Annotated in this window: 103 protein-coding genes and 3 tRNA genes (2 of these 106 running past the window's edge); 67 read left to right on the forward strand and 39 right to left on the reverse strand. The window is 47.2% G+C overall.

Annotated elements, in window-relative coordinates; translation table 11 throughout:
• From ald to AOC06_RS02550, 4 genes are all read left to right on the forward strand, one after another.
• Positions 1-704, forward strand: the 3' portion of a protein-coding gene (gene ald, locus AOC06_RS02535) for an alanine dehydrogenase (RefSeq protein ID WP_215380980.1). 415 nt of this gene lie to the left of the window's left edge; only the last 704 of its 1,119 coding nucleotides appear in the window; the start codon falls outside the window, past its left edge; its stop codon occupies positions 702-704.
• 113 nt (positions 705-817) lie between these two features.
• Positions 818-1,393, forward strand: coding sequence for a TMEM165/GDT1 family protein (locus AOC06_RS02540; protein ID WP_215380982.1), 576 nt, complete (start codon positions 818-820; stop codon positions 1,391-1,393).
• A 43-nt stretch (positions 1,394-1,436) separates the two neighbouring features.
• Entirely contained in the window at positions 1,437-4,046 is a 2,610-nt protein-coding gene (pepN, locus tag AOC06_RS02545) for an aminopeptidase N (protein WP_215380985.1), read from the forward strand.
• A 66-nt stretch (positions 4,047-4,112) separates the two neighbouring features.
• Positions 4,113-5,105, forward strand: a complete 993-nt coding sequence (locus AOC06_RS02550; RefSeq protein ID WP_255880011.1) for a class 1 fructose-bisphosphatase — start codon at positions 4,113-4,115, stop codon at positions 5,103-5,105.
• Here AOC06_RS02550 and cphA read toward each other — a convergent pair.
• Together cphA and AOC06_RS02560 are read right to left on the reverse strand one after the other, a co-directional pair.
• The gene (gene cphA / locus AOC06_RS02555; protein ID WP_215380987.1) at positions 5,096-7,666 is read right to left on the reverse strand and encodes a cyanophycin synthetase; all 2,571 of its coding nucleotides are present in this window, start codon (positions 7,664-7,666) and stop codon (positions 5,096-5,098) included. The two genes, AOC06_RS02550 and cphA, sit on opposite strands and share 10 nt — an antisense overlap.
• On the reverse strand, positions 7,667-9,859 hold the full coding sequence (locus tag AOC06_RS02560; RefSeq protein ID WP_215380989.1) for a cyanophycin synthetase: 2,193 nt from the start codon (positions 9,857-9,859) through the stop codon (positions 7,667-7,669). It lies immediately after the preceding gene.
• 195 nt (positions 9,860-10,054) lie between these two features.
• Here AOC06_RS02560 and AOC06_RS02565 point away from each other — a divergent pair, with 195 nt between their 5' ends.
• The 6 genes from AOC06_RS02565 to AOC06_RS02590 all read left to right on the forward strand — a co-directional run bounded on the left by AOC06_RS02565 (position 10,055) and on the right by AOC06_RS02590 (position 16,243).
• Positions 10,055-12,403, forward strand: coding sequence for a cyanophycin metabolism-associated ABC transporter (locus tag AOC06_RS02565; protein ID WP_215380990.1), 2,349 nt, complete (start codon positions 10,055-10,057; stop codon positions 12,401-12,403).
• On the forward strand, positions 12,403-12,873 hold the full coding sequence (locus tag AOC06_RS02570) for a cyanophycin metabolism-associated DUF1854 family protein (RefSeq protein WP_215300053.1): 471 nt from the start codon (positions 12,403-12,405) through the stop codon (positions 12,871-12,873). Before AOC06_RS02565 ends, AOC06_RS02570 begins: the two co-directional genes overlap by 1 nt.
• 17 nt (positions 12,874-12,890) lie before the next feature.
• Positions 12,891-12,966 (forward strand) — tRNA-Thr (locus AOC06_RS02575).
• Positions 12,967-13,445: 479 nt separating this feature from the next.
• Positions 13,446-14,699, forward strand: a complete 1,254-nt coding sequence (gene oxlT, locus AOC06_RS02580) for an oxalate/formate MFS antiporter (RefSeq protein WP_215275300.1) — start codon at positions 13,446-13,448, stop codon at positions 14,697-14,699.
• A 79-nt stretch (positions 14,700-14,778) separates the two neighbouring features.
• The gene (locus AOC06_RS02585) at positions 14,779-15,144 is read left to right on the forward strand and encodes a DUF2946 domain-containing protein (protein ID WP_215380992.1); all 366 of its coding nucleotides are present in this window, start codon (positions 14,779-14,781) and stop codon (positions 15,142-15,144) included.
• 58 nt (positions 15,145-15,202) lie between these two features.
• Entirely contained in the window at positions 15,203-16,243 is a 1,041-nt protein-coding gene (locus tag AOC06_RS02590; RefSeq protein WP_215380994.1) for a transporter, read from the forward strand.
• Here AOC06_RS02590 and AOC06_RS02595 read toward each other — a convergent pair whose 3' ends face one another.
• Positions 16,244-16,747: a peroxiredoxin family protein gene (locus tag AOC06_RS02595; protein ID WP_215380996.1), complete on the reverse strand. Its 504-nt coding sequence runs from the start codon at positions 16,745-16,747 to the stop codon at positions 16,244-16,246.
• A gap of 41 nt (positions 16,748-16,788) precedes the next feature.
• On the opposite strand from AOC06_RS02595, the gene AOC06_RS02600 reads away from it, so the two are divergent.
• A complete protein-coding gene (locus tag AOC06_RS02600) occupies positions 16,789-17,253 on the forward strand; it encodes a copper chaperone PCu(A)C (protein WP_215380997.1) in 465 nt (154 codons plus the stop codon).
• Positions 17,254-17,337: 84 nt separating this feature from the next.
• Here the strand turns inward: AOC06_RS02600 and ilvD are convergent, their stop codons facing one another.
• Positions 17,338-19,029, reverse strand: a complete 1,692-nt coding sequence (ilvD, locus tag AOC06_RS02605) for a dihydroxy-acid dehydratase (protein WP_215381000.1) — start codon at positions 19,027-19,029, stop codon at positions 17,338-17,340.
• 237 nt (positions 19,030-19,266) lie between these two features.
• Between ilvD and AOC06_RS02610 the strand changes: the two genes are divergently transcribed.
• Entirely contained in the window at positions 19,267-19,659 is a 393-nt protein-coding gene (locus AOC06_RS02610; RefSeq protein WP_255880074.1) for a helix-turn-helix domain-containing protein, read from the forward strand.
• A gap of 4 nt (positions 19,660-19,663) precedes the next feature.
• Positions 19,664-20,620 carry a helix-turn-helix domain-containing protein gene (locus AOC06_RS02615; protein ID WP_215381008.1) on the forward strand — a complete coding sequence of 319 codons (957 nt, stop codon included), beginning with the start codon at positions 19,664-19,666 and terminating at the stop codon, positions 20,618-20,620.
• A 15-nt stretch (positions 20,621-20,635) separates the two neighbouring features.
• Here AOC06_RS02615 and AOC06_RS02620 read toward each other — a convergent pair whose 3' ends face one another.
• From AOC06_RS02620 to ppa, 3 genes are all read right to left on the reverse strand, one after another.
• On the reverse strand, positions 20,636-20,974 hold the full coding sequence (locus tag AOC06_RS02620) for a P-II family nitrogen regulator (protein WP_215326028.1): 339 nt from the start codon (positions 20,972-20,974) through the stop codon (positions 20,636-20,638).
• A 79-nt stretch (positions 20,975-21,053) separates the two neighbouring features.
• On the reverse strand, positions 21,054-22,673 hold the full coding sequence (locus tag AOC06_RS02625) for an NAD+ synthase (RefSeq protein WP_215381011.1): 1,620 nt from the start codon (positions 22,671-22,673) through the stop codon (positions 21,054-21,056).
• An 18-nt stretch (positions 22,674-22,691) separates the two neighbouring features.
• Positions 22,692-23,234: an inorganic diphosphatase gene (ppa, locus tag AOC06_RS02630; protein ID WP_215352634.1), complete on the reverse strand. Its 543-nt coding sequence runs from the start codon at positions 23,232-23,234 to the stop codon at positions 22,692-22,694.
• 164 nt (positions 23,235-23,398) lie between these two features.
• Here ppa and AOC06_RS02635 point away from each other — a divergent pair, with 164 nt between their 5' ends.
• A complete protein-coding gene (locus AOC06_RS02635) occupies positions 23,399-25,456 on the forward strand; it encodes a sodium-translocating pyrophosphatase (RefSeq protein ID WP_215381013.1) in 2,058 nt (685 codons plus the stop codon).
• Positions 25,457-25,542: 86 nt separating this feature from the next.
• Here AOC06_RS02635 and trxB read toward each other — a convergent pair whose 3' ends face one another.
• Complete coding sequence (gene trxB, locus AOC06_RS02640; RefSeq protein ID WP_215381015.1) at positions 25,543-26,499, reverse strand: thioredoxin-disulfide reductase; 957 nt, start codon at positions 26,497-26,499, stop codon at positions 25,543-25,545.
• 39 nt (positions 26,500-26,538) lie between these two features.
• Here trxB and AOC06_RS02645 point away from each other — a divergent pair, with 39 nt between their 5' ends.
• The 11 genes from AOC06_RS02645 (at position 26,539) to panD (ending at position 40,681) form a co-directional block, all read left to right on the forward strand.
• Positions 26,539-28,842, forward strand: coding sequence for a DNA translocase FtsK (locus AOC06_RS02645; protein WP_215381017.1), 2,304 nt, complete (start codon positions 26,539-26,541; stop codon positions 28,840-28,842).
• 9 nt (positions 28,843-28,851) lie between these two features.
• A complete protein-coding gene (gene lolA, locus AOC06_RS02650) occupies positions 28,852-29,520 on the forward strand; it encodes an outer membrane lipoprotein periplasmic chaperone LolA (protein ID WP_215381019.1) in 669 nt (222 codons plus the stop codon).
• A 59-nt stretch (positions 29,521-29,579) separates the two neighbouring features.
• Positions 29,580-30,902 (forward strand): serine--tRNA ligase, encoded by a 1,323-nt coding sequence (serS, locus tag AOC06_RS02655; protein WP_215381021.1) that lies wholly within the window; start codon positions 29,580-29,582, stop codon positions 30,900-30,902.
• A 31-nt stretch (positions 30,903-30,933) separates the two neighbouring features.
• A tRNA-Ser gene (locus AOC06_RS02660) sits at positions 30,934-31,023 on the forward strand.
• Positions 31,024-31,227: 204 nt separating this feature from the next.
• Complete coding sequence (locus AOC06_RS02665) at positions 31,228-34,740, forward strand: beta strand repeat-containing protein (protein WP_215381023.1); 3,513 nt, start codon at positions 31,228-31,230, stop codon at positions 34,738-34,740.
• A 49-nt stretch (positions 34,741-34,789) separates the two neighbouring features.
• Complete coding sequence (locus AOC06_RS02670) at positions 34,790-35,563, forward strand: bestrophin-like domain (protein WP_215272233.1); 774 nt, start codon at positions 34,790-34,792, stop codon at positions 35,561-35,563.
• A gap of 5 nt (positions 35,564-35,568) precedes the next feature.
• Positions 35,569-36,354, forward strand: coding sequence for a phosphate ABC transporter substrate-binding protein (locus AOC06_RS02675; RefSeq protein ID WP_215381024.1), 786 nt, complete (start codon positions 35,569-35,571; stop codon positions 36,352-36,354).
• A 12-nt stretch (positions 36,355-36,366) separates the two neighbouring features.
• Positions 36,367-37,197 carry a phosphate ABC transporter substrate-binding protein gene (locus AOC06_RS02680; protein ID WP_215285772.1) on the forward strand — a complete coding sequence of 277 codons (831 nt, stop codon included), beginning with the start codon at positions 36,367-36,369 and terminating at the stop codon, positions 37,195-37,197.
• A 6-nt stretch (positions 37,198-37,203) separates the two neighbouring features.
• Positions 37,204-38,457, forward strand: a complete 1,254-nt coding sequence (locus AOC06_RS02685) for a TAXI family TRAP transporter solute-binding subunit (protein ID WP_215381026.1) — start codon at positions 37,204-37,206, stop codon at positions 38,455-38,457.
• On the forward strand, positions 38,457-40,244 hold the full coding sequence (locus AOC06_RS02690; protein WP_215381028.1) for a ShlB/FhaC/HecB family hemolysin secretion/activation protein: 1,788 nt from the start codon (positions 38,457-38,459) through the stop codon (positions 40,242-40,244). Before AOC06_RS02685 ends, AOC06_RS02690 begins: the two co-directional genes overlap by 1 nt.
• A gap of 77 nt (positions 40,245-40,321) precedes the next feature.
• Positions 40,322-40,681: an aspartate 1-decarboxylase gene (gene panD / locus AOC06_RS02695; RefSeq protein ID WP_215381030.1), complete on the forward strand. Its 360-nt coding sequence runs from the start codon at positions 40,322-40,324 to the stop codon at positions 40,679-40,681.
• A gap of 11 nt (positions 40,682-40,692) precedes the next feature.
• Here the strand turns inward: panD and AOC06_RS02700 are convergent, their stop codons facing one another.
• The gene (locus AOC06_RS02700) at positions 40,693-40,911 is read right to left on the reverse strand and encodes a hypothetical protein (RefSeq protein ID WP_112294813.1); all 219 of its coding nucleotides are present in this window, start codon (positions 40,909-40,911) and stop codon (positions 40,693-40,695) included.
• 209 nt (positions 40,912-41,120) lie between these two features.
• Between AOC06_RS02700 and AOC06_RS02705 the strand changes: the two genes are divergently transcribed.
• Positions 41,121-41,459, forward strand: a complete 339-nt coding sequence (locus AOC06_RS02705) for a P-II family nitrogen regulator (protein ID WP_215381031.1) — start codon at positions 41,121-41,123, stop codon at positions 41,457-41,459.
• Between the two features lie 4 nt (positions 41,460-41,463).
• Here AOC06_RS02705 and AOC06_RS02710 read toward each other — a convergent pair whose 3' ends face one another.
• Entirely contained in the window at positions 41,464-42,018 is a 555-nt protein-coding gene (locus AOC06_RS02710; RefSeq protein WP_215381033.1) for a hypothetical protein, read from the reverse strand.
• A 101-nt stretch (positions 42,019-42,119) separates the two neighbouring features.
• Here AOC06_RS02710 and AOC06_RS02715 point away from each other — a divergent pair, with 101 nt between their 5' ends.
• Positions 42,120-42,392 (forward strand): hypothetical protein, encoded by a 273-nt coding sequence (locus AOC06_RS02715; RefSeq protein ID WP_255880012.1) that lies wholly within the window; start codon positions 42,120-42,122, stop codon positions 42,390-42,392.
• 21 nt (positions 42,393-42,413) lie between these two features.
• Here the strand turns inward: AOC06_RS02715 and AOC06_RS02720 are convergent, their stop codons facing one another.
• A complete protein-coding gene (locus AOC06_RS02720) occupies positions 42,414-43,259 on the reverse strand; it encodes a hypothetical protein (RefSeq protein WP_215381035.1) in 846 nt (281 codons plus the stop codon).
• A gap of 155 nt (positions 43,260-43,414) precedes the next feature.
• On the opposite strand from AOC06_RS02720, the gene AOC06_RS02725 reads away from it, so the two are divergent.
• Positions 43,415-45,217 carry an AsmA family protein gene (locus tag AOC06_RS02725; protein ID WP_215381038.1) on the forward strand — a complete coding sequence of 601 codons (1,803 nt, stop codon included), beginning with the start codon at positions 43,415-43,417 and terminating at the stop codon, positions 45,215-45,217.
• A 21-nt stretch (positions 45,218-45,238) separates the two neighbouring features.
• On the opposite strand, the gene AOC06_RS02730 is transcribed toward AOC06_RS02725, so the two are convergent.
• Genes AOC06_RS02730 through AOC06_RS02750 form a run of 5 tightly spaced genes read right to left on the reverse strand, consistent with a single transcriptional unit; the run spans position 45,239 to position 47,024 of the window.
• The gene (locus AOC06_RS02730; RefSeq protein ID WP_215335378.1) at positions 45,239-45,583 is read right to left on the reverse strand and encodes a phage holin family protein; all 345 of its coding nucleotides are present in this window, start codon (positions 45,581-45,583) and stop codon (positions 45,239-45,241) included.
• A gap of 44 nt (positions 45,584-45,627) precedes the next feature.
• The gene (locus AOC06_RS02735; protein WP_215381040.1) at positions 45,628-45,828 is read right to left on the reverse strand and encodes a SlyX family protein; all 201 of its coding nucleotides are present in this window, start codon (positions 45,826-45,828) and stop codon (positions 45,628-45,630) included.
• Positions 45,825-46,058: a hypothetical protein gene (locus AOC06_RS02740; RefSeq protein WP_215335380.1), complete on the reverse strand. Its 234-nt coding sequence runs from the start codon at positions 46,056-46,058 to the stop codon at positions 45,825-45,827. Before AOC06_RS02740 ends, AOC06_RS02735 begins: the two co-directional genes overlap by 4 nt.
• Before the next feature lie 7 nt (positions 46,059-46,065).
• The gene (locus AOC06_RS02745) at positions 46,066-46,482 is read right to left on the reverse strand and encodes a putative toxin-antitoxin system toxin component, PIN family (RefSeq protein ID WP_215381042.1); all 417 of its coding nucleotides are present in this window, start codon (positions 46,480-46,482) and stop codon (positions 46,066-46,068) included.
• Entirely contained in the window at positions 46,479-47,024 is a 546-nt protein-coding gene (locus AOC06_RS02750; protein WP_215335382.1) for a YaeQ family protein, read from the reverse strand. The genes AOC06_RS02745 and AOC06_RS02750 overlap by 4 nt, the downstream gene beginning before the upstream one ends.
• 77 nt (positions 47,025-47,101) lie before the next feature.
• Here AOC06_RS02750 and AOC06_RS02755 point away from each other — a divergent pair, with 77 nt between their 5' ends.
• On the forward strand, positions 47,102-48,706 hold the full coding sequence (locus AOC06_RS02755) for an NAD(P)/FAD-dependent oxidoreductase (protein WP_215381725.1): 1,605 nt from the start codon (positions 47,102-47,104) through the stop codon (positions 48,704-48,706).
• A 30-nt stretch (positions 48,707-48,736) separates the two neighbouring features.
• Here the strand turns inward: AOC06_RS02755 and AOC06_RS02760 are convergent, their stop codons facing one another.
• Positions 48,737-48,976, reverse strand: coding sequence for a GIY-YIG nuclease family protein (locus tag AOC06_RS02760; RefSeq protein ID WP_215381044.1), 240 nt, complete (start codon positions 48,974-48,976; stop codon positions 48,737-48,739).
• Positions 48,977-49,119: 143 nt separating this feature from the next.
• Between AOC06_RS02760 and clpB the strand changes: the two genes are divergently transcribed.
• From clpB to AOC06_RS02775, 3 genes are all read left to right on the forward strand, one after another.
• Positions 49,120-51,723, forward strand: coding sequence for an ATP-dependent chaperone ClpB (gene clpB, locus AOC06_RS02765; protein ID WP_215381045.1), 2,604 nt, complete (start codon positions 49,120-49,122; stop codon positions 51,721-51,723).
• Between the two features lie 328 nt (positions 51,724-52,051).
• Positions 52,052-53,350 carry an isocitrate lyase gene (gene aceA / locus AOC06_RS02770; protein ID WP_215381047.1) on the forward strand — a complete coding sequence of 433 codons (1,299 nt, stop codon included), beginning with the start codon at positions 52,052-52,054 and terminating at the stop codon, positions 53,348-53,350.
• A 79-nt stretch (positions 53,351-53,429) separates the two neighbouring features.
• Positions 53,430-53,870 carry an HIT family protein gene (locus tag AOC06_RS02775; protein ID WP_215381049.1) on the forward strand — a complete coding sequence of 147 codons (441 nt, stop codon included), beginning with the start codon at positions 53,430-53,432 and terminating at the stop codon, positions 53,868-53,870.
• A gap of 1 nt (position 53,871) precedes the next feature.
• Here the strand turns inward: AOC06_RS02775 and AOC06_RS02780 are convergent, their stop codons facing one another.
• Genes AOC06_RS02780 through AOC06_RS02800 form a run of 5 tightly spaced genes read right to left on the reverse strand, consistent with a single transcriptional unit; the run spans position 53,872 to position 58,207 of the window.
• Positions 53,872-54,297: a DUF1841 family protein gene (locus AOC06_RS02780; RefSeq protein WP_255880076.1), complete on the reverse strand. Its 426-nt coding sequence runs from the start codon at positions 54,295-54,297 to the stop codon at positions 53,872-53,874.
• The gene (gene nth / locus AOC06_RS02785; RefSeq protein ID WP_215381053.1) at positions 54,290-54,946 is read right to left on the reverse strand and encodes an endonuclease III; all 657 of its coding nucleotides are present in this window, start codon (positions 54,944-54,946) and stop codon (positions 54,290-54,292) included. The genes AOC06_RS02780 and nth overlap by 8 nt, the downstream gene beginning before the upstream one ends.
• Positions 54,943-55,635, reverse strand: coding sequence for an electron transport complex subunit RsxB (rsxB, locus tag AOC06_RS02790; RefSeq protein ID WP_215381054.1), 693 nt, complete (start codon positions 55,633-55,635; stop codon positions 54,943-54,945). The genes nth and rsxB overlap by 4 nt, the downstream gene beginning before the upstream one ends.
• A 26-nt stretch (positions 55,636-55,661) precedes the next feature.
• Positions 55,662-56,960 (reverse strand): polyhydroxyalkanoate depolymerase, encoded by a 1,299-nt coding sequence (locus AOC06_RS02795; RefSeq protein ID WP_215381056.1) that lies wholly within the window; start codon positions 56,958-56,960, stop codon positions 55,662-55,664.
• Positions 56,961-57,004: 44 nt separating this feature from the next.
• Positions 57,005-58,207, reverse strand: a complete 1,203-nt coding sequence (locus AOC06_RS02800) for an amino acid aminotransferase (RefSeq protein WP_215381058.1) — start codon at positions 58,205-58,207, stop codon at positions 57,005-57,007.
• A gap of 138 nt (positions 58,208-58,345) precedes the next feature.
• Between AOC06_RS02800 and uvrB the strand changes: the two genes are divergently transcribed.
• The 8 genes from uvrB to fdx all read left to right on the forward strand — a co-directional run bounded on the left by uvrB (position 58,346) and on the right by fdx (position 65,983).
• Positions 58,346-60,502: an excinuclease ABC subunit UvrB gene (uvrB, locus tag AOC06_RS02805; RefSeq protein ID WP_255880013.1), complete on the forward strand. Its 2,157-nt coding sequence runs from the start codon at positions 58,346-58,348 to the stop codon at positions 60,500-60,502.
• A gap of 128 nt (positions 60,503-60,630) precedes the next feature.
• Positions 60,631-61,203: a Fe-S cluster assembly transcription factor gene (locus AOC06_RS02810; RefSeq protein WP_215381060.1), complete on the forward strand. Its 573-nt coding sequence runs from the start codon at positions 60,631-60,633 to the stop codon at positions 61,201-61,203.
• A 32-nt stretch (positions 61,204-61,235) separates the two neighbouring features.
• On the forward strand, positions 61,236-62,495 hold the full coding sequence (locus AOC06_RS02815) for an IscS subfamily cysteine desulfurase (RefSeq protein WP_439650684.1): 1,260 nt from the start codon (positions 61,236-61,238) through the stop codon (positions 62,493-62,495).
• Between the two features lie 29 nt (positions 62,496-62,524).
• Entirely contained in the window at positions 62,525-62,911 is a 387-nt protein-coding gene (iscU, locus tag AOC06_RS02820) for a Fe-S cluster assembly scaffold IscU (RefSeq protein ID WP_112203458.1), read from the forward strand.
• Positions 62,912-62,922: 11 nt separating this feature from the next.
• Positions 62,923-63,246, forward strand: a complete 324-nt coding sequence (iscA, locus tag AOC06_RS02825) for an iron-sulfur cluster assembly protein IscA (protein WP_215335392.1) — start codon at positions 62,923-62,925, stop codon at positions 63,244-63,246.
• Positions 63,212-63,751: a Fe-S protein assembly co-chaperone HscB gene (hscB, locus tag AOC06_RS02830; protein WP_215381062.1), complete on the forward strand. Its 540-nt coding sequence runs from the start codon at positions 63,212-63,214 to the stop codon at positions 63,749-63,751. Before iscA ends, hscB begins: the two co-directional genes overlap by 35 nt.
• A 4-nt stretch (positions 63,752-63,755) precedes the next feature.
• On the forward strand, positions 63,756-65,621 hold the full coding sequence (hscA, locus tag AOC06_RS02835; RefSeq protein ID WP_215381064.1) for a Fe-S protein assembly chaperone HscA: 1,866 nt from the start codon (positions 63,756-63,758) through the stop codon (positions 65,619-65,621).
• A 23-nt stretch (positions 65,622-65,644) separates the two neighbouring features.
• Positions 65,645-65,983: an ISC system 2Fe-2S type ferredoxin gene (fdx, locus tag AOC06_RS02840; RefSeq protein ID WP_215381066.1), complete on the forward strand. Its 339-nt coding sequence runs from the start codon at positions 65,645-65,647 to the stop codon at positions 65,981-65,983.
• Positions 65,984-65,986: 3 nt separating this feature from the next.
• Here the strand turns inward: fdx and AOC06_RS02845 are convergent, their stop codons facing one another.
• The 6 genes from AOC06_RS02845 to AOC06_RS02870 form a co-directional block, all read right to left on the reverse strand.
• Positions 65,987-67,336 carry a sulfate adenylyltransferase subunit 1 gene (locus tag AOC06_RS02845; protein WP_215381068.1) on the reverse strand — a complete coding sequence of 450 codons (1,350 nt, stop codon included), beginning with the start codon at positions 67,334-67,336 and terminating at the stop codon, positions 65,987-65,989.
• Positions 67,336-68,259, reverse strand: coding sequence for a sulfate adenylyltransferase subunit CysD (cysD, locus tag AOC06_RS02850; protein ID WP_215381070.1), 924 nt, complete (start codon positions 68,257-68,259; stop codon positions 67,336-67,338). The genes AOC06_RS02845 and cysD overlap by 1 nt, the downstream gene beginning before the upstream one ends.
• A gap of 15 nt (positions 68,260-68,274) precedes the next feature.
• A complete protein-coding gene (locus tag AOC06_RS02855) occupies positions 68,275-69,003 on the reverse strand; it encodes a phosphoadenylyl-sulfate reductase (RefSeq protein ID WP_215381072.1) in 729 nt (242 codons plus the stop codon).
• The gene (locus tag AOC06_RS02860) at positions 69,000-69,794 is read right to left on the reverse strand and encodes a sulfite exporter TauE/SafE family protein (protein WP_215381075.1); all 795 of its coding nucleotides are present in this window, start codon (positions 69,792-69,794) and stop codon (positions 69,000-69,002) included. The genes AOC06_RS02855 and AOC06_RS02860 overlap by 4 nt, the downstream gene beginning before the upstream one ends.
• A gap of 20 nt (positions 69,795-69,814) precedes the next feature.
• Positions 69,815-69,973 (reverse strand): hypothetical protein, encoded by a 159-nt coding sequence (locus AOC06_RS02865; RefSeq protein WP_215381916.1) that lies wholly within the window; start codon positions 69,971-69,973, stop codon positions 69,815-69,817.
• 103 nt (positions 69,974-70,076) lie between these two features.
• Positions 70,077-70,853, reverse strand: coding sequence for a ferredoxin--NADP reductase (locus AOC06_RS02870; protein WP_215381077.1), 777 nt, complete (start codon positions 70,851-70,853; stop codon positions 70,077-70,079).
• Between the two features lie 149 nt (positions 70,854-71,002).
• Here AOC06_RS02870 and AOC06_RS02875 point away from each other — a divergent pair, with 149 nt between their 5' ends.
• Entirely contained in the window at positions 71,003-71,479 is a 477-nt protein-coding gene (locus AOC06_RS02875) for a disulfide bond formation protein B (protein WP_215381078.1), read from the forward strand.
• Here AOC06_RS02875 and lysS read toward each other — a convergent pair whose 3' ends face one another.
• The 4 genes from lysS to AOC06_RS02895 form a co-directional block, all read right to left on the reverse strand.
• On the reverse strand, positions 71,480-73,024 hold the full coding sequence (gene lysS, locus AOC06_RS02880; protein WP_215381080.1) for a lysine--tRNA ligase: 1,545 nt from the start codon (positions 73,022-73,024) through the stop codon (positions 71,480-71,482).
• Positions 73,025-73,050: 26 nt separating this feature from the next.
• A protein-coding gene (gene prfB, locus AOC06_RS02885; RefSeq protein WP_215291643.1) for a peptide chain release factor 2 occupies positions 73,051-74,155 on the reverse strand; the annotation gives its coding sequence in 2 pieces (ribosomal slippage) (positions 73,051-74,082 and positions 74,084-74,155; 1,104 coding nt in all).
• A gap of 41 nt (positions 74,156-74,196) precedes the next feature.
• Complete coding sequence (recJ, locus tag AOC06_RS02890; RefSeq protein WP_215381082.1) at positions 74,197-75,945, reverse strand: single-stranded-DNA-specific exonuclease RecJ; 1,749 nt, start codon at positions 75,943-75,945, stop codon at positions 74,197-74,199.
• On the reverse strand, positions 75,942-76,922 hold the full coding sequence (locus AOC06_RS02895; RefSeq protein WP_215381085.1) for a hypothetical protein: 981 nt from the start codon (positions 76,920-76,922) through the stop codon (positions 75,942-75,944). The genes recJ and AOC06_RS02895 overlap by 4 nt, the downstream gene beginning before the upstream one ends.
• Before the next feature lie 49 nt (positions 76,923-76,971).
• On the opposite strand from AOC06_RS02895, the gene AOC06_RS02900 reads away from it, so the two are divergent.
• The 4 genes from AOC06_RS02900 (at position 76,972) to AOC06_RS02915 (ending at position 82,203) form a co-directional block, all read left to right on the forward strand.
• The gene (locus AOC06_RS02900; protein ID WP_215381734.1) at positions 76,972-78,231 is read left to right on the forward strand and encodes a lipoprotein-releasing ABC transporter permease subunit; all 1,260 of its coding nucleotides are present in this window, start codon (positions 76,972-76,974) and stop codon (positions 78,229-78,231) included.
• Positions 78,224-78,919, forward strand: coding sequence for an ABC transporter ATP-binding protein (locus AOC06_RS02905; protein ID WP_215381088.1), 696 nt, complete (start codon positions 78,224-78,226; stop codon positions 78,917-78,919). Before AOC06_RS02900 ends, AOC06_RS02905 begins: the two co-directional genes overlap by 8 nt.
• Positions 78,916-79,743, forward strand: coding sequence for a TatD family hydrolase (locus tag AOC06_RS02910; RefSeq protein WP_215381091.1), 828 nt, complete (start codon positions 78,916-78,918; stop codon positions 79,741-79,743). Before AOC06_RS02905 ends, AOC06_RS02910 begins: the two co-directional genes overlap by 4 nt.
• Before the next feature lie 66 nt (positions 79,744-79,809).
• A complete protein-coding gene (locus tag AOC06_RS02915) occupies positions 79,810-82,203 on the forward strand; it encodes a DNA internalization-related competence protein ComEC/Rec2 (protein ID WP_215381093.1) in 2,394 nt (797 codons plus the stop codon).
• Positions 82,204-82,781: 578 nt separating this feature from the next.
• On the opposite strand, the gene AOC06_RS02920 is transcribed toward AOC06_RS02915, so the two are convergent.
• Positions 82,782-82,858 (reverse strand) — tRNA-Met (locus AOC06_RS02920).
• A gap of 169 nt (positions 82,859-83,027) precedes the next feature.
• Between AOC06_RS02920 and AOC06_RS02925 the strand changes: the two genes are divergently transcribed.
• From AOC06_RS02925 to radA, 3 genes are read left to right on the forward strand one after another with little or no spacing between them, the layout of a single operon-like run.
• Entirely contained in the window at positions 83,028-84,968 is a 1,941-nt protein-coding gene (locus AOC06_RS02925; protein ID WP_215381096.1) for a potassium transporter Kup, read from the forward strand.
• Positions 84,965-85,468, forward strand: coding sequence for a hypothetical protein (locus AOC06_RS02930; RefSeq protein ID WP_215381098.1), 504 nt, complete (start codon positions 84,965-84,967; stop codon positions 85,466-85,468). Before AOC06_RS02925 ends, AOC06_RS02930 begins: the two co-directional genes overlap by 4 nt.
• Positions 85,469-85,505: 37 nt before the next feature.
• The gene (radA, locus tag AOC06_RS02935; protein WP_215381100.1) at positions 85,506-86,870 is read left to right on the forward strand and encodes a DNA repair protein RadA; all 1,365 of its coding nucleotides are present in this window, start codon (positions 85,506-85,508) and stop codon (positions 86,868-86,870) included.
• On the opposite strand, the gene prmB is transcribed toward radA, so the two are convergent.
• Genes prmB through dapD form a run of 3 tightly spaced genes read right to left on the reverse strand, consistent with a single transcriptional unit; the run spans position 86,867 to position 89,781 of the window.
• Positions 86,867-87,766, reverse strand: coding sequence for a 50S ribosomal protein L3 N(5)-glutamine methyltransferase (prmB, locus tag AOC06_RS02940; protein ID WP_215381102.1), 900 nt, complete (start codon positions 87,764-87,766; stop codon positions 86,867-86,869). The genes radA and prmB overlap by 4 nt on opposite strands.
• Before the next feature lie 29 nt (positions 87,767-87,795).
• The gene (gene dapE / locus AOC06_RS02945) at positions 87,796-88,947 is read right to left on the reverse strand and encodes a succinyl-diaminopimelate desuccinylase (RefSeq protein ID WP_215381104.1); all 1,152 of its coding nucleotides are present in this window, start codon (positions 88,945-88,947) and stop codon (positions 87,796-87,798) included.
• Between the two features lie 6 nt (positions 88,948-88,953).
• Positions 88,954-89,781 (reverse strand): 2,3,4,5-tetrahydropyridine-2,6-dicarboxylate N-succinyltransferase, encoded by an 828-nt coding sequence (gene dapD / locus AOC06_RS02950; protein WP_215381107.1) that lies wholly within the window; start codon positions 89,779-89,781, stop codon positions 88,954-88,956.
• A 173-nt stretch (positions 89,782-89,954) separates the two neighbouring features.
• Here dapD and smc point away from each other — a divergent pair, with 173 nt between their 5' ends.
• The 3 genes from smc to ligA are packed head-to-tail and all read left to right on the forward strand — an operon-like array spanning position 89,955 to position 96,551.
• Positions 89,955-93,476 (forward strand): chromosome segregation protein SMC, encoded by a 3,522-nt coding sequence (gene smc / locus AOC06_RS02955; protein ID WP_215381110.1) that lies wholly within the window; start codon positions 89,955-89,957, stop codon positions 93,474-93,476.
• Positions 93,477-94,526 (forward strand): cell division protein ZipA C-terminal FtsZ-binding domain-containing protein, encoded by a 1,050-nt coding sequence (locus AOC06_RS02960; protein ID WP_255880014.1) that lies wholly within the window; start codon positions 93,477-93,479, stop codon positions 94,524-94,526.
• A 27-nt stretch (positions 94,527-94,553) separates the two neighbouring features.
• Positions 94,554-96,551, forward strand: coding sequence for an NAD-dependent DNA ligase LigA (ligA, locus tag AOC06_RS02965; protein WP_215381112.1), 1,998 nt, complete (start codon positions 94,554-94,556; stop codon positions 96,549-96,551).
• A 2-nt stretch (positions 96,552-96,553) separates the two neighbouring features.
• Here ligA and AOC06_RS02970 read toward each other — a convergent pair whose 3' ends face one another.
• Both AOC06_RS02970 and map read right to left on the reverse strand, forming a co-directional pair.
• Positions 96,554-99,148 (reverse strand): [protein-PII] uridylyltransferase, encoded by a 2,595-nt coding sequence (locus tag AOC06_RS02970; RefSeq protein WP_215381114.1) that lies wholly within the window; start codon positions 99,146-99,148, stop codon positions 96,554-96,556.
• 18 nt (positions 99,149-99,166) lie between these two features.
• A complete protein-coding gene (gene map, locus AOC06_RS02975; RefSeq protein ID WP_215381739.1) occupies positions 99,167-100,003 on the reverse strand; it encodes a type I methionyl aminopeptidase in 837 nt (278 codons plus the stop codon).
• A gap of 260 nt (positions 100,004-100,263) precedes the next feature.
• Between map and rpsB the strand changes: the two genes are divergently transcribed.
• From rpsB to AOC06_RS03055, 16 genes are all read left to right on the forward strand, one after another.
• Positions 100,264-101,013, forward strand: coding sequence for a 30S ribosomal protein S2 (gene rpsB / locus AOC06_RS02980; RefSeq protein WP_215335414.1), 750 nt, complete (start codon positions 100,264-100,266; stop codon positions 101,011-101,013).
• On the forward strand, positions 101,013-101,894 hold the full coding sequence (gene tsf / locus AOC06_RS02985; protein ID WP_215352726.1) for a translation elongation factor Ts: 882 nt from the start codon (positions 101,013-101,015) through the stop codon (positions 101,892-101,894). Before rpsB ends, tsf begins: the two co-directional genes overlap by 1 nt.
• Before the next feature lie 186 nt (positions 101,895-102,080).
• Entirely contained in the window at positions 102,081-102,791 is a 711-nt protein-coding gene (gene pyrH, locus AOC06_RS02990; protein WP_215335416.1) for a UMP kinase, read from the forward strand.
• Positions 102,792-102,802: 11 nt separating this feature from the next.
• Positions 102,803-103,363 carry a ribosome recycling factor gene (frr, locus tag AOC06_RS02995; RefSeq protein ID WP_215335417.1) on the forward strand — a complete coding sequence of 187 codons (561 nt, stop codon included), beginning with the start codon at positions 102,803-102,805 and terminating at the stop codon, positions 103,361-103,363.
• A 34-nt stretch (positions 103,364-103,397) separates the two neighbouring features.
• Positions 103,398-104,171, forward strand: a complete 774-nt coding sequence (uppS, locus tag AOC06_RS03000; RefSeq protein ID WP_215381116.1) for a polyprenyl diphosphate synthase — start codon at positions 103,398-103,400, stop codon at positions 104,169-104,171.
• 18 nt (positions 104,172-104,189) lie between these two features.
• Entirely contained in the window at positions 104,190-105,017 is an 828-nt protein-coding gene (locus AOC06_RS03005; RefSeq protein ID WP_215381118.1) for a phosphatidate cytidylyltransferase, read from the forward strand.
• Positions 105,014-106,207 carry a 1-deoxy-D-xylulose-5-phosphate reductoisomerase gene (gene ispC / locus AOC06_RS03010; protein ID WP_215381122.1) on the forward strand — a complete coding sequence of 398 codons (1,194 nt, stop codon included), beginning with the start codon at positions 105,014-105,016 and terminating at the stop codon, positions 106,205-106,207. Before AOC06_RS03005 ends, ispC begins: the two co-directional genes overlap by 4 nt.
• A gap of 13 nt (positions 106,208-106,220) precedes the next feature.
• A complete protein-coding gene (locus AOC06_RS03015; protein WP_215381125.1) occupies positions 106,221-107,333 on the forward strand; it encodes a M50 family metallopeptidase in 1,113 nt (370 codons plus the stop codon).
• Positions 107,333-109,675 carry an outer membrane protein assembly factor BamA gene (gene bamA, locus AOC06_RS03020; RefSeq protein WP_439650692.1) on the forward strand — a complete coding sequence of 781 codons (2,343 nt, stop codon included), beginning with the start codon at positions 107,333-107,335 and terminating at the stop codon, positions 109,673-109,675. Before AOC06_RS03015 ends, bamA begins: the two co-directional genes overlap by 1 nt.
• Before the next feature lie 17 nt (positions 109,676-109,692).
• Positions 109,693-110,220, forward strand: a complete 528-nt coding sequence (locus tag AOC06_RS03025; RefSeq protein ID WP_215381126.1) for an OmpH/Skp family outer membrane protein — start codon at positions 109,693-109,695, stop codon at positions 110,218-110,220.
• A 5-nt stretch (positions 110,221-110,225) separates the two neighbouring features.
• Positions 110,226-111,290 (forward strand): UDP-3-O-(3-hydroxymyristoyl)glucosamine N-acyltransferase, encoded by a 1,065-nt coding sequence (gene lpxD / locus AOC06_RS03030; RefSeq protein ID WP_215381128.1) that lies wholly within the window; start codon positions 110,226-110,228, stop codon positions 111,288-111,290.
• A 34-nt stretch (positions 111,291-111,324) separates the two neighbouring features.
• Positions 111,325-111,774 carry a 3-hydroxyacyl-ACP dehydratase FabZ gene (gene fabZ, locus AOC06_RS03035; protein ID WP_112203565.1) on the forward strand — a complete coding sequence of 150 codons (450 nt, stop codon included), beginning with the start codon at positions 111,325-111,327 and terminating at the stop codon, positions 111,772-111,774.
• A complete protein-coding gene (lpxA, locus tag AOC06_RS03040; RefSeq protein ID WP_215381130.1) occupies positions 111,774-112,571 on the forward strand; it encodes an acyl-ACP--UDP-N-acetylglucosamine O-acyltransferase in 798 nt (265 codons plus the stop codon). Before fabZ ends, lpxA begins: the two co-directional genes overlap by 1 nt.
• A 6-nt stretch (positions 112,572-112,577) precedes the next feature.
• A complete protein-coding gene (lpxB, locus tag AOC06_RS03045; protein ID WP_215381132.1) occupies positions 112,578-113,783 on the forward strand; it encodes a lipid-A-disaccharide synthase in 1,206 nt (401 codons plus the stop codon).
• Positions 113,780-114,373, forward strand: coding sequence for a ribonuclease HII (gene rnhB / locus AOC06_RS03050; RefSeq protein WP_215381134.1), 594 nt, complete (start codon positions 113,780-113,782; stop codon positions 114,371-114,373). Before lpxB ends, rnhB begins: the two co-directional genes overlap by 4 nt.
• A complete protein-coding gene (locus AOC06_RS03055) occupies positions 114,370-115,191 on the forward strand; it encodes a TrmH family RNA methyltransferase (protein WP_215381136.1) in 822 nt (273 codons plus the stop codon). The genes rnhB and AOC06_RS03055 overlap by 4 nt, the downstream gene beginning before the upstream one ends.
• A gap of 3 nt (positions 115,192-115,194) precedes the next feature.
• Here AOC06_RS03055 and ppsR read toward each other — a convergent pair whose 3' ends face one another.
• Positions 115,195-115,343, reverse strand: partial view of a posphoenolpyruvate synthetase regulatory kinase/phosphorylase PpsR gene (ppsR, locus tag AOC06_RS03060; RefSeq protein ID WP_215381138.1) — the 3' portion only. The gene runs 679 nt beyond the window's last position; 149 of the gene's 828 nt are visible here — the last part of the coding sequence; its start codon lies beyond the right edge, outside the window; it ends in the stop codon at positions 115,195-115,197.

Genomic DNA, 115,343 nt, shown 5'->3' on the forward strand with positions numbered 1-115,343 from the left:
GGATGTCCATTCAGGCAGCGGCCTCTCATCTCGAGAAAACGAACGGTGGTCTGGGAGTCTTGATGGCAGGTGTTCCGGGCGTATCAGCTGCAAAGGTCGTGATCTTGGGTGCTGGCGTTGTCGGCCGCAATGCTTTGCAGATGGCAGTCGGCCTGGGTGCTAATGTGAGTATTTTTGATCGAGATCTTGAGCGCCTAAGGCAAATCGATGCACTCTTTGGTAACAGAGTCAAAACACTGTACTCAGACTCACTATTGGTAGCTCAAGAAGTGCATGAGGCAGATGCGGTGATTGGCGCAGTCTTACTTCCGGGCGCTGCCGCTCCTAAACTCGTTAACCGTGACATGATTCGGAAAATGAAGGCAGGTGCAGTTGTAGTCGATGTGGCGATTGATCAGGGAGGCTGCTTTGAAACTTCCAAACCAACGACGCACGCTGACCCTACTTATGAGATTGATGGCGTTATTCATTACTGTGTGGCCAATATGCCAGGTGCAGTCGCAAGAACCTCTACCTTTGCACTCACCAACGCCACCTATCCTTTTGTTGAAGCTCTTGCCAAACGGGGAGTGATTGAAGCTCTGAGGAAAGATCAGTATCTACGCAATGGTTTAAGTGTGCATCGCGGAGTGCTGACTTCAGAGCCAGTGGCTGCAGCTCAAAAGCTCGACTTTGTGCCAGCTGAGGAGTTAATAGCAGCCTAAGCCTTGCTTTGCACACAGTGGGTGTGGTGCTGATCAGGTCGCCACCCACTGTCATTAAAGCGTTTGATGACTTCCTATATGATGGGCGCTTATCTCAAAAGGCGTTCAATCGGATGGATTTTTCTGTACTCTCGCTTTCTGCTGGTGTTGTTGCTTTAGCGGAAATGGGTGATAAAACGCAACTGCTATCACTCATGTTGGCGGTTCGTTATCCCAAACAGGCCTGGTCTATCATTGGCGGCATCTTGCTAGCCACTCTGGTGAATCATGCTGGAGCCGCTTTTTTAGGCCAGATCTTGGCAGGCTTTGTAAGTCCTGAGATCTTACGGTGGATTTTGGGTGTCAGTTTTATTGTGATTGGCGCTTGGCTATTGGTGCCTGATAAGCTGGGGGATGAGGGTCAATCTAAAAAGGTGCATGGCGCTGTAGCCGTCTTCTTGCTGACAATGACGCTTTTCTTCTTGGCTGAGATGGGAGATAAGACCCAAATTGCCACGATCGCACTCGGTGCTCGCTATAACGACGTGCTTTCAGTCACCGCAGGAACCACCTTGGGCATGATGTTGGCTAATGCTCCGGCAGTGTGGATTGGGCAGAAATTTACCCAACGCGTCCCCTTAAAGTGGGTTCATGCGATTGCCGCAGTTGTTTTTATCGCCATAGGCCTCATTACCTTGATTTGGTCATAAGCTAGCGCCCTGCAGATTCTTGCCGGACGACTAAAATGGTCGAATGAAAACGGATCTACCCCAAAGCTTTCGCCGGCTGGAATACCAGCCCCCAAATTACACCTTTCGTCATGTTGAACTGGACATTGCTTTAGATCCGGCGCGAACCATCGTCAAAAGCCGTATCGAGGTTTTGCCTGGCGCCTCTCATGAAGATGGAATGCCTTTAGTACTTCAGGGTCAGGAGCTAGAATTTGTGAGTTTGCGGATTGATGGTGAGGCCCATAAACATTTTGAGCTAACCCCTGCAACGCTGACAATTCATTCTTTACCAAAGGGCGGTAAACAGGCTTTCATCATTGAGATTATTTGTGTTTGCTGCCCAGAAACAAATACTACCTTAATGGGCTTGTACGTATCGAATGGGAATTTCTTTACCCAGTGTGAGGCAGAGGGTTTCCGAAAGATTACCTATTTCTTAGACCGTCCCGATGTGATGGCGCGCTATAGGGTGGTGTTGAGAGCGCGAGAAACTGAGTGTCCAGTCCTATTGGCAAACGGCAATCTCATTGCTCAAGAAAAACTCCCAAATGGTTGGCATAGCGCAACTTGGGAAGACCCTTTCCCAAAACCATCCTATTTATTTGCGCTTGTTGCAGGTAAGTTGCAATGCATTGAAGAAACGATTACCACCAGTAGTGGTGCAAAGAAGTTATTGCAGATCTGGGTAGAGCCACATGACCTTAAAAAAACTCGACATGCGATGGACTCTCTCATTGCAGCCATTCATTGGGATGAAAAACGTTTTGGTTTGGAGTTAGATCTCGAACGCTTCATGATTGTGGCGGTGAGTGATTTCAATATGGGCGCAATGGAGAATAAAGGCCTCAATATTTTCAACACCAAATTTGTTCTTGCTCAGCCTGAGACGGCTACAGATGTTGACTTTGCCAACATCGAGAGCGTAGTTGCACATGAGTATTTCCATAATTGGACAGGAAATCGCGTTACTTGTCGTGATTGGTTCCAGCTTTCTCTTAAAGAGGGATTGACGGTCTTCCGCGATCAAGAATTTTCTGCTGATCAAATGGGTAGCGAATCTGGAAGGGCGGTTAAGCGGATTGAAGATGTGCGTTTATTACGTCAAGTGCAGTTTCCGGAAGATGCCGGCCCAATGGCTCACCCAATTCGTCCTGATGAGTATCAGGAGATCAATAACTTCTACACCGTAACGGTTTACGAGAAGGGTGCCGAAGTAGTTAGGATGTATCAGACCTTGCTTGGTAAAGAGGGCTTTCGGAAGGGGATGGATCTCTATTTCCAGCGCCATGATGGCCAAGCAGTTACTTGCGATGATTTCCTGGCTGCAATGGCGGATGCCAATCAGCGTGATCTGAGTCAGTTTAAGAATTGGTATAGCCAATCCGGTACGCCGCATGTCAGGGTTCAAGAGCGATACGATGCCGAGAAAAAGCAATACCACTTACACCTTTCTCAAAGTTGCGCGCCAACCCCTAGCCAGCCCGAGAAAAAGCCTTTCTTGATCCCTCTGAAGATGCGCCTGATTACGGAATTGGGTGATCCAGCAGAGATCTTGCTAGAGTTAACGCAGGCTGAACAATCTTGGACCTTCGATCATATTGATCAACGTCCAGTCCTTTCGATTAATCGCAATTTCTCAGCCCCAATTCAGCTGGATTTTGATCAGAGTCAGACAGATTTATTAATTTTGTTCTCGCATGACGATGATGCGTTCAATCGCTGGGAGGCTGGACAAAAATTAGCGATGCAGATGATTCTAGAAAAGCGTTTGCCCGATCAGAATCTCATTGAGGCTTATCGTAGCCTTCTACTGGATCCACAGTTAGACCCCGCTTTTAAAGAGCTTGCATTAACTCTGCCAGCAGAGAGCTATCTCTATGAGCAAGGTCAAGATGTCGATCCTCAAAAGATCTATCAAGCCCGCACCGCATTTCGTCATGCTATGGCAAGCGAGCTCAGAATGGAGTTCGCAGCGATTTATCAGCAAATGCAAACCCCTGGACCATTCAAGTCGGATGGCGTCACAGCTGGTAAGAGGGGCCTGAAAAACTTTGCACTCAATATGCTGCTTGAAGCTGATGTCAATGTCTGGGCTCCAATGGCTGTTAATCAATATCAGATTGCAGACAATATGAGTGACCGTTATGCAGCCCTAGCTTGTCTAGTCAACCATGATGCTAAAGCTGCCAAAACTTGTTTAGCGGATTTCTATGAACGTTTTAAAGATGACCCATTGGTCATTGATAAATGGTTTGCATTGCAAGCAATGCGCCCACCTTTGGAAAATGCGGGATCTACCTTGAATGAGGTGCGGTATCTGCAACAGCATGAAGCATTTAAGCTCAATAACCCAAACCGAGTTCGCAGCTTATTCCATGCTTTTTGTATGAGCAACCCAGCCAGCTTCCATCAGATCGACGGAAATGCATATTCCTTCTGGGCCGAGAGTGTTTTGGCTTTGGATCCCGTAAACCCTCAAGTGGCAGCCCGTCTTGCGCGAGCCCTAGACCGTTGGCGTTTATTTGCTGAACCCTATCGCAGCAAAATGCATGCTGCTTTAGAGCGAGTGGCCCAATGCAACACCCTCTCATCGGATGTGAGGGAAGTGATTGCTAAGGCATTGGGAGTTTAGGCCATCTGTGAAACAAGGCAAAATAGATGTCTATAGCTAAATTAACGCCATTTCGGAGAATTTCTTTTGAGCACCAAAATCCATTTTGACCAGTACCTCAAGACTGCTAATCCTAAAGGGAGATCTATTCCAGCTGGTTTGCAAGAACTCTTGATTGCTGTTGCCAATACCTGCACTACACTCAGTGATGAGGTTGCACAAGGCGCTTTAATTGGTTTGCTGGGCTCAGCGGGTACCGGTAATGTGCAAGGTGAGGTTCAACAAAAGCTAGACGTGATCGCCAATGATTTATTGATTGAGGGTGTGCAAGAGTGCAAGGCTCTTGCTGGTCTTGCTTCTGAAGAAATGGAATTACCGATGCCTGTTCAAGGAATGGGCGATTACTTGTTGCTCTTTGATCCTTTGGATGGTTCGTCCAATATTGATGTCAATGTATCGATCGGCACTATTTTCTCAATTTTGCAGAAGCAAAATCCCACTGCACCATTGCAAAACAGTGATTTTTTATTGTCTGGTCGTCATCAGGCAGCCGCAGGTTATGTCGTGTATGGTCCGCAAACCACCATGGCGTTGACTTTAGGTGATGGGGTAGTGATGTTTACCTTGGATAAGACTATCGGTCAGTTTGTCTTAATTAAGGACAGTGTCGAGATTGCCTACTCCACCAAAGAATTTGCTATCAATATGTCCAATATGCGTCATTGGGCTCAGCCAGTTCAGCGTTACGTTCAGGAATGCCTTGATGGCGTGACGGGTGCGCGTCAGAAAGACTTCAATATGCGCTGGATTGCCTCAATGGTGGCTGATGTCCATCGTGTCTTATCGCGCGGCGGTATCTTTATGTATCCGTGGGATCAGCGTGAGCCCAATAAGCCCGGTAAGTTGCGTTTGATGTATGAAGCCAATCCGATGAGCTTTTTAGTTGAGCAGGCGGGTGGAGCATCAATAAATGGAACGCAAGTGATTATGGATATCCAGCCTCAAGACTTGCATGAGCGGGTATCTGTGATGCTGGGTTCTAAAGAAGAAATCGAAAAACTACAGAGCTATCACGCCTGAACTTTTTCTTTAAGATAGGCCAGGGATTCTTCAACTTGGTCAATGAGGATCAAGCAAATATCACCCGCCTCTAAATCATTCAGTGCAGTATCGATGGCCAAGAACTCACCATAGATCTCTTTGATTTGTTTGGCTTTCTTGGCACCTGACAAGCCATCTTGCAATAATTTCATCACTTCACCATCAGCACGTCCGCGCTGACATTGATCTTCGTAGAGGATCACATTATCAAAATGATTTCCTAAAATACGGGTGAGGTCGCGAATATCATCATCGCGTCGATCGCCTGCGCCGCTAATGACCACATGGCTCTTTTTGGGCTTCATGGCCTCGATGGCACTGGCTAAAGCACGCATGGCATCAGGATTGTGACCATAATCAGCAATCACGGTAGCACCGCGATGCTGGAATTGATTAAAGCGACCAGGCACGGCGTTAGCTGAACTCTCAAAGCTATTAAGGCCTCGAGCAATCTTCTCGGCATCCAAACCAAGCACCCAAGCGGCACCAATAGCAGCCATGGCATTTTCAATCTGAAAACCCAGAACGCCATTTTGAGTCAGCGGAATTTCACTAACAGGGAAACGGTAAACTACTTTTGATCCTTTGCTAGCCACGATATAGGTGCCATCAAAGAAAATGACTTTTTTGTTCTTGGCGCGATGAGCGGCGATAACGGGATGATGTTGATTCTGAGCAAAGAACACTACGCGTCCCTTACAGAGATCACCCATTTTGGCCACGATGGGATCAGCAGCATTGAGGACTGCTGCTCCAGTGGCGGCTACATTTTGAACAACGACACGCTTCAAAATGGCCAAGTCTTCTACGCTCGAAATAAAGTTCAAACCAAGGTGGTCGCCTTCGCCAATATTCGTAACGACTGCGACTTCACAGTAGTCAAAGCCCAAGCCTTCACGCAACATGCCGCCACGTGCAGTTTCTAAAACGGCAGCATCAACGTCAGGATGCATGAGGACATTGCGGGCACTCTTGGGTCCGCTACAGTCTCCGGAATCAATTAAGCGATGATTGACATAGACACCATCAGTCGTGGTCATGCCCACGCGCAGACCGGTTTCACTGAGGAGGTGGGCAATTAGGCGAACAGTTGTCGTTTTACCGTTGGTGCCTGTCACAGCAACTACTGGAATGCGGCCGTCTTCACCTTGGGGGAACATCGTATCAACAATATATTCACCAACGGGGCGACTTTTTCCATAAGAGGGCTTGAGGTGCATTCGTAGTCCTGGTGCAGCATTCACTTCAACAATGCCACCGCCCTGAGCCTCTAAGGGCTTATAAATTTCTTCACACAGGATATCTACACCAGCAATATCGAGACCAATCATTTGCGCAGCAGCAATAGCACTGGCGGCAACATCAGGGTGAACATCATCTGTAACGTCGGTTGCCGTTCCACCAGTGCTCAGATTGGCGTTGTTACGTAAGAGTACCCGTTCCCCCTTTTTGGGGATGTAGCCCGGCGTGAGATTAGAGCTGGCTAAATGCGCTAAAGCAATATCATCAAACCGAATTTTGGTAAGGGCAGTGGCATGCCCATCACCACGAAGAGGATTTTGATTTTCGATTTCAACCAATTGGGCAACAGTATGACTTCCATCACCAACCACTTGAGCGGGCTCGCGTCTTGCTGCGGCAGCCAGTCGGTTGCCAACTACCAAGAGGCGATAGTCTTGTCCTGGTAGGTAGCGCTCCACGATTGTTTCATCACCAAAGGCTTGGGTGACAATAAAGCCAGCACGAATTTCTGCTTCAGTTTGAATGTTGGCTACTACGCCTTTACCTTGGTTGCCATCTTTAGGCTTCAGTACGACTGGGCCGCCAATTTTTTCCGCCACACGCCAAGCATCATCTGCAGTTGTAACAACGTCACCAATCGGAACAGAAACGCCAGCAGCTGCTAATAAATTTTTCGTGAGCTCTTTGTCTTGTGCAATGGCTTCAGCAATGGCGCTGGTATCGCTGGTCTCGGCTGCTTGAATACGCTTCTGTTTACTACCCCAGCCAAACTGCACCATGCTGCCTTCCGTCATGCGGCGGAAGGGGATATTGCGTTGGATTGCAGCATCGACGATTGAGCCTGTGCTCGGACCGAGACGCACATCTTCATAGAGCGCTTCTAGTTCAGCCAGGGCTGCAGTTAGATCAAAAGGCCCATCATTGAGTGTCGCTTGCACTAAAGCAAAGGCAAAGTCGAAGGCCATGCGGGCAACCAACTCTTCGGTGTACTCTACAACCACTTGATAAACATCTGCTTCGATCGTTTGGACTGTTCTGCTAAAAGTGACGGGACAACCCGCTTGGGATTGAAGCCCTAATGCAGCGTACTCTAAGACATGAGCCAATGAGAGCACTTCACTTTTACCACCCCGGCGCATATTGCCTAATTGGGGAAAGCGGGAGCGAATCTTGGATTCAAATTGAGGAATGAGATCAATTGAGCGCTCTCCAGGTTCGCAAGAAACAACTGCCTCTAGTACGGTATGACGTGACCATAAATTGGGGCCACGCAGAATACGGATGCGAGTAATTTCCAATTAAGCCTCGACTGGGTGGAGCACATCGGGCACAAAAGTTTCTGTACCGGCTTCGATGACGTTAAAAGGGATACCCAGACCCCAGGCAGCTGCAATGGCGGCTCCTAAGTTCAATGGATGCCACTTGGAATCGATAACAACAGGAGAGGGTAGTGGCACAGGAATATTCTTTTGATCCTTAAGCCCCCATTTTAGAGCGATCTGTTGTTGGCCAACAATGACTGCACGCCCACCATTCTGTAAGTGAGTGTTGACCAATACGGAGTCGTGATCTTGGGTAAAGAAAATCACTTCACCATCGGATAGCTCTGCCATCTTCGCAACCCACTCATCATCTGCGTTCAGGACCGTAACCCCGTTAGGAAGTACGACGTCCACTTGAGTGCGTGTAATGCTATAGACTTGGTCTTCATCATAGATCGCATATTGTGGAAAGTTAGCCTTGGGGTTCAGGTTCAGAACCACGCCAACCTGACAGCGGTCATAGGCTAATCCCTCTATCAACATCGAGAGCGCATTATTTTCTATCACAGCAGCTTCGACCGCACGATTCAGTAATGTTCTTCTCGCATCTCCCCAATTGGCCGAATCCGTTCTTTGTACAGCGCGATTACCAAAATACAAACCTTTACTACAAGCTAAGCCAACATTGACATTGGTTAGGCGTAAAAAATAGGCAATCATTTCTGCTACAGAGGTTTTGCCTTTTTCACCCGTGACACCAACCAATGGAATGCGGAAGTTGGCGCCCGGGGGGAAGAGGTGGTCTGCAATCGCCTTACCTACAGGTTGAGGGCTTCCGCTGGCGGGTTTGAGATGCATTAACAGGCCTGGACCTGCATTGACCTCGACAATGGCAGCGCCTTGCTCTGCCAGAGGTTTGCTGATGTCCTGAGTAACCAAGTCGACCCCTGCAATTTCTAGACCAACCACGCGAGCAGCTAAAGCGACTTGGCTAGCTACATCTGGATGGACTTGATCGGTGACATCAAATGCGACATTGCCATTGCTTTGAATCAGCACCTTTTGATCAAGGTGGGGGATGCTGCTGCCTGTGAGCTGTTGACGAGCTAACTCGAGCTCAACGGCAGAGTCTATTCGAACAGGATTCAGAGGACATTCTTCTGCGGTCCCGCGACGTGGATCTGAATTAATCTGAAGCTCAATTAATTCTTTAATCGTGTGTTTGTTATCACCAGTAATCCAGACCGTTTCACCTTTGGCGGCGGCAACCACTTGATTGCCGACCACGAGTAAGCGATGCTCATCGCCGATGATGTGTTTCTCAACTAGTACTTCGCTACCTTCGTTAATGGCGACTGCATAGGCAGCTTCAATCTCAGCTTGGGTGTAGAGGTTAATAAACACACCGCGACCATGATTGCCATCAATCGGTTTGACGACCACAGGCAGTCCAATATCTTCGGCAGCTTCCCAAGCGTCATCTGGACTGGTCACGGTTCTGCCTTCAGGGGTAGGAACGCCAGCACTGGCAAGTAGACTCTTGGTTAAATCTTTATCACGAGAAATCGTTTCTGCAATGGCACTGGTTTGATCGGTCTCAGCAGTCCAGATGCGACGTTGCATTGCACCATAACCAAGTTGCACTAAATTTCCAGAAGACAAACGAATCGATGGAATGCCGCGCTCTTCTGCTGCGTTGACGATGCATGCTGTGCTGGGACCCAACAATAGATCATCACCGAGCTCACGAAGATTTTTAATAATGGTTTTGACTTCGGCAACAGGATCTTTAGTATCTTGCGCCAAAGCCAAGTACAAATCACGGGCATATTTCAGGGCGGTAAGCGTCACTTCTTCATCGATTGCGCTGACGATCACTTTGTAGACGCTGCGACGATCACCGTCCCGTGCTTTGCCAAAGCCCCCCGGAATGCCTGCAAGGTTTTGCAGTTCTAGGGTGAGGTGTTCCAAAATATGGCCTGGCCAAGTGCCTTCTTCTACTCTTTTGAGAAAGCCCCCAGGTTCGCCATAGCTACAGCGATGTTCTTGCAGGCTAGGCAGAGCTTTAACGAGTCGATCATAAAAGCCAGGAATGAGATTTGAGGGATAGTCCTCTAAATCTCCAATATCGATCCAAACCTCAATAACGGGGTGGTAGGTCCACATATTAGGACCTTTGAGATGCTTAACGCTCAGAATCTCAATAGATTTATCAAGTAATTGGGGCATCTTGGGGCATGGAGCTGGGCTTGAGAGGCTTAGCCAAGTCCGACTGTCTTCCTATTTCTAGTTTTAATTAAATCCACAAAATTAGCAAAAATATGCAAAACGGCTTAGTTGCATAATTTAACGGCTTTGGGCTCCCTAAAGTTGACAATCGCCGTAAATAGAAAAAACCTATGCTCCACTATACTTTTAGGGCTAATGAAACCTGAAAATTCCCCTCAAATCCTGAATCTTCCCAATGATTGGGAGAGGGCGCTGGGCGAACTCCCATTTTCCATTGCGGATTTTGGCCAATTACTTGCCTGGGCTGAGCTCGATCTAGACCAAGATCTGCGCTTTGAAAAGAGTCTTTTACTGCTGATGGAAAAAAGCCTGGTTTGGACTAATGGCAAGGAAGTTCTCCAATGGCCTATTACTTCTGATTGCACATTAGTTCATGGCGACCATGCTGGGGTAGGGCATCTCAAATTAGAAACCCCCCATCACCTTGAAAAGATTTGGTATTTCACCTTAGCCGTCAATCCGCATATTCTGCGTTTGCAAGCCAGTTTCAAAAAGATGAATGCAGCGCATCATGTGCATGAAGAGCATATTGCCAATGAGTACGACAAACAAATATGCCCCGTTTGTTTAAGTCCAAAACCAGCCAACTCCGATTCATGTCCAACTTGTGATCCTGAAGATGACGCACCACCGTCTACTTGGACTTTGTTTAAGTTATGGCGCTTTGCCAAGCCCTACCAAAACAAACTCCTCTTAGGATTTGTGCTGACGCTATTGTCAACTGGTGCAACCCTAGTTCCACCCTATCTCACGATGCCTTTGATGGATCACATTTTGATCCCTTATGAAAAAGGTCAACCCATAGATTTTCATTTAGCTAGTCTATATTTATTGGCGCTCTTTGGGGCAGCCCTCTTGGCTTGGGGCTTAGGTTGGTGGAAAACCTATTTGCTGGCCTTAGTCAGCGAGCGGATTGGTGCCGATCTGCGCAATACCACTTTCGAGCATTTACTCAAATTGTCCTTAGAGTATTTTGGTGGCAAACGGACTGGTGACTTAATTGCACGGATTGGTGCTGAGACTGATCGTATCTGTGTTTTCTTGTCGCTGTATGCGCTCGATTTTGCAACCGATGTCTTGATGATCACGATGACTGCTGCCATCTTGGTTTCGATTGACCCATTGCTGGCTTTGGTTACTTTAGCGCCCTTGCCTTTCATCGTTTGGATGATTCATGTGGTGCGCGATAGATTGCGCTTTGGCTTTGAGAAGATCGACCGTATTTGGTCTGAAGTGACGAATATTTTGGCCGACACCATTCCGGGTATTCGGGTTGTGAAAGCATTTGCGCAAGAGGATCGTGAACTCAAACGCTTTGTTGACTCCAATAAACACAATCTTCAAATCAATGATCGTGTGAATCGGGTTTGGGGATTATTTTCACCAACAGTCACCTTGCTCACTGAGACAGGTCTTTTGGTAGTCTGGGGTTTTGGTATCTGGCAAGTTGCCCATCGACGTATCAGTGTCGGTGTCTTAATTGCTTTCTTGGCCTACATCGGCCGCTTTTATATTCGCCTAGATTCAATGAGCCGTATTGTTTCGCATACCCAGAAAGCAGCAGCTGGGGCTAAGCGTATCTTTGACATCTTGGATCACGTCTCGAGTGTTCCAGAGCCGATTAACCCAGCACCGCTTGCAAAGGTTGAGGGCCGCATCAGCCTGAAAGAAGTCGGTTTCCGTTATGGTAATCGCGCAGTGACCAAGGGGATCAACTTAGAAATAGCTCCCGGTGAAATGGTGGGTCTGGTTGGGCATAGTGGCTCAGGCAAAAGCACCCTCGTCAATTTGATTTGCCGTTTCTATGACGTGAGTGCTGGATCGATTGCGCTGGACGGACGCGATATTCGTAGCATCGGGATTGCAGACTATCGCAAGTGTATTGGCCTGGTATTGCAAGAACCTTTTTTATTTTTCGGCACGATTGCCGAAAATATTGCCTATGGCAAACCTGATGCGACTCGTGAAGAAATTATTGAAGCTGCTAGAGCAGCCCATGCCCATGAATTTATTCTCCGCCTACCTTTGGGTTATGACTCCTTGGTAGGTGAACGTGGCCAGTCTTTATCGGGTGGCGAGCGTCAACGAATCTCGATTGCACGAGCGCTACTCATTAATCCAGCCATTCTGATTTTGGATGAGGCTACCTCTTCGGTTGACACCACCACCGAAAAAGAAATTCAGAAGGCGCTCGATAACTTAGTCAAAGGTCGCACAACGATTGCGATTGCCCATCGCCTCTCTACCTTGCGCAAGGCAGATCGCTTAGTAGTCTTGGATAAAGGCGAGATTGTAGAGATTGGTACCCATGATTCATTGATGGAAGCGCAGGGCGCTTACTACCAGTTATACCAAGCGCAAATTCGGCAGGCTGCTGAGTTAGTTGAGGGTGGTGCCATCGGTGATACCGTTGAAGAAAATACAGAAGTACACCAAGAAGAGTCTTTGCAAGTAATCGCCAAAAATTTGGGAGGAGGAGTGTGATGACAAATCAATCCCATCGCTTAGAACGAGATGATCTTGGGAGCTTGGTATTGATCGATCATGCTGGTACTCGTCATGTAGGCGTTTATCCCGTTCGCGCTTTTCCCATTACGGCCATTGAGGCTGGTATCGGCCTGATGGATTCCTCGGGTAAAGAGTTGTGCTGGTTTCCCGATACAGCATCGATTCCTCAAAACGAACTTGAGCTTATTCAAGCAGAGCTAGCTACCCGAGAATTTATGCCCGTGATCGAAAGAATTGTGAAGGTCTCTACCTTCGCTACTCCCAGCATCTGGGATATTGAGACTGACCGTGGTCCAACCCGCATCCGACTGAAGGGCGAGGAAGATATTCGCCGTATTGCTGGCAACATTCTCTTGATCTCTGATGCCAATGGCTTGCAATTCCTTATCAAGGACTCAACCACCTTGGATAAAGGCAGTAAAAAGCTTTTAGACCGCTTCCGTTAAAATCACCAGCTCAAGTCGCCGCTTTAGCTCAGTTGGTAGAGCAGTTCATTCGTAATGAAAAGGTCGCCAGTTCGATTCCGGCAAGCGGCACCACCTAAAATAAGATAAATTTCAATTAAATCAAATACTTAAATGTTTGTATGCACTCTCTTTTGGGTGCTTTCCAAGGATGGACAAGGGAATTTCATTAGGGTTATAATCTAGGTATTAACCCTTAGGAGATTCCAAATGACCCAACTAATCAACATGATTAATCAACTTTTCACAGAAAAAACAGCCGCTGAAAAGCAAGCTCGTCATTACGATTTTGATGGCGCTTATCGCGGCATGTAATTGCTAGTTAAACTAGATTAATTAAAAGCCACCTTCGGGTGGCTTTTTTGTTGCCACTTTTTTCTGTGGATCGATCAAGGGTAATCACTAATCCTGAATTTGGTAATTCTTGATTACTGTCAATACTATCTAGGTTGGATTGATTGAGAATCAATCGAATCTTTTTGATGACAACTTCAATTTGTGAAGTCATTATAAAAATTACAAAATAGTAAAAACATTTATGGAGGAGACAGTAAGTGACTAAACCTTGGCATAACCGCTGGGCACAGCTTTTTTTCGGCATCATCTGCATGGGCCTTGTCGCTAATTTGCAATACGCTTGGACTTTATTCGTTAACCCCATTCATGTGAAAACAGATTGGGCACTTTCTGCAATTCAACTTTCATTCTCCATTTTTATTGTGGTTGAGACATGGCTAGTCCCAGTTGAGGGATGGATGGTAGATAAGTTTGGCCCCAAAATTGTGATCATGATTGGTGCAGTTTTTGCAGGCGCTGGTTGGGTCATGGATAGTATGGCAACTTCTTTAGAGATGCTCTATGCCGCCGCAGTGGTAGCTGGTATTGGTGCTGGTTGCGTTTATGGCACCTGCGTTGGCAATGCGCTCAAATGGTTTCCAGATAAGCGCGGCTTAGCTGCTGGTCTTACTGCTGCTGGTTTCGGCGCTGGTGCTGCGATCACGGTTATTCCAATTGGGAATATGATCATTGCTCAGGGATATGAGCAAGCTTTCTTCTTCTTTGGTATCGCTCAAGGCGTATTGATTTTCATCTTGGCTTTATTGATGACCAAGCCTACTCCACCAAAAGGAATTCAGGCTGCACCACGTGTTGTTACTACTAAAGTGGATTACACCGCTGGCCAGATGATTAAAAAGCCACTGTTCTGGTTAATCTATGTGATCTTTGTTGTCGTTGCAGCTGGCGGATTGATGGCAACAGCCCAAATCGGCCCAATTGCAAAAGACTATGGCTTGGCTACTTTACCAATGATGCTCTTTGGTACAACCTTGCCTTTGCTCACCATGACCTTGTCGATCGATAATCTCTGTAATGGCTTCACACGTCCTCTGTGTGGATTTATCTCTGACAAGATTGGGCGCGAGAACACCATGTTCATCGTGTTCACTGGCGAAGGCTTAGCCATGCTCGGTTTGATGAATTATGGTCATGACCCAGTCTTATTTATGACCTTTGCAGCCTTGATCTTTTTGTTCTGGGGTGAGATTTTCTCAATCTTCCCAGCAATCTGTGCAGATACTTTTGGCGTTAAGAATGCGGCTGGTAATGCCGGCACCCTTTATACCGCTAAGGGAACAGCTTCTTTAATCGTGCCTTTTGCTTCAGTGCTTTCTGCTGGCGGCAACTGGAACACCGTATTTATAGCTGGAGCAGTAGTCACCATTACTGCAGCTTTCACAGCCAAGTTCATTTTGGCGCCAGCCCGCAAGCGCTTTATTGATGCCGCTAATGCACGTGGTACGCCTTAATTGCTTGATTGAGGGGTAAGTAAGCAGCAATCAGGGGCCTACGGGCCCCTGATGCATTTTCGGATAAAATCCCTTCACAATGACATTCCGCAATCGCAAACTCGTCCACTGGATCGCTGCAGCATCGATTCTGATGAGTGCGCTTGCCCCTGCGATTGCTCAGGCAGTAGTCAAAAATGGCAACGGCTTTGCAATGGAAGTGTGCTCCACTTCCGGCAGCAAGATGATACAAATGCAGTCGGATGATTCTGGTAAAGCGGATGTCAAAATGCAGGCCTGTCCTTATTGCCTTGCTCATGCCAGTATTACGCCCTCATTTGAGAGTCACATCTCGGTTGACGCGCCTCAAAGTTACGCTTTATTTCCAGCGCTTTTCTATCAATCACCCAAGCCACTCGCGAATTGGGTAAGCCCTCCCTCAGCAGCTCCTCCAGCACAAGCCTAATTTAGTCATTAGGGCATAGCGTTTGCTATGCATTGGGTAATTCTTGTTGGAGCAGTAAATGAAATTAAAAAAATTAATATTGGCAATGGCATTTCTGATGCCAGCGGTAGAGGTCATGGCTTGTGCTAGTTGTGGATGTAGCTTAAATACCGATATTGGCACTCAGGGGATGGGCATGTCTGGTGGTTGGACTCTAGATGTGCGTTACGACGTACTGAATCAAAATAAACTGATGTCTGGGACTAAAAGCATTTCTCAGCAAGCTGTAAACGCTGCCAATCCTAGTGCTGAGGTTGAGAACTTTACACAGAATAACTATCTAACGGCCTCTCTTGATTACAACGATGGAGAGGCTTGGGGAGTCACTACATCCTTGCCTTACATCATGAGAACCCATAGTACTTTTGGTTCTGGTGATGGCTCACCTGATGGCGCGGCAAATGCAAGCAATCCATCCGGAAATGGCTACCTATCTCAAGCTTCGGGTTTCGGGGATATGAAAATCATTGGGCGCTACTTTGGATTTTCTGAAGAAAAGGATTGGGGTTTTCAGTTTGGCGCGAAGCTGCCGACGGGAAGCAATTCTCAAGTGACAACAAATAATGCGGGTCAGACGCAAGCGGTTGATCCGGGGCTGCAGCTAGGTACCGGTTCAACCGATTTGATCGGAGGAATTTATAAATTTGGTTTTATCCCCAAGACTGAAAACTGGGGTTATTTTGCAAACCTACAGTATCAAGCAACCGTTAAGCCTACTAATGTTCCTAGTAGCTTCGCTACGCTTGGTAACCCAAGTTCTGGATCTTATCGGCCAGGTAATGCATTCAATGTAAACATCGGTGCTAATTACCAAGGCTTTGAGAAATGGGTGCCCACGGTTCAAATCAACTTCTTAAATAAGAAAGTGGATAGCGGTACTGCAGCAGATACTTTATCAACGGGCGGCACATTGGCATACCTTACGCCCGGCGCTTTGTACAACCTAAGCGATAAAACTCAGGTCTATGCAAATGTGCAGCTACCGATTTATCAAAACGTGAATGGCTATCAGTTAGTGCCCACCTTTATTGCCTCAATGGGTGTGCGAGTGCGTTTCTAACTATTGAGCGTTTAGCAGTGGGGTAACGAGTTCTTCAAGAAGTTTGGTGTCGACAGTAGCATCACCTTTCATACCATTCTTCCTGAGGATGCCATGTTTATCGATGATGAAGGTGCTTGGGATACGCCAAATGCGCCCGTAATCTGAGTAATCCATTTGTTTCTTCTCGGCAAATAGAAAGGGGTAGTTCTGCATGATCTGTTTTACTTGTTGCATATCAGCCGGTTTATCTACAGTGATAGCTAGGACTTCCAATCCTTTAGATTTATTCTTTTTCAGAAAGGCTTCGATGGCTGGCATTTCTTCGCGGCAGGGTTCGCACCAACTTGCCCAAAAATTGACTAAGACCACTTTGCCTTTATTGGCTTGCAGAGAGAAGGGCTTGCCATCAATCAAGGTTCCTTCTATATTGGGTGCGGGCTGGCCGACTTCAATTCCGGCAAGAGCAATATTGGCTAGAGCAGAAGTGAGTAACACAAAAAGAATTTGATAGACGCGTGTCATTTGTATGAGTATTTCATGAAATTCCATTTAAGGAGAAGGTAATGATAAAGAATCAAACAGGCTGGCTATTCAGCATTGCGCTAATGGCTTTGACTGGGGGCATCCAGGCACAGGAAGCCAAAGTAGGCTCTATCAAGATTGAGAATGCCTACGTTCGTGCGACCGCGCCAGGACAGCCCGCTGCTGGCGCTTTTATGAAGATTGAAAATAGTGGCGCTGCAGATCAATTGGTTTCAGCCAGCTCTCCTGCAGCTGGCGAGGTTCAACTTCACCAAATGTCGATGGAGGGTAATGTGATGAAGATGGGGCAGGTTAAAGATATCGCTGTGCCTGCTAGCGGATCAGTTGATCTCAAGCCCGGCGGCTATCACATCATGCTGATGAATATCAAAGCACCATTGAAGGCGGGTGAAACTGTGCCAGTCAAACTGAAGTTTGCCAAGGCGGGTGAGGTGGAGGTGAAGTTGCCGGTTAATGCGGTTGGCAGTAGTATGAATATGCACTAAGTCATTCAAACCTAGTGATGAAAAAAGCCCCTATTGCTAGGGGCTTTTCTATTCCTCACTCAGTTCACGAAGTGAGAGATTGGCTTAGAGATCTAAATCTAGGTCAGTTACTGCACCTTTACTAGCAGTGCTGGCTAAGCTAGCGTATTTTGCTAAGAGGCCACGGGTGTAGCGTGGCTTTGGTTTTTTCCAAGCAGCGCGACGTCTGACAATTTCTTCTTCACTGACATTGAGTTGAATCAGCAGCTGGTGTGCGTCAATCGTAACTGAATCACCTTCCTCAATCAGGGCGATCGTGCCACCTACGTAAGCCTCAGGAGCAACGTGACCTACAACCATACCCCAGGTGCCACCTGAGAAACGACCGTCGGTAATGAGGCCCACGGTTTCGCCCAGACCTTGCCCGACAAGAGCGGAAGTAGGAGCAAGCATCTCGCGCATGCCAGGACCACCCTTAGGACCCTCGTAGCGGATGACAACAACATCTCCATCCTTAATTTTCTGCGCCATGATAGCCTTCATCGCATCATCTTCGGAATCAAACACGCGTGCAGGACCAGTAATGGAGGGGTTCTTCAAGCCAGTGATCTTCGCTACGCAACCTTCAGGAGAAATATTTCCCTTTAGGATTGCTAAGTGACCTTGCTTATACATGGGGTTATCTAAAGTGCGAATCACTTTTTGATCAGCGCGGGGTACCGAGGGAACGTCTTTCAATACTTCTGCAATGGTCTTGCCGGTAATCGTCATGCAATCACCATGCAAGAGTCCACCATCGAGCAAAATCTTCATCACTTGGGGAATGCCGCCCGCTTCATGCAAATCGGTAGCCAAATAAGTACCAGACGGTTTCATATCCACAATCACTGGTACGCGCTTACGAATTCTTTCAAAGTCATCAATCGTCCAATCAATCTCAGCTGCACTGGTGATCGCCAGGTAATGCAGAACAGCATTGGTTGAGCCGCCAACTGCCATGATCAAGCTAACCGCATTCTCAATCGATTTTTTGGTGATGATGTCACGTGGACGTAGATTGTTTTTAATGGCCTCTACCAATACACGAGCAGACTCTGCGGCGCTGACCACCTTCTCTTCATCGACGTTAGACATCGTGGAAGAGTAGGGCAGACTCATGCCTAATGCTTCAAAGGAGGAGCTCATGGTGTTAGCGGTATACATACCGCCGCAAGAGCCACTACCTGGGCAAGCATGCTGCTCTACGCCTTTGAGATCTTCTTCGCTTAAGCGGCCCGATGTGAATTCACCAACGGCCTCGAAAGCAGAAACAATATTGAGTTCCTTGCCTTTGAAATGACCAGGCTTAATCGTTCCGCCATAAACATAAATCGCTGGCACATTGGTGCGCGCGATTGCCATCATGCCGCCAGGCATATTTTTATCGCAGCCACCAATGACAACCACACCATCTTGCCAAAGACCATTTACACAAGTCTCGATGCTATCGGCAATCACTTCGCGCGAAATGAGGGAGTATTTCATGCCCTCAGTGCCCATACCAATTCCGTCAGAGACGGTTGGGGTGCCAAATACCTGGGCTTTTGCGCCAGCCTCTTCGAGCGCAATGATGGCAGCGTCTGCCAGCTTTTGCAGGCCGCTATTGCATGGGGTAATCGTGGAGTGGCCGTTCGCTACGCCCACCATGGGTTTAGAAAAGTCTTTTTCCTGATAACCCATCGCGTAATACATGGAACGGTTAGGAGCACGCGCTACTCCCTCGGTTACGTGGCTTGAGCGTTCGTTAAGGCGTTTCATCTGCTTAGTACTCCAAAAGTAATATTTGCTGAATCTCTAAAGGCTCTATTGTGCCGTGATGTCTGTCGAGTCTATTATGTTGCACTGCAATATAAATGGTAGGTCGCATCCCCTCTTGGGCTACTTTGAAATGAAACACTTATCGCTTATATTTCAGATAGTTATCTTTTAATTGCAATTCGGGTTGAGGAATCTCGAATGTCCATGAGTAGCAAAGTCCTAGATTGATCTGATTTGATGAATATATCCACAGAATTTTTAGAGCTTGATCAGGCCGCCTTCATTAAGGCGCGGGAAGCGCTTGGCTTAAGTATTCAGGAGTTGGCAGCCAAGGCATGTCTATCTGTGCGGCAAGTTGAGCAAATTGAAAATGGTGGACAAAGTTCTTTCTACAGTTTGAAGATTAAAAATACTGCTGCTAAAAAAATAGCCAATCTCTTAAAGTTGAATGAGGCATTGATTTTTAAAAGCGCCGATATTGCAGGTGTTCAAGATTCTCAAATGGAACAGTCAGCTGTTAAGCCTGCACCACAAGACACTGTTGAAACCATCGACACAAGAGAAGCAACTCGTCCTGCACGACACCACAGCTCTCTTCTGCGGCGTGATAAATATACGGCTAGGCTTTAACTAAATGAAAAACCTAGCTTCGCCACCGTTGATTCACAAGGAAGCTTTTATTGCTGCAAGGGAGCAGCTTGGTTTGAGTATCAAGGAGTTATCCCAAAAAACTTGCTTATCCGTACGCCAGATTGAGCAAATTGAAGATGGGGGACAAAACTCTTTTTATAGCGCCAATATCAAATTTACTGCCGCCAAGAAAGTAGCAAAGCTCTTAAAGTTGAGCCCCGAACAAGCGTTTGACTTTGGTGATTTGGTTTCACAGATGCCAGCAGTAGAAAAGCCTAGTGAACCCATCAGTGATGGGGTTAAGGCAACCTTCGCCCCTGTAGTTGCGGTAGAGGCGACTAAGAAGTTAAAGCCAGCAAAGACTTTCCATTCACCTTCAGTCAAAAAGAAAAAATGGCTACCAATCTTGGGATTACTTGCTGTTACTGGATTTGCGCTTGTAAGTCTGCAGCCAAGCTTTTTTAGTGCTGTTACTGAGACAGCGGTTACTCCTGTCGAAGAACTAAAAGCAGAATCTGCCACCGCATCTACACCTCCTGAGACTCCAGCCGAAGCTAGCCTTCAAACGAACCCATCGCCAATAGTTGCGGCTGCGCCGATTGCTACAGTTGCCTCAAGTCCTGCTGTGGAATGTCCAGTTGCGGATGCTAGTGTTGCTAGCTTTAGGGCTGACGCACCCAAGAAGTCTGCTGACATGGTGTATCTCGTTGCCAAGACTCCGCAGGTGGTCTGCGTTCTGGATGCTACTGGTAAAAGCCAGTCCAAGCAATTGGAGTCCGGAATTGGGGCTAGTGTTTATGGCAAAGCACCTCTAAAGGTTTTGACTGCGGGATTAACTCAAGTCGATCTGTACTTTCAGGGGGTGAAAGTTCGCCCCAGCAATCCGATTGCTAATACCATCATGCTAGAGCCTGCACCACTCAATACAATCAAGGGTGAGGCTGATTCAGAGCTGCGTTGAGTAATGAAGCAGTTTTTATACTGCTGCTTCACCAGTCTCGCCAGTCCGAATGCGGATGGTGTGATCAATTGAAATCACAAAAATCTTGCCATCACCAATCTTGCCTGTGTGGGCGGCTTTAGTAATTGCCTCGAGGGTGGCCTCTAATTTATCGCTGGCAACCACAACTTCAATTTTGATCTTGGGTAAAAAATCCACCTGGTACTCTGCACCCCGATAGAGTTCGGTGTGACCTTTTTGACGACCAAACCCTTTGACTTCAGTAGTGGTGATGCCGCTGACGCCGACTTCAGCAAGTGCTTCACGAACTTCTTCGAGTTTGAAGGGCTTAATAATGGCAGTAATGAGTTTCATAGATCCTCCAGTGTGATTTCATCATACTCATAAGAGCTGAGATTGCCTATCGTGTTTGACAGTAATAAGTCAGTGCTATTTAGGCCCTAAATTGCGAAGTAATAGGGTAGCGCCAGTCTCGCCCGAAAGCACGGGTGGTCACTCGAACCCCTGGGGGTGCTTGGCGACGCTTGTACTCATTGAGCTTGATGAGGCGAGTTACTTTTTCGACACTTTCAGGATCAAAGCCTGCGGCGATGATTTGGGCAATGGATTGGTTTTGTTCCATGTAACGCTCTAAGATCCCATCCAATACTTCATAAGATGGCAGGCTATCTTGATCAGTTTGATTAGGGCGTAGTTCTGCAGAGGGGGCACGAGTCAAAATGCGTTCTGGAATGACTGCCTGAATATGATTGCGATAAGCGCATAGACGATAGACCAGAGTCTTGGCAATGTCTTTGATCACGGCAAAGCCACCAGCCATATCACCGTACAAAGTACAGTAGCCCACAGCCATTTCACTCTTGTTGCCGGTAGTGAGAACAAGACTGCCCGTTTTATTAGAAAGCGCCATCAAGAGAGTGCCGCGGACTCGTGCCTGAATATTTTCTTCAGTAGCATCGGCTTTCATCCCTTTAAATTGCTGTGCGAGTGCATGCTCGAGGGCATCAACGGATTCGCTAATCGGAATTTCATCGTATCGCACGCCCAAGTTCTGAGCAAGCTCACGAGCGTCGATCCAGGAGATCTCTGCGGTATAGCGCGAGGGCATCATCACGGCACGGACTTGATCCGCACCCAAGGCGTCTACCGCAATGGCAAGGACGAGGGCTGAGTCCACACCCCCTGACAAACCAATGATGACGCCGGGAAAATGATTTTTGAGAACATAATCCCGTACACCCAATACTAGGGCTTGATAGGCTTGCGCTTCGATACTCAGTGAAGAAGTGGTCTGACCCAGCTCTAAATCATGAGCTGCATTCATTTTGACGAAACCTAAACCCGTTTCAAACTGGGGCATGGACATCACGAGCTCACCCTGAGAGTTGAGTGCAAATGAGCCACCGTCAAAGACCAGTTCATCCTGGCCACCTACTGAGTTCAAATAAATGAGGGGCATGTGGGTCAGCGCAATATGCTGACGCAATACCTTAATCCGCAAAGTCTCTTTATCGAGGTGATAAGGAGAGGCGTTAGCCACCAATAGGATTTGCGCTCCTGCAGCATGAGCCTGTTGTGCTGGCCCAGCATGCCATGCGTCTTCACACAGAATCAGTCCAAAGCGAACGCCGTCTACTTCAAATACACAAGGCTGATTACCTGGCGTGAAATAACGCACTTCATCAAAGACTTCATGATTGGGTAATTCTTGTTTGGCATAAGTTGCCATGACTTTGCCATTACGCAGAACCGATGCCGAGTTTTGTAAGCCCTGTGTAGTTTTTTGTGGATGTCCCACAACGACGGTGAGATCAGCAAATTGCGCCAACGATTTTGTTAGCTCTTGCAGAGCCTGATCACATGCCTCAATGAACGCAGGGCGTAGCAATAAATCTTCAGGGGGGTAACCAGTAAGCGAGAGCTCTGGAGTTAGCAATACTTTTGCGCCTTGTGCAAAGGCGTCTTCAGCAGCTTGAAGAATGAGCTCAGTGTTCCCCTTCAAATCACCCAAGAGAGGGTTGATTTGGGCGAGGGCGATTTGTCCTGAGCTCACTCCAATGGCAAGTTAGCCTTAGGCTGACTTGTTTTCCTTGTTATAGCGCTCAATACCTTCAAGAATTTCTTGATGAGCATCAGCAACGCCGCCCCAGCCTTGTACCTTGACCCATTTCCCTTTTTCTAGATCTTTGTAGTGCTCAAAGAAGTGTTGGATTTGGTTTAAGCGAAGTGGATTGATATCCTCAGGTTTTTGCCAATGGGTATAGATTGGCAAAATCTTATCTTCTGGAACAGCTAACAATTTGGCATCTTGACCAGCTTCATCTTCCATTTTCAGAAGACCAATGGCACGGCAGCTCACGACTACACCGGGAATCAGTGGGAAGGGAGTAATGACGAGAACGTCAACCGGATCTCCGTCACCTGCAATGGTTTTATTGATGTAACCATAGTTGCAGGGATAGTGCATTGCAGTACCCATGAAACGGTCTACGAAAATCGCGCCACTCTCTTTATCGACCTCATATTTAATTGGATCGGCATTCATCGGAATTTCAATAATGACGTTGAAGCTCTCAGGGATTTTCTTGCCAGGTTTGACCTTGTCTAAACTCATAAATACTCCAATTAAAGATTAGTAAATACCCTGATCTTATCAAACTAGCAAAGTCATAATTCTGTTAGATACTGATGCAGCTTATTGACTCTGATCAAAAGCCTTAAAAATCAGGTTCCGATAGGCGCAAGTAACAAAACAGATCAACTTTAGGGAGTTCAAGCATGAGTAATGTCACTTTAGGCTTGTATTTTGCCTTAGCGTGCGGTGTGATAGCCGTGATTTACGGTTTTGTGATGCGCGGCTGGATTTTGCGCCAAAGCACTGGTAATGCCAAGATGGTGGAGATTGCTGAAGCCATTCAACTTGGTGCAGCAGCCTATCTGGCGCGTCAATATAAAACCATTGCAATCGTCGGCATTATTCTCACGGCGCTGATTGTCTTTTTCCTTGATATTGCGACTGCCATCGGTTTTGTTGTTGGCGCAGTACTCTCAGGAGCCTGCGGATTTATTGGTATGAATGTTTCAGTCAAGGCCAATGTTCGTACTGCACAAGCAGCTACTATCGGTATGAATGAAGCGCTCAATGTTGCCTTCAAGGGCGGTGCTATTACCGGTATGTTGGTAGTGGGGCTCGGTTTACTTGGTGTCGGCCTCTTCTTTATGTTCCTCGTTTCCATCGGAGCAGGTAGAGATCTGAACGCCGTATTACATCCCCTCATTGGCCTAGCTTTTGGTTCTTCTTTAATTTCTATCTTCGCCCGTCTGGGTGGCGGTATCTTTACTAAAGGTGCAGACGTAGGTGCTGACTTGGTTGGTAAGGTTGAAGCGGGTATTCCGGAAGATGATCCACGCAATCCAGCGGTGATCGCTGATAACGTAGGCGATAACGTTGGTGACTGCGCTGGCATGGCGGCTGACTTATTTGAGACCTATGCAGTGACACTCATTGCAACCATGGTACTAGGCGCCTTGATGGTGACTGGTGCGCCAATTGCAGCGATTATTTATCCGCTGGTCTTAGGTGGAATCTCCATTTTGGCCTCAATCATCGGCTGCTCTTTTGTGAAAGCATCGCCTGGTATGAAGAATGTCATGCCTGCTTTGTACAAAGGTTTGATTATTGCTGGTGGTCTTTCTTTGATTGCTTTCTACTTTGCAACCAACTACATCATGCCGGATGACTCTTTGGGCATTCCTGGTAGCCAGTGGCGTTTGTTTGGCAGCACAGCAGTCGGCTTAGTCTTAACTGCAGCCTTGGTCTGGATTACTGAGTACTACACCGGCACCCAATACAAGCCCGTTCAGCATATTGCCGAAGCCTCTACTAAAGGTCATGGCACTAACATCATTGCTGGTCTCGGTATTTCCATGAAATCCACGGCCTACCCAGTGCTCTTTGTCTGTGCCGCAATTTTTGCTGCCTACTACCTGGCAGGTATTTACGGCATTGCTGTAGCAGCGACAGCGATGTTGTCAATGGCAGGTATCGTCGTTGCGCTTGATGCTTATGGCCCGATTACCGATAACGCCGGTGGTATTGCGGAGATGGCAGGCTTGCCACAATCGGTACGTGACATCACCGATCCATTGGATGCGGTTGGTAATACCACAAAAGCCGTGACCAAAGGCTATGCGATTGGATCTGCTGGCTTAGCTGCCTTAGTACTTTTTGCCGATTACACCCATGCCTTAGAAGCCATCGGTCAACAGGTCTCATTTGATCTCTCCAATCACATGGTGATTATTGGCCTCTTCATTGGCGGCATGATTCCGTACTTGTTCGGCGCCATGGCGATGGAAGCAGTAGGGCGTTGTGCTGGTGCGGTGGTTGAGGAGGTGCGTCGTCAGTTCCGAGATATTCCTGGAATCATGGAGGGCACATCCAAGCCTGAGTACGGCAAAGCGGTTGACATGCTGACCTCCGCCGCAATTAAAGAAATGATCGTGCCATCACTACTCCCAGTAGTTGCACCGATTTTGGTTGGTTTGATTCTCGGACCTGCTGCATTAGGCGGGCTCTTGATGGGTACGATTGTGACTGGCCTATTCGTCGCCATCTCAATGTGTACTGGGGGTGGTGCTTGGGATAACGCTAAGAAATATATCGAAGAGGGTCACTTTGGTGGCAAAGGTTCCGAGGCTCACAAAGCTGCAGTGACTGGCGACACAGTTGGTGATCCTTACAAAGACACTGCTGGTCCTGCGGTCAATCCATTAATCAAGATCATCAACATCGTGGCACTGCTCATCGTGCCTTTGTTGCCAATGGTGCGTTAATCTAATTTGCCTTGCTCACCACCGTGTGAGTAGCAAAAGAAAACGCCTAGCATTGCTAGGCGTTTCTCTTTATAGAAGCTGAGTGATTATTCAAGCGTCTCCAAATAGCGCTGTGCATCCAATGCAGCCATACAGCCTGTTCCTGCGCTGGTGATAGCTTGACGATAAATATGGTCTTGTACGTCACCTGCAGCAAATACGCCAGGAATATTGGTTGCAGTGGCATTACCAGTCAAGCCTGATTGAGTCTTGATGTAACCATTATTCATATCCAGCTGACCAACAAAGAGCTCGGTATTGGGTTTATGTCCAATGGCAATGAATGCGCCCATGACTGGTACGTCTTCAGTGCTGCCATCGGCTTTTTTGATTCTGACGCCTGTGACACCTTTGTCATCGCCGAGCACTTGCTCGAGAGTGGAGTTGAGTTTAAGTTCGACTTTCCCTTCAGCAACTTTCGCCATCAAGCGATCATTCAAAATCGGCTCAGCGCGGAATTTATCGCGACGATGGATCACGGTGACCTTCTTGGCAATGCCGGTGAGATAGAGCGCCTCTTCGACTGCAGTGTTGCCACCACCAACGACGCACACATCTTGATTGCGATAGAAAAAGCCATCACAAGTTGCGCAACCCGATACCCCTTTGCCCATAAATTCTTCTTCGCTGGGCAAGCCGAGATATTGGGCTGAGGCGCCGGTGCAAATAATCAGGGCATCACAGGTGTAAGTGCCAGAGTCGCCAACCAGGCGGATGGGCTTCTCAGACAGGACTGCTGTATGAATATGGTCAAAAATGATCTCGGTATTGAAGTGCTCAGCATGCTTCAAAAAGCGGTCCATGAGCTCTGGCCCCTGGACCCCATTGGGATCGGCTGGCCAGTTCTCGACATCGGTCGTGGTCATCAATTGACCCCCCTGGGCTAGACCAGTAATGAGGGTGGGCTTTAAATTGGCTCGGGCAGCATAAACCGCTGCGGTATAGCCTGCAGGGCCTGATCCGAGAATGAGAACTTTAGAGTGTTTTGGATTATTAGTAGTCATATTCAAATTATAGGTTTGCTTGTTTACAATCGGTAGAACATGGCAAGAACCGCATATCCAAAGCCTCAGAAATCCCTACCCCCAGATAATGTCGGGCCAGGCCGGATGCCCCGCCTCCTGATGGAGGTCCGCTGGTTCATTTCCCTGGGCTTGTGCCTGGGTTTATTGGCCATTTTGATCACCTATTCCAAGGCAGACCCCGCTTGGTCGCACGCCAGTTTTGAAACCCCCCGCAATCTGGGAGGCCGCTTTGGTGCCTATGTTGCCGATTTAATGCTCTATATCTTTGGTATCTCCGCCTTTTGGTGGGTGGTCCTATTTGGTCGGCGCGTCCTAAACGGCTGGAAAGAGCTCTGGAGTATTCCTCTGCTGCCAGATCCAAACGCTAAACCGGATTCGATTCTGATGCGCTGGTTGGGCTTTGGCATCACCTTGGTGAGCAGTATGGGTCTAGAGTCCATTCGTTTGCATTCATTGTCCTGGCAGTTGCCAAGACCCCCTGGCGGGATCTTAGGTGAGCTGATTGGTGATCCCTTACAAATGGCACTGGGCTTTACTGGCGCAACCCTAATTTTGTTGTTTGGACTCTTTGCAGGACTCTCTTTGTTCTTGCATTTCTCCTGGCTGGATGTCGCAGAAAAAGTCGGTCGCTTTGCCGAGCTCAGTTACCACCGGATTCGGGAGCGTCGCCAAACCCAGGAAGATCGTAAATTGGGTGAGGCTGCGGCCGAAGAACGCGAAGAATTCGTAGAAGAGTTTCGTGGTCGTGTGGTCGAAGCTGCACCAGTCCAGATTGTGCGAGCACCGGTTGAGATTCCAAAAAGCTCTCGGGTTGAGCGTGAGAAACAGCAACCACTCTTTGTGGATATCCCAGATTCAGAGTTGCCACCCTTGGCATTACTTGATCCTGTACCTGAGTCAAAAGAAACCATCTCTGCCGATGTACTGGAATTTACTTCCCGTTTGATCGAACGCAAGCTGGCAGAATTCAATGTCGAGGTGAAAGTCATTGCTGCTTACCCAGGCCCCGTTGTGACTCGTTACGAGATTGATCCTGCGGTAGGTGTGAAGGGTAGCCAGATCGTCAACCTCTCCCGTGACTTAGCCCGTTCACTCGGCGTAGTGAGTATGCGGGTTGTAGAAACTATTCCAGGTAAAACCTGTATGGCTCTGGAATTACCAAATCCAACGCGTCAATCGGTTTATCTGTCCGAGATTCTGACCTCGCAGATTTATAACGACAACCACTCTTTACTCACGTTGGCTCTCGGTAAAGACATCTCGGGCAGTCCGATGGTGGCTGACCTAGCCAAGATGCCGCACTGTTTGGTTGCTGGTACCACGGGTGCTGGTAAGTCAGTGGGTATCAACGCCATGATTCTGTCACTGCTCTTTAAGGCAAAGCCTGACGAAGTGCGCTTGATCATGATTGATCCCAAGATGCTGGAGATGGCGATGTACGACAAGATTCCGCATCTGCTGTGCCCAGTAGTCACTGATATGAAGCATGCTTACAACGCGCTCAATTGGGCAGTGGTTGAGATGGATCGTCGTTACAAACTGATGAGTAAGTTTGGTGTGCGTAATCTTGCTGGCTTTAACAAAAAGATTGCTGAAGCAGAGGAGAAAGGTGAAAAGCTCACCAATCCATTTAGCTTGACCCCAGAGGATCCAGAGCCAATTTACAAAGCACCCGTGATTGTGATTGTGATCGACGAGTTGGCGGACCTGATGATGGTCTCTGGTAAGAAGATTGAAGAACTGATTGCCCGTATTGCTCAAAAGGCGCGTGCGGCAGGCATTCACTTGGTATTGGCGACACAACGTCCTAGCGTCGATGTGATTACGGGCTTAATTAAAGCCAACGTACCAACGCGAATTTCCTATCAGGTGAGTAGCAAGATTGATAGTCGTACTATTTTGGATCAGCAGGGTGCTGAAGCCCTCTTGGGTATGGGCGATATGCTTTATATGGCTCCAGGCACCGGTTTGCCGATTCGGGTCCACGGCGCTTTTGTATCAGATGATGAGGTGCATCGGGTAGTGGAATGGCTCAAAGAGAAGGGTGAGCCTAACTATATTGAGGGCGTTCTCGAAGGCGCTGATGAATCCAATATGGATGTGCTTGGTGGTGGGGGTGGTGGAGAAGCCGATCCTCTGTACGACCAAGCCGTTGCCATCGTTCTAGAAAACAAACGTGCTTCGATTTCATTAGTACAACGCCATTTACGCATTGGGTACAACCGCGCCGCCCGCTTACTTGAGGATATGGAAAAAGCCGGCTTGGTATCAAAGATGAGCGGTAGCGGTAACCGCGAAATCCTCATGCGCGCTCCCGAGTAAAGAGATCCCTTGTTTAAATTACTCACTGCATTACTTCTTGCTACCGTTTTATCTTCCGCCAATGTCTATGCTGACAGCTCTGCTGCTGATCAATTGCGGCAATTTGTGCGCAACTCTAAAACCGCAGAAGGGGATTTTGTACAACAGCAGCTCCGCACTCCTCGTGGTGATGAACCCAAAGATAAAGGGTTAAAAGTAGTGCGCCAAACCCAAGGCCATTTTGTATTTCAGCGACCCGGGCGTTTTATTTGGGATACACAAAAACCGTATGAGCAAAAACTCATTGCTGATGGCAAGCAACTCATTTTGTGGGATAAAGATTTAAACCAAGTCACTTTTAGACCAAGCGGTCAGGCACTAGCAACGACTCCAGCAGCTATTCTGTTTGGCGAAACTTCCCTCGATCAACACTTTGATTTAATCGAAGGGCAAGAACGCCTCGGCATGAAATGGGTCGACCTGCAAGCCAAGAAGGATCCAAATGCTAAAGGTGATTTACCGTACACCAAGATCTCCATCGGAATGGTTGATGGCCTTCCAAAAGCCTTAGAGCTGACCGATGGCTTGGGTAGCGTGGTTTTGGTGACTCTAAGCCAGATTCAGCTCAACATCAATCTTGCCCCCAGTCGCTTTGTGTTTAAGCCACCCCAAGGCGCTGAGGTCTTACGCTTAAACTAGAGCCTGATAAGGCTATCAAGACCAATTAAGATAAATTCAGTATTTAAAGATTGTAAAAAATGATTGATCCCCAATTACTTCGTAAAGATATTGCTTCAGTAGAGGCGCGCTTACTGGCGCGTAAATTTAAGCTCGATGTTGAGAAATTCAACACCCTAGAAACAGAGCGTAAATCGTTACAAACCCGCACCGAAGAATTACAAGCCAAACGCAATCAATTGGCAAAAGCCATTGGTATGAAAAAAGGCAAGGGGGAAGATGCCAGTGCGGAGTTGGCGGAAGCAAGTCAAGTCAATACCGATATGGAGGCAGGCGCTAGCCGCTTAGCCATCCTACAAGTAGAAATTGCTGACTTCCTGATGGGCATTCCCAATCTGCCAGATGAGAGTGTTCCAGCCGGTAAAGATGAAACCGAGAACCAAGAAGTTAAACGCTGGGGACAAGAACCCATTTTTGATTTTGAGATTAAAGACCATGTGGATTTAGGTGCACCTTTAGGTTTGGACTTTGAAGTCGCAGCCAAAATCAGCGGCTCTCGCTTCGTAGTACTAAAAGGACCGATCGCTAGACTGCATCGTGCCTTAGCGCAGTTCATGCTGGATACCCACACGACTCAGCATGGCTACCAAGAAATCTATGTGCCCTACATGGTGAACGCCGCATCGATGCGTGGTACTGGTCAGTTGCCGAAGTTTGAAGAAGACCTCTTTAAAGTGCCTCGCAAAATGGGTGGCGCTCAATCAGCAGAGGGTGGTGAAGAAGAGCGTATTGAAAACTTCTACCTCATTCCGACAGCTGAGGTGCCAGTCACGAATTTAGTTAGAGATGAAATTGTCAATGCTGACCACTTACCAATGAAGTATGTTGCACATACTCCTTGCTTTAGATCTGAAGCAGGGAGTTATGGCCGAGATGTACGCGGCATGATTCGGCAACATCAGTTTGACAAAGTGGAATTGGTGCAAATTGCAAAGCCCCAAGACTCGATGCAAGCGCTCGAAGAGTTAACGGGTCATGCAGAGAAAATTCTGGAGTTGCTGGAATTGCCTTACCGCAAAGTTTTACTCTGTACTGGTGATATGGGATTCGGTAGTGCGAAGACTTACGATCTGGAAGTATGGGTACCTTCACAAAGTGCTTATCGAGAGATTAGTTCCTGCTCCAATATGGGTGACTTCCAGGCTAGACGGATGCAAGCCAGGTTTAAAGACGGACAGGCTAAACCGGAACTAGTTCACACGCTTAATGGCTCTGGTTTGGCAGTGGGCAGAGCGCTAGTGGCCCTGATCGAAAATCGTCAGCAGGTCGATGGCAGTATCTCGATACCCAAGGCATTGCAGCCTTATTTAGGCGGCCTAGAGCTGCTCAAGCCAATTTTCTAAACAACACCTCGCTATAATTGCCATTCGGTTCGGAGAGGTGGCAGAGTGGTCGAATGTACCTGACTCGAAATCAGGCGTAGGGTCAAACCTACCGAGGGTTCGAATCCCTCCCTCTCCGCCATACCCTTTCTGCCTCTAAATACTTCTATCTTTTAATAGCAGATATCCCCAAATCCGACTAAAATTGGCAAAAGAGCAGTATTTGCTTATTTATTCCATTTGGCTGTCATTCTCCAACAACAGCATTTGCTAGCGCTTTGTATAAAAGACGTACTGCACTAGACACATTTAGTTAGCTTATAAAAGTTTGTATTCAGAATTTATCGTGCTTAAGAAAGCTGCACGGCAATCGTGCCTCTTCATTATTTCCGTACTTGCCTTAGATGTCGCAATGGCAGGTGGGTCAAACATTGCCCCGAATACTCTGCCAACCGGTGGACAAGTTGCCGCAGGAAGCGCCACGATTTCTAGTACAAGTACTCCACAATCTGCCGTCATGAATGTCAACCAAACTTCACAACGCGCAGTGATTAATTGGAATTCTTTTAACGTGGGTTCTAATGCCACCGTTAACTTTAATCAACCCAATGCACAAGCAGTTATTCTCAATCGGGTGACCAGTGGTTCGGCCTCAGTGATTAATGGCGCCATCAATGCCAATGGCCAAGTCATCTTAGTGAACAGTAGTGGTGTGACATTTGGTAGAGGGGCGGAAGTCAATGCACCTGGCGTTGTTGCATCTACGCTCAATATGGCCGATAAAGAATTTATGGCCGGTAGCAATACCTTCATCGGCGATGGCACTGGCAAGATTATTAATAAAGGCACGATCACTTCCACTGCGGAGGGCGGTTATATTGCACTCTTAGCTCCTGAGGTGCGTAACCAGGGTTTCCTGATTGCCCAAAAAGATTCCACTATCGCTATTGGCGCCGGCAAGCAAATTACCCTGAACTTTCAGGGTCAAGCATTAATTTCACTGAAGGTCGATCAAGGCTTGTATAACGCCATGATTCAGAATAAGCATGCGATTGAGGCGCCCAGTGGTTTAGTCATTATGGCTGCGGGGGATGCCAATCAACTGATGGCTAGTGTAATTAATAACACTGGCACGATTTCTGCATCGAGTATTGTCAAAAATGGTGGTGTGATAGAAATCGTTGCCGCTGCGCTTAATCAAGCGGGCAGCATCTCCAGCAATGGCACGGGTGCTAATAGCACTGGTGGTCAAATCAATTTGGTTGGTAGCAACATCACTTTGGCAAGCGCTTCTACGACTAGCGCCACTGGGGTGAGTGGCGGCGGCCAAGTTAATATTGGTCTCGGTAATACTGCTGTGACAGGCGGCAGCCAAGTGAACGTTGCTAACCCTAGCGCTTTAAGTAATGCACAAGCCCAAGCGCTCTCAGCAAACAATGCCGCGCTAGCAAGTCAAAACAATACGATGGCTCAGACAGTCACCATTCAGAGTGGTGCGGTAGTGAATACCTCTGCAACGCAAGCGGGTAATGGCGGCATCATTTCTATTTGGTCGCAAGTCAAGACCTCCGTTGCAGGTATCTTGCAAGCCATGGGCGGCGCTTTATCTGGTAATGGTGGATTTATTGAAACCAGTTCAAGAGGCGCGGTAGATTTTTCAAGCACAGCGCAAATGAATACCACTGCACCCAATGGTAAGACTGGAACTTGGCTCCTAGATCCAACTGATATTTATATCAATACCTTAGGTGCAGGAACAATCAGCTCTGCTTTAGCAAACAACAATGTCGTTGTCGATGTCTCTAGCGCTACTGTCTGCGGACAAGGTTATGGTGCTTGCTCAGGAACCACCGGTAATCTCACTGTTGGCGCTGACATTATCAAAATGGGTCAAAACTTGACTACCTTGACGCTTACATCAACAGGAACCTTTAACCTCAATGCCAACATTACTGGCCAGAATTTAAACGTAGTTATTAATAGCTCGATTGCCTATCTCAATGCTGGCTATACTATTTCTGCAACGCAAGTTACCGTTCAAGCCCTGAGTTCGATTTACTCATCGGGTTCGATTCTGACCACTAGTCAATCGGGTTCATCACTCTTGAGTCTGATCTCTCTGATGGCTCAAGCAATTTATATTAACGGCACCTTATCAGCGACCAGCGTTAACTCATCTGGCGGCTCAATTACTTTAAGCGGTGACCAAATTACGATTAATACTGGTGGGGTGGTTTCTGCAGACGGTACTGCAACAGGTGGCGCAGTTGGAGCAATTTATATCACTAGTACTGGCTCGTTTATTGATCAGGGAGTTATCGAAACTAATGGTGTCAATACTGGGGGCGCAATTAATATCACGTCTGCGAGCGACAGTAGCTTTACAAATGCTTCTTTAAAGGCTAATGGTTCTAATGGTATGGGGGGCTCAATATCCGTTACATCCAGTAACGGTAGTATCACTATTCAAAATACGAGTTTACTGGCCATTGGCGCTAATGGATCAGGGGGTTCTGTCTTGCTAGATGCTTATGGCAATATCACCTCAAATACAGGCACAATCATGACTGATGGAGTAACTGTAGGCGGAAGTACTACCTTACATGCGCACACTGGAAATATTGGACTAACTAGCTCAGTATTTCAGTCCCAAAGTGCGAACAGCACTTCAGGAAGTATCGGTGGTCACATCAATTTGGTCACGAATAGCGGCTCCATTCTATTTTCCGGATCAGATCTTTTGGCGCATGGATACCTAACCCCTGGAACCATCGAAATCAATACCCTTTCATCAACTGGCGTATTAACAAATGCGGATTACTTTGGTATTGATGCTGCATCGATAGTTGATGCCACTCAATTTGTTGCTGGAAGGGCAAGTCAAGTGACTACAGTTTCATCTACGCTGAATACTGCTTATGCTCCCCCTCCGCCACCTCCACCTCTCATGGCCCTACCGAATCCGATGACCTTGAGCTTGAACTCATTAATGCCAATGGGGCCTCAGAGTCCACAGGGTCCCCAAGGGCCACAAGGGCAACAAGGGCCCCAGGGTTCTCAATCTGATCCAGCTGCCGGATCTTCAAATGGCTTGATGAATATGGCATTCGGACCGCCCGCTGGGACGAATGGGCCTAATGGCGCTCCTGGGCCGCTCGGTCCTAATCTGGGTTTTGCTCCACCCCCAGGAGCGCCAGGTGGCGATCCTAATGCGCTTGCTGGTGGTCCTTCTGGAACGAATGGTCCCAATGGAGTCAACAACCCCAGCGGTCCAAATTCTGGTTTAGCCCCGCTCCCAGGTTCAGCAGCGGTTGCTGCAAATGGTCAAGCTTTGAATGGACAGCCTGTTAATGGCCGCCCACCAGCACCAAACTCACAAGCCAACAACAGCTCATCAAGTGGTAATGCGCCTCCACCTCCGCCGCCTAGCGCAAGCAATGGCCAAAGCTCTAATAATCAGCAGGCCGCTCCAGCCAAGCCTCCTTATGCTGGTAAGTATGCTAACGGCCTTCCCAGTAGCACTCAGGCAAGCTCGACCAAGCCACCCCCTAGTCAGGCAAACTCTTATCAAGGTAAATACGCTGCCCGAGTCCAGACTGCAAGTAAAAACCCAACATTCCCAGTGAATGCCGCCAATGATCCCATTTATGGCGGGATGGGATCTAAGGGGCCTGCTTTAGCTGTAGTTGGCCTGCCTACCTCGGCCTCGGATGGCTTATCCGCGTCCTATGACAGCGTGCCATCTACAACAAATGCAGGGATCAATCATGTGGGTCAATCTCATCTTTCTAATGCCTACAAAGAAAGTCTAGAATCCACGAATCTGACAGCAACCATGAATATATTGATCGGACTCTAAGATACTGCTCTAATAGGACAAATTCCACATTAATGGTTCTTAAGAGAGCATGATTCAATTTCTGCATTCCGCCTCCAATATTGTTGATGGCTTACTCCTTATCTTGGTTGGCTTATTGTTCTCAACGGGCATTCCTTGGTACATCCGTTGGAAATATCAACTCAATCCCAGTGAGCATTTTGCAAAGGGTGCAGAGGAGGGCTTTAAGCTCTTCACCTCGATTACTTTGCTGTTAATTGCTTTCTCGTTGGTACGAGTTCAAGGCGATCACCGCAACGTGGAAGATTTAGTCTCTAGAGAATCCGCTGTGATTGTGAAGCTCAATCGTGCACTCGTGAGTTATGGTGGCAGAGATGCTGCAGAGCTCCGCAATGATCTAAAGGATTATGCGAATTCTTTGGTTGTGGATGAGTGGCCTAAAATGTCTCAGCGCGAGAGAAGTGAAGACTCTTCTAATAAACTAATTGACCTGACTCAGGGCATACGGTTATTAGATCCTAAAACTTCGGTGCAGCAACTGGCCCGCTCAGAAATCTTAAGCTCCTTAACGCAACTGTCAGATGTGCGAGAAGCACGTTTATCCGCTAGTCATTTAGAGTTACCTCATTATTTATCTCAAGCTTTAATTGTTTCGATCACGATGCTCATCGTGTTTGGCTGGTTTCAGAATCCCTTGCAAAAAATGGTCGCCCATGTTGCTGGAGTGAGTATTGGCGTCTCGCTATTGCTGACATTATTAATTGCACTAGAGGGAATTTTCTTGGGCGAAAGCCAGGTAACTTCTGAGCCGATTGCACGTATTTTGCCTCTGCTAGGAGCTTAGTCATTATGAAGGCAAGCGAAGCGAATTCCATTAAGCAATACATTCAATTGCGTGGTTCAACGACCTTGCTCAGCTCAATACAAGCGATTGGTTCCCAATACATGGATGAATATCCGAGTATTGGCTTGCCTTTGTTGGGTGGTGGAACTAGCGCTGGTTATAAGTCTGTCCTAGATGGCACAGCAGATATTGGTATGGCCTCGGGCGCCATGCCTGAAGATATGGAAATCTGGGCAACCGCTCATAAACGTGCAGTACGCTCGATCAATATTGCTTATGACGGCATTGCCGTGATTGTGAATGCATCTAATTCCATTACCAATTTGAGCTTGGTTCAGCTCAGGGATATCTTCACAGGCAGAGTTGGTAACTGGAACGAAGTCAGCAAGTTATCAGGCAAGATTAATGTATACAGCCACCATCCTCAACGCGGCACCTATGAGCCTTGGAAAAGATTAGTAGTGGGCAAAGAGCACATTACCCTGGGTGCGCAAATTGTGAACGACCATAAAGAGTTATTTGCCGATTTACTGAAAGACCCCTTAGGTATTAGCTATGTCAGTACAACATTCTTAGGTAAGGCGAATCTCAAAGTGCTATCTGTAAATGACTTTCTGCCAACCTACGAGAACCTGCGTGCTAATCAGTATCCGATTCGTAATAATCTGTTGTTGATTGCCCCTGAGCAAACCTCGGATCAAGTTAAGCAATTTATTGATTACTGCTTGAATCCTAGCAAGGGGCAGGCCTTAATTAAAAAAAATGGCCTAGTGCCTATTGTTACTGGATAAGACTTTAATTCAATGGAACGTAGAGAGCTTCTGAAGCGTGTTGGACTGGGGTCCCTGATTGCAGTTGCTGGTGTGGGTGGCTTATATTCCTATCCCTTAATCTTTTCAAAGGCACATAAAAGTCTCATGATTGCTGGATCTTCAGCAGTCAGTCGATTCGTATCCTTCCTAGTCGAGCCTTTCTTGAAGCAAGACCCCAATGTGGATATAGCGCTAGAAGGTGGCGATTCTTTAACGGGCTTAGTCAGTCTAGTGAATGGCGGTATTGACATTGCCATGATGTCGAGAGGACTCTCGTTTGACGAGTACAACCCAGACTTGGTGGTTAATCTCTTGGGTTTCGAGGGGGTGGCATTGATTGTGAACCCCAATAATCCTGTGCAAGGATTAAGTATTGAACAAGTCAACGGCATCTTGCGTGGTCAAATTAAGAATTGGTCTGAGCTAGGTGGGCTTACTGGGGAAATCCAGGTATACGGTAGAAACGAAAGCTCTACCACGCGAGGCTTAATCCAATACTTTGTGATGAAGGGTGCCGCCTTTTCTAGTAAGACCAAAAATTTAGAGAGCGCTAAACAAGTAGTTGACGCAGTTGCTGGTGATCGTAATGCGTTTGCTTATGTCACTGCAAAATATTTAGAAAATCGGATACGCGGACTTGCCATTGGTGGGGTTGAGGTAAGTAATAAGTCATTGTTGCTTGGTACATACCCCTTGCGTAGAGAAATCTTTCTCGTAACTAAAACACCGAGTACGGCGGTAACGAAGCAATTTATTGCCTTTGGTCTTGGGAATGCCGGACAAGATATTCTAGAAGACCGTGGCTTAACGAGAATCAATTAAATATCTATGGCTAAGGAAATCATCGAGAAAGACTTTGAAGACTACGTACATGATGGTCTTGAATGGCTTAGAAGCAAACATCATATTCGTAAGGGCTTGGCCTTAATCGCGATTGCGTGTTTGGTAGGGGTTGCTGGCAAGTTTGCTTATGAGCTCTATCCTCGTCACTATAAGATGACAGTCAGCGGCGGCGGTATGTTAACTAAGAGTCACTTCCTTGCCAAAATCTTGGAAGAAGAGGCTTCCCAGCAACGCTTATCTCTGAAAGTAGCACCTACTCCCGGATCTTATGAGGCTCTGCAGGCGCTTGACAATGGCAGCTTAGATTTGGCTTTTGTGCAATCTGGTATTGATGTATCGAATTACCCCAACGTGCGCTATGTGGCCTCTATCGAGCCCGAACTGGTGCAGTTCTTGGTTAAACCCAACATCAAACAAATTGCTGACCTCAAGGGTAAGACTATCAACCTTGGTAAAAAGCATGAGGGTGTGAGTGTTATCTCTAATCAGATTTTGCATTTCTCAGGATTTGTCCCCGATGTGGATTTCACCGAGACTGACTTCAGTGATGAAGAGCTCTTAAGCATGAAGCCTGATTTACTGCCTGACGTGATTGTTCAGGTGGCATACGCTCCATCACCAGTCGTCGATTTCTTGGTGCAAAAGCGGGACTATCGCTTATTGGAAATGCCATTTCCCCCATCTTTAGCCACACGCTTGGGCTGGGTGGCGGACAGCAAAATTTTGGCTTACATGTATCGGATTGTTCCGCCTGTACCCTCAACTGATATTCAAGTGGTTGGGGTCAACTTAAATATCCTCGCGGGAAAAAATGTCGACCCCAGAGCCATCGTGAAATTCTTAAAAGTCCTTTACAGCCCCTTTACGGCAGCGCGGTTTGGAATTCCGATTCCTGAGGATCGTTTCTTGACCTCGTCGGGATTTCAGCTCTCATCTGGAACCGAAGCCTACATAGAAGAAAAGCAGCCGTTTATTACCAATGCTTTGCTTGATCGCATTAAAGCCACGATTGGTTTGATCATGAGCTTAGGATCTATTCTCTTGGTGGTGTTCAAATGGTTTAGAAGGCCAGAGGATGATCAAGAGGAGTCCGAAGAAGTTCCAGCGTCTCACGGCGATCTACCTGTGACAGCCTCCGTGCATGACGTTGTAGTAACAACAGGCCCCTCTACTGCAACGACATCGGTAACAGATCGTTTGGGTACGGCTATCTCTAGCGTGGAATCTCTCGATAAGTAATGAGTATTTTTCAGGTTCGTATGATGTGCTCGTTGAAGAGCTTGCTTCAAAGTGTAGTCTTAACAGCCTATTTGATAACGGTGACACAGCATGTTTTGGCTCAAGTCGATGCAGGCGCCCTACAGCAAGGGCTTGAGAGGCAGTTACCGTCCACCAGCCCGCTAGCATTGCCCCAGATTGAAACAAGCAAGCCAGCGCAGCCAAGCGCCCCTACTGGGAGTGAGGTTCGCTTTACACCGACCCGTTTTGTTTTAGAGGGAATTCATTCTCTACCAGAAGCAGAAGTGCAGGCTGTGCTTCAACCATGGCTCAACATTCCAGTCAGCTTTGAAGACTTAAGACGAGCATGCGATGCGATTCAAAATCTCTATCGCAGTAAAGGTTTGACCGTTCAAGCAGTAGTTCCACCGCAAAAAGTGCAAGACGGCGTTGTGAAGATTTTGATCACCGAGGCAAAGTTAGGGAAGGTGACCGTAGAAACTCCCAAAGGAGAAACCCGCTTTAGCAAAGAGCGTGCGGCAAGCTATATCACTTATGCCAATCCCATCAATGAGCCGCTAAATATGGAGTCACTCCAAAGAGCGATCATTATTTTGAATGAGACCCCTGGCGTTGCTGCTAATGTGCAGTTACAAAGAGGGGTAAATAAAGGGGATGTTGATGTCAACGTCCAACTCACTCAGCCTGAGCTCTTGCAAGGGCGAGTTGAGGTGAATAATTATGGCAGCCGTACTACTGGAGCAAATCAGGCAGTTGTTTCATTGAATCTCAATGGACCACTGGGTATTGGCGACTTCGCTTCACTTAATACGATTTCTTCACAGGGCTCGCAATATCTGCAGGGATTAATCTCTCTGCCGGTAGATGAAAATGGCTTACGTTTTGGTATATCCGGGACTTACTTGCAATACATCGATGTGAGCAACTATACCGATAACGGAGGGAAGGGTACTGCATGGACAACGGGCTTAAGTGCTGCCTATCCCGTTCTGCGTAGCGCAGGCGCCAATCTCAACGCCAGCCTCAATTACGATATTAAAAGTTATAACAACATTAACTTTTTGACGGATACGGTTACTAGCGCTTACAACATCAATAACCTTTCGGCTGGATTATCTGGCAACTTGGCTGATAACTTTTTTGGATCGCCAGCAGTAAGCGCTGGCACTGTGACATTGATTTTGGGGCACTTACAAATGCTAGCCACTAGCCCAGTAAGTTATGGCGCCTACGATGTTCCGAATTCTTCTCCGACTGCTTATGCGCCGATTACACCATCTAATTTTGCTAAAGCAACATTCTCTGCTTTACGTAATCAACAGCTCTTTGGTGATGACATCACATCACTATACACATCGCTCTCGGGTCAACTTGCTTCCGTAAACCTCAACTCTGCTGAGCAGATCTATCTCGGCGGGCCTTATGGCGTGCGTGCCTATCCTCTATCTCAATCGGGAGGTGCTCAAGGCGGGTTATTTTCATTAGAACTTAGACAAAAGCTAGAAACAAAATTGATGGTGTATGGTTTTTTTGATGCTGGTGTTGTTCAGCAATACAAGGCCCTCTATCCGAGCTGGCAAGGCGAAACCAATGCCAATAATACTTACTCGCTCATGGGGGCAGGGTTTGGGGTGAAATGGGATTATGTTGGCTGGAACCTGGGCGCCATGGTGGCCTGGAAGGTAGGCATCAATCCCTTGTATAGCTCTACTGGACAAGCGGTGAATACCGACGGTACGACAACTCAGCCACGTGGCTGGGTCACTGCAGCCTACGCTTTCCAATAAAACCCCCATCAAAATCGTCTAAACTCAGTGTCTAGGTGAGATTCTGGATCTACCCAAGTGATTTCTGAGGAATAGTTATGAAGCGCATTATGTTGTTGTCCAAAATTCATCGTGCTGTTGTTACCGAAGCTGATCTTCATTACGAAGGTTCTTGTGGTATTGATGAATCTTTGCTGAAGGCAGCGGATATGCACGAGTTTGAAAAAATTGAACTCTACAACATCAATAATGGCGAGCGTTTCTCTACCTACATTATCAAAGCGGCTGCAGGATCTGGAATCATTTCATTGAATGGGGCTGCTGCACGTAGAGCGCATGTTGGTGATCATCTGATTATTTGTACTTATGGCGCCATTGATGACTCTGAAGTTGCGCAACATGTGCCTAAGATTGTTCTGGTTGGCGACAAAAATGAGATCACCAAAATCAAGAGTTAATTGCTTATGATTTAGTTCTCGAGCACCACAATTTCCCCTAAGGAAGTCTTTTCTCGAAACTGCGAGAAAGAAAAAAGCGCTTTGATGCTTGAAGTTTTAATAATCTCAATCATTCCCTCAGGAGTAAGCACCGCAGGGTATTCGCCTGGGGGAAAGATCGTATCTAAAGCCTCAGTAGTCGGCTTTCCCTGAATGCGTAGGATTAAGTTCTTGGTGATTTCAATGCGCATGACTTATATTAAGTTCTAATAATTAGAACAATAGAGTACTGTGCACAATTTTAGTTAAGTCATGCACCAAGATGGGTTCTTAATGAATCTATTATTTTCAAATCTATCCGAGTACATTCTGATGCACAAAATCAGGGCAATTATTTGATTGACACAAAATCGTCACAATGATTGAATGGTGTTTACTCCACCATTCATCTTCCTATGTCATGAAACTCATTACTGCAATTATTAAACCCTTCAAGTTAGATGAGGTTCAGGAAGGCCTTGCTCATATTGGGGTTGAAGGCATGACAACTTATGATGTGCGTGGCTTTGGTCGTCAAAAGGGGCACACCGAACTCTATCGTGGCGCAGAGTATGTGATTGACTTTATTTTGAAACTCAAAATCGAGGTTGCTGTCGTGGATTCGAAATTAGAAGAAGCGCTTAATCTCATTTCTCGTGCGGCATATACCGGCAAGATTGGAGACGGTAAGGTTTTTGTTACGCCACTCAATGAGGTGGTTCGCATCCGTACGGGAGAGAGCGGACAGGCCGCTCTCTGATGGGCTACTGAGTACCTTGCTGAAACTGATGATCGGCTGCATCCATAAAGCCAATGATGTAAGGTGAGGGCACAAAGAGTACGCTCTCGCCGCCACGCTGCGCATGAATATTGACTTGGAAACCGGTCTTCGCATGCTGAATTAAGAAGTCTTCTGTAAGGCTGATAGCCATCATTTCTCGCATGAGACAGCGACCATTGAAACAGGCTCCCGCTTCTCTGGAAACAACATTAAATGTCACCTTGTCTTGATTCACTAAACTAGCCGAGTCGTATAAGCGCCAGTTATTGGGGTAGATCAATAGCACCATGAGTTGATAGTTCTTAGTGCCTTGAGCAGTCTTTTGAGCCTGCAGACCAAAAGTTTGGTCAGTATTATTAGCATCCATCGTATTAATGGTGGGGCCAACATAGCTTTGAGTATTGGAGTTGCCATTGTTGACTAAGTTAGTGGCAAGATAAACGGCTTGCGCTTCATCCGCTTTAATCTGAGGATCATTATTATGAGAGCAGGCACAAAGTCCTCCAATGAGTACCAAGCAGAGGGCAAATCGTTTCATATTTAAATTCCTTGTAATTGCCGGCAGTATGCGGCGGGGCTCTATCAATCCAATGCTCTAGAGTATATTAGACGTCAGTGAACGCGCTAATAAAGAGCTCTATGAATAACTGCCGAATCATTCGTCTTACCCTGTTGAGTAGCCTTTTATTTGCTTTGGGGGCCTGTGGCACCCCAGCAAGCGAATTTGGGGTCTATCGACAATCAGACGGTACGATTGGGGTTCATGCTCCCAAAGATGCCAAAGAATCCGAGGCACAGGCAGCTGCCCTAGAGGAATGTAAAAAGGATGGAAAACGATTCGTCTCCATCCTTGAACAGCGTAAAACCGTAAACAGTAATTACCCAACAACCTATCTTTACAGCTGTCGATAGGCCGCTGGTTGCGCTACTTGCTTAGCTAAGCAACCACTTCTTTACTGATTTATCGACGCACATCGCGTCAAGGGCAAGACCAAAGAAGGCTGAGCCATTGGTGACCATATTTTCGATAGCCTCAACCTTGCCAGACTTGATGCCACGTAAATACGTAGCAGCACGGTATCTCAAGAAGTGCTCGTTTTCATCATTTTCATTCAGTGTAGAGCAGATTTCGATACTGCCGTAACGGGTCTCTGGATTAATGTTGAGCAGAGCAATTCCTACTGCATTAATGAGATTATCTGGTACTGGAATTGGTACATAGGAGTAGAGCGATACCAGCATCTCTTCTTCATCAACTTCAATAATGTGGTCGATATCCAAAGCGTCTTGTTCAGTAAGCTCAGTCTCTCCTGAGTCACCACCACCAAAAGTCGATTCAAACTGCAACATCGCAGTATTGCTATCGCTGGAGATTTCGATCATGTCAGGGTAGCCTAACAAACCCTTCCACCAGTACATCAGAGAGAAAGTGCAAGGCTTGACTTCAACTAAACCCTCATCGGTTGACTTTGCAAAATACAGACCGTAAAACTCATCGTCTTGCTCTAGACCGTATTGATCAACTTTAGGGGCTTTGACAGAGGATTTCTTGGGGGCAGATTTCTTCGCCACTTTCTTTTTGGCTGCGGGCTTTTTAGCAGGAGCTTTGCTGACTTTTTTAGCCACTACTTTTTTCTTGGCTGCTGGTTTTTTAACTGGCTGCTTCACTACCTTTTTAGCCACCAGCTTTTTCTTGGCAACAGCCTTTTTTGGAGCAGCGGATTTTTTAACCACTTTCTTAGCTACCGGTTTTTTCTTGAGAGCTTTCTTTGTAGCCATGATGAATTACCCTTATTTTGGTGGTTAATGTGTTTCTTACAGCATTTGATATTACTGCAATTTAAAGTTCAACTGGATCTCAGTTGCTGTGGCATTGCCAATAGCATTTGAGCAAGAATATTTGACAGTTTTATGGCTTTGATACACTGATTCTGATGATGAAAAAAATCCAATTTGGGCTGATTGCCTTAGGCCTACTGATTAGCCTGGCAGGTGCTGGCGCTTATTATCTGGCCCACTCAATTAATCCCGCTCAACTGACTAGTCTGGTGGCTTCGGCCGTTAAGGATGAGACGGGCAGAAATCTTCGTATTGCAGGGCCCATTGAACTCCATTTTTTCCCCAATATCGGTGTAGTGGCTCAGGACGTCTCATTCAGTAATGCGCCATGGGCTAGCGAAGCAGACATGCTCAAGGTTCAAAAAATCGAACTGAACGTCAAACTCCTGCCACTTTTGAGAAGGCAGCTTGAGATTAATCGGGTTCATCTCAGCGGTGTCGAGCTATTTTTGCAGTCAGACTCTCGGGGTCGTGAGAATTGGGATTTGTCTGTGCCCGCAGAAAAAGGACAAACTCCTTCTGCCTCGAATGCTTCTGATTCAGCGGCAGCGGGTGCTGGGGTTTTCACCACGATCGCCCATTTCAGTTTGATCGATGGGATCATCCATTATCAAAACAGTAGAGGATCGAAAAGTCAGTATTCGATTAAAGATTTTTCTGCCGATAAAGATGGTGGTAAAACGGCTATCAAGTTAGAGGCAAGCGATGGCGCATTGCAATTCGGCTTGCAAGGAAAAGTGACCTCACTCAGGGAGATTACTAGTCAGTGGAATATCGCGCCACTCAAGATTGAAACCGATTTTGAAATTACCTTAGACGGTAAGTCTCTCGATTTGGCAGGCAATATCGAGAAGCAACCGGGTCATGAAGCGCAGTGGGATCTGAATCTGAAATCCAAAGTCTTTGATTTAGCACCGCTGGCTGGTGGTGCTGCTTTAGCGGCTAAAGGGGCGGCTCCAGCCGGGCAAGTGAGTTCAAATCCAAAAACAAAGTCTACCTATTTCTTCAGCGATACCCCTTTACCTTTTAGTCAGCTGCCTTCAGCTCAAGGCAGCATTCAGATTGATATTGCTAAACTGGGGCTTCCTAGTCTTGCCAGTTTGCAGAATGTAAAGGGTAAAGTCGTTTTAAAGGGTGAGCAAATCGATTTATCTGATTTGCATTTTGATTGGGGGGGTGGCCATGCCAAAACTGCGATTCATCTTGCTCAAATCCATTCAAATAATCCACAGCTTCGTATTCAGGGAGAGGGAAGTGGTTTTACCCTGGAGCAATTGATTTCGGCGGGCAATCCTAACTCTAAGGTCAGTGGTGGTGATACCCGCTTTGCTATCAATATTCTGAGTTCTGGAAACAGTTTGCATCAGATTGCCGGTCGTGCAACTGGGCGCGCACAAATCACGATTGGACCAGCCCATATTGCGAAGAATTTCCTGAATGCAGGCGGGGATTTTTTTGTTAGCCTGCTAGATGCAGTCAATCCCATGCGTAAGCAGTTTGACCAGAGCGTTTTGGAATGCGCAGTAGCCTATCTGCCGGTGCAGAATGGGCTAGTGAATATTGCGGACTCGATTGGCTTTAGGACTGATCGCTTGGATATCATCCTCGCTGGTACATTAAATCTCAACAATGAAGTGATTAATCTCGACATTCATCCTAAGGAAAAATCAGGCTTGACTACCGGCGTGAACTTGGGAGGAATGGTCAAAATTCAAGGAACGCTAGAGCACCCAGGTTTAGGGGTGAACAAGACAGGCGTCTTGAATAGTGCTGCATTAGTGGGCCTAGGCTTCTTAACGGGCGGGGTCTCGATCTTGGCGGAGAATGCTAAATCAATCACCAACAAGACCGATCCTTGCAAAACCGCTTTTCATCCTTGGGACGAAATGACTCAATAGCAAGCTTAGCGGGAAGCCCGCTTAGAGAATCATTCCGCTAACAAACAAGCTAAAGAGCGAAATAAAGATACTGGCGAAGAAAGCTGTCCAGAAGCTGGAGATGGTGAACCCACTAACAATAGAGGACACCAACATCAATACTAGGGCATTGATCACAAGCAAAAAGAGACCCATCGTTAACACCGTGAGTGGCAGCGTAAAGAGGATCAATAGGGGTTTCACAATCGCATTCGCAAAACCCAATAAGAGCGCAGCAATCAGCAGGGACCCACCATCAGCAAAACGAAGTCCAGAAAAAATATAACTAGCAACCCATAGTGAAAGAGAGGTTAAGCCCCACTGGATTAAAAATGGCATTAGATTCATGATGACCCCCTGTGATTAATATTGATAACTATAGTACTAGTTGATTAGTAGTGGGGCGGGATTTCATCGCGAAGATTGCTGCCGGGGGGGTTATTTGAGCTACCCTGTTCTTTGAGTGATTTCAGTTCACGGTATAAAAACTCAATTTGTTGCTGTTGCTCATAAACCCGATGATTGAGTTTCTCAATGAGATCCTCGGCAAAACTCAGCTTGATTTCAAGATTAGTAATCCGCTCTTCGCTCATTTCATTTCCTTCTCAGAAATCACGACAAACCGTCCATCTTCCATTTCTGCTTGAGGTCGAATCCAAAAGCTCTGATTACGCAAGGACTCATAAACATAGGCAGGTTGGAGTGTGGCTTCTATATTGGCTAGCATCACTACCCGATAAAAACCGCCAGACTTGAGGTGCTTTAAGAAATCACCAGGCTTAAATAGTCCGTCATCCGGTGAGAAACAAGAGTTGGTATTCATCAAGAGCTTAATTCCAGGCTGTGTAATCGCTAGTAATTAATATATCCTCTTTGGCTGCCCGAGGGGCAATTTTGAGTAACTCAAGATCCTTGCTCAATAAAATGCATGGTCTTAGGCTATAGGCGAGATCTAAAAACACCTGATCATCAGGGTCTTGGCACAGCCAGGGCGCTTTTTGGATCTGCGAATCATTCATCATGAGGGCAATGCCTTGCCATTGAGTCAGGATGGATGATTGGGTTGCTGCATCTAATGCAAATAGCGGTCTGGCAATCACATCTGCAAACTCATCTAAGGTTTGCTGGTTAGCGTAGCTAGTCACCTTTTTATCCAATAGAGCTGCTTTGAGATGAAGTGCCTTCACATCATTAAAAACAAAGAGGTCTAGCAAAACGTTGGTATCAAAAATGACGGATTTGCTCATTGCGCAGAACGCCATACCTCTGGAGTAATCGTCACTTGCCCTTGCTCTGAGGAGATATAGACTTCACCATCTTGAATATTGATGTGCAGAACCATGCTGCGTTCGACGATGTCATTGAGTTGCTTGGCTTGCTCAGCCGGAATGGATATCACTGCTAAATTTTTGGCTCGAGTCAGCTTGTTGCTGATACCGTCCCACCAGATTTTGCTGGTATGGCCGCCATAGCAATACACGATCACCTGATCTGATCGGCCACATGCCTTCAAAATGCGCCGCTCATCGGGTTGTCCGATTTCGATCCAAAGTTGGATGGCATCGGTTAAGTCCTTGACCCAGAGATCAGGTTCATCGGTATCGCTCAGGCCCTTAGTAAAAGTCAGATTCTCTTGGGCTTGCAGTGCAAAGGCCAAAATGCGAACCATCATCCGTTCCTCAGTCTCTGAAGGATGTTTAGCAATCGTGAGGGAGTGACTGCCATAGTAGTGGCGGTCAGAATCGGAGACGTGAAGGTCAGCTTTGTGAATAGTTGCGCGAAGAGCCATGCCGTATTATCGCCTTGAAGTGCCGTGTCCACTATGATTGGGTCAAATCCTCACCAATGAATGTGTATCCTAGCTCCATGATTCGCCTGACTGAACTGCGTTTACCGATTGACCATACTCCAGAAGCCCTTGAGCTAGCAATCATCAAGCGGCTTCATTTGGAGTCAAAAGACTTGGTCAATTTCTTGGTATTTAAGCGGAGTTATGACGCTCGTAAAAACGTGGCCTTGTCATTGATCTACACCGTTGATATTTCAGTCAAGGATGAAGACACAGTTTTGCAGAAGTTCTCAGGTGATCAGCACGTGAGAGTCTCACCAGATACGAGTTATCACTTTGTGAGCAATGCAGCCCAAGCAAGACCAGCAGACCGACCCGTTGTGATTGGCTTTGGACCCTGCGGAATCTTTGCAGCGCTCGTCCTGGCACAAATGGGATTCAAGCCAATCGTTTTGGAGCGCGGCAAGCCTGTTCGAGAGCGCACTCAAGATACTTGGGGCTTATGGCGCAAGAAGATCCTCAATCCTGAGTCCAATGTGCAATTTGGCGAAGGGGGTGCGGGTACTTTCTCAGACGGAAAATTATGGACTCAAGTAAAAGATCCCAAGTTTTATGGACGCAAAGTACTCGATGAGTTTGTGAAGGCAGGCGCTCCCGCAGAAATTCTGTATGTTGCCAAACCGCATATCGGCACCTTCCGTTTGGTCGGTGTAGTTGAAAAAATGCGTCAGGAGATCATTGCGCTCGGCGGAGAGATACGATTCGGACAAAAGGTCAACGGTTTTGAAATTGCTCATGATCAAATTCAGGCAGTCAAGATTGAAGGGCAGCCCGATTTGCCGGCTTCACATGTGGTGCTGGCCTTAGGGCATAGTGCGCGCGATACCTTTCAGGCTCTGCATGATGCCGGCGTCTATATGGAGGCCAAGCCTTTTTCGGTGGGCTTTCGCATTGAGCATCCCCAATCCTTAATTGATAAAGCGCGTCTAGGTCCTCATGCAGGCAACCCCTTAATTGGTGCTGCAGACTATAAATTAGTGCATCACGCTAAAAATGGCCGCTCAGTCTATAGTTTCTGCATGTGCCCTGGAGGCACAGTCGTAGCAGCCACTTCAGAACCTAATCGCGTCGTCACCAACGGCATGAGTCAATACTCGCGTAATGAGCGCAATGCCAACGCAGGTATCGTGGTGGGTATTACGCCCGATGACTATCCTGGTGGGCCAATGGCTGGCATCGAGTTTCAGCGTGCCCTGGAGTCAAAAGCCTATGAGCTAGGTGGGTCGACTTATGAGGCTCCTGGACAGCTCGTTGGCGACTTCTTGGCAGGCAAAGCCTCAACTGAATTTGCTAGTGTGCTGCCATCTTATAAGCCAGGCGTTCATCTCACTGATCTTGCCAGTAGTTTGCCTGATTACTGTATTGAAGCAATTCGGGAAGCGATTCCTGCCTTTGAAAAACAGATCCCTGGTTTCTCATTAAAAGACGCCGTCCTGACGGGAGTCGAAACCCGTACTTCTTCACCCTTAAGAATTACCCGTGGTGCAAACTATCAAAGTATGAATATCAAAGGCCTTTATCCAGCGGGGGAGGGCGCAGGTTATGCAGGCGGAATTATGTCAGCAGGGATTGATGGCATTAAGGTTGCTGAAGCAGTGGCGCTGGACTATCAGGCCAAATAATTTCAGTGGGCTTTTCAGCTCAACTGAACCTTATTCAAAAAAAGCCAGTTTTTGCGCTCTTGGTAGGCGCTTCAGTTTGGCCTCAGCTTTAGACGCCTCAGATCGATCGGGGTGCGCTTGGGTTGCCAAAAGGATGACTGGTCTACGAGATCTCGTGTAGCGAGCGCCATCCCCTGAATTATGAGTCTCTAAGCGATGATCTAAACGGTTGGTAATGCCAGCATAGTAGGAGCCATCAGCACACTCTAAAAGGTAGACTAGCCAGGACATTGAGTAGTAAATATCAGGGTTTAGGTGGTCTTGAAGACCTTGAAATATGTCATATAGTCCTTATATTCTATAGATAGAAAAGAGTTCTAGCGAACTCATCACCATTTTCAGATTTAAGCTGAGTTTTAAATAGAGAGCAATCAATGAGAATAGAGAAACTAACCACTAAATTTCAAGAAGCCTTAAGTGAGGCCCAAAGTTTAGCTTTAGCTAAAGACAATCAATACATCGAACCAGCCCACCTTTTGTTAGCCATGTTGCGTGACTCTGATGGCGGCGCCAAGAGCCTATTAAGTCGTGCAGGAGTGAATGTCCCTGGTTTAGAAAAGGGGCTAGATAAACTCATTAGTAATTTGCCAGAGGTTCAGGGGACTAGCGGAGAAGTTCAAGTTGGGCGTGATTTAAGCAATATGCTCAATCTGACCGAGAAAGAAGCGACCAAACGCGGTGATCAATTCATTGCTGGCGAACTTTTTCTATTAGTGGTTGCGGATGACAAGGGCGAACTCGGCAAAGTCGCACGTGAGAATGGCTTAAATCGGAAATCATTAGAGGCGGCTATTGAATTAGTGCGCGGAGGAGAGTCAGTGAATAGTGCAGATGCTGAAGGTCAGCGCGAGGCCTTAAAAAAATATACTGTTGACTTAACTGAGCGTGCGCGTTTAGGTAAGCTGGACCCTGTCATTGGACGGGATGACGAGATTCGTCGCACGATCCAGATTCTGCAACGGCGTGGCAAGAATAACCCCGTGCTCATTGGCGAACCTGGTGTTGGCAAAACTGCAATTGTTGAAGGCTTGGCGCAGCGGATTGTAAATGGTGAAGTGCCAGAGACACTCAAAGACAAACGTGTACTGGTCTTGGATATGGCTTTGCTCTTGGCGGGCGCTAAATATCGTGGCGAGTTTGAGGAGCGGCTCAAGGCCGTATTGAGCGATGTTGCCAAAGACGAAGGTCGAACCATCATCTTTATTGATGAAATCCATACGATGGTGGGCGCTGGTAAGGGTGACGGTGCCATGGATGCCGGCAATATGCTCAAGCCTGCCCTAGCGCGCGGCGAGTTGCATTGTATTGGTGCGACGACTTTAGATGAATACCGCAAGTACATCGAAAAAGATCCTGCCCTAGAACGCCGCTTCCAAAAAGTGATGGTCGAAGAGCCCAGTGTTGAGGCAACCATTGCGATTTTGCGTGGCTTGCAAGAGCGCTATGAACTCCATCATGGAATTGAGATTACTGATCCCGCTATCGTGGCAGCAGCTGAGTTATCGCATCGTTACATTACGGACCGCTTCTTGCCTGATAAAGCCATTGATTTGATCGATGAAGCAGGCTCACGCATTCGGATGGAGATTGATTCCAAGCCTGAAGTGATGGATAAATTAGATCGTCGCCTGATTCAACTGAAGATTGAGCGTGAAGCGGTTAAAAAAGAAAAAGATGAGGCCTCTCAAAAACGTCTAGCGCTCATTGAAGAAGAGATTCAGCGCTTGGGCGCGGAATATGCTGATCTAGATGAGATTTGGAAAGCTGAGAAGAGCGCTGTCCTGGGTACTGCCAATGTCAAAGAAGAGATTGAGAAAATTAAAGCAGAAATTGTGAAGTATCAGCGTGACGGCAAACTAGAAAAGGTCGCCGAGTTGCAATACGGAAAATTACCCGAGTTGGAGGCTAAGCTCAAGTCGGCGGCAGCAGCAGAAGCCAAAGGCGGTAAAGATGGTGTGGTGAAGAATAAGCTTCTGCGTACTCAAGTTGGTGCCGAAGAAATTGCTGAAGTAGTCTCGCGTGCCACCGGTATCCCGGTATCCAAAATGATGCAAGGTGAGCGTGACAAATTATTGAAGATGGAAGAGCTCCTGCATAAGCGTGTGGTTGGACAGGATGAGGCCATTCGGGCGGTGTCTGATGCAATCCGTCGCTCTCGTGCGGGCTTGGCTGAGGAGAATCGCCCCTATGGCTCTTTCCTATTCCTTGGTCCTACGGGTGTTGGTAAGACTGAGTTGTGTAAAGCCTTGGCTGGATTCTTATTTGATAGCGAAGAGCATTTAATTCGGATCGATATGAGTGAGTTCATGGAGAAGCACAGTGTGGCTCGCCTCATTGGTGCGCCCCCAGGTTATGTGGGTTACGAAGAGGGCGGCTATTTAACTGAGCAGGTTCGTCGTCATCCTTATAGCGTGATCTTGTTTGATGAGATTGAAAAAGCCCATCCTGATGTATTCAATGTGCTGTTACAAGTATTGGATGATGGTCGCTTAACAGATGGTCAAGGACGTACTGTCGACTTTAAGAATACGGTGATTGTGATGACCAGCAATATTGGCTCACATCTCATTCAGTCGATGGTTGATAAGAAGCAGTCTGAAGTCAAAGAGGCCGTGTTTGGTGAGCTAAAGAATCATTTCCGCCCCGAGTTCTTAAACCGGATTGATGAGATTGTGGTCTTCCATGGTTTGGATAAGAAGAATATTGCCAACATAGCCAAGATCTTGCTAAAGAACTTGTCAGATCGCTTGGCCAAAGTGGATATGCAGCTTGAAGTCAGCGATGCAGCACTCGATAAGATTGCTGAAGTCGGCTTTGACCCAGTGTTTGGGGCCAGACCACTCAAGCGGGCTATTCAACAGCACATCGAGAACCCCGTATCGAAGATGATTCTCGAAGGTAAGTTTGGGCCAAAAGATGTTGTGCCTGTGGATATTGATAAACAGGGCGAGTTTAGTTTTACCCTCCAAGTACATTAGTCAGCAGCTCTGAGCCTATTCATAACCCGGTTTTGCTCAAAAGCACTACCGGGTTTTTATTTCATAATATGAAATGACATTTCCATCCATAAAATGCGCTGCAGCAATGAGTGCTGGTTGTTATTTCAATCCCTGATAAATTCTTCCACAAAGTGGAATATTTATTCTAAGTTATTGAAAATATTGAATTAAATAATTTTAAAAATTGATCTAAAAAGTCTTGCACGTTTTCTGCAGATGCCTAAACTCTTATATAAGACATAAGACTTGAATTACCAGTTCTGATGGTCTCTATCATTGAAGTTTCATTTTTCTTAGGGAGAAGAGCATGACCGATCGCAAAGCTGATATTGCTGCAATTCAAAAAGACTGGGATACCAATCCAAGATGGAATGGCATCAAGCGTGGTTATACCGCTGAGGATGTGGTTCGTTTACGTGGTTCTCTGAAGATTGAGCACACCTTGGCCAAAACGGGTGCTGAGAAGTTGTGGAACCTGGTGAATAACGAAGCGTATGTGAATTGTCTTGGTGCGCTAACAGGCGGCCAGGCCATGCAACAAGTGAAAGCAGGCATTCAGGCGATTTACTTATCTGGTTGGCAAGTAGCTGCTGACGGTAACTCTTATGCAGCGATGTATCCAGATCAATCCTTGTATCCAGTTGACTCAGTACCAAAGATGGTTGAGCGGATTAATAATTCCTTCCAACGCGCCGATGAAATTCAGTGGGCAAAAGGTGTTAATCCTGGTGATGCTGGTCATATCGATTACTTTGCTCCTATCGTTGCTGATGCTGAAGCCGGTTTCGGTGGCGTATTAAATGCGTTCGAATTGAGTAAAGCCTTGATCAAGCAGGGTGCGGCTGGGGTCCACTTTGAAGATCAACTTTCTTCTGTAAAGAAATGTGGTCACTTAGGTGGTAAGGTTCTATTGCCTACCGCCGAGTCAGTACAAAAACTGATCTCAGCTCGCTTAGCTGCAGATATCATGGGTGTTCCCACGATCATCTTGGCGCGAACCGATGCTGAAGCTGCTGACTTATTAACCTCTGACTATGATGAGAATGACAAACCATTCCTCACGGGTGAGCGCACTCCAGAGGGTTTCTATAAAACCCGTAAAGGCCTTGATCAAGCTATCTCACGTGGCTTAGCTTACGCTGCCTACGCCGATATGGTCTGGTGCGAAACAGGTACTCCCGATTTAGACTTTGCTAGAAAATTTGCTGAAGCCATTCGGGCAAAATTCCCAGGCAAGATGTTGGCATACAACTGTTCACCTTCCTTTAACTGGAAGAAGAATTTGGATGATGCAACGATTGCTAAGTTCCAGCGTGAATTAGGTGCAATGGGTTACAAATATCAATTCATCACTTTGGCTGGTATTCACTCCATGTGGTACAACATGTTCGACTTGGCCCAGGACTACTCGAAGCGCGGTATGACGGCTTATGTTGAGAAAGTTCAAGAGCCAGAATTTGCTGCTCGCGATCGTGGTTACACCTTCGTATCGCATCAGCAAGAGGTTGGCACAGGATACTTTGATGACGTCACAACCGTGATTCAAGGTGGTAAGTCTTCCGTAACGGCATTAACAGGCTCTACTGAAGAAGAGCAGTTCCACTAAGCGGAATTTCTCAGTAATACCGGCATCTAATTCGCCCCATCAGGGTGACTTAGATGCCGTTTTCGTTTACATTCACCTCATGAGTAATTGCGTACTTTGTAAAGATACCTTAAGCCCTGAAGAGGGTGAGTTGATTTGGCGTGGCGATGACTGCCGTGTTGTGTTGATTCATGATCCTGACTTGCCTGGTTTTTGTCGGGTGATTTGGAATCGTCATGTCAGTGAAATGTCGGAGCTCACTTATGGCGAGCGCGATCTCTTAATGAATCTTGTCTTTGCAGTCGAGCGTGCCATTCGTCAAACGATGCAGCCCCTCAAAATGAATTTAGCCTCTTTGGGCAATCAAGTGCCTCATCTGCATTGGCATGTGATCCCCCGTTATGAAGACGATGCCTTTTTCCCGAATACCGCCTGGTCAGCAAGATTGAGAGAAGCTTCTCCAGCGGTGATTGCCGAGCGCAAGAAACTGGCTACGGAGTTGCCCAAAGCCATTCGCGCAGCAATCGCTGCGCTCGCCTAGCTCAAACCAGTTTCTTTAAAGCCTCAAGATATTTTTCTGGGCTCAGCTGAGCGCCTTCTCTTTGAGCCTCCCACATCACTTGCCCTAGGCATTCCATCATCAGGTGTTGGGCCTCATGTGCAGAGCCTAATTTCTTAGTGAGGCTTTCAGCAATCTGTCGAATGCCGGGCGGTTGATCGATCGAGATTTGCTCGCTAATCGATAAATGCATTGAGAGATGGAGGAAGGGGTTCGTTTCTCCTCGTTCCGGCGTGTAATCTTGAGCGAGTGCCCCTTCAGGATCTGCAAGCAGGCTATGATATTCGGGGTGTTGTTCCATCCAGTCACCTGCGATGATCTCAAGAGGAGCAAGAATATGACCTTCAGTTTTTTTCTTCCAGGTGTCACAGAAAAAGCGCCGCACTTCTTCGCGAGTTGGGTTAAATATCGCCACGCACTTTTCCTTTTCCAGTTTTTTGTTTAAACCTGCAAAGTGGCTCAACAATGCATTCTTGACAGTGCGGATTGCGAGCCGTGCAAGTATATCTGCCATGCAGAATAAGCCAATGATGGGCGTCCTGTAAAAATTCTCTAGGAACGCGTTTCATAAGCTGCTCTTCAACCTTGACCACATCTTTTCCTGGCGCTAAGCCAGTTCGATTGGACACTCTAAAAATATGGGTATCGACTGCAATGGTAGGCTCTCCAAATGCCGTGTTTAGAATGACGTTGGCGGTTTTTCTACCAACGCCAGGCAATGCCTCTAAGGCTTCCCGAGTCCGGGGTACTTCACCTTGATGTTGCTCTAGCAAGATCTTGCAGGTCTCTTGAATATGCTTTCCCTTGGTCCTGAATAAACCAATGTGCTGAATATAAGGGCGGACACCTTCCTCACCCAAATCCAGTAAGGCTTGGGGAGTATTCGCAATCTTAAATAGTTGTCGCGTCCCTTTATTCACAGAAACATCCGTGGCTTGCGCTGAGAGTAGCACTGCAATCAAGAGTTCAAAAGGGGAGCTGTATTCCAGTTCAGTAGTAGGCTCGGGATTATTTGCTTTTAATTGCTCAAAAAAGCTACGGCGTTGCTCAAGATTCATTTGGATTGCTGAGCTCGTGCAATGGCTGCAGCAATGATTTGACGTTTGCGGGCTTGCTCGGCAAGTTCAGCCTCGGTTGATGCCAACTCTGTATTCAATGCCATTAATTTAGCGCTTGCTTTCTTAGCGAGGCGCTCTTGGTTGTCGTGTTCTTCTCTAGTTAAACGGCTTTCTCTAGCGTGGTAGCGTGCTCGAGCTTCATTGGCTAAAGTGGGAGTCCAAGCATTCCAGCCAGTCTGCTGATCAGTGACATCTACCATCGTGATGCAATCTACCGGGCAGGGTGGCAAACATAAATCGCATCCAGTACACCAATCGTCAAGCACGACATGGAGTTGTTTCGATGCGCCCACGATAGCATCAACAGGACAGGCTTGAATGCATAAAGTACAACCAATGCATCGCTTTGGATCAATGATTGCAACGGGTCTGGGACGCTCGACACCGCAACTGGAGTCTATTGCTAAATTGAGTGCGAAAGCATCTTGAGAAAAGAAGGGTTCCAGAATCTGACTGAGCCTCTGAATGCCCTCGACACCACCGGGAGGACATCTGTTGGGTCTGACATCACCTGTCGCTAGGGCCTCGGCATAGGCTCGACAATCTGGATAGCCACATTTAGTACATTGGGTTTGAGGAAGAATATCCTCTAAGCGCTCGGTGAGCGCACCCACTTCTAAGGAATTCATTGCATGCGCCACCAAATTGAAGCTGATTAGTCTGAGGTCTTACTGCCTAAGGCTGGCGGTCTAGCTTTCGTTTTCTTATGAATTTCTTGGTGATCGCGAATAAAGGATTTGACCTTGGGGTAAACCTTCTCACGCCAACGACGACCTGCGAAGATACCGTAATGTCCAGCACCTGCAACTTCATAATGATCTTTACGCTCAGCGGGTATGCCTTTGCAAAGCTTGTGTGCCGCGCGAGTCTGTCCACTGCCGGAGATATCGTCTAGCTCGCCTTCAATAGTCAGTAAAGCAGTATGCGAAATGTCTTGTGGCTTGACTAATTCATCGCCGACCTTCCAGGTGCCATTGGGTAGTGCATAGTCTTGGAAGACAGTCTTAATCGTATCTAAGTAAAACTTCGCATCCATATCGAGCACAGCGTTGTACTCATCGTAGAAACGAATATGGGCGTTAGCATCATCTTCATCGCCCTGCATCAAGCTCTTGAAGAAATCCCAATGCGATTGCATATGGTTTTGTGGGTTCATGGCCATAAAGCCAGCATGTTGTAAGAAGCCAGGGTAGACCCGTCTGCCAGCTCCAGGATGGGGTGGCGGTACCTTATAAATGACATGGCTTTCGAACCAGTCAAAAGATTTTTGATCAGCTAAATTGTTGACGGCAGTAGGAGACTTGCGTGCATCAATCGGGCCGCCCATCATGATCATTGATGCTGGGGTTTGCTCACCAGCAGATGCCATCAAAGAGATAGCGCCCAAGGTGGGTACAGTTGGCTGGCAAACAGAGATCACATGAAGATCTTGCGCGCCGATTGTCCGGATAAATTCTTGGATGTAATGAACGTAATCATCTAAACCAAAGTCACCGTCTTCTAAGGGAATCAGGCGGGCATCGACCCAGTCCGTAATGTAGACCTTATGGTCTTGCAGGAGTGTGCGCACCGTATCGCGTAATAAAGTCGCGTGATGACCAGACATAGGTGCTACTACTAACACCACAGGATCCGCTTTGAGTTTTGTAATCACCTCAACATCGTCAGAGAAGCGTTTGAAGCGAATCAGCTTGCAAAAGGGTTTGGTGACGATCACAGCTTCGTGGATGGCAACATCACGACCGTGGGCGTGAACAGTTTGAATTCCGAACTCGGGTTTTTTATATTCTTTACCTAAGCGGTGGAGTAATTCATAACTAGCTGCTAGACGCGAAGACCCTGGGATCTTCGAGAGCGGATTGGAGGCATTCATGAAAGTTTCAGATGCTGCACGCGCCCAAGCGCTCAGCGGATTTAATAAAGCTTTTTGAAACTCGTGTAACTGATATAGCATCCTGCCTCCTAAAAATCAGTTGTACTTCTTAAACCATCCAATAATTATGACGCCAAAACCCGAGCAATTGCTTTAGCCACTTTATCAATATTTTTGGTATTTAGGGCGGCAACGCAAATACGACCCGTCGAGAGGGCGTAAATACCATCTTCCTTCTGCAGGCGTTCAACTTGCTCAGCCGTTAAGCCTGAGTAAGAGAACATCCCGCGCTGATCTTCAATGAAGGAAAGATCTTCTTTAACGCCAGCTGCAGCCAATTTAACAACGAAATCGTGACGCATTTGTTTAATGCGGTTACGCATGCCACCGAGCTCTTCTTCCCACATTTTGCGGAGTTCAGGTGTATTCAGAACTGCGGCAACAATGGCTCCACCATGAGTAGGTGGGTTTGAGTAGTTGGTGCGAATGACGCGCTTCAATTGCGAAAGAACTCGGACAGACTCTTCCTTACTTTGGGTGATGATGGATAGGGCACCGACACGCTCTCCATAGAGGGAAAAAGATTTAGAGAATGAACTTGAAACAAAGAAGGACATGCCTGATTCGGCAAATAGACGAACAGCGATGCCGTCTTGTTCGATGCCGCTAGCAAAACCTTGATAGGCCATGTCTAAGAAAGGAATGAGTTCCTTAGTCTTGCAAATCTCAATCACTTGGCGCCACTGCGCTTCAGTAATGTCAGCTCCAGTAGGGTTGTGGCAGCAAGCATGTAAAACCACGGTGGTGTGCTTTGGATAAGACTCTAAGGATTTCACCATCCCGGCAAAGTCAACACCATGAGTTGCACTGTCAAAATAGGTGTAGTCGAGAACCTCAAATCCAGCAGCCTCAAAAATGCCGCGATGGTTTTCCCAGGTTGGGTTGCTAATTGCAGCAGGGGCTTTGAAATTCAGACGCTCAATAAAGTCAGCGCCAACGCGTAAGGCGCCCGTACCACCGATGCACTCAGCAGTCACAACGCGCCCATCCTGAATCAAGGGTGATTCAGCGCCAAATAATAAATTCTGCACGGCGAGGTTGTAAGGATTAGGGCCATCAATCGGGATGTAGCCTCTTGGTAAATGCTTGGCAACCAATTCTTCTTCTGCCTTCAAGACTGCCTTTAATAGAGGAATTTTTCCATCATCAGTGAAGTAGACACCCACACCAAGATTGACTTTATCGGGCCGTTGATCGGCGGCATAGGCTTCAGTTAAGCCAAAAATAGGGTCTTTAGGGGCTAGCGCAACAGAGGAAAACAGGGTCATTTGGTCGGTGAGGTAGGTTAGTTAGAGGTACTTTTGGGCTTAATTCAGGAATTTTTGCATTTAAGCTGACTATTTTGAAATAAAAACGGCAAAATCATCGTTTGTACAAAATTCTCTGTAATAAATCTTACAGATGAAATGATAGCTGAGATGCCCCCTAAGTCCCCGAAAACCTCCTCCAAAGCCACTGCGGGCGAGACTCTACCCGTCATCGTTGCGGATCCCTTGGGTCAGGCTGGGCATGAGCTGGATCCAGCGAAGTTTGTGACCTACCCAGATTCACCATATCAGCTCTACCAGCCTTTCCCACCAGCAGGGGATCAACCCCAGGCTATTGAGAAGTTGGTCGAGGGGATTGAGGATGGTTTGGTGTTTCAGACGCTCTTGGGGGTCACAGGTTCCGGCAAGACTTTTACGATGGCCAATGTGATTGCCAGAACGGGGCGTCCAGCCATCATTTTCGCTCCGAATAAAACCCTAGCTGCACAACTCTACAGTGAGTTCCGAGAGTTCTTTCCTCGTAATGCAGTGGAGTATTTCGTGAGCTACTACGACTACTACCAACCTGAAGCATATGTGCCGCAGCGTGATCTGTTTATTGAAAAAGATTCTTCGATCAATGAACACATCGAACAGATGCGTTTGTCGGCAACCAAGAGTTTGCTCGAGCGACGCGACGTCATTATTGTTGCAACGGTATCGGCGATCTACGGCATTGGCAACCCGGGTGACTATCACAGCATGGTCATGACTCTGCGGCCTGGCGACAAGATGAGTCAGCGCGATATTTTGGTGCGCTTGATTGCCATGCAATACGACCGCAATGAACTCGATTTCAAGCGTGGCGTCTTTAGGGTTCGTGGCGATACCATTGATATTTTTCCGGCTGAGCATAATGAACTTGCGATCAGGGTAGAGCTCTTTGATGATGTGATTGAGAGTTTGCAATTCTTTGATCCATTAACAGGACGCATTCGTCAAAAGATTCCTCGCTTTACTGTCTACCCTAGCTCACACTACGTCACTCCCCGCGAGACAGTGCTCAAGGCGATTGAAACGATTAAGACTGAGTTACGCGATCGCCTTGATGAATTTGTAAAGGATGGCAAGTTGGTTGAGGCGCAACGTCTAGAGCAGCGCACTCGCTTTGATCTCGAGATGCTCAATGAGTTGGGCTTCTGTAAGGGGATTGAGAATTACTCCCGCCATCTCTCTGGAGCAAAGCCGGGTGAGGCTCCACCGACCTTGGTCGATTACTTACCTAATGATGCTTTGATGTTTTTGGACGAGAGTCATGTCCTGATTGGACAACTTAATGCGATGTACAACGGGGATAAGTCACGTAAGCATACGCTGGTTGAGTTTGGCTTCCGTTTGCCATCGGCAATGGATAACCGACCCTTGAAGTTCACCGAATTTGAAACCAAGATGCGTCAAACCATTTTTGTTTCTGCGACACCAGCCGATTACGAGGGTCAACACACTGGACAAGTTGTCGAGCAAGTAGCACGCCCAACCGGATTAGTGGATCCTGAAATCGAAGTCTTACCTGCCAGCTCACAAGTAGACGATCTCTTGGGTCAGATTCATGAGCGAGTGAAGGTCGGTGAGCGTGTTTTGGTAACTGTACTCACTAAACGCATGGCCGAGCAACTCACTGACTACTTATCAGACAACGGTGTGAAGGTGCGTTATGTGCACTCTGACATTGATACCGTAGAGCGGGTTGAGATTCTGCGCGACCTGCGTTTGGGTGTGTTCGATGTCTTGGTCGGTATTAATTTATTACGCGAAGGTTTGGATATTCCTGAAGTATCTTTGGTCGCGATCTTGGATGCTGACAAAGAAGGCTTCTTGCGTTCTGAGCGTAGTTTGATTCAGACGATTGGACGAGCCGCCCGAAATGTTCGTGGTAAAGCGATTTTGTATGCCGATCGGATCACCGATTCCATGCGGCGTGCGATGGGAGAGACTGAGCGACGCAGAACGAAGCAAATTGCGTTTAATAAAGAGCATGGTATTGAGCCACGTGGTGTCACTAAGCGCATCAAGGACATTATTGATGGTGTCTATGACGTAGGTGAGAAGCGGATTGAGCTCCAAGCTGCTGAAGAACGCGCCCGCTATGAGGATATGTCTGAAAAAGACTTGGCCGCTGAAATTAAGCGTTTAGAGAAGCAAATGAACTCTGAGGCCAAGAACCTCGAATTTGAGAAAGCGGCCAGCACCCGAGATCGCCTCTCCAAAGTCAAAGAAATGGCATTTGGGGCCCTTTCTCATGACTCCCTTGGCTAATCTCCCTACAGCCCAAATATGTATTGGAGGGGCAAAAAACCGCCATTTCTGTTATAGTTGAGTGGATTGGTCGGGTATTACCCATCTGACCAATAGCTGTCCATAACAATCCATTACCAAGGTGACATATGAGACTTACAACTAAAGGTCGTTTCGCAGTAACTGCAATGATAGATTTAGCCCTCCGTGAAGCACATGGGCCTGTAACTTTGGCTGGTATCAGTCAAAGGCAAAAAATTTCCCTTTCCTACCTAGAGCAATTGTTCGGCAAATTGCGCCGTTTCAATATCGTCGAAAGTACCCGCGGTCCAGGTGGGGGTTATACCCTTGCACGCAAATCCGATGAGGTGAGCGTTGCAGACATCATTGTGGCGGTCGACGAGCCTTTGGATGCGACTCAGTGCGGTGGCAAAGGCAACTGTCATAGCGAGGAAGATCATCTGGGTCGTTGTATGACTCACGACCTTTGGGCCAATCTGAATTCAAAGATGGTCGAATACCTCAGTTCTGTTACCTTACGCGATTTAGTAGAGCAGCAATCTGGTCGTGGCCTTGTGATTCAGGATATGCGCCACAAGAAGATCAAGATTGAGGCTGGCAAACCCGAGAAACAAGCAGCCGCATCTGTGGCTGCTAAGAAGGAGGTGGCACCTAAGCCACCATTGATTAACTCCGTATTTAATTTAGCCCAGCAGAGCTAAAGCACACCCTAGGGCATTACAAAAAGTACACCATGAACGCACCTCAAGACATTCCTCAACAACCCGTTCCCATGTTTAGTCCTAAGCACTTTCCGGTGTATATGGATTATTCAGCGACAACCCCAATAGATCCGCAAGTGGTCGACAAAATGTTGCCTTATTTGCGTGAACAGTTTGGTAACGCCGCATCACGTAGTCATGCCTATGGTTGGGCTGCTGAGGAAGCCGTTGAGTGGGCGCGTTCAGAGGTGGCGCTACTGGTGAATGCAGATCCAAGAGAGATTGTTTGGACTAGTGGTGCAACAGAAAGTATCAACCTTGCTCTTAAAGGAGCGGCCCATTTCTATCGAGAAAAGGGTAATCACATCATTACCGTCAAAACCGAGCACAAAGCCACTCTGGATACTTGTAGAGATTTGGAGCGCGAAGGCTTTGAGGTCACCTATTTAGATGTGCTGCCAAGCGGCTTAATCGACTTTGCGCAATTAGACGCAGCCATGAAGCCTGGAACCATCTTGGCTTCCGTAATGTTTGTGAATAATGAAATCGGCGTGATTCAAGATATTCCTCGCATTGGCGAGCTATGCCGCTCACGCGGTGTCATTCTGCATGTGGATGCTGCTCAAGCCACTGGCAAAGTAGAAATCGATCTGAAGACCCTCAAAGTCGACCTCATGAGTTTCTCTGCACACAAAACGTATGGCCCTAAAGGAGTTGGTGCTTTGTTTGTGAGCCGCAAACCACGCGTTCGCATTGAAGCCCAGATTCATGGTGGTGGTCATGAGCGCGGTATGCGTTCTGGAACTTTGGCAGTTCATCAAATTGTAGGTATGGGTGAGGCTTTCCGTATTGCCCGTATTAGCATGGCTGAAGGTAATAAACGCATTCGTGCTTTGCGCGATCGCCTCCTGAATGGCTTAAAAGATATTGAAGAGGTCTACGTTAATGGGGATATGGAGCACCGTGTGCCACATAACCTCAACATCAGCTTTAACTATGTTGAAGGCGAGTCGATGTTGATGGCCTTGAAAGAGTTGGCGATTTCGTCTGGCTCTGCTTGTACTTCGGCCTCTTTAGAGCCTTCCTATGTGTTGCGTGCCTTAGGGCGTAATGACGAGTTGGCACACAGCTCCATTCGTTTTACCTTAGGCCGTTTTACAACCGAAGAGGAAGTGGACTTCACGATCAAGTTAGTAAAAGAAAAGATTGCCAAGTTGCGTGAGTTATCACCACTTTGGGAAATGTATAAAGACGGAATTGATTTGAGCACCATTCAGTGGGCTGCTCACTAATTAACCAAGACAGATAGAGAGAAAATATCATGGCATATAGCGACAAAGTAATCGATCATTATGAAAATCCCCGTAATGTGGGTTCATTCGCCAAAGGTGATGACGCAGTCGGTACCGGCATGGTTGGTGCACCTGCTTGCGGCGACGTGATGAAGTTGCAGATTCGCGTGAACGATCAAGGCGTAATTGAGGATGCTAAATTTAAGACCTATGGTTGCGGTTCTGCGATTGCATCTTCATCACTCGTAACAGAGTGGGTGAAGGGCAAGACTCTGGATCAAGCTTTGGAAATCAAAAACTCTTTGATTGCCGAAGAGTTGGCTTTGCCACCTGTGAAAATTCATTGCTCCATCTTGGCTGAAGATGCTATCAAAGCAGCAGTTCAAGACTACCGTGAAAAGCATCCCGCTAAATAAGTATTTATCCTATGTCTATTACTCTTACCGAAAAAGCAGCCGCCCACGTTAACCGCAATCTAGAGAAGCGCGGTAAGGGATGTGGCTTGCGCCTTGGTGTTCGTACTACTGGATGTTCTGGCCTGGCTTATGAACTCGAGTATGTCGATGAGCCAAATGCAGAAGATCAGTTGTTCGAGTCAAATGGCATCAAAGTATTTGTGGATCCCAAAAGCTTGGCCTATCTAGATGGCACCGAGCTAGATTTTGTACGCGAGGGCTTAAACGAAGGCTTTAAGTTTCAGAATCCCAACGTCAAAGATGAGTGTGGTTGTGGTGAATCCTTCCGCGTCTGACGATTACTTTCGTTTCTTTGGCTTAAAAGAACAATTCAAACTAGACTTGTCTGCCTTAGACCAGGCATACATCACGATACAAAAAGAAGTGCATCCCGATCGCCATGCGCGCGGTACTGATTCCGAGCAGCGTATAGCGATGCAAATGGCAACGCTCGCCAATACTGCATACCAAACGCTTAAGAATCCTGTCCAACGTGGTTTGTATATCTGCCAGCTTCACGGCATCGATGCAAAGCTCGAAACCAATACTGCCATGCCAGCTGCTTTCTTGATGCGTCAAATGGATTGGCGTGAAAGTTTGGATGAGAAAGAAGAGGACCTTAGCGCTCTTGAGGTGCTGACAGTCGAAGTGGAGGAAGCCAAGGCTGAGGTGATTTCTGAAATTTCTCAAGCAATTGATTCTGCGCATCAGTACGAGCGTGCCGCTGAATTACTCAGAGGCTTGTTGTTTATTGATAAGTTCGCCATCGAGCTCGATGACGCAATCACTGCATTGGCATAAGCTCATGGCACTCTTACAAATTTCCGAACCCGGTAAATCCCTTGCACCACATCAGCGCCGAATTGCTGTTGGGATTGATTTAGGGACGACAAACTCTTTGGTGGCAGTAGTGAGAGATGCTTTGCCCAAAGTATTGCCAGATGCTCAGGGTCGCGAGTTGCTGCCATCTGTAATTCGGTATTTACCGAATGGGCGAACACAGGCAGGCTTTGAGGCGATTGAAAGCATTGCGCTTGATCCCAAAAATACCATTGTATCTGTTAAACGCTATATGGGTCGTGGGCTCACTGACGTAGAGCATATTGAGAGTGCTCCATATGATTTTGTTGATCAGCCCGGCATGCTCAAATTGCGCACGGTTGCTGGTGATAAGAGCCCCATTGAAGTATCTGCAGAAATCTTAGCCCGCTTACGCCAGCTTGCAGAAGATTCTCTTGCCGACGATATTGTCGGTGCGGTGATTACGGTGCCTGCTTACTTTGATGATGCACAGCGCCAAGCCACTAAGGATGCGGCCAAGCTAGCAGGCATTGAGGTGCTTCGGTTATTGAATGAACCTACTGCTGCAGCAATTGCTTATGGTTTAGATAATGCTTCTGAAGGCATCTATGCTGTTTATGATTTGGGTGGTGGCACTTTCGATATCTCCATCCTCCGGATGACTAAGGGAGTCTTTGAGGTGCTCTCCACCGGCGGAGACTCTGCCTTAGGTGGCGATGACTTTGATCATCGCCTCTTCTGCTGGGTCATTGAACAAGCCAAGCTTCCTCCTTTATCGATTCAAGATCAGCGTTCTTTATTATTGGCATGTAAAGACGCTAAAGAGCACTTAAGTCATAGTCCTTTGGTGCGAGTTCATCAAAAATTCAGTAATGGCACAATCGTCAATGTCGGCGTGAGTCAGGCGCAGCTCTTTGAGATTACCCAGAACTTGGTTAACAAGACCTTAGTCGCCTGTCGTAAAGCTTTACGTGATGCAGGACTCAAAGCCGATGAGGTAAAAGGCGTCGTGATGGTAGGTGGTTCAACTCGGATGCCTAATGTCCAAAGAGCAGTAGGTGAGTTGTTTGGTACTGAGCCACTGAATAATCTCAATCCTGATCAGGTTGTAGCGCTCGGCGCTGCAATGCAGGCAGATTTACTGGCGGGCAATCAAGGCAAAAATGATGAGTGGCTCTTGCTTGACGTCATTCCCTTATCCCTTGGCATTGAAACCATGGGCGGCCTGGTTGAAAAGATCATCCCTCGCAATACGCCAATACCCGTCGCCCGCGCACAAGATTTCACCACTTTCAAGGATGGCCAAACGGCGCTAGCCCTACAAGTAATTCAAGGCGAACGCGAACTTGCTCAAGATTGTCGATCACTTGCTAAGTTTGAACTCAGAGGCATTCCGGCAATGGCTGCGGGCGCCGCTCGGATTCGGGTAACTTTTCAAGTTGATGCCGATGGCTTGTTATCTGTCAGCGCACTAGAGCAGGGCTCAGGGGTGCAAGCTTCAATTAATATCAAGCCGTCTTATGGACTTACCGATGGCGAGATCACCAAGATGCTCCAAGATGGATTTGCTTCTGCCAAGATGGATTTGCAAGCCAGATCTCTCCGTGAGGAGCAGGTAAATGCTCAGCGCTTGCTAGATGCCGTCCAAACAGCCCTAGATGCTGATCGCAATTTGCTGAGCCAAGATGAGCAAATCAATGTTGAAAAAGAAATGGCCGTCTTGCAGCAAGTCCTTAATCAAGAAACCGATAGCGCCATTCTGCGTAAAGCAGTTGACCATGCGGCCAAAGCAACTGATGATTTTGCTCAAATCCGCATGAATGCGAGTATTCAAAAGGCGCTAGCCGGTAAGAATGTCGCTGAAATTTAACATACTGATACTAAAAGAAGAATATGACCCAGATCGTTGTTTTGCCTCATAGTGAATATTGCCCCGAGGGTGCAGTGGTTGAGGCCTTGCCCGGGACTTCAATTTGCGAGGCCTTACTTGAAAACCATATTCCCATTGAGCATGCTTGCGATATGGTCTGCGCTTGTACCACTTGTCATGTGCTGGTGAAGGAGGGCTTCAATAGTCTGAATGCTCCCGATGAAAACGAGGAGGATATGTTAGATCGTGCTTGGGGTCTTGGCCCACAGTCACGCCTATCTTGTCAGGCAATCATTGCGCAAGAGAATTTGGTGATTGAGATACCGAAGTACTCAATCAACCATGCCAAAGAGAACCATTAAAAATTACTGCGAAGAAGTTTGACGAATCATTCCTGCTGCAACGGTGTGGTTGCTGACTTCATCAATCAGAATAAATGCCCCGGTGGCCTGAGATTCATCAAATAAATCGGCTGCAATCGGCTTTTGCAGAATCAGGCTCACTCGACCAATCTCATTCGTATTAAGAGGGTGTGTCTCACTAGCATGAGATAGGGTTTGAACATCAAGCACCTCTTCAATGGCTTTAACCTTGGCTCCAACCGTATTGGTAGTGTGACGCAGGGCATATTTCCGATTCATGGAGAGTGGTTCGCTATCGAGCCAACATAGATCAGCAGAAATTGCTTTACTCAAACTGGGTGGCGTAATATCGTCAGCGCTAATAAATAAGCAGCCTCTGGAGATATCAAGATCCTCATTGAGGCGAATCGCGATCGCATCGCCTGTAGTCGCTGAATCCACCCCATTATTAGAGCCATCGCGAGTTGAGCCATTACCAAGATAGATTTCAGCAACGGTCGCTTCAGTATTGCCAGGTAATATTTTAATCTTCTGGCCCTTGCGAATGCTACCAGCCTCAACTTGACCAAGATAACCCCGAAAATCATCCGAGGCACTACCGTCTTGACGGGCTACATATTGCACCGGAAAGCGAAAGCCTGTTTTCTCTGACGCAGGGCTAGTATCCAAGCCTTCAAGCCAGGCGAGGAGGGTGGGACCTTTATACCAAGGGGTATTGGAGCTGGTATTCACAACATTAGCGCCCAGCAAAGCCGAGATCGGAATGAGGGTTGGCTGAGGTAGGCCAATCTTTTGGCACAGATCCTCAATCGCTTGTGTAATGGTATTGAAGACTTGCTCATCAAAATTAAACAAGTCCATTTTGTTGACTGCAAATACAACGTGACGCAAACCGAGCAAGTGAACAATAGCGGCATGACGTTTAGTTTGTGCCAATAAAGTTGCTGGAGATGTTTTGAGATCGACTCTACTGGCATCCACCAAAATAATCGCAACGTCGGATTGGGATGCACCTGTCACTAAGTTACGTGTGTATTGCTCGTGGCCGGGGGCATCTGCTACGATAAATTTGCGTTTTGGTGTTGAGAAGTAACGGTAAGCGACGTCGATCGTAATGCCTTGTTCACGTTCGGCTTCTAAGCCATCGGTCAGTAAGGCTAAATCAACGCCGGCATCGGATGAGGTGACACGGGCATGTTTGGTTTTAGAGAGGGACTCAAGTTGGTCTACCAAAATAGACTTGGTGTCATACAAGAGACGACCAATCAGGGTGCTCTTGCCGTCATCCACGCTACCGGCCGTAATAAAACGGACTACGTTTTGGTGTTCTGCAGCATGATTCGCTTGGGTCATTAGAAGTAACCTTCTTTCTTGCGGCGCTCCATGGAGGCCTCATTGGTTTGATCATCCATCCGAGTAGCACCACGTTCAGTGATTTCTGTTATTGCAGTCTCAGCAATGATGTCGAGTGGATTCGCGGCAGTGCTGAGTACGGGGCAGGTACAGCTAATGTCACCCACGGTACGGAAACGCACATCAAGAATCTCACTGACATCACCTGGTGCTTTGGGTGTGATATCCGTAACCGGAACCAGTAAGCTATTTTTTCTGACAACTTCGCGTTGATGGGTGTAGTAAATGCTGGGAAGGTCCAAATTTTCACGAGCGATATATTGCCAAATATCGAGCTCAGTCCAGTTGGAGATGGGGAAGACACGCATATTCTCGCCTTTAGCGATACGGGCGTTATACAGATTCCACAGCTCAGGACGTTGAGCTTTAGGATCCCATTGACCAAAATCATCACGGAAAGAGAAGATGCGCTCTTTGGCGCGGGCTTTTTCTTCATCACGACGTGCACCGCCCATCAATGCATCGAATTCAAATTCTGCAATGGTTTCAAGCAAGGTTACTGCTTGAGCCGCATTGCGGGAATCTGTTTCCTTGCGCAAACGTACCGTTCCTTTTTTTATAGAGTCTTCTACATGTCCAACAATGAGTTTGACACCAGTCTTTTTGACGACATCGTCGCGATACTGGATGACTTCAGGGTAATTGTGACCAGTATCGATATGCAGAATCGGGAAGGGTAACTTGACGGGACGATCGCCAAACTGAAACGCTTTGCGCGCTAGGTGAAACATCACAATTGAATCTTTTCCCCCAGAAAACAGCATGGCAGGATTGGCGCACTGCGCTACGACTTCGCGGATGATGTAAATCGATTCAGCTTCAAGCCAATCGAGATGGTCATCTAATAAGGTTTTTTCTTGCATTTAATCAGTCATCAATTATTGGTTAACGTGCAGGCCACACTCTTTGCTATCGCTTTGGAGCCACCACCAACGACCCGCACGAATATCCTCACCCTGTTTTACTTGGCGAGTACAAGGCTCGCACCCAATACTGGGATAGCCTTTAAGGTGCAGGGGATGGATCGGAACATTTTCCTGTTTGATGTAGGCCCAAATATCTGCTTCAGACCAATCAAAGAGCGGATTGAACTTTTCAATTCCTCTAGCATCGTCATGCTCCGCGAAATTTAATTCGGTACGCGTAGTGGATTGCTCTCTTCTTTGACCGGTTAACCATGCATCCGCACCAAGCAAGGCTGCATTCAGCGGTTTAATCTTGCGTGCTCCACAACAGGCTTTTTTAGCTGCTTCACCCTCGTAGAAACCATTGATTCCATATTGATCAATAAAGGCTTGTACATCGGATTCTTCCGGATACGATTTGGTGATTGCAATTTGATAGTGATCTTCAGTAGTCTTGACCATATCTACAGTTTCTTGATGCAAGCGACCTGTAGCAAGGGTGAAGAATTGGATTGGTAGCTTTGCTTGCACAATTGCATCGGTGATTACCATGTCTTCAGCGGCGAGACTGGTAGCAAAGCGCACATCATCGTAGGTCTTGCAAATAGAAACTAAGCGCTCGGTGAGCGCTTGGGTTTTTTCAGCTAATTGGGAGGGGCTTAGCTTGCTACGCGGAATAGTCCAAAATTGTGGGGCATTCATGAGAGCACCAATTTTAGACCAACCAAAAAGAGTGTTGCTGCTAGCGTATTGCGAGTGATTTTTTCAGACAGAATGCTCGATAATTTTGCTCCTAACCAAATCGCGGGAACTGAGCCAATTAAGAGGCCTGCTAATAGATCAAAGTGCACATTTCCGAGCCACCAGTGGCCAAGGCCTGCTAATGCGGTGAGCGGCACAGCATAGGCAGTATCGGTGCCTGCAACTTCAGCTGGCCGAAGGGTAGGGTAGAGCACCAAAATCAAAGTAGCGCCGATAGCGCCCGCGCCGATTGAGGAGATGGTCACCAAAACTCCAATCACTGCTCCGACCAATAGCGTAGCCGCTTTGAGAGGAGACCCGCTTGGTAAACGTTTGGGGTTAGCGTGAACCCATTTCATAATCTTCACTCTAAAAAGGAGTGAGCCTGCAGTTAATAAAACGGATACACCAATCGAAAGACTGATGAGGTGATTCCAATCTTTCGATACTGGCCCCACATACTTCAGCGCGATGATCGATAGTATTGCAGTTGTGAGGCTACCCAAACACAGCAGGCGAACAATATCCCACCGGACGTTACCGTGTAAGCGATGGGCTGCTGTACCAAAACCTTTGGTAATCGCAGCAAAAGCGAGATCGGTACCTACCGCTGTGGTTGGAGCGACACCAAAAATGATCGTTAGCAAAGGCGTCATGAGTGATCCGCCACCTACGCCGGTCATGCCGACTAACAGCCCAACCAGCGCGCCAGAAATAATGAAATGAGATGAATCGATGAAGAACTGGATCATGACTTTTTCTTTTATGTGTATCAGGCTTCTTCGAATTCCTGGAATTTGATTGTGTTCATCAAAAACAAAATACGACGCTGAATCGATTTGCGGTTTTCTACTTGTTCAAGCGGTAGTTGGTCATGCTCACGCAGCAGACTGGTGATGATGGGGTTGTATTGCTCCCGAACTGGTGACATTGCGATTCCTCTATTAATCAAGCGTAAGAGGCGACTGTAGCAATGACTCTATATATCCACAAGGAATATATAGCGATATCTATATTACATTCAGATATATAGATTATTTTTCGACGAAGGCGCGCTCAAAGACATAGTCCCCTAAATGACCTAGGCTTGGGGAGACTTTGAAGCCTCGACTATCGAGCATTTCACAGGTTTCTTTGAGCATCGATGGGCTGCCACAAATCATGGCGCGATCTACTGCAGGATCCAAAGGTGGTAAACCAATATCTTTGAAGAGTTGACCAGTTTCAATGGCCGTTGTGAGACGACCGGTGTGTTTGAAAGCCTCGCGCGTCACGGTTGGGTAGTAGATGAGTTTTCCACGAATCAGTTCACCCAAATATTCATCTTGCGTCAGTTCGTTCTTGATGTAATCACCATAAGCCAGTTCGCTGACTAGGCGCACACCATGAATCAAAACGACTTTCTCGAATTTGTCATAGGTTTCAGGATCACGGATGATGCTCATAAAGGGCGCCAAGCCAGTGCCAGTGCTAAATAAGTACAGATGTTTGCCAGGATTCAGGTCATCAATCACTAAAGTTCCAACCGACTTCTCGCTAACGAGAATGGGGTCTCCGACCTGAATTTTTTGTAGGCGGGAGGTGAGTGGGCCATCTTGAACCTTAATACTCAAGAACTCTAAATGCTCTTCGTAATTTGGACTTGCCACGCTATAGGCTCTGAGTAGCGGTTTCCCTTCGACCTCTAAACCAATCATGAGAAAGTGCCCGCTTCGAAAGCGCAAGCCCTTGTTACGGGTAGTCGTAAAGCTAAATAGGGTGTCATTCCAATGATGAACTGACAGAACGGTTTCAGTGTTGCAAGTAGCCATAAAGCGGTGAGATTTTCAGTAAAACCGCCATTATCCCATTCTTGGGCTTGTTCCGAGAGCGTCGGAGGCGATTAACTTTTTATATACCCTGAACTTTTAGTAATAAGGATTATTGCTCGATAGAGCCCAAGCTTCGCTATTATCTAAGCATGAACCGAACTTTTTACCTCCTCATGGGCTTTCTGAGTCTGGGTCTTGTGATGGTTGCGCTCATCCTCCAGCAATTTGGTTACCAGGGTGTCGCATTCTTGCCATGCCCTTTATGCATCATGCAAAGAGTGGGCTATTTGGGAGTGAGTTTTGCTTGTTTTATCGCAATGGCATTCCAGCCCAGCAGAAAAGCTTTCCATGTGTTGGCGACGCTATTTGCAGTTTTTGGCTTGGTAGTTGCTGGACGCCATATCTGGGTCTTGTTTCATCCCGATACTTCCTGCGGTATTGACCCCCTCGAAACTTGGATCAATCAGTTTGAGCTGGTTCGCTCCTTGCCATGGCTATTTAAAGCGGATGGCCTTTGCTCCGCTCAACTACCAACTATTCTCGGTTTGCAAGTACCTGAATGGTCCTTTGTTTGGTTTACGATTATCTTGATCGTACTAGTACAAAGACTTTTTAAAAAGCACTAATTACTCTTCTTCGCGACGTAAGTGCGGGAACAGAATCACATCCCGAATATTGGGTGCGTCAGTTAAGAGCATTACCAAACGATCGATACCGATACCGCAACCACCAGTAGGGGGCATGCCGTATTCTAGGGCACGAATAAAGTCATGGTCGAAGTACATTGCCTCTTCATCACCAGCTTCTTTTTGCTCTACCTGTTTACGGAAGCGATTCGCTTGATCTTCTGCGTCATTCAGCTCTGAGAAGCCATTAGCAATCTCACGACCCGTGATGAATAATTCAAAACGTTCGGTAACGCCTGGACGAGTATCAGACTCACGCGCAAGGGGACTTACTTCAATTGGATAATCAATGATGTAAGTTGGTTCCCAGAGATGCTCTTCAGCAACCAATTCAAACAAGGCTAATTGAAGAGCGCCGATACCTGCATTCTTCAGAGTGGGAGAGTCAGGATTCTCGCCACCTTTCTTCAACTCAGAACGAATAAAGTCTGCATCCTCGAGTTGCGCAGCTTGATATTGTTTATTGGATTGAGGGCCATATTTCAGAATCGCCTCTGTAATCGTTAAGCGCTGGAAAGGTTTGCTTAAATCCAGCTCGCGACCTTGGTGAGTTAAGACTGCAGTGCCTTGAGCATCGATTGCTGCAGCACGAATCAGTCCTTCGGTAAAGTCCATCAGCCAGCGATAGTCAGTATAGGCCGCATAAAACTCCATCATTGTGAACTCAGGGTTATGGCGGGGGCTCACACCTTCATTACGGAAGTTGCGATTGATTTCAAAGACGCGTTCAAATCCACCCACAATTAAACGCTTGAGATACAGCTCAGGGGCGATACGCAAATACATTTGCATATCTAAAGCATTGTGGTGGGTGATGAAGGGCTTTGCTGTTGCACCACCAGGAATCGGATGGAGCATGGGTGTCTCTACTTCCATGAAGTCAGCATCAAGCATGTGACGACGTAAGGAAGCAATGGCGTTACTTCTTGCCTTGAACGTATTACGACTTTCAGGGTTGACGATCAGGTCAACGTAGCGCTGACGGTATTTAGTCTCTAAATCAGATAGCCCATGGAATTTATCTGGCAGAGGACGTAATGATTTGCTGAGCAAACGCAGGTTGCTACTCTCAACCGAGAGCTCGCCCTTATTGGTCTTAAAGAGATGGCCCTCAGCAGCAATAAAGTCACCCATATCCCAATGCTTAAAAGCAGCATGCGTATCAGCCCCGCTGATTTCATCGCTGATATAGAACTGAATTTGCCCACTTCGGTCTTGAATAGTGGCAAAGCTAGCTTTACCCATCACACGCTTTAGGACCATGCGACCGGCAACCTTGACATGAACTTTTTTGGCAGCCAATTCTTCTTTAGTCAGGCTATCGTAGTGCGCGTGTAAATCCGCTGATAAATGCGTTGGCACAAAATCATTGGGAAAGGGAACGCCAGCTTCCCGAAGTTTGGTTAATTTTTCACGACGCTCTGAAATGATGTGATTTTCATCAAGGGGTTCTGCGTTAGCTGGTGGGTTGGCTTTATCGTTCATATCAAAATGGGTTGCGGTTAATGGAATTAAACGCCTTGTTTCAGGCTAGCTTCAATAAAAGCATCAAGATCACCATCAAGCACCTTCTGGGTATTGGAAATCTCAACGTTGGTACGTAAGTCTTTAATGCGGCTCTGGTCTAGAACATAAGAGCGGATTTGATGGCCCCAGCCTACATCGGTTTTACTAGCCTCTAACTTATCTTGCTCAGCACGACGCTTTTGCATCTCATGCTCATACAGACGTGACTTGAGCATACTCATTGCTTCAGCACGGTTGCGGTGTTGGCTGCGGTCATTCTGACACTGAACCACGATGCCAGTTGGAATATGCGTGAGACGCACTGCAGAGTCTGTTTTATTAATATGTTGACCGCCAGCACCTGAAGCGCGGTAGGTATCCGTCCGAATATCCGCTGGATTGACTTCAATTTCAATAGAGTCATCAATCTCAGGGTAGACATAAATACTGGCAAATGAGGTGTGTCGACCATTGGAGGAGTCGAAGGGCGACTTTCGTACTAAGCGATGCACTCCAGTCTCAGAACGCAGATGACCGTAGGCGTATTCACCATCGACTTTGATGGTCGCGCTCTTAATGCCTGCTACATCGCCATCAGACTCTTCAAGAATCTCGGTTTTGTAGCCTTTGCGCTCACAATATTTTAGATATTGACGATAGAGCATACTTGCCCAATCGCAGGCCTCAGTGCCACCTGCACCAGCTTGAATATCTATGAAGCAGTTACAAGAATCCATCTCATTGTGGAACATCCTGCGGAACTCCAGATCGCTAATCAGCTGACTATAGCTCTCTGTATCTTTTTCAATTGCGGAGATCGTCTCAAAATCATTTTCCTCTTTAGCCATCTCAAACAACTCGAGTGCACCCGTAATATTGCTATTGAGATTGGTGAGAGTGGCAACAACACCGTCAAGCAATTTCTTTTCTTTACCGAGGGCTTGGGCTTTTTTTTGATCATCCCAAATTTTGGGATCTTCGAGGATGGAGTTAACTTCAGTGAGGCGGCGTGACTTTACATCAAAGTCAAAGATACCCCCGAAGGGCTTGCTCGCGCTCGAGCAGATCAGAGAGGGTATTGGAGATGGTATTGAGTTGTTCGGCTTCCATCCCCTCATTATAAGGGGGTTATAGCCGGACCTTGACGAAGCCTAATTGGCGGGATTGTCGTCGTGGGCCTCAATCATCAGCTGAATACGAGCCTGCCCTTGATAGCGGTCGGTGACTAGGCGATAGGCCAGCTTGGCGCGTTGGGGCAGGGTTTGGGTTCGATTGAACCAAACCCCAGTGATGGCTTTACTAGTGGCGCTCTCAATCGGACGCAACTGCAAACGCAAGTGTTTCTCTTTCATGAGACTTTGTTCTGAGACCTCGAATTCTCCATAGAAAACCGGCTGCGGAAATCCTTGCCCCCAGATTTCTTCAGCGAGAAGATCGCCAAGCTCAGGAGTAAATTCATGAGGAGCTAAGCTGCCATCATGGCTATGGCTGCGTTCTAATAAATCATCGGTGAGTAGTTCATCAGCAACTTTTTGGAAAGCAGCATTAAACTTTGCAAAGTCTGCTTTATGAATGGTCAGCCCAGCTGCCATGGCATGACCACCAAACTTCAGAATCAAACCAGGCTCTCGTTTAGAAACTAGATCTAAGGCATCCCGCAGATGAAAGCCAGTAATCGATCTACCAGAACCACGCAATTCATTGCTGTCAGCACCGTCTGCTGGTGCGAACACTAGTGAAGGTCGGTTGAAGCGTTCCTTTAGGCGAGAGGCCACAATACCAATCACCCCTTGATGCCAAGCCTCGTTCCATAGGCAGATACTAGATTTCTCACCCATCGTATTGGCAAGTTGATCATCGGCCAGTAATGCGAGAGCTTCCTCTTGCATACCCGTTTCAATCACGCGACGCTCTCGATTGATGCGATCAAGTTCCTGAGCAATCGACAAAGCCTCACCCTGATCATCAGTTAAGAGCAGGCGAATACCCAAACTCATATCAGCAAGTCTGCCGGCAGCATTGAGTCTGGGGCCAATAGCAAAACCCAAGTCAAAAGCGTTTGCTTTACGAATATCTCTCACTGCGACCTGGAAGAGGGCTTGAATACCTGCTTGGCAAAGACCATTTCGAATGCGTTTTAATCCATTCGATACCAAGATGCGATTATTGCGATCGAGCTGAGCAACGTCTGCTACTGTGCCCAGCGCTACTAGGTCAAGAAGATTTTCAATCTTGGGTTGAGTTTCAGTAGTAAATTTTCCCCGCTGACGTAGCTCTGCACGTAATGCAACTAAGAGATAAAACATCACACCAACGCCTGCAAGTGCTTTGCTCGGAAATGGACAGCCTACTTGGTTTGGATTCACAATTGCCGCCGCATTGGGAATGATGTCTGCTGGCAGGTGGTGATCGGTCACGATGACATCGATGCCCAATTCATGGGCACGCTCAACCCCTGGGGCACTTGCGATACCGTTATCAACGGTAATGAGATAGCGTGGCTTGGGTTTAAGCTCTGCCGCGAGCTCCACTACCTCTGGGGTCAGGCCATAACCCATCGTGAAGCGATTGGGAACCAGAAACTGTAATGAGGCGCTTTCTGCGCCGAGTAACTTAAGGCCGCGCATAGCTACCGCACATGCCGTTGCGCCGTCGCAGTCATAGTCAGCAACAATAACGATCGATTCTTTCTTTTCTAGAATGTCTGCCAACAAGCTGGCCGTACTTAAACAGTTCTTGAGTTCAGTCGGAGATAGTAAGTTCTTGAGTTCGAGAGATAAGTCATCTGGCTTCTCAACACCTCGTGCTGCAAATAATCTGGCGAGTAATGGATTTAAACCACTTTGCTCGAGCCACTTTGCAGCCCTCTCAGAGTAAGGGCGATGCTGAAAGCGACTCATGCACCTGTTCCAATCAGGTCTTGCCAGGATATTTTTTTAGCTTTTCGCCAGAACATCCAGGACTGCTGATGCAATGATTTGCGAGTAAATGTGCGTTCACGAAAATGGCCCTGGGGGAAGTCAACCAGGATTACTTCATCGAGTTGTTTATTTTCTAGAGCAGTCGATAGCATTTCCCAAATCGGTTCTGGATCATCTGTATCGGCAAATCCCGCTTCCAGTTGGTCTGGATTAACATCAGCCGACTGAGGAGTATTCAGAAACTTCGCGAGCCCCTTGAGAAGCGGTTTGTTGCTGTAAATGGTTTTGATTTCTTTGAAGAAGTTAGGGACCTCAACATCGGCTAATTTTCCAATTCCACTAATCCAAATGGAGTTGATACTGGATTTGCCAGATTGTTCACGAACCTGATTGATAGCATCGATATGCCAAAGCATCTGGATTTCATTTTGGAGCTTGCGCCATCTTTTGGATATACCTTCTTCATGGCTGTCACGCGGCATCCACCAGTCAATATTGCGCCCGTGGGATTGTTCTAGACTGTGCGTTGCGAGACTGGCGAACGGTCCGGCAGGTATGAAATAAAAAGAGGCGTTATGAAAAAGCAGGGGGCTTTGAAAATCTTCCTCTAGTAATGGCAGGATCGGCTTTAGTAGTGCGTTAGATTCTTCTTGCGTCAGTCCAAGCTGAGTTTGGTTTAGGAGCACTAGGTGATCTCGTGTCGCATGAAGATGAACTGGCTGTAGGCAAGCAATCGACAGCTGGGGATCTATGACAAGATCAGACTGTCCCAATAAGAGAATCGGGGCAATCGGCACCCGCTTACCCAGTAGAAAACGCTCCTGCGGCAGTCCACAGGGCGGCTGTTCAGCCTGAGGGTCGAGGGCATCCTCCCCACCGATCATCAGGGTAAACCGGCGGGCGGGTTTGGAATTGGGATTGGGTTCGATAGCCATTTCCTTGATTTTAGGTGGCATTTGATTATTCCATCGGTTTGGCTTGGTAATTCACTAAACTGTTGGGATGTTGAAATTTCCCCTTGAGCTCGAAATTGGCTTGCGCTACACCCGCTCTAAGCGCCGCAAGGCGATTGGTAAGCGCGACGGCTTCCTTTCCTTTATCTCGGGAATCTCCACGATTGGGATCGCCTTGGGAGTAGCATCCCTGATTGTGGTGCTCTCGGTCATGAATGGCTTCCAAAAAGAGGTGCGGGATCGGATGCTATCCGTTCTTTCCCATATTGAAATTAGTGCGCCTGATGGCCTGGTGAACTGGCAGCCCTTAGCACTGACTGTTGCCGCTCAGCCTCATGTTCTTGGGGTTGCTCCGATGGTGGGCTCTCAGGGTTTGTTAAGTCGCGGTGGGGCAATGCGTGGCGTATCGATACGGGGTGTCTCACCCAGCGAAGAGATCAAGGTATCGGATTTACCGAAGCAATTTATTTCTGGAAGTGTTGATGATCTCAAGCCGGGGAGTTTTGGAGTTGCCTTAGGCTCACAACTGGCAGCCATTATTGGTGCCAATGTGGGCGATCGAGTGAACTTGATTGTTCCAGAGGCTGATCTCACACCAGCAGGCGCCTTACCGAGAATGCGCACCTTGCAAGTCGTGGGTATTGTGGATAGTGGCCATTACGAATTCGATAGCTCATTAGTCATTCTGCATTGGCAAGATGCTGCGGCTTTGCTGAGGATGCGCGATCCCACGGGTTTACGGGTCAAGGTTGACAATATGCAGCGAGCACCCGAGATTGCCAATCAAATAGCTGCAGTATTGCCTGATTCGGTTTGGATTTCTGACTGGTCCCGCACCAATCGTAATTGGTTTGCAGCAGTTCAAACCGAGAAAAAAATGATGTTCATCATTTTGACTTTGATCATTGCAGTGGCTGCATTCAACTTAGTCTCCACCTTAGTCATGACTGTGAATGAAAAGCAAGCAGACATTGCCATTTTGCGAACCATGGGCGCCAGTCCTGGAATGATTCAGCGCATCTTTTTAGTTCAAGGTCTGGCCATTGGCTTATTGGGTTCTTTGGCTGGGGTTGCCTTTGGATTATTAATTGCGCTCAACATTGATGTCATCGTTCCAGCAATTGAGGCGATCTTTAGGGTGCGCTTCTTACCCCGCGATGTGTATTTCATTAGTGAGCTGCCATCGGATGTTCATCTTGCAGATGTTCTGACGGTGGGATTGATGGCTTTTGGTTTATCAGTATTAGCTACCTTATATCCAAGCCGTCGAGCCTCGAAGGTCCAGCCTGCGGAGGCGCTGCGTTATGAGTAATACGAACTCTGTAGTTCTTAGTGCTAACGGCTTAGCCAAAACCTACGGTCAAGGCGATTCTGCGGTTGAGGTGCTCAAGGCAATCGATTTACAAGTTTCTCCCTCAGAGAAGCTAGCCATTGTGGGATCTTCTGGGTCTGGAAAAAGTACACTCTTACATCTATTGGGTGGTTTGGATAAGCCAACTAGTGGCACAGTCACTTTGGCTGGAGAAAACCTCAATCAACTGTCGACCAAAAAACTCGATCAGCTCCGCAATCGCAGTCTAGGCTTTGTATATCAGTTTCATCATCTCTTGGATGAATTTACTGCTCTAGAGAATGTAGCTCTGCCGCTCCGCATCAGAGGCCTAGGTGGCGATGAGTCTTTAGCTCGTGCGAGCACCATTCTGAAGCAGGTAGGTTTATCGGCTCGAGAAAAGCATACCCCTGGCGAATTATCTGGGGGAGAGCGCCAACGGGTTGCGGTTGCGAGAGCCTTAGTTGGTAACCCCGCCTGCGTATTGGCTGATGAGCCGACAGGCAATCTCGATACTGAAACCGCTGATAGTGTTTTTGACTTGATGTTAAGTATTGCTCGCGAGCAAGGAACCGCATTTGTGATTGTGACGCATGATCCTATTCGTGCCCAACGTTGTGATCGCATTATGCAACTGGAGCGCGGAGTGTTAAGGACCTTTGCTGGATGAGCGTAAGCCCTTCATGGGTTGATACCCACTGCCATCTAGACGCCCCTGAATTTCTTCCCAATCTTCCAACGATCCTGGAGGAGGCTGCTCAAAAAGGCGTCAAGGCGATTTTGATTCCCGCAGTTCAGTCAAGTGACTTTGATCACGTTAAAGCCTTAGCCCATGACTATGCCAAACAGATTCCGGGTTTGGTCTACACCCTAGGTATTCATCCTTTATATATTCAGAAGGCAAAGGAGAGCGATCTTCTCGTGCTGAAAGACAAAATTGAGACTAATCTTAAGGATCCCCGCTTTGTTGGGATTGGTGAAATTGGCCTGGATTATTTTGTAGAAGGCTTAGACCCAGATAGGCAAGATTTTTTCTTTCAAGGACAGTTGGATTTAGCGCAGCAGTTTCAATTGCCCGTTGTTCTTCATGTCCGACGTTCTCAAGATGCAATACTCAAAGCGTTGCGCCAAAGAACTCTGTCAGGAGGAGTTGCGCATGCCTTCAATGGTAGTTTTCAGCAAGCTGAACAATTTATTGGAATGAACTTTAAGCTTGGATTCGGTGGCGCCGCTACTTACACGCGAGCACTACAAATCCGTCGCTTATTAAAGGAGTTACCACTCAATAGCATCGTCACTGAAACTGACGCTCCTGATATTCCTCCAGCATGGCTAAGAGATGTGGGTGCAGAATGTAATTCACCAAGCTATTTGCCCAGAATTGCGTCAGAGTTAGCAGATATTAGAGGCATTAGCCACGATCAGTTTGCACTGGCTATGAGGCAAAATGCATCACAAGCTTTGCCACGCTGGTCCTCATTCCTTTCCTTCTAAAGATCCTTGCGTTTAGCTATTTCGGCGTTTATCGCCGGGGGATCTCTCCTTCTATTTTTGCCTGCAGTGCCGGCAAACTATTTCGCGGTCACATTGGTCCTGATAACCCTATTGTTGCCAGCAATCTTTTATATCGGCCATCCTCAAATCAAAAGTGTATTAGTCATGATTATGACTTTCACGGTTGGGTTCTGTTGGAATGCCCACTATGCTGATCAACGGTTGGACCATGTTTTGCCTAACTCATTGGATGGTGCAGAGTTCGAGCTGATCGGCCGGGTAGATGCCTTGCCCCAAGGGAATTCGCAGGGAAGCAGATTTGCGTTTGAAGTAGAGAAAAGTACTTCGCGAGAAAACACAGAAGTATTTACTCCGCGGATTTATCTTAGCTGGAATCCTACTTGGAAAAATACGAATACCATTCCTGAAATCATTCCGGGGCAGCGTTGGAACTTCAAGGTGAAGTTAAAGCAGCCCTATGGTTTGCTCAATCCCCATACATTTGACTTTGAACGTTGGGCATTTCAACAGGATTACGGTGCTACTGGATCGGTTCGGTCAGGTGAGTTGCTGGAGACTAATGCGATTGGCTGGTTCGATTTTCGTTTGGGTATGGAGCGAAAGCGGTGGCAGTTGCGTGAGAAAATTCAGCGTTTACTCCCCAAGGACGCCCGCTACCAAGGAGTGCTAGTGGCTCTGGTGCTAGGTGATCAGAATGCGATCGAACAAGATGATTGGCGGATCTTCAATGCAACCGGGATTGGACATTTAATTTCAATCTCGGGCTTGCATGTCACTATGTTAGCTGGGGTGGGGGCAGTGATCGCAGCTAAGGTATGGCGCAGGAGATCATTACCGCTTTATATCCCAGTTGCTAAAGTCGCAGCAATCATCGGCTTTCTCACTGCTTTTATCTATACCTGGTTGGCGGGCTTCCAGATACCAGCACAAAGAACGATGTATATGGTTGGGGTAGTAGCCTTTGCTTTATGGAATGGCCGCAATCCACGATCGTTTGATATTTGGTGGTGGGCCCTCTTTTTTGCCTTGCTGATTGATCCAATGGCACCCTATACACCTGGCTTTTGGCTCTCCTTCGGTGCTGTAGCTGCCATTCTCTATTCCATGAAAGACTCAAAGGGCTTATTGGGTATTCCCACTGGAAAAGAACTTGAGACTATCTGGCAAGATCGAATCAGGATGGCCTTATCAGAAGCCTCTCGAGTGCAAGCAGTGGTAACCATTGCCTTACTTCCGCTTACCTATTATTGGTTCTATCAAACCTCGATTGTGTCCCCTATCGCAAATACCTTGGCAATTCCGGTAGTGAGTTATGTTGTCACTCCTTTGGCTATCGCTGGCGCTCTATTGCCTGAGTGGCTGGGGGAATGGTTTTTAAAACTAGCGCACTTATCAATGGAGTATTTAGGTATCGCCTTAACGGAATTTGCTGGTTGGCCGTGGGCAGTGCACCACTCTCACGAGCCCGCTATCTGGGCTTTAAGTATTGCCGGCCTAGGCGTGATTATGGCGATTCGACCTGGATATTTACTGGATAGCTGGAAGTCACGAGTATGCGGAGTTTGTCTATCAAGTGTTTTATTTATCCCACCATTACCCCATCTCAAGCTCGGGGAGTTTAAGGCAACCGTCTTAGACATTGGGCAAGGCACAGCAGTTGTGGTTCAGACAGCGACAAAGACTCTGCTCTATGACACCGGCCCAACTCACGGAGCGAAGGATGATGCAGGTAGGCGGGTCATTATTCCTTTTTTGCTAGGAAGTGGCATTCATGAGATTGATCGCTTGGTAATTAGTCATAGCGATAGTGATCATATTGGCGGAGCTGCATCCTTATTGAAGGAGATACGGTTTCGTTCGATGATGGGATCATTGCCGGAAAACAATCCCTTATTAAGCAATCTAAATAGAAGATCTATTCCAGCCTTGCCATGTCGTTATGGTCAGCAATGGGAGTGGGATATAGTGACATTTAAGGTATGGCATCCAGATGAGTACACCAACTTTGATCTTGAGTATCCGATGAAACCCAATGAGATGAGTTGTGTTTTGGAGATCAGCAATGATCGCTATTCTTTTTGGATGACTGGGGATGTTGAGAAATATGGCGAGGCGGAAATTGTCAGCAGACTAGTCAATGAGGAATACTCGAAAAATAATTATAAGGAGGTGATTTTCATGGCGCCTCACCATGGGAGCAAAACATCCTCTTCAGTTGGTTTGCTTGAGGCGCTCAATCCAAGTCAAGCGTTTGCTCAAAATGGACATCTAAACCGCTATGGGCATCCACATCCAGCAGTTACCCAGCGCTATCAGGACTTGAATGTTCCGTTTTATCAAACGCCAAAGACGGGCGCTCAGATTTGGGACTTCAAATCCCATGGTTTTTCAAAGATTGATTGGCGTCACAGAGAGAAAAGAATTTGGCACAGAAAATAAACTGACAATCAAAAAATTAAGACGCATTCTGAGATCTTTTCACTGTCATTGGGCAGGTCGTTCTGAACAATTCTGTCTTAATGAAAATGGGTTTTCCAGTTACGGCATCAACTCCAATTCGGGTAACCCCATCGCTTAAAGAATAATCGCTTGTGTTGTAGAGAAATTGCTCTTTCGTTCTTTGCAAATTGGGGTGCTCAATTTCTCTATAGCAATTGAGCACCAAACCATCCTTGATACAACTCCTCTCAGACATTTGATTGGCATCAATCTCGAAGTGTCGTTTCTGTTTAGTTGTGTGGATGACAGATCCAGAGTCCGATATTTCCGTATAGGTGCCTTCGCAGTTAAGCGAAAAGGTGGTTTGCGAGCTCTTTGAGCAGGCAAGCAGGTAAAAGACGGATAACAGTAAATATTTTTTCATTTCAGCCCCAACCTGATTGAGTAAAGCGGATATTGATTATCTTTTTTATAATAATATCTTAGATGATACCGAGTTAGAGATCGAGGCCAGAAGGCTCTGTGCGTGTAAATAGAAAAGGGATACTTTCGTATCCCTCTGTTCTATATAGCTTATTTGGTTGCGGGGGCAGGATTTGAACCTACGACCTTCGGGTTATGAGCCCGACGAGCTGCCAGACTGCTCCACCCCGCGTCTGAGCCTTAGATTCTACCATTTTTCCCCACACTCTGTCCAGCACTCCCGCTTTACTTAGTCTAGAGCTAACCCAAAAGATTGCGTTTTTGACTAGCTAAAACGCCTTATTTCGGGAGTAATATATCGCCACGCAGCATGATGATCATCAACTCCTTTGGAAAGACCTATGTCAGTTAGTAAACCTGAATTTTCAGAATCTGATCTACTTAATCCAGTAGCGATTGAATATGCCGAAGTAAATAAAAAGAGTGGACTGGCTACCTTAGCCCTGGGTGCAATAGGAGTTGTTTTCGGAGATATTGGCACCAGCCCTCTTTATGCCCTAAAAGCCTGTTTTGACCCCACAACTGGGATTCCAATGACCCAAGAATCTATCTTCGGTGTTATCTCGATGGTCTTTTGGGCCTTCATCGTTGTGGTCTCTTTAAAGTACGTGTGGTTTGTGATGCGCGCTAATAACCATGGAGAGGGCGGCATTCTGTCATTGATGGCTCTATCGCTTCGAACCGCTAGAACGGATACCAAGAAAGGCTTTCTTTTAATTCTGATTGGGGTGCTAGGGGCCTGTCTTTTTTATGGTGATGCTGTCATTACACCTGCAATTTCTGTTCTTTCGGCAATTGAGGGTACTGTGGTCGTATCTAGCGACTTTACCCCTTATGTGATTCCAATCACGATTGCTATTTTGTTTTGCTTATTCATGATTGAAAAGAAGGGCACATCTGTAGTTGGCGCCTTATTTGGACCAATCATGTTGGTTTGGTTTTCGATCATTGCTCTAATGGGGCTTTATCAAATTCAAGATGCCCCACAAATTCTGGAGGCATTAAACCCCATATACGCCATTACCTTCATGTCCAAAGATGCCACGATTGCATTTGCCGTTACTGGCTCCATCTTTTTGGTGTTGACTGGAGCAGAGGCGCTCTATGCGGATATGGGTCACTTTGGCATTCGCCCCATTAAGCTGGCTTGGTTTTTGTTGGTGATGCCATGTTTATTGTTGAACTACCTGGGACAGGGCGCCATGCTATTGACCCATCCTGAGACAATTTCAAACCCTTTCTTCTTGATGGTGCCTGAAGCCTATACCTTTGCATTGGTGATATTAGCCACCATTGCTACGGTAATCGCATCTCAAGCCTGTATTTCCGGAGCTTACTCAATGACGAGTGAGGCAATTCTGTTGGGCTTTTTGCCCAGAATGAAGATTTTATTTACTTCTGCCAAAGAAAAAGGCCAGATTTATGTCCCATTCATTAACTGGATGCTTTGCTTTGTAGTGATCGCCATTGTGTTGGCATTCAAAAAATCCGACAATCTTGCCGCTGCTTACGGAATTGCTGTTTCCACTACTATGTTGATGACGACTGTTTTGGTGGCAGTCGTGATGAAGTCAGTTTGGAAATGGAATCCTATTTTCATTGCGCTGGTCATCGGTATATTTCTGATTGTCGATTTCGGCTTCTTCGCAGCCAATCTAGGTAAGGTGCTTGAGGGTGGTTGGTTCCCCTTGGTGATTGGTTCAATCTGCTTTTTACTGATGATGACTTGGTATCAAGGTCGTCAAATTGTTCGTAAACGTCTCTTGGATGACGGTATTCGTCTTGATACCTTTATTACTAGCCTGCTAAAAAATCCTCCTCATCGTGTTGAAGGTACCGCAGTATTCTTAACTGCCCACGTTGATTACTTGCCGGTTTCCTTTTTACATAATCTCAAACATAACCATGTGCTTCATGATCGGGTGTTTTTCCTCAAGATCAGCATTTGGGATGTGCCCTATGTTGCTGATGAAAAGAGACTCACTGTAAAAGAGCTTGGCCCTAATATTTATTTGGTACGAGCTATTTACGGATTTAAGGAGACGCCTGACGCAAATCAAATTCTCGACTTGCTTGAAAGTCATTTCGGCATGAAGATTGATAAGATGAATACCTCTTATTTCTTATCGAGAGATACGATTGTTCCAACCGAGCTACCAGGTATGGCAATTTGGCGCGAAATACTCTTTGCCTGGATGTACCAGAATGCTGGCAGACAATCAGACTTCTTCAGAATTCCAGCAAACCGTTTGGTTGAGTTGGGTTCAAAGGTTGAGATTTGACGAAACTGACTGGCCTGCGCTTAAGGGTATTTCTACTCTTTGCTTCTTGCTGCCTTAGTACTCTGGCATTCGCAACGCCCGAGGAGGAGGCTCAGCTCGACTCTCTCGATAAAATCGATCAGCAGCTTGAGCTGCAGCGTGATTGGGCCAAGTATCGCTGGGAAAAAGCGCAAAACGAATGCTATAAGCATTACTGGGTTAGCTACTGTCTCAGTAGTGCCCGCTCTGATTATCGTAAGGCAATTGATCCTATCGGCACTCAACAAGTTGCCCTACATGCTGAGCAAAGAAAGATCCGCGAGAGCGTAAAGGATCAACGAGATGCTCAAAAAATCGCTGATAGAGCTTCCCCAGAAAAAGCTGCTGAACGAGCTGAAAACAAGCAGAAGTATGAGCAAAAGCAAAAAGACGCTGCAACGAGGGCGGCAGATTTAGAGCAGCGTCGTAAAGATGCCCCTAAACGTTCTCAAGAAAACAAAGCCGGTACTCAGCTCGATTAAGCTGTAAGTCTTATCACCCTTTTTATTAGGTTATTCCTTGGCTAAAGCTAAAACGATATATATCTGTCAGTCTTGTGGTGGCACTTCTGCCAAGTGGCAAGGGCAGTGCCCTGCTTGTCAGGCTTGGAACACGATGGAGGAGGGTTTCCCTGAGTCCAGTACGCCATCCCGTTTTCAGGGCTTAGCCCAATCTTTACCCAGACAAAAATTGGCGGCGATTACTGCGGAAGATTTGCCTCGCTTTAGCACGGGGGTTGAGGAGTTTGATCGAGTTCTGGGCGGCGGCTTAGTTCCAGGTGGTGTTGTTTTGTTGGGTGGTGACCCTGGTATTGGTAAGTCAACTCTGTTACTCCAAGCTTTGGCCGAGATGAGTTCGGCCGGCATGCATGTGCTGTATAGCAGTGGAGAAGAGTCTGCTGCGCAAATTGCATTGCGGGCTAAACGGATTGCTTTAGATGCTCCTGCACTGGAAGTGCTGGCTGAGATTCAGTTGGAGAAACTGTTATCGATTATGGAAACAGTAAAGCCTCAAGTGCTGGTAGTAGATTCCATTCAAACCCTGTATTCAGAGGCCTTTAGTTCTGCGCCAGGTTCGGTTGCTCAGGTTCGTGAGTGTGCTGCGCAACTCACTCGAGCTGCTAAGTCTAGTGGAATCTGTGTTTTGATGGTGGGGCACGTTACGAAAGATGGACATCTTGCTGGACCTCGCGTCTTGGAGCACATTGTCGACACAGTTCTATATTTCGAGGGTGATACGCATTCTTCATTTAGATTAGTGCGCTCCATTAAGAATCGCTTTGGCGCTGTTAATGAGCTCGGGGTTTTTGCGATGACTGAAAAAGGCTTGCGTGGTGTATCTAATCCGTCGGCAATTTTCTTGTCACAGCACGAGCAGATGGTGCCCGGCGCCTGTGTCTTAGTGACTCAAGAAGGCACAAGACCGCTCTTGGTGGAGATTCAGGCGCTCGTCGATACTGCTCATATTCCCAATCCGCGAAGATTGGCGGTGGGTCTAGAGCAGCATCGTTTGGCAATGTTGCTGGCAGTTTTACATCGCCATGCTGGGGTTGCTTGTTTTGATCAAGATGTATTTCTAAATGCAGTAGGGGGAGTTAAAATTACTGAGCCTGCCGCTGACTTGGCAGTGTTACTGGCAATTCAATCATCCATTCGTAATCGCGCACTGCCAAAAGAGTTGATTGTCTTTGGAGAAGTAGGCTTAGCAGGAGAGATTCGCCCATGCCCACGAGGTCAGGAGCGACTCAAGGAAGCTGCTAAATTGGGCTTCAAGTTGGCGATCATTCCGAAAGCCAATATGCCAAAGAATAAAATTGCTGGACTGAAAGTGATTCCCGTCGAGAGAATCGATCAGGCAATTGCTGCGGCGAATGAGCTTAGTTAAGCTAGTAGATCTTCTGCCTGAATGAGTAAGACCTGCTGATCGCCTGCTGAAACCTCCATCCAAATTACTGGGATTTGCGGAAAGGCATTCTTAAAGTTTTCATATTCATTGCCAATTTCAAGTAGAAGTGCGCCACGATCACTCAGATAATCTGGAGCGCCCGCAATAATCTTTCTAATTAAATCCATACCGTCTTCACCACCCGCTAGCGCAAGAGCAGGTTCGGCTAAGTATTCTGCTGGGAGCTTACTCATTGACTCCGCATTGACATAGGGTGGGTTGCAAATGATGAGATCAAAACGATCCTCTTCATTTGGCTCGGGTAAAGCTTCCCACAGGTCGCCATTCAGCAAATCAATCTGCTCGCTTAGACCATGACGATCCAAGTTGCGTGAAGCCAAAGCCAATGCTGGAAGACTGATATCGCAAGCGCTTACCTGAATGTCGGGGCATGCCAAGGCCAGTAAAATCGCCAGTGAGCCGTTGCCAGTACAAAGATCAAGAGCGCGGCCATCGGCGGGTAACCAGGGCTCTAGATCTCCACTGACTATTAATTCGGCAATCCAAGAGCGCGGCACAATGCTCTGTTCATTACTATAAAAAGGAATACCCATTAACCAAGCTTCCCCCAAGAGATAGGCGAGTGGTTTTTGTGAATCAATTCGGAGTTGTGCGAGCTCAAGTGCTTTTGAATGGCTCTCTGGGGTAATCACTTGCGCTAGTTGATCTAGAGCGTCGGTGGGGCTGAGGTCTAGTTGCTTGCTAACAATCCAAAGCGCCTCGCTTTGAGCATCGCTTGCCCCATGTCCGTAATGGAGCTTTGCTTTTTCTAGTAACTGAGCGACTTGCTCAATACTTTGATCTACTGTCAGTTGGGGTTGAGGCTCAGGGTCCATGATCGGGCGTTTATTGAAGAAGGAATGGCTTAAGCAACTAATTGCTCAAGCGTGAGGCGGTAAATATTTTTGAGCGGCTCAACATCATCCACATTGACGCACTCATCGATCTTATGGCTCGTGGCATTGATAGGGCCGAATTCAACTACTTCTTTACAGATTTTCGAGATGAAGCGAGCATCGCTGGTGCCGCCGGTAGTCGACAGTTCTGTTTCTAAGTGCACTTCTTTTTGAATGGACGAACGCAAGGCATTGGCTAAAGCACCATCGCCAGTCAGAAATGGGCTTGCACCGAGGTGCCAGTCAAGCTCATAGTCCAGATTCTCCGATTGAAGAATCTGCTCTACTTTTGTCTGCAATTGTTCAGGAGTGCTTTCAGTAGAGAAGCGGAAATTGAAATCAATTTTCAACTCGCCTGGAATGACGTTATTTGCGCCAGTTCCAGCATGAATATTGGAGATCTGAAAACTGGTGGGTTGGAAGGAGGTATTCCCCTTGTCCCACTCTGCCTCGCTTAACTTTTGAATTGCACCTGCCGCTAAGTGGATCGGATTTTTACCTAAATGAGGATAAGCAATGTGAGCCTGGACACCTTTGACGGTCAGCTTGCCGGAGAGAGATCCGCGGCGACCATTCTTAATCATGTCACCGAGTTGATCAACAGAAGTGGGTTCACCTACGATGCAGTAGTCCAAATTTTGTTTATCTCGTTTGAGGCGCTCGCACAAAATCACTGTGCCATCATGGCCGGGGCCTTCTTCATCGCTAGTAATTAAAAAAGCAATTGAGCCTGAGTGGTGGGGATGAGCGGTAATGAATTCTTCGGTAGCAACCACAAAGCTAGCAAGCGAGGTTTTCATATCAGCAGCTCCGCGGCCGAATAAATAACCATCACGGATCGTGGGGGTGAAAGGGTCGTTAGTCCATTTTTCGAGAGGGCCAGTAGGGACTACATCGGTATGCCCAGCAAAGACAAAAACTTTGCCTTGATCGCCTAGCTGTCCTTTTTTGATGGCCCACAAATTGGTGACCCTGAAGTCATCTGGTCCGCTCACAATGCTCTCAGTATGAAAACCAAGCGCTTGCAGACGCTGGGCAATGAGCTCTTGGCAGCCACCATCGGCTGGGGTGACTGATTTGCAGGCGATCAGTGCTTCGGTGAGGTCAAGGGCTGCGCTCATCGTAATTTAGTCGCGGAGCAATTCGTTAATGGCAGTTTTGGCGCGGGTTTGCGCATCTACTTTTTTGACAATGATTGCTGCATAGAGGCTGTACTTGCTATTGCTTGCTGGAATAGAGCCCGGCACCACAACTGAACCGGCTGGCACTCGACCGTAATGCACTTCACCCGTTTCACGATCATAAATTTTGGTGCTTTGACCAATGTAGACACCCATCGATAAAACACTATTCTCTTCAATCACAACACCCTCGACTACCTCGGAGCGAGCACCGATAAAGCAGTTGTCTTCAATGATGACGGGCCCAGCTTGAATCGGCTCTAAAACGCCGCCAATACCAACGCCGCCAGAGAGGTGGACATTCTTACCAATTTGCGCGCATGAGCCCACGGTTGCCCAGGTATCGACCATGGTGCCTTCACCAACATAGGCCCCAATATTCACGTAAGAGGGCATTAAAACGGCGTTCTTGCCAATAAAGGAGCCGCGGCGAGCCATTGCAGGGGGAACTACTCGGAAGCCGCCTGCAGCAAAGTCTGCTTCAGTGTAGTTCTCGAACTTACTAGGAACCTTGTCATAGAACTGGGTATAGCCGCCAGCAGCCATCGGCTTATTGTCTTCGAGGCGAAATGACAATAGGACAGCCTTCTTTACCCACTGATTCACCTCCCACTGACCTACGCTTTGACGTTCAGCAACCCGAATGGTCCCTGAATTAAGGCCTTCAAGCACGGCATTCACGGCCTGGCGGATATCCGCAGAAACGGCCTGAGGAGAGAGAGTGGCGCGGTTTTCCCAGGCTTGTTCGATGGTGTTTTGGATGGATTGGCTCATGCTTTTTAGTTAACTATAGGATTGTTAAGGGATTTTGCCCTGAATGTCGATTTATCATTATATCGATGGGTTAAAAACGGGTGTAAACACCACCAAGCTTGCTATCATCATCCCACTTTAGCTGTAAATTTTGACCCCTTATTTAAACCCCTTTTTATCCCGTAAAGTACGCCGTGCATCTGAAATCCATCAAACTTTCTGGCTTTAAGTCATTCGTAGACCCAACCCATTTTGAAATGCCGGGACAGTTAATTGGGGTGGTTGGCCCAAATGGTTGCGGAAAGTCCAACATTATTGATGCGGTTCGTTGGGTTTTAGGTGAGTCTCGTGCGAGTGAACTGCGTGGCGAATCGATGCAGGACGTTATTTTTAATGGCTCAGGTTTACGCAAGCCTGCCGGTCGTGCCAGCGTGGAGCTGATTTTTGATAATTCAGATGGACGCGCACAAGGTCAGTGGGGGGCATTTACTGAGTTATCTGTCAAACGTGTTTTGACGCGCGATGGCAACTCGAGTTACTACATCAACAATCAAGTAGTGCGTCGTAAAGACATTCAAGATATTTTCTTGGGAACCGGTATGGGTCCAAGAGGGTACGCCATTATTGGTCAAGGCACGATCAACCGCATTCTAGAATCCAAGCCTGAAGAGTTGAGAGTCTTCTTAGAGGAGGCCGCGGGAGTTTCGAAATACAAAGAGCGCCGCAAAGAAACTGCATCCCGACTGGAAGACACTAAAGAGAACCTTACTCGGGTTGAAGATATTCTGCGCGAACTCGATCAGCAACTCACCCGCCTTGAGAAGCAAGCGACTGTAGCCGAACGTCATGCCCAGTTATCGGGAGAAATGAAATCACAGCAGCAGCTGTTGTGGTTTGTGCGCCAAACTGAAGCTGGTAAAGAGCAGGAGCGTCATGCTAATGCGATTCGGGATACTCAAGTCAGCCTAGAAGAGCAGACTGCTAAGTTGAGACATGCAGAGACCCAGCTGGAAGTGATGCGCACTGAGCAATACGTATTGCAAGATAAGGTTTCTCAAGCGCAGGGCGATCTTTACCAAACCAATTCAGATATCGCTCAAGTAGAGTCACAAATTCGATATGTGCAAGAGGGTCGTCAACGTCTTGCACAACAAATTCAGGATTTGCAGTCGCAACTTCAGCGTTGGACCGTACAAGAAACGGATGCCGCACAAGCCCAACGTACCGCTGAACATGAACTCGCTGCTGCTACAGAAAAAGAACAGGCTTTAGTATCCGATTTAAATGGCCTGCAAACTCAGTTACCCGGGCACGAAGAGTCTTATCAATCAGCAGTGCAAGCGCTGAATGTTGCCAGAGACAGTTTGGCAGCAATGGAGCAGCGCTTAGCAAGTTTGGGTGAGCGCACGAAGGCATTGCTAGCAAAACAAGCAGAATTGCAGAATCGTACAAGTCGACTGCATGCCGAGCTGGATGGGATGCGCAAGCCCGACCCTGAAGCTCTGCAGATGGCTTTGGATCGTCAAGTGATGGCTCAGCGTAAGGTGGAAGAGTCTAAGCAACGCGCTTTAGAAACCCAGCAACGCGTACCTGCAGCCGATGAAGCGCGTAACGCCGCGCAACTGCAAATTCAGACGGCTAATCAAGACCTCGCTCAGACTGAGGCTAAGCTCACTGCATTGACAGCCTTGCAAGCCAGCGTGCAGGCACAGGGCAAAATTGGACCTTGGCTTGAAAGCAAGGGCCTAAAAGAAAGTAAACGCCTCTGGCAAGAGCTGAAGGTTGAGTCAGGCTGGGAAACCGCCTTAGAGTCCGTATTGCGTGAACGTCTTGCAGCAGTGACTGCTAAGAGTGTGCAGGAGACGCTGGCATTAGCAAATGATGCGCCACCAAGTCGCCTCGCAATCTTATTAACTGAAGAGATTGCACCAGCTGCATCTCCAGTTCCAACTGATTTCATTGCCTTGGTTTCTCGAGTGCAAAGCGCAGGGGCGCCTCGTTTATCCACTGTTTTACAAGAATGGCTAGACAAGATTTATATCGCCGATAGTCTTGAGGACGCATTACGTCGCCGTGAAAAACTCCCAGCGGGTGGGGCATTGGTAACGCAACAAGGCCACTTAGTCAGTCGCGTCGGTGTTCAGTTATATGCAGCAGATTCTGAGCAGGCTGGTATGTTGGCTCGCGCTCAAGAGATGGAAGGTCTTGAGAAACAACTACGTGCTCAAAAATTGATCCAGAGCGAACTCCAGGGTGAGATGGATCAGTGTATTGCAAATTATCAAGCAGCACATCAGGCAGCTGAACAAGCTCGCCTCAATGCCGAACATGCAGTCAATGAGGCTCATGGCTTTGAAGTGGAGAGAATGCAACTGACTCAAGCTGAAGAGCAATACAGTCAAAGAGCTGCACAGATTCAGAATGATTTAGGTGAGTTGGCCAAGCAGCTTGAGCAACTCACGGCCGAGCAAAATCAGTCGACTCAAGAGTTGCAGGCTGCTGAAAGCGCCAAGCAAGATCTGCAACACAAGCTATCTGAAGCGAATCAACAATTAGAGATTGCAAGTCAGCAGCGTGATCAACTCCGTGAAGCTTTACGTGCTTCTGAGATGTCAGCCCAAGAGGCTGCTTTTGCAACACGCTCTCTCCAGCAGCGGATTGCAGACTTACAGCGCGATCAAAGTACTGCGCGTACCCAGATCATGGAGATTCAAGATAAGAATGCTTTAGCAGAGGATGAGCTTAAGAGCTTGAGTGATGAAGCTGCTCAGGAACAATTACAAGGTCTATTGCTCACGCGTAGTGAAAGAGAAGCTTTGTTGGCTGCGGCAAGAACGGAGCAGGATGCTTTGTTACATACACTGCGCGAAGCAGATGAAGACCGCTTACAGATTGAGCGCACCCTACAGCCAATGCGCGACAAGGTGGTGGATCTGCAGTTACGAGAGCAAGCAGCTCGTCTGAACTTCGAGCAGTTTGCCACCTTATTATCAGACGCTGAAGCGGACTTAATTGCGCTCGAAACCAGTTTTAGTCCAGACCTCAAGGTTGGAGCCCTCCAAACCGAGGTGAATCGCTTAAATACCGAGATTCAGTCGCTGGGCCCAGTCAACATGGCAGCCTTAGATGAGTTAGCAAGCTCTCGCGAGCGTAAATCATTCTTAGATGCGCAGTCAGCAGACTTGAATGAAGCAATGCAAACCTTGACTGATGCGATTGCCAAGATTGATGCTGAAACACGTGATTTATTGCAAGGCACCTTTGATGAGGTGAATAAGCATTTTGGCAGATTGTTCCCAGAGCTATTTGGTGGTGGTCACGCCGAGTTGGTCATGACTGGCGAAGAAATCTTAGATGCTGGTGTTCAGGTTATGGCTCAGCCGCCTGGTAAAAAGAACAGCACGATCTATTTATTGTCTGGCGGAGAAAAAGCCCTTACTGCAATCGCTTTGGTTTTCTCTCTTTTCTTACTCAACCCAGCCCCATTCTGCTTACTCGATGAGGTTGATGCACCCTTAGATGATGCGAATACCTTGCGCTATGCTGAAATGGTTGCCAGAATGGCAGATAAGACACAGTTTGTCTTTATTTCACATAACAAGATCACCATGGAAATTGCCCATCAACTGATTGGTGTCACGATGCAAGAGCAGGGTGTATCCCGCATTGTTGCGGTCGATATCTCTTCTGCGGTGTCGATGGTAGAGGCGGCCTAAGTGTTCCTAGAGCAGATCATGACAAGCTTGGGTTTGTCAGACTTGCAGTTTGCTTTAGCAGTTATTGGTCTAGGTATTTTGATCCTGGTTGCATTGCTCAATTTGCGATATGCGCACCTCCGTAAAAAAGCAAAAACTAAGCATGCGCTAGAAAAACGTTTTGCCCCTGGATTTGCAGATCCCAACTCTACTCCGGTTGAGCTTGAACAAGAGCAGATTCAAGCCCCAACCATGCCAAGCCCGGAGGTGGCATCAATCGATCCGAGAATTGACTGTGTCATCTCATTGCGTTTTGATGAACCCATTAGCGGCCAAGAAATTCTGAAAGAAATGGATGACTGGCAAAATATTCCAGGTCCAGCAGGGGCTCAATGGATGTGTGAGGGCCTAAATGCGAATGCACATGAGATGGAAACTTGGGAGCCTCTTCAGAGCGAGGCAATGTACTCTGAATTGCAACTAGCGATTCAGCTAGCGAGTCGGCGGGGCCCGATTGGCGTCTTGGAACTATCGGATTTCTGTTCGCACGTCCAACTACTTGCCGAAACCTTGGGTTCCCAAATTGATATGCCAACTGTTAGCACGATGCTAGAGAGTGCCGCAGAGCTTGATCGAATGGCGGCGGAGAGTGATATTCAGCTCAGCATTAATGTGGCATTTGATGAGCCCTGCTCTTGGAAAGATTTGGCGATTATTTTGCGTCAAAGAGGCTTTCAATTAAGTCGTAACGGACGATCCTATGAATTTGGCGGGCCTGAAGCCCTATTGTTTAAAAGTGCCGAGCTCGTTCCCAATGAATCAGTGAAGCAATTTACTTTATTGTTGGAGTTTCCATTGGTACCAGAGGCCTCGCGCGCATTTGAAAGAATGTTGGCCGAAGGTGTCGCCATCGCTCAAACTGCGCATGGTCGTCTAGTTGACGATAGTGGTATGAATTTGAGTGAAGCAGCAGTAGTGAGTATTCGTCAGCATTTAGATGTTCTCTATATCAAGTTGGATCAGAGTGGCATCCCTGCTGGCTCATCCACTGCTGTTAGATTATTTAGTTAAGGAAGCGCTTTGTCGTCTAATCATCCGATGAATCTTGCGGATCGTTACGCCTTTTTGCAAAAAGAGCTTGCTCGTCTAGAGCACGCCTACTATGTTCTTGATGCCCCGCTACTACCCGATAGTGAATACGATCGCCTCTATCGAGAATTATTGGAGATAGAGGCAGCCCATCCTGAGTGGATCACTTCAGAGTCACTGTCCCAGCGGGTTGGTGGGGATGCCCTCAAAGAATTTGATACAGTAGAGCATGTTGTGCCAATGCTTTCTCTCAATAATGCCTTTGAGGATGCCGAATTAATTGCGTTTGATCGCCGCTGTAGAGAAGGTTTGGACGTTAAACAGGTCAACTATGCGGGTGAGTTAAAGTTTGATGGCCTGGCGATCTCTCTGCGTTATGAAAATGGCTCCTTAGTCCGAGCAGCAACTCGAGGCGATGGTGCAAGCGGAGAAGATGTTACAGCGAATATCAAAACAGTCCGCGCCATTCCTCTGCGGCTACTGGGTAAAAATATTCCAGCTGTTTTGGAGGTCCGTGGCGAAGTTTTCATGTATCTGGATGATTTCCAAAAAATGAATCAACAGGCCGCCACTCAGGGTGAAAAAGAATTTGCTAATCCGCGTAATGCTGCTGCCGGTAGCTTAAGGCAGTTGGATTCGAAGATCACCGCAAAACGTCCACTATCTTTCTTCGCTTATGGCCTAGGCGCCTTAGAGCCCCAAGGATGGCTTCCCGCCACTCATGAAGAGTTACTCAATCGCTATGCAGATTTAGGTTTGCCGGTATGTGCAGAGCGAAAAGTATTGACCTCGGTAGAGGAGATGCTGAGTTTCTATCATGCGATAGAAGCCAAGCGCGATACTTTGCCCTACGATATTGATGGCATCGTTTACAAGGTCAATTCCTTTGCTGAACAAAATACCTTAGGTTTTGTATCTAGAGCTCCCCGTTTTGCTCTAGCGCATAAATTTCCTGCTCAAGAGGCTTTGACTACCGTCTTAGGTATTGATGTTCAGGTGGGCCGCACTGGCGCCATTACACCCGTTGCTCGATTGGCTCCAGTAGTAGTGGGGGGTGTCACAGTCACCAATGCAACCTTGCACAATGAAGATGAAGTTAGGCGCAAGGACGTACGCATCGGCGATACCGTCACCGTACGTCGTGCTGGTGATGTGATTCCAGAGGTAGTCTCAGTCATTCAGGAGCGGCGTCCTACAGATGCCACGCAGTTCGTCATGCCTACCCGTTGTCCAGTATGTGATTCTCATATTGAGCGCTTAGCAGATGAAGCAGTAGCACGTTGTAGCGGGGGTTTATTTTGTGGAGCGCAGCGTAAACAGGCTCTCATCCATTTTGCCCATAGAAGGGCGCTCGATATTGAAGGTCTCGGTGAGAAGATTGTTGATCAGTTGGTTGATCAGAACTTAGTGAGAACTCCTGCAGACCTTTATCGCTTAGGTTTTTCTGCTCTAGCCAATTTAGAGCGGATGGGTGAGAAGTCCGCTGACAATCTCATTCAAGCGATTCATCAATCACGCCATACGACCTTGGCCAGATTTATCTTTGCTTTGGGCATTCGCCATGTAGGTGAGACGACTGCAAAAGACCTTGCTAATCACTACCAGTCGATGCACGCTCTGATGGATGCTAGTTTGGAAGATCTGCTGACGGTGAAAGATGTTGGGCCTGTAGTAGCAGATTCCATTACAAGTTTTATGGCAGAAGCCCATAATCGAGAAGTAATCGAGCAGCTTCTAGCATCAGGCATGCAACTCTCCGTTGAGAAGAAGGTGATCAGCGCTGCAGTAGTAGGAAAAACGTTTGTGCTTACTGGAACTTTTCCAAGCCTGAGTCGCGATCAAGCTAAAGACCTTTTGGAGAAGGCGGGCGCGAAGGTCGCTGGATCGGTCTCCAAAAAAACAGATTATGTTGTCGCAGGTACAGACGCTGGTAGCAAGCTAAGCAAAGCAGAAGAGTTGGGCATTACAGTGATTGACGAGCAGGCCATGCTCGAATTGCTGGGTTAAAACTAGGTACCCAGCACCTCTAATAATTCAGTTTCTAACTGAATTTGTAATTTCGGATTCTTACTCAAGTTCACAGCATCAAGCAGTAAAACGTCCTCTACTCTTTCGCCTAAGGTATTAATTCGAGCGGTATGAAGAGAAACCTGGTGTTTAGCAAGCACTCGTGAGATGGCATAGAGCAAGCCTGTCCGATCGCTTGCTGATAGTGAAAGTGCGAAGTATTGACCGCGCTCATCAGGCATAACGCGGACCCGAGGCTGAATCGGGAAGCTGCGGGATTGTCTCGACAGACGACCCATGCTGGGGTGGGGTAAGGACTCAGTGCTTTGTAGCGCTAGCGTAAGTTCATATTCAACTAATTGAATCAGATCCCGATAGCTACCACCTTCGCTGACTAAATTACTGCCAGAAATTTGGAAAGTATCTAGCGCATATCCATTGCGAGTGGTATGAATGCGGGCATCCCAAATCGAGAATCCATGTCTTTCAAAGTAAGCGCAGATACGAGCAAATAGGTCTTCCTGGTCTTTGGTATAGACCGCAACTTGTAAACCATCGCCGATGGGAGAGAGTCTGGCTCGCACAATGGGGTCTGGACTATCTACCTTGGTGAATAGTAGGCGTGTCAGCCAAGCAATATCTGCAGCATCTTGTCTAAGAAAGAAAGGGACATCGAGTTGTTTCCAGAAATGATCGTAAGAGGCATCTTCCAGGCCGTATAAACGGAGTTTGGCACGAGATTCTTCTTGATGTTGCGCCAACTCCGATGATGCGTCTGACTTCGAGCCACCGAGCACTCGCAGGGTGGCGCGGTAAAGATCTTCCAGCAATTTACCTTTCCAGGCATTCCATACTTTTGGGCTGGTGCCACGAACATCAGCAACTGTCAACAAATACAGCGCAGTTAAATGACGTTCATCGCCGACATGTTGGGCGAAAGCATTGACGACATCTGGATCGGTAATGTCTTTCTTTTGCGCGACTTGACTCATATTGAGATGCTCAGCAACCAACCATACGAGCAACTCTGTATCGGTCTTATCGAGCCCATGCTCTTTAGCAAATTTGCGCATATCTGCTTTGCCAAGTTGAGAGTGATCACCACCGCGACCTTTAGCAATGTCATGGAAAAGGGCCGCGATGACAAGTAACCAAGGTTTATCAAAATGGGCAATCAGGCTGCTGCAGAAAGGAAACTCGTGAGCATGCTCTACAACCATAAAACGGCGCACATTACGTAAGACCATCAAGATATGCTGATCAACGGTATACACATGAAAGAGGTCATGCTGCATTTGGCCAACGATTCTGCGAAATGCTGGTAGGTAGCGACCCAGCACACTTGTTCGATTCATTAACTGAAAAGCGCGACTGACGCCTTCTGCTTGCTTAACAATCTCAATAAAGATCTGTCGATTGAGGGGGTCGTTACGCCACTTCTGGTCCATTAATTGGCGGGCGTTATAGAGGGCTCTGAAGATCGTGGCAGATAAACCCTTGACGCTGGGAGTCTGCGCAAAAACCAAAAAGGTGCGCAAAATCTGTTCTGGGTGCTTTTCATATAAGAGCGGATCCACAATATCTAAAAGGCCTTGTCGCTCAATAAAGTGCTGATTCTCTTCACCAATAATGGCGTGGGTCGTCTTAGATTCTTGTGGAAACAGTAAGGCCTCAATATTTTGCAGCAAGATATCATTCAGCTGCGTGACCGCTTTAGCTGCCCAATAATATTGGCGCATGATTGCTTCGCTACCTAAGCGGGCAGATTCCTCATGCAATCCCATTGCATCCGCCAAGGGATTTTGTAAATCAAAAGCCAAAACATCTTGCCTGCGACCAGCAAGCAAATGCAAATTAGCGCGTAAGGTTTCTAGAAACTTTTGATTCCGATTCAGTTCAGTCAGTTCCCGCTTGGTGATGAGTCCCTGGGTATTGAGATCCTTGAAGGTCTTTCCAAGTTGAGCCGCCTTACTGACCCAAGAGATGACTTGCAAGTCTCTGAGGCCGCCTGGGCTCTCTTTGCAGTTAGGCTCAAGGGAATAGGGGGTATCTTGATATTTATGGTGGCGTTGGATTTGCTCTGCAAGCTTGGCTTGAAAAAACGTTTTAGGGTCTAAGGCTTTCTCAAACGCAATCGTAAACTCTTTAAAGAGTCCTTTTTGCCCATCTATGAAGCGTGCTTCTAATAGTGAGGTGCGCACTGTAATATCTCGCTCAGCTTCGCTGACGCACTCACTCACAGTTCTCACTGAAGAGCCAATCTCTAGACCGGTATCCCAGCAAGAGGCCACAAACTTTTCTACTTTTCTGGAGAGATTCTCCGGAATCGGATCCTGATTGCCGGGTAGCAAAATTAAGATATCAATATCAGAGTAAGGGAAGAGTGTGCCTCTACCAAATCCGCCAACAGCAACGAGCGCAGCTTCTTTCTCTAGATTGCTTTCTTTCCAGAGCTGAATGAGTAGTTGGTCACTCAATTTGCATAGCTGCTTAGTCAGCTTATGAATCTGTTGATCATTTTTAAATTGGTCAAAAGCATGATCTCGCGCACTACGAAAGCTAGCTGCATTGGAAACCAGGGCGGCAGGTGAATTCATGGCCAGCGTCTTAGAAGACTATGCGATGGCGGTTTCAGGCCTAAACACGAGACCTTTGACGCAATCGGGGGGAGGGTTACTTCCTGCTGACCAAGTGAGGACCTCTACTCCAGTTGCTGTGACTAAGAGAGTGTGCTCCCACTGGGCAGACAAACTTCGATCTTTTGTTTTAACCGTCCACTGATCAGGCATGGTCCGGATTTCGCGACGCCCAGCGTTGATCATTGGCTCAATAGTGAAAGTCATGCCTTGCTCTAATTTCTCACCAGTTCCAGGGCGACCGTAGTGCAAGATTTGGGGGTCCTGATGAAACACTTTGCCAATGCCGTGGCCACAATATTCCCTAACAACAGAGTAGCCCGCATTTTCAGCATGCGCTTGAATCACATGGCCAATGTCCCCAAGCGAGGCGCCAGGTTTTACTTGCGCAATACCAAGCCACATGCATTCAAAGGTAATTTGGGTTAAGCGTTTTGCCATGACGGAAACTTCCCCCACCATAAACATGCGGCTGGTATCGCCGTAGTAACCATCGGGGGTAATCACAGTGATATCTAAATTGACAACGTCACCAGTCTTGAGAATCTTCTCTCCTGGAATGCCATGACAAATCACATCATTGACTGAAGTGCAGATGGATGCCGGAAAGGGCGGGTAGCCAGGTGGCTGGTAATTGAGTGGAGCAGGAATCGTCTTTTGTACATCCCGCATATAGGTATGACAAATTCGATCAAGTTCAGCAGTGCTGACCCCGGCCTTGACGTGAGGAGCGACGTGGTCTAAAACTTCGCTCGCTAAACGGCCTGCTTCCCGCATGCCTTGGATATCTTTTTCTGCTGTAAATACGCTATTCATGCCTTGATTATCAACGACTTGCCTTGCTTTGGTTGGGCCAATTTGCCCAATTTTGAGGCTCAAAACCCACTCAGACATCATTGGGGGTGAGCTAAACCTTGCTAGAGGCTTGATATTTAAGCTATAATTTCGGTCTCAAGTCAGTCTGGACTCATTAAAAATAGCCCAAAGTGATCTGAAATAGCGAGTTAAGCCTTCCAGGGTGGCGCTTTTGAGCGCAGCTAGGACTTAACTTTAGAACCAACCCTTAGGAGAATTACATGTCAGTGACTATGCGTCAAATGCTGGAAGCCGGTTGCCATTTTGGCCACCAAACCCGTTTCTGGTCCCCAAAGATGGCCCCTTATATTTTCGGTCATCGCAACAAGATCCACATTATCAACTTGGAAAAAACTTTGCCAATGTTTCAGGACGCCCTGAAATTTGTCAAACAAGTTTCCGCTAATCGTGGCACCATTTTATTTGTTGGTACCAAGCGTCAATCTCGCGAAATCATTGCTGAAGAAGCAACTCGTGCAGGCATGCCCTACATCGACAGCCGTTGGTTGGGTGGCACGCTCACCAATTTCAAAACCGTTAAAGGTTCCCTCAAGCGCTTAAAAGATATGGAAGTTGCTAAAGAGGCGGGTGATTGGGAAAAGCTTTCTAAGAAAGAAGCTTTGACGAATGATCGTGATCTCGACAAGTTGCAAAAAGCTTTGGGCGGTATTAAAGATTTGAATGGCGTACCCGATGCGATTTTTGTAGTTGACGTCGGTTATCACAAGATTGCGATTACTGAAGCGAACAAACTTGGTATTCCTGTTATTGCAGTTGTGGATACCAATCACTCTCCAGAAGGAATTGATTACATCATTCCGGGTAACGATGACTCCAGCAAAGCGGTAACCTTGTATGCACGTGGTGTTGCTGATGCGATTCTCGAAGGTAGAGCAAATGCAGTTCAAGAAATTTTGATTGCCGCTAAAGAAGGCGAAGAAGAGTTTGTTGAAGAAGGGAAGGCAGACTAATGGCCGCTATTACCGCTGCAATGGTTGGCGAATTACGCGCCAAAACTGACGCACCCATGATGGAGTGCAAGAAGGCTCTGACTGAGGCTGATGGCGATATGGCTAAAGCAGAAGAGATTCTGCGTGTAAAGCTTGGTAGCAAAGCCGGTAAAGCCGCTTCCCGTGTCACTGCTGAGGGTATCGTGGCTTCATTCATCAATGGCACTACTGGCGCCTTGCTTGAAGTGAACTGCGAAACCGATTTCGTCTCTAAGAATGATGATTTCTTAGCCTTTGCTAATGCGTGCGTGAAGTTGATTGCTGAGCACAATCCTGCTGACGTCACTGCTTTATTGGCATTACCAATGAATGGTTCTACGGTTGATGAAGTACGTAGCGCCTTGATTGGCAAGATTGGCGAAAACATCATGCCACGTCGTTTCAAGCGTTTTGCTGGCAGCAATCAATTGGTTTCTTATCTCCACGGCACCCGCATTGGTGTCATGGTTGAATTTGAAGGTGATGAGACTGCTGCGAAGGATGTAGCAATGCATATTGCTGCCATGAAACCAATCGCTTTATCAATGGCTGACGTTCCTGCTGAGTCGATTGCTGTGGAGCGCAGTGTCGCTGTGCAAAAAGCCGCTGAATCAGGCAAACCACCAGAGATTGTTGAAAAGATGGTTGAAGGTTCAATTCAGAAATACCTCAAAGAGGTTTCTTTATTGAATCAGACTTTCGTGAAGAACGATAAGCAAACTGTTGAGCAAATGCTCAAAGCAGCCAACTCGACCATCAAAGGCTTTACGATGTTCGTTGTAGGTGAGGGCATTGAGAAGCGCCAAGATGACTTTGCTGCTGAAGTTGCAGCTCAGGTTGCTGCTGCCAAAGCCACTGCTTAATCTCGGTAATCAGGCTTAGCCCTATCAGGCTTAGCTGTAGTATCCAAAGGGCATGGAAACCGCGTTTCTATGCCCTTTTCTTTGATCCTTGCTAAGCCCTTTATAATCTTTCCGAGATATAAAAACACTTAAAGATCAATAAGCTAAGTTCAGTGCCGACTTAGTTAATACGGAAGATAGAAAAAAATGCCAGCCTACAAAAGAGTGCTCTTAAAACTATCTGGTGAAGCCTTGATGGGGGATGATGCCTTTGGTATCAATCCAGCGACGATTGATGCCATGGTTGGCGAAATTGCTCAAGTGGTCAATAGCGGTGTCGAGTTAGCAATCGTAATCGGTGGCGGTAACATCTTCCGCGGTGTAGCAGGCGGTGCTGCTGGTATGGATCGCGCTACTGCCGACTACATGGGCATGCTGGCTACGATGATGAATTCTTTGGCCCTACAAGATGCCTTGCGTCAAAAAGGGGTCGAGGCTCGCGTGCAATCCGCTTTGAGAATGGACCAAGTTGTTGAGCCTTACATTCGTCCGCGAGCAATTCGGGCAATGGGTGAGGGCAAAGTCGTGATTTTTGCTGCTGGTACCGGAAATCCATTCTTTACTACCGATACTGCTGCAGCATTACGAGGCGCTGAAATGGGTGTGGAAGTCATGCTCAAGGCCACTAAGGTTGACGGTATCTACAGCGCTGATCCTATGAAGGATCCTAGCGCAACTCTCTATAAAACCATTACATTTGATGAGGCACTTATCAAAAATTTACAGGTGATGGATGCTACTGCCTTTGCACTTTGCCGCGATCGCAAGTTGCCTATCAAAGTATTCTCGATTCTCAAACCAGGCGCATTGATGCGGGTGGTTCAAGGTGAGTCAGAGGGTACCTTAGTACACGTTTAACAGGAGGTCGGATGTCTGCAGCAGAAATTAAAACCAATACTGATCAAAAGATGCAAAAGTCTCTCGAGGCTTTAAAAACCAATTTAGCCAAAATCCGATCGGGTCGTGCAAACCCTGGAATTTTGGAGCACATTCAAGTCGACTACTACGGTAATCCCACGCCCTTAAGTCAGGTCGCCAGCTTAGGCTTAGCTGATGCGCGCACGATTAATGTTCAGCCTTTTGAAAAAACGATGGTTGCCGCAATTGAGAAGGCGATTCGTGATTCTGATTTAGGATTAAATCCAGCCTCACAAGGCACCGTGATTCGCGTGCCAATGCCTGCCCTTACTGAAGAGCGTCGGCGTGAGCTCACTAAGGTCGTTAAATCTGAGGGTGAAGAGACTAAGATTGCAGTACGAAATTTACGTCGTGATGCAAACGAACATCTCAAACGCTTAACCAAAGATAAAGAGATTTCTGAGGATGAAGAACGTCGTGCAACTGATGAAATTCAGAAGATGACAGATAAAGCCGTAGTCGATGTCGATAAGATTATTGCTGATAAAGAAAAAGAGATCATGACGGTTTAAGACCGATTCTTTTCAATCTTCTTATTACTTATAGATGACCCAGCACACGAGCTCTACCCTGGCGATCCCAGAGGTCAGCGCTGTTCCACGCCATGTTGCAATCATTATGGATGGCAATGGGCGCTGGGCTAGCAAGCGACATATGCCCAGAGTAGCAGGGCATTCCGAAGGCCTAACTGCAGTTCGCAAAATTGTTGCAGAGTGCCGTCGTCTCGGCGTGGAGTACTTAACGGTTTTTGCTTTTAGCTCAGAGAACTGGCGTCGACCACCTGAAGAAGTTGGCTTTTTGATGAAACTCTTTTTGAAGTCTTTAAAAGGTGAAGTGACTCGTTTGGCTGAAAACGATATTTGTCTCAAGTTAATAGGGGACTTAGAGCGCTTTGATTCTGACATTCAGAAGATGGTCTCATTTTCTGAGGAAAAAACGGCTCACTGTCAGGCGCTCACATTTACGATTGCTGCTAACTATGGTGGCCGCTGGGATATCTTGCAAGCGATGCGCAAATGTCTTATTGCCCATCCTCACTTAAAACCAGAGCAGGTGAGCGAAGAGTTGATTCAGCCTTTCCTGTCGATGTCCTATGCCCCTGAGCCGGACTTATTCATTCGTACAGGTGGTGAGCAACGGGTAAGTAATTTTTTGCTCTGGCAACTTGCATACACAGAACTGTATTTCACAGACGTTTTATGGCCAGACTTTGACGAAATCGAACTTCAGAAATCTTTCGAATGGTTTAGTCAACGCGAACGGCGCTTTGGCAGGACTAGTGCGCAAGTAATGTCTCAGAGCATGAGTGATGCGGTTTAAAACTTTGCAAACTTTCAAATGCTAAAAACTCGAGTCATTACAGCAATCATTCTGCTCATGATTCTGCTGGCAGTTTTGTTTATGCTACCCCCTGTTTATTTAGGCGGGTTTTTCTTATTACTCGTAATGGCCTCCGCATGGGAGTGGAGTCGATTAGTATTTCCTCATCGACCTTGGCTGGCGTATTTGAATGCCGGCGCTTGTCTGCTGATCATTGCTGGCTTAATGATCTTGCATCAACCTTTGGGGCCATTCGCTCTCATGTCTACTGCCGGTATCTTCTGGTTGCTAATTGCCCCCTTGCTCTTATCTAAGGGCCTGAAGATCAATTTCCAAAAATGGTCAGTTCCCTATTTTGTCTTGGGCCTTGTTTTGCTCCCAGCAACTTGGTTTTCAGTCATGTTCCTGCGCGAAATCGGCTTGTTGTTTCTGTTATCGACCATGGCACTGGTTTGGATTGCGGATATTGGCGCTTACTTTTTTGGGAAGGCATTTGGGAAGCGCCGTCTTGCCCCAGAAATTAGTCCTGGTAAATCAATCGAAGGCGCTCTTGGAGGCCTTGCCCTTTGCTATGTTTATGCGGGCTTATGCGCTTTCTATTTAGCACCTACAGTGACTTTATTTGGCGTTTGGGCATATCGCTTTGGTTGGTTGCCCATGTTTTTAATGGTCACTGCTTTAACTTGCCTCAGCATCTTTGGGGATTTATTTGAATCTCAACTCAAACGGTTGGCTGGAGTCAAAGACAGTAGTCATTTATTGCCAGGACATGGTGGCGTATTAGATCGGGTTGATGCATTAATCCCTGTAATGCCGATTGCAGTTCTGCTGATGGGATTTTTATGAGCAGTAAACAGCGTGTCACTATTTTAGGGTCCACTGGCTCCATTGGTACGAATACCTTGGATGTGATTCGGGCGCATCCCGAGCGATTCGAAGTCGTTGCCCTCACAGCAGCAAAACAAGTCGAGCGCTTGGCAGAGCAGTGTATTGAGTTCAAACCGCGACTTGCAGTAGTTGGTGATGCCTCATCAGCTAAAAAACTTTCTGAACTTCTTTTAGCAAAGCAAATCAGCACTACCGTTTTATATGGATCAGAAGCCTTGATTTCTGCGGTGCTCGAATCGGATTGTGATACCGTAATGGCAGCAATCGTAGGGGCGGCAGGCTTGCTGCCCACTTTGGCCGCTGCTAAGGCCGGCAAAAGAGTATTGCTTGCTAATAAAGAAGCGCTCGTCATGTCCGGCAAGTTATTTATGGATGCAATGCACGAAGGTGGTGGAGCATTGCTGCCCATTGATAGTGAACATAATGCGATCTTTCAATGTTTGCCTGTCCATTTTTCAAAAAGTCCAAGCCTGCACCACGGTGTTGAAGAGCTATGGTTAACCGCTTCTGGCGGACCATTCAGAAACACGCCTCTCACTGAGTTGGGCCAAGTAACCCCCGAGCAGGCCTGTGCCCATCCAAATTGGGTCATGGGTAAAAAGATTTCTGTCGACTCTGCCACGATGATGAATAAGGGGTTGGAAGTCATCGAGGCTTATTGGTTATTTGGTTTACCCATTGAGAAAATTCAGGTCCTGATTCATCCACAAAGTGTGGTGCACTCGATGGTGCGCTATTGCGACGGCTCAGTGATTGCTCAGATGGGTCAGCCCGATATGCGAACACCTATTGCTTATGGACTTGCCTGGCCCGACCGCATTGTTGCAGGCGTTGAACCATTGAGTTTGACTCAATTGACTGCCCTCAATTTTACGGAACCTGATCTTCTGCGTTTCCCTTGTTTGTCGCTGGCATTTCAGGCGGGTAAGCAGGGTGGGCTAGCTCCAGCGGTATTGAATGCGGCCAATGAGATTGCAGTCGCAGCATTTTTAGATAATGCGCTCGGGTATTCGCAGATATCGGAGGTGGTAGAGCGGGTACTCAATGGCATTGAGCCTACAGTTACGAGCTCACTCGAAGATATTCTGGAGGCGGATGCTAAAGCAAGAACCATGGCTGTTGATGTGATTCAGCGTCTGCGTTCCTAATGAGGGCATTCCTTTGCAGGCATTGATTACCTTCGCAGCATTTTTGCTAACCCTCTGCATTGTGGTTTGCTTTCATGAGTTCGGCCATTTTTTGGCTGCTCGCCTATGCGGTGTCAAGGTGTTACGATTTTCACTCGGCTTTGGCAAGCCCTTATTCGTTTTCAAATCAAGACATTCCGCCACAGAGTGGACATTGGCCCCGATTCCTTTGGGTGGTTATGTCAGGCTTTTGGATGGCAGAGATCCTCAACAAACCATTCAGCAATCAGAGCAAAGCCAAGCTTTTGATACCAAGCCACTATGGCAACGAGCACTGATTGTCTTCGCAGGCCCCTTGGCAAATTTCATCTTAGCTGTCTTTCTATTAACGACTATTTACGTTGCTGGAGTAGTTCAATTACCAGCGCGCTTGCAGGCACCTCCAGCAGATTCCATTGCTGCGAGTTTAGGTATTACCCAAGGATATCAAGTCCTAGCTTGGCGTATGCAAGCCGACAACGATTTTGAGCCTGTGATCAGTTGGAATGCGCTCCGCTGGAATGTGATGGATGCCATTACTTCAAAAGAGGGCTTTGTATTGAGGGTGCAGGATGCCTCGGGACGGCAATTTACGACTGAATTTTTATCTTCCCAATTACCTTCGATGTCTTCTTCGGAGGACCCTTTTTCACAGCTTGGCATTCTTCCAGTAATACCGCCAGTTTCTGAATACTTGAACCTTAAATTAGATCCTTTTAGCGCCTGGGTATATGCCACCAAGCGGGTTTATTTGATCAGCAAAGTCTCATTGAGGCTAATGGGGGGTTTATTGACTGGAGAGAGCTCTCTAAAACAGCTCGGAGGACCTCTCAGTATTGCCAATATGGCAGGGAAGACAGCTCAACTAGGTTGGCAGGCTTACCTAGCATTTTTGTCGATTTTGAGCATTAGTATTGGCCTGCTGAATTTGGTGCCCTTGCCAATGCTAGACGGGGGTCAGCTCCTGTATGATGCATGGGAGTTGGTCTCTGGGAAGCGGATTTCGACTACTTTGCAGGAGCAGTTCCAGAAATTGGGCTTTATCTTGCTGATTTCCATTTCCCTTTTGGCCTTGTTTAATGATTTACAACGCTATTTTTCGCCTTGATCCATCTGAATCCTTTTTTCTCTCGGTTTGCCCGATTTGCTGCACTAGTTGCACTGGTTCTAGCTAGTGTCTGCCTGAGTGCCCAAGCTTCTGACTCTTTTGTGATTAAAGACATTCGACTTGAGGGTCTTCAGCGCGTGGAGCCAGGGACTGTTTTTAGTTATTTGCCCGTTCAGGTTGGCGATACCTTCACTGATGAAAAAGGGGCTGACGCAATTCGTACTCTGTATGAAACAGGCTTTTTTAGGGACGTTCAGATCCAAGCTCAGGGCGATGTCCTGATTGTGATTGTGGAGGAGCGTCCAACGATTTCCCGTATCGAATTTACTGGCATGAAAGAGTTCGATCAAGAGATCGTTCGCAAGTCCCTCAAGTCAGTTGGCGTAGCAGAAGCCCGTTTTTATGACAAAGCACTGATAGATAAGGCTGAGCAAGAGCTCAAACGCCAGTATGTTAGCAAAGGATTGTACGCAGCTGAAGTGGTGGCGACCGTGACACCGGTTGAACGCAATCAAGTGGCTATTTATTTCAATATTGATGAAGGCCCGGTAGCCAAGATTCAAGAAATCAATTTCATTGGCAACAAGGTATTTAGTGAAAGTACCTTAACGGGTTTGATGCAACTCAGAACCGGTAGCTGGTTATCTTGGTATACCAAAGATAATCTCTACTCCAAGCAAAAACTCACGGCAGATCTTGAAACGATCCGCTCTTACTATTTGAATCGTGGTTATCTTGAGTTTGTCATTGACTCAACGCAAGTCTCAATCACACCAGATAAAAAATCAATTTATCTGACGATTAGCATTAAAGAGGGTCAGAAATTTACGGTAAGTAAAGTCAGCTTTGCAGGCGAACTGCTGGGGAAAGAGGCTGAGTTTATGCAATTGGTTCAACTCAAGCCCGGAGATACTTTTTCCTCTGCAAAATTAACCGAGAGTACTAAAGCGATTGCCGACTTGCTGGGCTTTTATGGCTACGCTTTCGCCACCATTAATCCCCAGCCTGACATCCGTCGTGAACAAAGCGAAGTAGATTTGACCCTAGTGGTTGATCCTGGACGTAGGGTTTATGTTCGCCAAGTGAATATTTCTGGGAATGCAAAAACCCGAGATGTTGTTATTCGTAGAGAAATGCGCCAGTTCGAAAGCTCTTGGTTCGATGGCGACAAGATTGAGTTATCAAAAAAACGTTTAGGTCGTCTTGGCTACTTTACTGAAAATAACGTAACCACCCAGGATGTACCTGGTTCCCCAGATCAGGTCGACGTTAATGTCGACGTTAAGGAAAAGCCCACCGGAGCCGTTTCTTTGGGTGCTGGTTACTCCAGTACTGAAAAGGTAATTTTGACTGCTGGTATTAATCAAGATAATGCCTTTGGAACCGGTCAATCCATTGGCTTAAATGCCTCATTGGGTAAAGTGAACCAAAGCTTGGCGCTCTCTAACTATGACCCTTATTTCACGGAAGATGGCATCAGTCGCTTTAGCGACGTTTACTACCGCACTTCCAAGCCCCTTTACTACACTGGTGATCCGGATTATCAGATTAAATCCATTGGAACTGATTTAAAATTCGGCGTACCTTATAGCGAAGTTGATAGAGTTTTTTATGGAACGGCATTGGAGGCCTTCCAAATTAATACCACTGTAAATACTCCGCAGCCTTATTTAAATTATGCTCAGTCATATGGTATTGCATCACCTGGCTATCCTGGGACTTTAAATACTTATAACGTACCTTTGACAGTTGGCTGGGCGCGCGATGGCAGAGACAGTGCCTTGATTCCGTCTGAAGGTTCTTTGCAGCAATTGTCTTCGGAGGTGGGAACACCAGCCGGGAATATGACTTATTACCGAGTGTATGGCCAATATCAAAAGTACCACTCTTTCAGTAAAGCAAATATCCTGTCTTTCAATGGCGAGGTCGGTTACGGCCAGGCCTACGGCGCTTACCCATTCCCAATTACCAAGAATTACTATGTTGGCGGTATTGGATCAGTGCGTGGCTATGCTCCAGGCTCACTTGGCCCAACCTACTACAACACCACATATGGCACCTATCAACCTACGGGCGGCCAGTCGAAGATTGTTACAAACGTAGAGTACACAGTGCCTGTGCCAGGGTCTGGCACTGAGAAAACGCTGCGGATGTTTACCTTCGTGGATGGCGGTAACGCCTTTGGCGAGAATATCAACCTGGTGTTGAGGTATTCTTACGGTGTAGGTATATCATGGATATCACCACTTGGCCCCTTGAAATTTAGCTATGGCATTCCAATAAAATCTCAGCCAACTGATAATATTCAGCGGTTGCAGTTCCAGGTCGGTACTGCGTTTTAATTGTTAAGGAAAGTTTTATGAAGCTCTCTCACTCTTCTAAATGGATTTCATTAAGTCTTGTTACTTTTGTATCCATCATTTGCTTACCGCAAGCTTTTTCTCAAGAGGTTGGCACAAAGGTCGCCGTTGTTAACTCAGAAAAAGTGTTTAATGAATCCAACTTGGCGAAAGCAATGCAGACGCGTTTGCAAAATGAATTCACTAAGCGTCAGAATGATTTGCGTGACAGCGCGCAAAAGATTAAATCCGCTGCCGAGAAGCTGGATCGCGATGCCGCCGTGATGTCTGAAGCTGACCGCATTCGTCGTCAGCGTGAGCTTGCTGACCAAGATCGTGAACTACAGCGTAAGCAACGTGAGTTCACGGAAGATTTAAATCAGCGTACCTTTGAAGAGCGCGCCAAGATTGCTGAAAAAGCAAATCTGGTGTTAAAGCAAATTGCCGAGCAGCGGAAGATTGATGTCATTGTTCAAGAAGCGGCCTATGTTAGCCCTAAGTCCGATATTACCGATGATGTCATCAAGGCCTTAAATAACTCTAAATAAGTTTTATGCCCACCGCCATCGAGCTGGCCAAACAGTTTCAAGTGAGCTTGGTGGGGGAGGGCTCTCTCACATTTGATAGCCTTGCCCCATTGGAGCGAGCGCAATCAACCCAGATTGGTTTTTTATCCAATCCACTATACCGCCAAGAGGCAATAGAGAGCTCTGCTGGCGCATTAATTTTGAGCCAAACGGATTTTGATTTCTTAAAAGATCAGACTCAAAGTCAAAACCCAAATCGGGTTTACTTCATATCCAATAATCCCTACGCGACCTTTGCCAAAATAGCGCAGTTCTTTGCTAAGGTGTCGGCAACAAAATATTCAGCCGGTATTCACGCTAGTGCTGTGATAGATCCCTCTGCTCAGGTACCAGTCTCTTGCCATATTGGGCCCTTTGTTCAAATTGGACCAGGGGTGCAGTTGGGTGAGCGGGTTTGTATTTTAGGAAATACAGCGATTGCCGAAAACAGCAAGATTGGCGCAGACAGTCTTATATATCCACAAGTCTCCGTCTATCACAATGTTCACCTTGGCGAGCGTTGCATTATTCATAGTGGCGCAGTCATTGGTTCTGATGGCTTTGGTTTTGCACCGGATTTTTCTGCCAATGGCGGCGAGTGGGTGAAGATCCCCCAAACGGGTGGCGTTCGGATTGGGAGCGATGTCGAAATTGGCGCCTCCACTACGATTGATCGTGGTGCGATGGTAAATACAGAAATTGGCTCGGGCACTAAGATCGACAATCAAGTGCAAATCGCACACAATGTCATTATTGGTAAGGCCTGCGTGATTGCTGGATGTGCGGCTATCTCAGGTAGCACCAAAATCGGCAACTTTTGCATTATTGGTGGCGCAGCCAATTTTGCGGGACACTTGACTATTGCCGATAGAACGACAGTTTCGGGCAATACTTCTATCATTCGCTCTATAAATGAGCCAGGGCAGCACTTTACGGGGGTTTATCCTTCTATGTTGCATAGCGCCTGGGAGAAAAATGCCGCCATCTTGCGCGGTCTAGATAAAATACGGCAACGCTTGCGTTTCTTAGAACAAAAGAAAAGTGATAACTAAGCTGTAGATTGAATTGTTTTGAATCGGGTAAATTATGAGTAAATCAACTGGAATCGACATCAACAAAATATTAAAGTTGTTGCCGCATCGCTACCCATTTTTATTGGTAGACCGCGTATTAGAAATTACTCCCCGCGTGAGTATTACTGCTCTCAAGAATGTCACCATGAACGAGCCATTCTTTCAGGGGCATTTTCCGGATTTCCCGGTAATGCCTGGGGTACTGATCATCGAGGCCTTGGCTCAAACAGCTGCGCTGCTGACTTTTTCAGAAGAGCGTGCTGAAGATGCGGTTTACTACTTTGCGGGTATTGATGGTGCACGCTTCAAAAAACCCGTATTGCCTGGTGATCAACTCATCATGACAGCTACGTTGGAGCGTGAGCGGGCAGGTATTTATAAGTTTCAGGTCCAGGCTACAGTGGATGGAGAGCTTGCTGCAGAAGCAAACATTACTTGCGCAGTTCGTTCGAAAGGTGCGTAATGAGTTTGATTCATGCGACAGCAATCGTCGACCCAAAAGCTGAGCTGGCTCAGAACGTAGAGCTCGGTCCATATTGCGTTATTGGCCCAAACGTCAAGATTGGCGCAGGCAGTAAGATCGGCTCTCATACTGTCATCGAAGGTCACACGACTATCGGTAAAGACAATCATATTGCTAGCTTTGCGGCAATCGGTGGAGCTCCCCAAGATATGAAGTACCGTGGCGAGCCTACGCAACTCATCATTGGCGATCGCAATACCATCCGTGAGTTCACGACGATTCATACAGGTACAGCGCAAGATGCTGGTATTACCCGCATCGGAAACGATAACTGGATCATGGCTTATGTGCACATTGCACATGATTGTCAAATTGGTAACCACACTATTTTTTCAAGTAATGCCCAGATCGCTGGACATGTACAGGTCAATGATTGGGCCATTATGGGTGGCATGTCTGGAGTACATCAGTTTGTGCGGATTGGTCAGCACGTCATGCTGGGTGGCGCATCCGCCTTAGTTCAGGACATTCCACCGTTTGTGATTGCGGCAGGAGACAAAGCAACCCCACACGGTATTAATGTCGAAGGTCTTAAGCGCCGTGGTTTCTCAAGCGAAACAATTTCTGCATTACGACAAGCTTATAAAACCTTATACAAGGATGGCTTAAGCTTTGAAGAGGCAAAGGTGGAACTGCAAAAGATGGTGAGCAATCATGCGACCGATCCAGCAACAGCAGAGAAGCTTTCTGAGTTTCATGACTTTATTGCCGCATCTACCCGCGGCATCATTCGGTAAAGTGACTTGCCCAAATTAGCTTGCGTTGCTGGTGAGCCCTCTGGTGATTTACTGGCAGCACCAGTGCTGAGTGCTTTAAATCAAATTCCAGATATGGCGGGTCTCGAGATGTATGGAATTGGCGGCCCGCTCATGCAGGCCCAAGGGTTTCGTTCCGATTGGCCAATGGAGACTTTGAGCGTTCGCGGCTATGTTGAAGCTCTTAAACAACTGCCAGCGATCTTAAAAATTCGTAAAGCATTGGTTCATTCTTTGCTGACCTCGAATCGGCCCGATATCTTCTTAGGCATTGATGCTCCTGACTTTAACCTGGGTGTTGAAATGCAATTGCGCGAAGCGGGCATTCCGACTCTGCATTTTGTATCACCATCAATCTGGGCATGGCGGGCGGGACGTATTAAAAAGATTGCCAAAGCAGTTGATCGTATGCTGTGCATCTTCCCCTTTGAAACTGAGATTTATGAGCGTGCTGGCATTGCTGCCACTTATGTTGGTCATCCTCTGGCAAGCGATATTCCGTTGCAGCCTGATATCACGGGCGCAAGGCAAAAGCTCTCTCAATTGATGCACTTTAGTCCAGATAAACTCGCTGGGACTGTAGTCGCCGTGCTTCCTGGCAGTCGTGCATCCGAGATTGAATTCATTGCCCCTGTATTCTTTGAGACTATGGCTGTTTTAGCAAATAAGCTAAAAGGTCAAGCGCTCCATTTTTTAATTCCAGTGGCAACGGCTCGCTTGCGAGCTCCCCTAGAAACTCTCAAATCCCAATTACAAAATCAATATCCTGATATTCAGATTTATCTGATCGATGGACAGGCTGACTTAGTACTAGAGGCTGCGGATGTAGTGCTGATTGCCAGCGGTACCGCTACTTTGCAAGCAGCGCTTTGGAAAAAACCCATGGTGATTTCATATAAAGTACCTTGGTTGACTGGGCAAATCATGAAGCGTCAAGGATATCTTCCTTACGTGGGTTTGCCAAATATCCTCTGTGGCGAGTTTGTTGTGCCTGAACTTTTACAAAATGAGGCAACCCCAGATGCCCTCGCAAAGGCTTTAATGGCCTGGCTAGATCATCCTGCTAAGGTCACTCAATTACAAAGCCGCTTTGCCCAGATGCATGAAACCTTGCGCAGACCAACCGGCCTTTTGGTGGCACAAGCTGTAGCTCAAGAAATTAAATTCAAACAGACCAAAGCAACATCAATATGAGCGCAATCTGGATTTGTGGCGTTGATGAAGCGGGGCGTGGCCCCTTGGTGGGTTCTGTAGTAGCTGGAGCAGTGATCCTTGATCCGCTTCAACCTATTTTGGGTTTAAAAGATTCTAAGAAACTGTCTCCAACAAGGCGCGAGTCGCTCTACGCAGAAATCATGCTTAAAGCAAAAGCTTGGGGAATTGGTGAAGCCAGTTCCACAGAGATTGATGAAATAAATATTCTGCAAGCTAGTATGCTGGCGATGCAGAGGGCTGTGGAAGATCTTGTGAGGCGGTTTGGTCAGTGGCCAGACAAAGCCTTAATCGATGGCAATCGCTGTCCTCAATTGCCGATTGCAGCGGAAGCGATTGTGAAGGGTGATACAAAAGAGCCCGCAATCTCAGCTGCCTCCATCTTGGCAAAAGTGACTCGCGATCGCCAAATGCAAAGCCTGCATGAGCTTTATCCGCAATATGGATTTGCGCAGCACATGGGCTATCCAACCGAAGTACACTTTGCGGCTCTCAAGCAGCATGGAGCATGCCACGAACACCGTAAAACCTTCTCTCCAGTACGCACTGTGCTGGAAGGATCTGCCAAATGAATCTGGAACCGATTAGCTCCAAAGAAAATTCGCTGTTTAAAGAGTTGCGCTTACTGCAGGCTGCTGGTGCCAAAGGGCAAAAAGCAAGACTTGCAAGCGGGCAGGCCATATTAGAAGGGATTCATTTAATCCAGACCTGGGCGGGGGATCCAGCACTGAAGACGCTATTCACCTCCGAGCAGGGCATGATGAATCCTGAAATTGCTGAGGTGCTATCGAACCATCTTGAAGCATGTCCAGATACTAAGGTGTATCTATTGGATGCCAAGCTATGGGATCTATTGAGTGAATTGGTCAATGCGCCACACTTGGCGGGATTATTGTCCTTGCCGACATCAATACTCAATCCAGGAGCCATCTCAACACTGAGTGGCGACGTGTTGATCTTGGATCGAATTCAGGATGCAGGCAATGTTGGATCGATATTGCGAACCGCAGCTGCCGCAGGCTTTACTCAGGTGTTAGCCTTATCTGGCACAGCGCATCTTTGGTCTAGTAAGGTTTTGAGAGCTGCCATGGGCGCACATCGTTTATTGGAGCTTCATGAGGGTTGGTCTAATCAACAAATGTTGAGCGCCATTGAGGCGCCACTGCTGGCGACTAGTGCAAATGGACAAAGTGACTTGTATCAAATCCATAGCACGCTACAAAAACCAGTCGCATGGGTGATGGGTAGTGAAGGACAGGGGGTTTCAGCAGAAATATTGGCGCAAGCCAAAACGGTATCGATTCCGATTGACCCCAGAGTAGAGTCTCTAAATGTTTCTACTGCGGCAGCAGTTTGCTTGTTTGAAACCCTCAGAGTTCGTCGAAGCTGAGTCTTAGCCCAGGATAGTTTTATCGGCCTTAATTGCTTGCAAGACTGTAGTGGCGATTTCTTCGATGGATTTGCTGGTGGTGCTGACCCAAGGAATAGACTCTTTCTTGAGCATCGCTGTTGCTTCATTAATTTCATAACGACAATTTTCTA

The sequence above is a fragment of the Polynucleobacter paludilacus genome (assembly GCF_018687595.1).
In the GTDB taxonomy this organism is placed as follows: Bacteria; Pseudomonadota; Gammaproteobacteria; order Burkholderiales; family Burkholderiaceae; genus Polynucleobacter; species Polynucleobacter paludilacus.

Coding starts and splice junctions, on each gene's coding strand:
- AOC06_RS02540 (WP_215380982.1), top strand. CDS start 818: ATGGATTTTTCTGTACTCTCGCTTTCTGCTGGTGTTGTTGCTTTAGCG.
- pepN (WP_215380985.1), top strand. CDS start 1,437: ATGAAAACGGATCTACCCCAAAGCTTTCGCCGGCTGGAATACCAGCCC.
- AOC06_RS02560 (WP_215380989.1), bottom strand. CDS start 9,859: ATGCCCCAATTACTTGATAAATCTATTGAGATTCTGAGCGTTAAGCAT.
- AOC06_RS02565 (WP_215380990.1), top strand. CDS start 10,055: ATGAAACCTGAAAATTCCCCTCAAATCCTGAATCTTCCCAATGATTGG.
- AOC06_RS02570 (WP_215300053.1), top strand. CDS start 12,403: ATGACAAATCAATCCCATCGCTTAGAACGAGATGATCTTGGGAGCTTG.
- AOC06_RS02585 (WP_215380992.1), top strand. CDS start 14,779: ATGACATTCCGCAATCGCAAACTCGTCCACTGGATCGCTGCAGCATCG.
- AOC06_RS02590 (WP_215380994.1), top strand. CDS start 15,203: ATGAAATTAAAAAAATTAATATTGGCAATGGCATTTCTGATGCCAGCG.
- AOC06_RS02595 (WP_215380996.1), bottom strand. CDS start 16,747: ATGACACGCGTCTATCAAATTCTTTTTGTGTTACTCACTTCTGCTCTA.
- AOC06_RS02600 (WP_215380997.1), top strand. CDS start 16,789: ATGATAAAGAATCAAACAGGCTGGCTATTCAGCATTGCGCTAATGGCT.
- ilvD (WP_215381000.1), bottom strand. CDS start 19,029: ATGAAACGCCTTAACGAACGCTCAAGCCACGTAACCGAGGGAGTAGCG.
- AOC06_RS02610 (WP_255880074.1), top strand. CDS start 19,267: ATGAATATATCCACAGAATTTTTAGAGCTTGATCAGGCCGCCTTCATT.
- AOC06_RS02615 (WP_215381008.1), top strand. CDS start 19,664: ATGAAAAACCTAGCTTCGCCACCGTTGATTCACAAGGAAGCTTTTATT.
- AOC06_RS02620 (WP_215326028.1), bottom strand. CDS start 20,974: ATGAAACTCATTACTGCCATTATTAAGCCCTTCAAACTCGAAGAAGTT.
- ppa (WP_215352634.1), bottom strand. CDS start 23,234: ATGAGTTTAGACAAGGTCAAACCTGGCAAGAAAATCCCTGAGAGCTTC.
- AOC06_RS02635 (WP_215381013.1), top strand. CDS start 23,399: ATGAGTAATGTCACTTTAGGCTTGTATTTTGCCTTAGCGTGCGGTGTG.
- trxB (WP_215381015.1), bottom strand. CDS start 26,499: ATGACTACTAATAATCCAAAACACTCTAAAGTTCTCATTCTCGGATCA.
- AOC06_RS02645 (WP_215381017.1), top strand. CDS start 26,539: ATGGCAAGAACCGCATATCCAAAGCCTCAGAAATCCCTACCCCCAGAT.
- serS (WP_215381021.1), top strand. CDS start 29,580: ATGATTGATCCCCAATTACTTCGTAAAGATATTGCTTCAGTAGAGGCG.
- AOC06_RS02670 (WP_215272233.1), top strand. CDS start 34,790: ATGATTCAATTTCTGCATTCCGCCTCCAATATTGTTGATGGCTTACTC.
- AOC06_RS02675 (WP_215381024.1), top strand. CDS start 35,569: ATGAAGGCAAGCGAAGCGAATTCCATTAAGCAATACATTCAATTGCGT.
- AOC06_RS02680 (WP_215285772.1), top strand. CDS start 36,367: ATGGAACGTAGAGAGCTTCTGAAGCGTGTTGGACTGGGGTCCCTGATT.
- AOC06_RS02685 (WP_215381026.1), top strand. CDS start 37,204: ATGGCTAAGGAAATCATCGAGAAAGACTTTGAAGACTACGTACATGAT.
- AOC06_RS02690 (WP_215381028.1), top strand. CDS start 38,457: ATGAGTATTTTTCAGGTTCGTATGATGTGCTCGTTGAAGAGCTTGCTT.
- panD (WP_215381030.1), top strand. CDS start 40,322: ATGAAGCGCATTATGTTGTTGTCCAAAATTCATCGTGCTGTTGTTACC.
- AOC06_RS02700 (WP_112294813.1), bottom strand. CDS start 40,911: ATGCGCATTGAAATCACCAAGAACTTAATCCTACGCATTCAGGGAAAG.
- AOC06_RS02705 (WP_215381031.1), top strand. CDS start 41,121: ATGAAACTCATTACTGCAATTATTAAACCCTTCAAGTTAGATGAGGTT.
- AOC06_RS02710 (WP_215381033.1), bottom strand. CDS start 42,018: ATGAAACGATTTGCCCTCTGCTTGGTACTCATTGGAGGACTTTGTGCC.
- AOC06_RS02715 (WP_255880012.1), top strand. CDS start 42,120: ATGAATAACTGCCGAATCATTCGTCTTACCCTGTTGAGTAGCCTTTTA.
- AOC06_RS02720 (WP_215381035.1), bottom strand. CDS start 43,259: ATGGCTACAAAGAAAGCTCTCAAGAAAAAACCGGTAGCTAAGAAAGTG.
- AOC06_RS02725 (WP_215381038.1), top strand. CDS start 43,415: ATGATGAAAAAAATCCAATTTGGGCTGATTGCCTTAGGCCTACTGATT.
- AOC06_RS02730 (WP_215335378.1), bottom strand. CDS start 45,583: ATGAATCTAATGCCATTTTTAATCCAGTGGGGCTTAACCTCTCTTTCA.
- AOC06_RS02735 (WP_215381040.1), bottom strand. CDS start 45,828: ATGAGCGAAGAGCGGATTACTAATCTTGAAATCAAGCTGAGTTTTGCC.
- AOC06_RS02740 (WP_215335380.1), bottom strand. CDS start 46,058: ATGAATACCAACTCTTGTTTCTCACCGGATGACGGACTATTTAAGCCT.
- AOC06_RS02745 (WP_215381042.1), bottom strand. CDS start 46,482: ATGAGCAAATCCGTCATTTTTGATACCAACGTTTTGCTAGACCTCTTT.
- AOC06_RS02750 (WP_215335382.1), bottom strand. CDS start 47,024: ATGGCTCTTCGCGCAACTATTCACAAAGCTGACCTTCACGTCTCCGAT.
- AOC06_RS02755 (WP_215381725.1), top strand. CDS start 47,102: ATGATTCGCCTGACTGAACTGCGTTTACCGATTGACCATACTCCAGAA.
- AOC06_RS02760 (WP_215381044.1), bottom strand. CDS start 48,976: ATGTCCTGGCTAGTCTACCTTTTAGAGTGTGCTGATGGCTCCTACTAT.
- clpB (WP_215381045.1), top strand. CDS start 49,120: ATGAGAATAGAGAAACTAACCACTAAATTTCAAGAAGCCTTAAGTGAG.
- aceA (WP_215381047.1), top strand. CDS start 52,052: ATGACCGATCGCAAAGCTGATATTGCTGCAATTCAAAAAGACTGGGAT.
- AOC06_RS02775 (WP_215381049.1), top strand. CDS start 53,430: ATGAGTAATTGCGTACTTTGTAAAGATACCTTAAGCCCTGAAGAGGGT.
- nth (WP_215381053.1), bottom strand. CDS start 54,946: ATGAATCTTGAGCAACGCCGTAGCTTTTTTGAGCAATTAAAAGCAAAT.
- rsxB (WP_215381054.1), bottom strand. CDS start 55,635: ATGAATTCCTTAGAAGTGGGTGCGCTCACCGAGCGCTTAGAGGATATT.
- AOC06_RS02795 (WP_215381056.1), bottom strand. CDS start 56,960: ATGCTATATCAGTTACACGAGTTTCAAAAAGCTTTATTAAATCCGCTG.
- AOC06_RS02800 (WP_215381058.1), bottom strand. CDS start 58,207: ATGACCCTGTTTTCCTCTGTTGCGCTAGCCCCTAAAGACCCTATTTTT.
- uvrB (WP_255880013.1), top strand. CDS start 58,346: ATGATAGCTGAGATGCCCCCTAAGTCCCCGAAAACCTCCTCCAAAGCC.
- AOC06_RS02810 (WP_215381060.1), top strand. CDS start 60,631: ATGAGACTTACAACTAAAGGTCGTTTCGCAGTAACTGCAATGATAGAT.
- AOC06_RS02815 (WP_439650684.1), top strand. CDS start 61,236: ATGAACGCACCTCAAGACATTCCTCAACAACCCGTTCCCATGTTTAGT.
- iscU (WP_112203458.1), top strand. CDS start 62,525: ATGGCATATAGCGACAAAGTAATCGATCATTATGAAAATCCCCGTAAT.
- iscA (WP_215335392.1), top strand. CDS start 62,923: ATGTCTATTACTCTTACCGAAAAAGCAGCCGCCCACGTTAACCGCAAT.
- hscB (WP_215381062.1), top strand. CDS start 63,212: ATGAGTGTGGTTGTGGTGAATCCTTCCGCGTCTGACGATTACTTTCGT.
- hscA (WP_215381064.1), top strand. CDS start 63,756: ATGGCACTCTTACAAATTTCCGAACCCGGTAAATCCCTTGCACCACAT.
- fdx (WP_215381066.1), top strand. CDS start 65,645: ATGACCCAGATCGTTGTTTTGCCTCATAGTGAATATTGCCCCGAGGGT.
- AOC06_RS02845 (WP_215381068.1), bottom strand. CDS start 67,336: ATGACCCAAGCGAATCATGCTGCAGAACACCAAAACGTAGTCCGTTTT.
- cysD (WP_215381070.1), bottom strand. CDS start 68,259: ATGCAAGAAAAAACCTTATTAGATGACCATCTCGATTGGCTTGAAGCT.
- AOC06_RS02855 (WP_215381072.1), bottom strand. CDS start 69,003: ATGAATGCCCCACAATTTTGGACTATTCCGCGTAGCAAGCTAAGCCCC.
- AOC06_RS02860 (WP_215381075.1), bottom strand. CDS start 69,794: ATGATCCAGTTCTTCATCGATTCATCTCATTTCATTATTTCTGGCGCG.
- AOC06_RS02865 (WP_215381916.1), bottom strand. CDS start 69,973: ATGTCACCAGTTCGGGAGCAATACAACCCCATCATCACCAGTCTGCTG.
- AOC06_RS02870 (WP_215381077.1), bottom strand. CDS start 70,853: ATGGCTACTTGCAACACTGAAACCGTTCTGTCAGTTCATCATTGGAAT.
- AOC06_RS02875 (WP_215381078.1), top strand. CDS start 71,003: ATGAACCGAACTTTTTACCTCCTCATGGGCTTTCTGAGTCTGGGTCTT.
- lysS (WP_215381080.1), bottom strand. CDS start 73,024: ATGAACGATAAAGCCAACCCACCAGCTAACGCAGAACCCCTTGATGAA.
- recJ (WP_215381082.1), bottom strand. CDS start 75,945: ATGAGTCGCTTTCAGCATCGCCCTTACTCTGAGAGGGCTGCAAAGTGG.
- AOC06_RS02895 (WP_215381085.1), bottom strand. CDS start 76,922: ATGCCACCTAAAATCAAGGAAATGGCTATCGAACCCAATCCCAATTCC.
- AOC06_RS02905 (WP_215381088.1), top strand. CDS start 78,224: ATGAGTAATACGAACTCTGTAGTTCTTAGTGCTAACGGCTTAGCCAAA.
- AOC06_RS02910 (WP_215381091.1), top strand. CDS start 78,916: ATGAGCGTAAGCCCTTCATGGGTTGATACCCACTGCCATCTAGACGCC.
- AOC06_RS02925 (WP_215381096.1), top strand. CDS start 83,028: ATGTCAGTTAGTAAACCTGAATTTTCAGAATCTGATCTACTTAATCCA.
- prmB (WP_215381102.1), bottom strand. CDS start 87,766: ATGGACCCTGAGCCTCAACCCCAACTGACAGTAGATCAAAGTATTGAG.
- dapE (WP_215381104.1), bottom strand. CDS start 88,947: ATGAGCGCAGCCCTTGACCTCACCGAAGCACTGATCGCCTGCAAATCA.
- dapD (WP_215381107.1), bottom strand. CDS start 89,781: ATGAGCCAATCCATCCAAAACACCATCGAACAAGCCTGGGAAAACCGC.
- ligA (WP_215381112.1), top strand. CDS start 94,554: ATGAATCTTGCGGATCGTTACGCCTTTTTGCAAAAAGAGCTTGCTCGT.
- AOC06_RS02970 (WP_215381114.1), bottom strand. CDS start 99,148: ATGAATTCACCTGCCGCCCTGGTTTCCAATGCAGCTAGCTTTCGTAGT.
- map (WP_215381739.1), bottom strand. CDS start 100,003: ATGAATAGCGTATTTACAGCAGAAAAAGATATCCAAGGCATGCGGGAA.
- rpsB (WP_215335414.1), top strand. CDS start 100,264: ATGTCAGTGACTATGCGTCAAATGCTGGAAGCCGGTTGCCATTTTGGC.
- tsf (WP_215352726.1), top strand. CDS start 101,013: ATGGCCGCTATTACCGCTGCAATGGTTGGCGAATTACGCGCCAAAACT.
- pyrH (WP_215335416.1), top strand. CDS start 102,081: ATGCCAGCCTACAAAAGAGTGCTCTTAAAACTATCTGGTGAAGCCTTG.
- frr (WP_215335417.1), top strand. CDS start 102,803: ATGTCTGCAGCAGAAATTAAAACCAATACTGATCAAAAGATGCAAAAG.
- uppS (WP_215381116.1), top strand. CDS start 103,398: ATGACCCAGCACACGAGCTCTACCCTGGCGATCCCAGAGGTCAGCGCT.
- AOC06_RS03005 (WP_215381118.1), top strand. CDS start 104,190: ATGCTAAAAACTCGAGTCATTACAGCAATCATTCTGCTCATGATTCTG.
- ispC (WP_215381122.1), top strand. CDS start 105,014: ATGAGCAGTAAACAGCGTGTCACTATTTTAGGGTCCACTGGCTCCATT.
- AOC06_RS03025 (WP_215381126.1), top strand. CDS start 109,693: ATGAAGCTCTCTCACTCTTCTAAATGGATTTCATTAAGTCTTGTTACT.
- lpxD (WP_215381128.1), top strand. CDS start 110,226: ATGCCCACCGCCATCGAGCTGGCCAAACAGTTTCAAGTGAGCTTGGTG.
- fabZ (WP_112203565.1), top strand. CDS start 111,325: ATGAGTAAATCAACTGGAATCGACATCAACAAAATATTAAAGTTGTTG.
- lpxA (WP_215381130.1), top strand. CDS start 111,774: ATGAGTTTGATTCATGCGACAGCAATCGTCGACCCAAAAGCTGAGCTG.
- rnhB (WP_215381134.1), top strand. CDS start 113,780: ATGAGCGCAATCTGGATTTGTGGCGTTGATGAAGCGGGGCGTGGCCCC.
- AOC06_RS03055 (WP_215381136.1), top strand. CDS start 114,370: ATGAATCTGGAACCGATTAGCTCCAAAGAAAATTCGCTGTTTAAAGAG.